Below are 87,115 nucleotides of genomic sequence, written 5' to 3'. Positions count from 1 at the left end.
ACGACCGATCAGGCGTCACCGAACTACCAAGGCTAACATCAGATCCCATCTGTACGGCGGACCGCAGGGGTAGGATCCTCATTTCCTTCGGACGTGTTTCTAAGCCGTCTGGGGTACATAACCCCTTCGGACTCGAGTCGCCCGAGATGACGGACCGGATTGAACGGGCCGTCGATCACGTCTTCTTTGCATTCACATCCGAATCCCCTTATACACTTAAGGGCGTCGGATCGAATCGTCGCCGGAAATCGCATCCGGAACGGCGTTTGTGATCCGATGGATCATTACCAAGGGATGTGTGTCTCCATGCCGGAACACGGCAGGAGGACGTGGCGACGTGCGCCACGTCGGTTGCATTACAATCGAATGCCGAGTGCATGTATAAGACCGTCGAATGAACTGTCATCCGAAAGCCGATGTCATGGCATGGTTTTTCACGGCGTAATTCGGAAAGGCGAACAACGTGCTGGACAACGATCATGATAAGCGCTCGAGGACGAATCAGTTCGCGTAGTCGAGCGTTGCGAGTAGAATGTCACGCGGGCGGAGGTCGGTCGATCATCCCGCCCTTGTAGACGCGGTCGGACCGAATGAGACCCGCGTGGATCATACTCGAGCGTGCAGGCGCAAGAAGGCTTCGTGACTGGATCGCCAGAAGATAAAAACAGAGGTCAGTACCAGTAGTGGACTGGCAAGCGCATCGATGCCGATAAACCACGTGCGTTGTAAGGGTCAGATCAATGGTCCGGGACCCGATCGATTCGGAGTCGGCGCCGTCTGCAGAAGAGATCTGCGCTGCGCTCGACGATCCCGACTGCCGCGAAATCATCAGGAACCTCGAGGAGCCCATGACGGCCGCTGAGTTAACAAACCGGTGTGAAATACCTCAATCAACGTTGTATCGGAAGCTGGAACTCCTGACTGACTCGACGTTGCTCGAGGAGTCGACCGAAATCCGTCAGGACGGCCACCATGCGAGCAAGTATGCAGTCGCGTTCGACGAGATCACGCTCACGTTAGACGAGGATCGAACGCTGGCAGTCCAGATCGAACGACCGGCCCGGACGGCAGACGAGCGGCTGGCAGAGCTGTGGTCGGAGGTGCGAAAAGAGACATGAGCCCACACCAGACCGCTGTAACCGAGGTTGCGCTCGCGCTCGCAGTCATCAAAACGCTCGTTCTCGTGGTCGGTGGCGTCATCACATACTTTGCGTTCCAGGCGTACCGGCGAACGCGACAGCGTGCGCTTGGGTATCTCGCTGGCGGGTTCGGTCTCGTGACGCTCGGACTCGTCCTCGCCGGGCTGTTGTATGAACTGCTTGGCGTGCGGCTTGCGATCGGGATCTTACTCGAGAGTCTACTCGTGCTGGCTGGCTTTCTCGTAATCGCATACTCGCTCTACGCCCAGTAGACGATACCCGTCCTCTGTGGGTGTATGAGCCGACTTGTGCGGACGTCTGGATCAGCGATTCAGCGTGTGGATCGCATGGCCGAGAGCGTTCTCGGCGGCTTCCATCACCGACTCAGAGAGCGTCGGATGGGCGTGGACCGTCGACGCGACGTCCTCGAGGGTCGCACCTAACTCGACTGCAAGGCCGAGTTCGGCGACGAGTTCGGATGCTTCGGGGCCGACAATCGATGCGCCGAGGACGTAGCCGTCGGATTCCTCAGCAACGATTTTGACGAATCCATCGCTTTCGCCGGTCGTCAGCGCGCGGCCGCTGGCGCGGAACGGGAACGTTCCGACGACAGTCTCGAACCCGTCCGCTTCGGCCTCGGATTCGGTCAGTCCAACGGTCGCGATTTCGGGAGTGGTAAAGACGACCGCGGGAATGGCCTGGTTGTCGATTGCTGACGGCTCGCCGGCGATGACCTCGGCAGCGACTTTCCCTTCCATACTGCCTTTGTGTGCGAGCATCGGCTCACCGGCCACGTCGCCGGCAGCGAAAATGTGTTCGGCGGACGTCCGTCCGCGCGAGTCGGTTTCGATGAAGCCGCGATCGTCCGTCTCGATGCCCGCGTCCTCGAGGGCGAGCGTGTCCGAGACGGGCTGGCGACCGACGGCGACGAGGACCATCTCGGCGTCGAGTTCGAGAGGCGTTGTTTCGTCGTCGGCTGCTGGCTCGGCGATGACCCGGATGCCATCGCCGTCGTCACGGTCGTGCCACTCCGAGGCAGCGTAGCCGAACTCGAACTCGATACCGAGTTCGATCGCGTGCTTTTTGACGGGCCGTTTCAGATCGTCGTCGTAGCCCGGCATAATCGAGTCGAGCATCTCGATGACGGTCACGTCGGTTCCGAGTTTCGCGAAGACGCCCGCGAGTTCCATTCCGATGTAGCCAGCGCCGACGATGACCAGCGAATCGGGCACGGAGTCGAGCGCCAGCGCCTGTCGCGAGTTCAACACTGGCTCGTCGTCGTACTCGAAGTTCGGAATCTCGATCGGGCGCGAGCCGGTTGCGACGATTGCGTTCTCGAACTCGAGGGTCTCGGATCCCTGTCCCTCACCGCTGTGGGAGACACGGGCGGTGTGTTCGTCGTCGAACGTGGCGGTGCCCTCGAGGAGCGTGACCTGATTGGCTTTGCAGAGTTTCTCGACACCGCTCGTGAGCTGGTCGACCACGCCGTCTTTCCACTCGACCATCCCTGCGAGATCGATCGCGGGGTCGGCGTGAATGCCCATCGCCTCGGCATTGCCGGCCTCGTGGGCGATGTCCGTCGCCGTAATCAGCGCCTTGGATGGGATACAGCCGTAGTTCAGGCAGGTGCCGCCGTAGGCGTCCTTTTCGACGAGCGTGACGTCCAGATCGAGTTGGCCGGCACGAATCGCGGCCACGTAGCCGGCCGGTCCGGCCCCGATGATCAGCACGTCCGTCCCGGTGGTGACGTCGCCGACGACCATCAGTTCGGTACCTCCGTTCTCGTATTCGGTGTATCAAGGTTCATGTGTAGTAGCTGGGTCATAGTGCGGTGAGTCACTCTACGCTCACTCGAGCAATAGTAGGTGTGGGTTCTCGAGGTACTCCATGACGGTGTTGGTAAACTGCGCGCCGACCGCGCCGTCGATCAGTCGGTGGTCGAACGAGAGCGAGAGCGTCAGGACGGATCGAGGCTCGATCGACTCCGTCCCCTCGTCGTCGATCACCACGCGCGGTTTGCGCTTGATTTCGCCAACGGCGAGAATTCCTGCCTCGGGGTAGTTGATAACCGGCGTAGCGTACTCGCCGCCGATGCCGCCGACGTTGGTGACCGTAAACGTCGAGCCCTGGAGTTCGCCGGGGCTGATCGTCCGCTCGCGGGCTTTCTGGACGAGTTCGTTCATCTCCGAAGAGAGTTGGAGCAGGCCCTTCAGATCGGCGTCCTCGAGGACTGGTACCATCAGGCCGACATCGGTCGCGGTGGCGACGCCGATGTTGTAGTAATCGCGGTAGACGATCTCCGCTGCGTCCTCGTCGATGACCGCGTTCATCTCGGGGTACTCCTTCAGTGCCGCGACCACGGCCTTGACAATAAACGGCATGTACGTCAGCCGAATGCCTTGCTCCTCAGCGCGTAGTTTGAGGTCTTCGCGAGATTCGACGAGGGCGGTGACGTCCACCTCGTCGTGGTGGGTGACATGGGGGGCGCTGTACTTCGATTCGACCATCGCGTCGGCGATTGTCTTGCGCACGCCTCGGAACGGCTCGCGACGCTCGCGTTCGCCGGAAGCGAACTCGGTCCCTTTCTCCCCGACCGGTTCGCCCGCCTCGAGTGCGTCCCTGTCGGCTTCTTGTGCCCGCTGCTGGGCGGCGGCGTACTCCCGAACCGCCTCGGGCGTGACGAACGCCTCGCCGTCGCGCTCCGCAGTTGCGGGGACGGCATCGATATCGACGCCTTCCTCGTTGGCGAGCCGACGGGTTGCGGGTGCGGCGAGGGTCTTTTCGCGGTCAGCGGACTCCGCCTCCCCTGATGGTTTCGTCGTCGCAGTCGGACTCGAGGGCGCGGCTGGTCGCTCCGCCTCGCCGGCAGCCGTGGCCGCATCGCTCGAGTCGTCGACAGCCGTCGCGTCGGTTGGCATCGGTTCTGACGGGGCCTGCTCGCCGCCGGAACCACCACTGACGGCAGCCCGGACGTCAGCCGTGGTGATCCGGCCGCCAGGGCCGCTGCCCTTGACACTCGAGAGGTCGATCCCTGCTTCGCGTGCCATCCGTCGCGCGCGTGGGGGCGCGAACACGCGATCGTCAGGTGTCTCGAGCTGGTCGTCCTCGGCCCCAGTTGCGCCGGGACGTCCGGCAGTAGCCTCGTCGGTGGCCTCATCGGCGGGTTCGGGTTCCGGTTCAGCCTCGGCCTCGAGATCATCCTCGCCGTCGACGTTGAACGAGATGATGACCGTCCCGACGGGGACGACTTCGCCTTCCTCGACGTGTAACTCGCGGACGGTACCGTTGACCGGCGAGGGAACCTCGACGAGGGCCTTGTCGGTCTCGACCTCTGCAACTGGCTGGTCCTCCGAGACCGCATCGCCCTGCTCGACCAGCCACGAAACCAGTTCGCCCTCTGCGACCCCTTCGCCGACGTCGGGGAGTTCGAACTCTCTGACCATGTTAGAACTCCATCGCGTCTCGAATGCCGTCTTCGATTCGGGCCGGTTCGGGCAGGTAGTAGTCCTCGAGTGCGTACAGCGGGAACGGCGTGTCAAAGCCCGTAATCCGCTGGACAGGCGCTTCCTGATACAACAGCGCCTCCTCCTGAATGGTGGCGGCGATCTCGGCACCGAGGCCACCCGTTTTCGGAGCCTCGTGGACGACCGCGGCCCGTCCCGTCTTTTTGAACGACTCGACGATCGTTTCCTCGTCGAGCGGCGACAGCGTCCGCAGATCGATCACTTCGACGTCGATTTCGCCGGCGAGGTTTTCCGCGGCTTCGATCGTCGGTCGGGTCATCGCGCCCCACGTGTAGACGGAGATATCCGACCCCTCGCGGCGGACGGCCGCTTCGCCGAGTGGCACCTCGTAGGAGTCGCTGGGGACCTCCTCGCGGAAGGCCCGGTAGATGAGTTTCGGCTCGAGGAAGATTACTGGGTCCGGCGAGCGGATCGCACTCGCCAACAGCCCCTTGGCGTCGTGGGGTGTCGACGGGATGACGACTTTGAGGCCGGGCTGGTGGACGAACATCGCCTCGGTTGACTCGGAGTGGTGTTCGGGAGCCCGAATACCGCCGCCGTAGGGGGCGCGAATGACCATTGGACACGTGTATCGTCCGCGCGAGCGCGTACGCAGGCGCGCAGCGTGGGAGACGATCTGATCGAACGCGGGATAAATAAAGCCCAGAAACTGGATCTCCGGCACCGGCCGCATCCCGTAGGCGGCCATCCCAATCGCCGTTCCGATGATGCCCGACTCGGCTAGCGGTGTGTCGATGACCCGATTCTCGCCGAACTCGTCGTACAAGCCTTCCGTCGCGCGGAAGACGCCGCCGTTTTTCCCGACGTCTTCACCCATGACGATGACGTCGTCGTCGCGTTCCATCTCCGTCTGTAATCCGTCTCGTACCGCCTGTACGAGCGTGAGGTTCTCCGATCGTGCGTCTGATTCTGCAGCCATGTTATTCTAGAAGTTCGTCGTCGCCGTGGCGTTCGCGGATCGATTCAAAGTACTCGAGTTGGCGCTGTAAGCGCCGGGGCATCCCCTCGTACACTTGTGCGAAGATTTCCTCGGGATCGGGTCGTTCGTACGACTCCGCGGCATCGATCGCGTCGGCCACGTCCTCGGTGATCCGGGCGTCGATCGCCTCGACGCGGTCGTCATCGAGAATGCCCTCGTTGCGCAGATACGTCTCGAGGCGCGGAATCGGGTCCTTTTGTCGCCAGCGCTCGACTTCATCATCGTCTCGGTAGACCGAGGGATCGTCCGCCGTCGTGTGTGCCCCGAAGCGGTACTGCACTGCCTCGATCATTGTCGGCCGAAGTTCGTCGTCGTCCGGATTCTTTGCCTTCTCGACGGCTTCGCTGGTGACCTTGTACACTGCGAGTGGGTCCATTCCGTCGACCTGCACGCCCTCGAAGCCGTAGGCTTCGGCCTTCTGAGCCAGCGTGGCGCTTGCCGTCTGGCGCTCTCGTGGGACCGAAATCGCCCACTGGTTGTTGTTACAGAAGAAGACGGTCGGGGTATCGAAGACGCCAGCGAAGTTGAGTCCCTCGTGGAAGTCGCCTTCGGAGGTCGCTCCGTCGCCGAAGTAACAGAGAAACGCCTTCTGTTCATCGCGGAGTTTCGATGCCCAGGCGGCTCCCGTCGCATGCGGGATCTGGGTCGCGATGGGAACCGCGACGGTGAACATGTTGGCGTCCTCGGGAATGAAATTGCCCTGTTCGTGCCCCATCCAGTAGAGTAAGGTTCGCTCGAGGGAGAGTCCCCGAACCAGCCCGACGCCGTGTTCGCGGTAGCTGGGGAACACCCAGTCGTCGACGTCCAGTGCGTGAGCACTGCCGATCTGGGCGGCCTCCTGTCCCGATAGGGGCGGGTACGTTCCCATCCGCCCTTGGCGCTGAAGGCTTACCGCACGTTCGTCGAAGTGGCGCACCAGTCGCATCTGCTCGTAGATCTCGACGAGTTCGTCCGCGGAGAGGTCAGGCACCTCGGCGTCCTCGAGCACCCGCCCGGAGTCGTCGAGTATCTGTACTCGCTCTCGGGGGTCGCGCTGTATCGTACTCACGGGGAGACCCACCTGTCCATACCCGAACGAACTATCGCTCAGGATAAAGGAGTTTCCCAAAATAGTTTACTATTTGCGAGATTCTTGCCACCCAATCGAAGAACATCGGTCATGAGTGGGGTTTTATGGACATCAGTGGAAGGAAGCCCACAGTTCTATTTGTTCGGGAGTCAGGCGCGTTAGGACTCCGTCTGCGGTGACTGTCCGCGTCGCGCATCGGCTCTGGCCTCCGTGACGTCTTTGCCCTCCCGCAAGATGGCGTCGACGAACAGTTCGCCCGCCTTGTACGACGAGCGAACCATCGGACCACTGGCACAGTACAGAAATCCGAGTTCCTCCTCGGCGACGCGACGCCACGTCTCGTACTTGTCCGGGTGGTCGTAGTGTTGCACCTCGAGGTGGTCCATCGAGGGCCGCAGATACTGCCCGAGGGTGACGATATCGACCCCGCGTTCGCGGAGATCCGCCATCGTCTGGTAGATTTCGTGGTCGTACTCGCCGTGGCCGAGCATGATCGAGGTTTTGGTGTAGATGTCGGACTCGCGTTCGACATGCTCGAGCACACCCAGGCTTTGTTCGTAGCCGGCCCGCCGATCCCGGACGGGGAACTGCAGGCGTTCGACAGTCTCGACGTTGTGGGCGATCACGTCCGGATCGGCGTCGATAATCTTCCGAACGAGGTGCTCTTCGCCCTGAAAGTCGGGGATGAGCACTTCGACGAGAATGCCTGGATGGCGTTTCTTGATCTCGCGGATCGTCTCCGCGAAGTGGCCCGCGCCCTGATCCGGCAGGTCGTCCCGGTCGACGCTCGTCAGGACGACGTAGTCGAGGCCGATCTCGGCGATCGCCTCGGCAACGTTTGCGGGTTCGTCGGGATCGAGCGGCTCCATCCCCCCGGTCTGGACGTCACAGAAGTTACAGGCTCGAGAACAGCGATCCCCCATCAGCATGAACGTGGCCGTCCCGCCGTCGCCCTCGCCAGTGCCAGCGCCGCCGGACCAACACTCACCGAGATTCGGACAGTTTGCCTCTTCGCAGACGGTGTGGAGGTTGCGCTCGCGCAGCGTCTCCCGGATGCCGGCGAACTCCCGGCCCGACGGTGGCCGCATCTTCAACCAATCGGGCTTGCGTGCGCTACTCATACCCGAACAATGGGCTGCGCAGGCAAAAGTCGTGATGGTTACAGCGACGCGCTTGCGGCCGAGGAGGACGGGCCGCCCTCCCTCGAGGAGAATCGGCCGGAGTATGCCGCGGTTACCCAGGGTAGCCCCCTGATAGCTTTAGGCTGTGGGCGCCCCTAGACGGTATCGATGGCGTTTGGCACGACCCCCGACTGGTTCCATATCAGCGACGACGAGGACGTTGTCTGGGAGAGCCGCCCGCACCCGATTACGATGGGACTTGGCCTCCCGGCCGGGGTTGGCCTCGCGCTCGTTGGCCTCGTCTTTACCGGCTGGACCGTGACCGATGAGGCCGGGCTCTTGACGATCGTCGGCCTCATCGTCGCGGTCGCCGGCATCGGCCTCGCGCTCGCCCGGTATCTCGTCTGGACGAACACCCGCTACGTGATCACGAGCACGGAGCTGTACAAAAAACACGGCGTCGTCTCGAGAGACGTCACCCAGTTTCGCCTCGATCGCGTCCAGAACACGAGCCTGAGCCAGTCGGCCGTCGGCCGCGCACTCGGCTACGGCGATCTGACCGTCTACACCGCCGGTTCCGGCGACCCCGAACTCGTCTTCGAGCGCGTCTCAAATCCGGAGCGGGCCTCGAGACTGCTGAGCGACCAACTCGAGGCGGCGACGAGCGACGAATCAGTGGTCTGATCGACCTCGAGCGCCGTCTCAGCACGGCAAACCACAAAACCCATACGACCAACCCTGTTCGAGAGTCGGTACGATGGCGTCACAGCAAACGGCACCCAACGACAACGCGGTATCGCGCGGCTCGAGCGTCGCGGCGAGTGCGGGACTGGGCGTGCTGGCCGCGGCGATCGGCTATCTCGTGACGTACGTGCTGATCGTCAGTGAGGTTCGCGAGGCCTTCGGCGACGATGTTGCCGACTGGAAAGGCGTCGCCTGGTACTTCTATAACGCCCACATGGTCGACGTTGAAGCCAGCGGAGCGTTCGGCTCGTTTGGCGGCTCGAGCACCGTCGACTTCATCGCACAGTCGAGCGCTTCGGGGGCCGATCTGCTGTACGTGATTCCGCCACTCGTGTTGCTCACGATCGGGGCGATCCTGGCCGTTCAGTGGGACGTCACGGATCTCGGCGACGCCGTGGTCGTCGGTGCGCCGGTAACGCTCGGCTACGCGGTCGTCATGGCTCTCGGTGCACTCGTCGCCGAGTCGAGCACCGAAATCGAAGTGTTCGGTGTTGCAGCGACCGGGTCGATCGCGCCGGAGTTCGCCCCCGCACTCGTCCTCGGCGGGGTACTCTACCCGCTCGTGTTCGCGACCGCCGGGGCCGTGCTCGCTGCCGTATTCAACGCGCGGTAGTCAGACGGACACGGACGTCGTCCGTCTCCGCGACCGCGAAGGAAACGCCTTTGACCCGCCACGCCCCGCTTTCGTGTGATGGAGGTCGCCGAGGTTCTCCCCGAGTTCGCCGACGCTTTTGCCTTCGAGGAGTTCAACCGAATGCAACGCGAGGCACTGCCAGGGCTGCTTGATTCCGAGGAAAACGTGGTCGCGAGCGCGCCGACGGCGTCGGGCAAGACGGCCCTCGCCGAACTGGCGATCTGTAAGGCGCTCGCCGACGGCGGTACGGCGCTGTTTATCGCCCCGCTGCGGGCGCTGACCAACGAAAAGGAGGACGACTGGGACCGCTTCGAGGAACTCGACTACTCGGTGTACGTCGTCACGGGCGAGCGGGATCTGAACCCGCGGCGCGCGCGACGCGCGGACATCCTCGTGATGACGCCCGAAAAACTCGACTCGGCGACCCGCAAACACGACTCGCGACGCTACGACTTCGTCACCGACATCGACGTCTGTGTCATCGACGAGGTGCACCTGCTCGATGCCGACCGCAGAGGCTCGGTCCTCGAGGTCACGGTCTCCCGACTCCGACGGCTCTGTGCGCCCCGCGTCGTCGCGCTCTCGGCGACGATGCCCAACGTCGACGACGTCGCGGCGTGGCTCGATGCCCCCGAGGAGACCACCTTCGAGTTCGGCGACGAGTACCGCCCTGTCGACTTACACGCGGGCGTCAAGACCTACACCCACGGCGAGAACTCGTTTGCGGACAAGTACCGCCGCCTCTACCGCGCGCTCGATATCGCGGAACCCCACCTTCGCGAGGACGGGCAGGCGCTCGTGTTCGTCTCCTCCCGGCAGGATACCGTCCGCGCGGCCGAAAAAGCCAGAGACGAGATCGCCGAACGCGATATCCCGATGGGCGTTCGGGGCGATATCGACTTCCACGAAGAATCGAAGGAGGCACTCGACAACGACACACTGCGCAACTCGGTGCTCGACGGCGTCGCGTTCCACCACGCCGGCCTCTCGAAAGACGAGCGCGACCTCGTCGAGCAGTGGTTCAAAGAGGGCCACATCGAACTCCTGTTTTCGACGTCGACGCTCGCGTGGGGGGTCAACCTCCCCGCCCGCTGTGTCGTGATTCGGGACACGAAGCACCACGACCCACTCGAGGGCGAAGTCGACATGAGTCCGCTCGATGTCCTCCAGATGCTCGGCCGCGCCGGACGGCCCGGCTACGACGACGTCGGCTACGGCTGGGTCGTCTGTGACGGGTCGGATGCGGACAAGTACCGTCAACTGCTTCGGGACGGCAAGGAGATCGAGTCCCGCCTCGCCGAAACCTTAGAGACCCACCTCAACGCCGAGATCGCGATGGGGACGATCACCGATCTCGAGGACGTGATGGACTGGCTCGAGACGACCTTTTATTACGTCCGCGGGCAGTCCAAACCCGACGAATACGACTTTCCGAACCTCCGCCAGCGTGTCCGGGACTGCCTCGAGGGACTGGTCGATCGGGGCTTCGTCGAGACCGGCGAGAACCTCTCGATCGAGGCGACGCCACGGGGCGTGCTGGCCTCGAAGTACTATTTGCGCCTCGAGACGGCCGCGACGTTCGCTGAACTGTGTGATCGCGTCGATGCGGGTGCGACGCTCGAGCCAGCAGATATCCTCGAGGCCGTCGCGACTGCCGGCGAGTTCGACTCGGTGTCGGCCCGTCAGTCAGAACGCGATGCCATCAACGCCGTCCTCGTCGGTCAGGAGACGGGCGACCTCGAGGCCGGCCAGCGGAAGGTGCTCGCGATCTTGCGTGGGGCGGCAAGCGGCTCGACGCCGTCGGAACTGCGCAGTGACGCCTGGGTCATCCGACAAAACGCGACGCGACTCATCTCGGCGCTGGGGGCGTTTCTCGACCGACTCGCGGACCCCCACGCGGCGAACCTCGCCCGGCGGGTCGAAGCCCGGATCGAAAATGGCGTCGCCGAGGACGCGGTGGGGCTGACGGCCATCGACGGCGTCGGCCCCGGGCGGGCGAGCAAACTCGCGACGGAAGGGATCTCGACCCCAGAAGACGTCGTGGCAGCGGGCCTCGAGGGCCTCATCGACGCCGGCCTCTCGGAAGGCGTCGCCGAACGGGTCTACGAAGGAGCCCAGTCGCTGCCCGTCCTCGAGGTCGACTGGGGGGCGTTCCCCGAGTCGATCGCGACAGGCGAGAACGACGTCCGCGAGGTGACGGTCCGCAACGTCGGCGAACCCGCACGCGCCGGCATCCGCGTCACCGTCAACGGGGTCGAGATGAGCAGTACGAGCACGTATCTTCGCGACACGGAGACGCTTCCCGTCGGCGTCTTCGGGGCCGACGCGGACACCCTCGAGTTTACCGTCAGCGTCGCCATCCCCGAGGAGCCGCTGGTGCCACTTGAGGAGTCCCGAACCGTCGACGTCGTCTGAGACCCCTCGTTTTTCGACCCGCTGTCAGTCGGTGTACTGCGCTGCTGTGTCGCTCTCGACGGCCTCGAGAATCGTCTCTCGAAGCTCGGCAGGCGAATCGACGACGACGTCGGCCGGTGAGAGGTCAATCCCGTCGTGGGCATCGATCCGGTAGGCGACAACCGTGGTGTTGGCGCGTGCGGCTGCCTCGACCCCGTTTTCGGAATCCTCAACGACGAGACACGCCTCGGGTTCGACGCCGACCTCGGCGGCCGCGTACTCGAAGACGTCGGGTTCGGGCTTGCTCGCCCCGTCGATGTCGTCGGCGCTGATCACGTAATCGAACGCGTCCTCGAGGTCGAAGCGCTCGAGGACGATATTGATCCAGTCGTGGGGTGACGAGGAGACGATCGCCGTCTCGACGCCTCGATCCTCGAGTTCCGCGAGCAACTCGGGGAGGCCATCGAGCAGGTCGACGTGCTCGGTGTAGATTTCCTCGGCGGCGTCGGCAAAGCGGTCGACGAACGACTCACGGGAGATATCGGTGCCGTACTCGGCCTCGAGATAGTCGTATATTTCGCGGTAGTTCATTCCGCTGACCTCGGCGACGTCGACGTCCGCGTCGGGGACGGCCGCGGGGAGGATCTCCTCACGTTGGAACTCGACCCAGTAGTCCTCGCTGTTGACGATGACGCCGTCCATATCGAACAACACTGCGTGCATGTGAGCGGGCTACCCGGTCGCCACGGATAGCCGTTTGGCATGGTGCAACGGGATTTGGTCGGGATTGGCTCGTTCGGACTCTTGGCTGTGGCGCACGCGATCGGCTGGTCGAGTGAGACGAGGCCAGCCGATGAAACCGTGCGAGGGATGAGCGAGTCTCGCGAGCGAATCGGTTGGGGAGGACGTGGAACTCATCGCTGCCAGCGGGAAGCGTCCTCGAGATGACTCCAATTAGCCGAACACCTCGCCGCGGCGCTCGTGGACCATCAAGTCGGCGACCTCAGTTGCGATATCCGCGCCGAACTCCCGTTCGACAAGCCACAGCGCCAGATCGATGCCGGAAGTGACCCCACCCGCAGTCAACACGTCGCCGTCGTCGACGACCCGCTCGTCGACCACCCGTCCAGCGTGGGCCTCGAGGTCGTCCACGGCAACCGGGTGGGTTGCAGCAGGCCGGCCCTCGAGCAGTCCCGCTTCGGCGAGGATCATCGCACCGGTACAGACCGACGCGACCGTCGCCCCCGCTGTGTAGCAGTCGTTGACCGCCTCGGGCACGACGCCGTTCTCGACAGCCGCTCGAGCACCACCCGTCGTCGTCCAGCCGCCGCCGGGGATGATGAGGATGTCGGGCTCGTCGAGCGTCCCCTGCGGTTCGACGCGCAGGTCGTGGCTGGCAGTGACGAGATCGGTTTCCTCGAGTGTGACCAGCGACGTCTCGAGTGACGCGCCGAACTGAGCTGCGTTCTCGAACACTTCGTAGGGGCCGATCGCGTCGAGTTCGTCGAAGCCGTCGAACAGCACGATTTCTGCAGTCGTCTCGACCATGTCCGAGTATCACGGACGGTGGGGAAATTCGTTGTGTCTAGCTAGCTGGTGACACAACCTGACGATCGTCGTGGTGGCGAGCGCGCGCTGCGGCGAGGCCCCGTGGTTCGTCGATACGGCGTGGCACACCGGTTCCATCCGCGTCAAACGGGAGACAAAGCAACGAAAATGGTCCGAGAAACGGAGGCAAACCGTCGAAAACCGCGTTCACGGCATCCCCCCTTCAAGTCGGTCGAACCACCCAGAATCGGATGCACGCTATGAACCGAACAACGCTTATCGCAGCCGTCTTCGCGGTGTTGCTCGTGGCAACCGGATTCGCCGCCGCAGCACCCGGAAACGCACCCGCGTCCGTAGACGCAGGTGCAGACAGTACCGACAACCCAAACACTGAGAACGCGACAGATGCCGAGAACACGACCGAAGAGGAACACGCAGACGAACGCACTGACCGAAGCGCGAATGGAGCCGCTGGCAACGGCGCTGCCGACGAACGGAGTGAACAGGGCCCGAACGTCGACCTCCCCGACCAGGTCCCTGATCACGTCTCCGCGATCCACGACCGAATTTCGTCGTTCCTGAGCGGTGCCCTCGAGAGCCCGCTCGGCGATGCGATCAGCGAGGAGACGCCGGACGACGAGACTGCTGACGAAAGCGGCGACGTTACCGACGGCACCGGCGAGGCCGACGACGACGGAGACAAGTCGGACGACGACTAACTCGTCTCAGGACTGATCATTCTCTGCCCCCACTCACTCCGTCGATGGCCATCGGCCTCGAGGAGCGGTTTCTGACGTTCGCCGGAGCCTGCTGATCGGCGATGTCGCCATCCACGCCAGCACCACGTCGCCTCGAGCGCTCGAGACGACGCCCGCGCGGTGTCAACCGCGCTGCTGGACACTGGTCTGGGCGTTCCTCGAGTTGGTTGGCATCGGCCCGGTCTCGGCACTCGGCATGCCGGGTACCTGAATCACGTCTTCGCTGCCATTTTTCGCCACTGACACCACCCCGCTGACGCCTCCGCATATCGACCGACTGGACGATCGGGTTCGAGCGACAACCCCATCACGCAAGCTACTGTTTTATCGAATTGCCGTGCCACAGCGGGTAGTGAACGGAGAAAAACGGTATCAACGATACCAAAATCGGACTAATCATCTTCAGGGTATATCAGTAAATACTGATTCTACGCGAGTGTAATGAATCCAATCGACGACGTGGACCGACGCGACTATCTCAAATTAGCCGGCGGCGCTGTGGCTGGCAGTACGGTCGGGCTCAGTGGCTGTCTCAGCGGCAGCGATGACGACGCAGTTGAAACAGGAACGCTCGGAACGCAGGTTACCGACCAGCCCGGTGACATCGCAGACTTCGAGTCCTGTGTCGTGACGATTCAGGGAATCTGGATCAAACCTCGAGCCGAGGAGGGTGAAGCCGAGACTGACGAGACCGCAGACGAAGACGCCGAGACTGACGGAAACGAAACGGACGACCAGGACGAGGAGGACATCGATCAGAACGAGCGCAGGGAGTACCACGAATTCGACGAGCCACAGGAGGCTGACCTCGTGGAACTCCAGGGGGAGAACACACAGCTGATCGACGAACGAGAGCTCACAGCTCAAACGTACGAATATCTCCAGCTTGACGTGACCGACGTTGCGGGAGAACTGAAAGAAGACGGCGACGCGGAGGTTTCGACGCCCGGAAACGCACCGCTGCAGTTCAACGAGCGCTTCGAAATTCGACCGAACCAGCGGACCACGTTCGTCGGTGACTTTACACCCGTTCGTCAGGGCCAGCGGAACCGATATCTCTTGCAGCCGGTCGCACGGGGGACGCGGGTCGTGTACGAGGACAGCGAGGACGACACCACTGACTCGGAAACCGATACCGACAATTCCGAAGACGAGTAACCGTCTGGATTCACGGTGCGTGACGGTCCCGGATCGCTCGAAAACGACCACTATTCGGCGCAAATCGGGGCAAATCCGGTTGACGGACTGACTGGTTAATGTGGGTGAATATCCTTCATCTATTCGTGATGCAGAAACGAACGATACTCACGATCGCGATTGCGGTTGCGCTCCTCGTCAGCGCAACAGGTACTGTGGCGGCACAGCCAGCTGACGGCCCCCCGAACGACCTTCCGGACCCAGTCCCGGAGTTCGTCTCCGACATTCTCGGAGCGATCGCCGACTTCATCGGCGGTGCGCTCGAAGCACTCGGTGAGACCGTCCGAGGCCTCACCCCCGGTGGTGACGCAGCCGGGTCGAACACCGACGGGAGCTAAATTTCAGCCAACACATTTCAATCGAATATGGATTACAGAGCCGACAGAGCTGCTACAAACGCGTGCTATGGGTTTCGCATGGTTTAATGGAGGTGGCAGGTACTGACTCGTATGAACGTTCGCGTCGGCTTGACAATCGTCGTCGCGGTACTTCTGGTCGGGATGGGGCCGATTGCGGCCGCAAGTGGACCGACAGCCGTCGATCAGGACCAGTCAGCGCCGTTTACACTCCAGCAGGACCAACTCGACGCGGACGAGGTCCGAATGGACGTCACGCTCCAGGAGAACGGGACCGCCGAGTGGACCCTCGAGTTCTGGGTTCGGCTGGACGACGAGGAGAGCACGACGGCGTTCGAATCGCTCCAGGAGGACATTCGGAACGACCCCGACAATCACACGCAGTCGTTCGCCGACCGGATGAACGAGACGGTCGTCGCGGCGAGCGACGCCACGGGTCGTGAGATGTCCGCCGAGGGGTACAGCGTGAGTGCCGAGCGCCAGTCGTTCGCACGCGAATATGGCGTCATCAGATACACGTTCCGCTGGCACGGGTTCGGTGCCGTCGAGGCCGACGAGATCCACGCGGGCGACGCCATCGAGGGGATCTACATCGACGACGGGACGCGGTTGTTGGTCGCATGGCCAGATGGATACGAACTGCGTTCGGCTACGCCCGACCCGGACGAGGAACGCGAGCACGCAGTGATCTGGCGCGGCGGCGAGACCGACTTCATCGACGGGGAACCCCAGGTCGTCGTCACTGCCGGAGGCGGGCCGAGTACGGCGACGCTCGCAGGAGCTGCGGTCGTCGCACTCAGCCTTGGTGCCGTCGGCGTCTGGTGGTACCGAACCCGCGATCCGACGGCGGATCGATCGGCCAGCGGAGACGAGAATTCCGGCTCTGGGTCGGGATCTGCCCCCGCAGCCAGCACGGATACCGCGACCACGACGGCCTCGGCGATCGATGAATCGACGGCCTCGAGTCCGACCGAACCCGCCGAAACGGAACTGCTCAGCAACGAAGAACGGGTCCTCCGACTCGTCAGAGACAACGGCGGGCGGATGAAACAGCAAACGGCCGTCGAGGAACTCGGCTGGACCGACGCGAAAACCAGCAAGGTCGTCAGCGGACTGCGTGAGGAGGGCGACCTCGAGTCGTTCCGCCTCGGCCGCGAGAACGTGCTCTCGCTGCCCGACGCGGACGACGGGGTGACGGCGGAGGCCGGACATGACGGAACGGAATGACAGATACAGTACCGGGACGCTACGGATTCGATCGGACGAGCGCCAACGCCCCGATCAAACCGACGAAATCGCCGGACAACGGCGGGTCGAAAACGGCGTTGAATCGGGTTAACGGTCGTTGAAACAGGGTCATCGTCTCGAGCGTATATTAGTGAACGAATACAACAGCCACCAATGAATCGAACCACATCGATCACGCTGACAGCGATACTCGTCGTCGCGACGGTCGCGGTTCCGCTCGCAGCGGCGAGTGCCGTCCCGAGTAGTAGTGTCCAATCCGAATCCGGCGCGGGGAACGAATCGATCGCCCCCGGAGAGCGGTTCGCCGCCGCCGTCGGCGTCCAGAACGCCGAGATCAACGGCGACGTCTCGGAACGGACCTTCGAAGTCAGAATCGCGAACGCAGCGTCGGACGAAGCGAAAGCTGCCGTCGTCGCCGACCAGTTCGACGCGAGCGAAGCGCGCCAGACGGCACTCGAGGATCGACTCGCGGGGTTGAACGAGTCCCGCAACACCGGCGAACTCGGCGAGGGCCGCTATCAGGCGGAAGTCGCGCCGATCGTCGCTGAGATGCGGACTGTTGAACGGCAGGCTGCAGCAGCCGAGACGGTCGCAATGGAACTCCCCGAGGACGCACTCGATGACCAAGATGTCGACGTCGAAGCGATCCGCGCGCTCAGAGACCGCGCCGGCGAACGCGGCGGGCCGGAGACAGCGGCGATCGCTCGCTCGATCACCGGCGACGACATCGATCGATCGACGACCGACGACCGTACACCCGCTGACTCGACCGCCCGTCCCGGAGAGGGGCAAGCCGACGACCGGGACGACAATAGCGAACGCGATACCGTCGCGACGGCGACCGAAAACTGAACAGTGGCCGCAGTCGCACGGCCGTTTTTTGCTCATTGGTACCGTAGCGCAGTAGGATGGCCCACGCGTATGCGACAATCGACACGGCAACTGGAACCGCCGAAGACGTCTGTCAGACCCTGCACGGTACCGACGGCGTCGTCGAAGCCCACGTCATCGCGGGCGATTTCGACGTCATCGTCGAGTTAGCAGGCGACGATACTCAAGCGATTCTCGCGACGATCACCGAATCCGTTCGGCCCCTCGAGGGCGTCGGGGCGACGCGAACGTACGTCTGTCTCGACTGAGCCGTCCCGGTCGACGCGGCTCGAGCAGCCGCGGGTTTACATACGAAAGCGCGGCCAGACGGCCCATGATCGACGACGCGATCCGCGTGCTCGCGGGCGACTGTACCGTTATCACCGACGGCGCCGACCGCACGGAGTATCGCGGCCGAGTGACGACGATCGTCAAGCCCGACAACACCGTTCTGGTTCACGATGTCGACGGCTATCAGCCCGTGGCGTGGCTGACTCGAGCAGACAGCGTCTCGAGCGACCGGGCAAACGACTTCACGCTCGTCGCGAAAAAGGACACCCAGACGCTGCGGATCGCTGCCCACGATCAGGACGGCTTCGCCCACTACCCGGCGTCGGCGGCTGGGACGCCCGTCGGCGAGTGTCCGGACTGTGGCGGCACGCTCATCCGGTCAGGTGACGTCCACTGTATCGACTGCGGGAACCGTTATGGCATCCCGGCCGATGCGACGATCCGCGACGAGCAGTGTAACTGTGACTGTGGCCTCCCGCGGATGCGCGTCGAGCGCGGCCTCGCCTTCGACGTCTGTATCGACCGCAGCTGTGAGTCACTCGACGACGCGGTCCGGGAGGCGTTCGACCGCGAGTGGGACTGTCCAGAGCCGGGCTGTGACGGCGACCTGCGAATCCTTCGGCGGGGCGGGCTCATCGCCGGCTGTGAGCACTACCCCGAGTGCGACACCGGGTTCGCGATCCCCGCCGGCATCGTCACCGGCGACTGCGGCTGTGGGCTGCCTACCTTCGAAACACAAAGCGGCACCCGCTGTCTCGACGCGACCTGTGAGCGAGCGCTCGAGGGGACACTCGAGGCCGAATCGGCGGCAGACGACTGACCGATTTCCCTCTGCTGACCGACCCAGCCATCGAACGACAGCCACCCGACCAGCCACTTTCGGTGGGTGGGACTCTGCTCACGAAAGCCGCGAGTCACAAAATCGAGTGAGAACCGATCCGCAGTCACTTAGTTCCGGACAGCCAACGCCCGGGTATGACACTCGAGGGGCGGTTCGACGAAGCGGCAGGCGTCATCCGCGTGGGCGGCGACGCACGCCAGCGCTATCACGATTCACGGGGGTATGGCTATCCGCTCGAGGGAAACGAGATCGCGCTCGGACCCGTCGAGGCGGCCCACCTGCTCTATCGGGGCGACCTCGCGGCCGTCGTCACCGAGTCGGGCGAGCGACTCGAGTTCCGCTCATTTATGGCCCGCGAACCCGGCGAAAAGTTCGGCGTCCGATTCCTCGTCTACGCTGACCTACGAGAGCGTGGCTTTTACCTTTCGCCGGCCCGCGAACCCTGGATCGCCGACCCGCCCGAAGGCGAGACCGATTTCGCGGTGTTCCCGCGCGGCAAAGGCCCCAGCGACGGCGAGATCGAGTACGCCCTGCGGGTACTTGGCGAGCGAACCGACGTGCCGACGGCCGAACTCGAGGCCGGCGTGCTCGCCGTCGTCGACGAGGAGAGCGAGATTACCTACTTCGAGGTCTCGGAGCGCGATCCCTCGGGCTCGTCGACGGCGGCGCTGCCCGAGGGCTGTAACGCCGACCTGCTCGAGGACCGCGTTGTCGTCTGGGAGCCCCCGCTCGACCTCTACGAGCGCGGCTTCTACGGCCAGCCGCTCGAGGGGCGGGAGTACGACGAGCCGACGCTCCAGTGTTCGCTGCTCGAGGCGGCGTCTCTCGCCGAACGCGGCGTGATCGACCTCGAGCCGGAGACAGTCCGAAAACGGGGCCGCGAAGTCGAAGGCGAGCGCTTTACCCGCCGGCTGGCGGTCTACACTGCCCTGCGCGAGCGCGACGTCGTCCCCAAGACGGGCTACAAGTTCGGCGCGGACTTCCGAACGTATGCGAACGTCGAGTCCGTCGAGAATCTCGGTCACTCCGAGTTGCTGATTCGGGTCCATCCCGACGACCACGTCTTCGAGCCACGCGACCTCGCCCTCGACGTGCGCCTGGCCCACGGCGTGCGCAAGACGATGGTGTTCGCCCTCGTCGCCGACGACGGCGCAATCGACTGGTGGTCGATCGAGCGGCTGACACCCTGAAAAGACCGGCGTCGCTGTCGAGTCGGCTTCGTCTCGCTCCCTTGTGAACGGAATTATAAAAGTCTCCACGAACGAGGATTCCAGCATGCAACTCGAGGTAGTCGGACTCGGCGGCGCGGGCTGTCGACTCGCCGACGCGATTCGGGCCGCAGAGCCGGCGGATCACCCGTTTCTCACTGACGTCTTCGCGTTCGATACGGACGAAGCGTCCCTCCAGGGAACCGTCATCCCGGAGTCACACCGTGCCAAGTACGGACAGGGGACTGCCCTCGAGGAATCGGCTGGGCTCGAGGGCGACCTCGAGCAGGGCTTCGAAAGCGGCCAGAACGTCGTCGACGACCTCCTCGCGGTACGCGAACGAAGCGGGTCGACGGCTCCCGACGCCGTTCTCGTTACGGTCGGCCTCGGCGGCACGACCGGCGGGCCGACGGCACCCGCGCTGGTCGCCGCACTTCAGCGGGCCGTCGACGCGCCGGTGTACGTCCTCGCGACGCTGCCGGCCGACCGGGAGTTCGATCCCGACGTTGTGGCGGCCGACCGCGGGCCACACGCGGGGATGACCGCGACCACCGAAAGCGATGAGCCACCGCGGCCGGCCGCCGCGTCGCACGCGATCCGGACACTCGAGGCCCTCGAGGGCGTCGCGAGCGCGATCATGCTGTTCGACAACGAGACGTGGCTTCGGCCCGGCGAGACGGTCGCAGACGCGAGGAATCGGTCTAACCGCGAGCTGGCGACTCGAGTCGCAGCCATCTTCGCCGGCGGTGACGGCGAGTCGACTGGGGCTGTCGCGCAGAACGTCATCGATGCAAGCGACATCGAGCGGATCCTCGGTACCGAGTCGGCCGTCGTCAGCCTCGGCTATGGCGAGCAGGCGGTCGAGACGACCAGTTCACGGTTCGGCCTCGGCCTCCTGCCGACGGAGCGAGAGGTCGAGACGAGCGAGGCCGTCAGCGCCGTCGAGACCGTCGTTCGTAAGGGGATTCGCGGAAAACTCTCTTTGGAGTGCGACCCCGAGACGGCCGAGCGCGGCCTGCTGATCGTCGGTGGGCCGCCAGCCTGGCTCAACCGGCAGGCGATCGCCGAGGGCCGCCGGACGCTCCAGTCGACCGTCGGCGGCACCGGCGTGCTGGGCGGGGACGCACCGCGATCCAACGGCGAGACGGTCTTCGCCGCGGTCGTACTGGCCGGCGTCGAGTCAGGACGACTCGAGGAGCTGCGGGCGCTGGCTGACTGAAACTAACGGCTACGCAGCCACGACCCGCTTAGACGAACTCCTCGAGGAACCGCCGCCCGAGGACGACCTCCGTCCCGGCCAGCCCGACCGAGCAAAACAGCGTGACCTCGTCGTCGGATGTCCGCCCCAAGTCGGGCGTTTCGAGCACGGTGGCGAGTTCGACCATCCGCTCGCGGTCCGTGCCGGAGGCGATGTACGAGCGGTCGTAGTCGTCGACTTGCGGCAGCGAGTCGGTGGCGATGACGTCGGCGCGGTCGACCACCTCGAGCGGGAGTTCGTGGGCGTCTTCGAACCGCGGGCCGATCGTCGTCACGTGCATACCGGGCTCGAGCCAGGCGGGATCGAAGACGGGAGTCTCGCTGTTGGTCGCACAGACCAGCACGTCGGCCGCGTGGACGACGGATTTGGAATCGTCGACCGCCCGAACCGGCAGGTCGACGTCCTCGCCGACCGTCTCCGCGAACGTCGTCCGGCTCTCGACCGTCGGGCTGTAGACCAGTACCTCCTCGAACTCGCGGACTGCACAGGCCGCGCCGACCTGCGTTCGGGCCTGGAAGCCGCTGCCGAGAACCCCGAGTGTTGCGCTGTCGGCGGGAGCGAGCGCGTCGATTGCGACGCCGCCGATCCCGCCGGTTCGCAGGCCACCGGTAGCGTGGCCGACGAGCAGGCCCTCGAACGCGCCGCTGGTCGCGTCGAAGACCGCCACCAGTTGCGTCTGTTCGTCGCCAGTGTCGGGATAGTTGCCGTAGACGCGGAATCCGGACGCGTTCGTCGGGCCGGTTGCGGCTCCGACGGTGAACACCAGCTCGCCCGCGCCGGCGTTGACGTACCAGCGCGGCGGGGCCTCGAGCGTTCCCGCGGCGCGTTCGGCGAATGCGTCACGCATCGCGTCGACGACGGTCTCGTAGTTGAACTGCGCGTAGACGGCATCGTCCGTCAGGATGGGGAAACCAGCCATAGTCGACCACTCACACAGGAACGGTATAACAGTTTGACAGGGGTTCGAGCGGGTCAGGACTCCGACGAGCCGGGAATCGCCGCCCCCTCGTGCTCGAGCAGTTGCCGTTTCAGGTCCAGCCCGCCGCCGTAGCCGGTGAGCGAATCGACGCCGACGACTCGGTGACAGGGGACGATCACGGGGACGGGGTTTCGACCGCAGGCCTGGCCGACAGCGACCGGGGCCGTTTCGAGGGCAGCTGCGATGTCGCCGTACGTTCGTGTCTCGCCGGCGGGAATACGCATCATCGCCTGCATGACGGCCCCCGTGAAGTCGTCCGGATACTCGATCTCGAGATCGAACGCCGTCCGCTCACCGGCTTCGTACTCGCCGAGTTGCTCGTCGATCGTCGCCGGCGCTGCGTCGGTCCTCGAGTCGTCGATCTCGCGTTCGTGGCCGAACAATCGAATCTGCATCGGTCGCATCGTTCGTCGGCCAGGTGCTTTACGCTCTCGGCGCGGCTGGCGAGAGTCGATCTCGCAGCGAAGCCGAAGCCTTTTGCGCGCTGGCGCGCCAAAGCAGTCAGTAATGACCGGAGACGATCAACTCGAGGAGTCAGAGCAGGGGGAACCGTTGCCCGACGGCGGCGCTGCAGGTGCTGATGACGTTGCGCTCGATCCCTGGGGATCCTCGAGCGTCTCCGACTACCGGAAGCTGTTCGAGGAGTTCGGTATCGAGGAGTTCGACGCGGTGCTCGAGGAGGTTCCGAACCCCCACTATCTGATGCGCCGCGGCGTCATCTTCGGCCACCGAGATTACCGACCCGTCGCACGGGCACTGCAAAACGACGAGCCCGCGGCGGTCCTCTCGGGCTTTATGCCGACCGGCGATCCCCACATCGGCCACAAACTCGTCTTCGACGAGATCATCTGGCACCAACAGCAGGGGGCCGACGCCTACGCGCTGATCGCCGACTTAGAGGCCAACTCTGCCCGCGGGATGAGCTGGGATGAGATCGACGAGCACGCACGCAACTATCTCCTCTCGCTGTTGGCACTCGGCTTCGACCCCGAAGCGGGCGAACTCTACCGCCAGTCGGCAAACCGAGAGGTGCAGGATCTCGCGTTCGAACTCGGTGCTGAGGCCAACTTCTCGGAGCTCCAGGCAATCTACGGCTTCGACGGCGAGACCGACGTCTCGCACATGCAGTCGGTCGTCACCCAGATGGCCGACATCCTCTATCCGCAACTCGAGGAGCCCAAGCCGACTGTGATCCCCGTCGGCCCGGACCAGGACCCCCATGTTCGGCTGGCTCGAGACCTCGCCGAACGGATGCGCTTTTTCAAGGTCTCGGAGGCCTACGCCAGCTTCGAACTCGAGCCCGTCGAACGCGACCTCGTCGCGGAGTTCCACGAGCGACTCGAGCCCGCCGAGTTCGACGACGACACGCTGCGCTGTGTGCACGTCGCCGAGGCGCTCGAGGAGGCACCACTGTCGGAACTCGGCATCGCCGCGGACGTCCTGCGTTCGGTGCTGACGAAGCTGACCGAGGCCGGGATGGAGCCGATTCGGCCACGGACCCGGTTTTCCGACCGACGGGCGACCGAAGAAGCGTTCGATGCGCTGATCGACGCCATCGACGGCGAAAAACGCGTCTACGAGAACCATATCGACGCCTTCGAGATCGACCGCGACGAGGCCGAAGAACTCGCCCGACAGGTCGAAGTCGACACCGGCGGCTACGGCTTCCGCCCGCCGTCGTCGATCTATCACCGATTCATGACCGGGTTGACCGGCGGCAAAATGTCCTCCTCGATTCCAGCGAGCCACATCTCCCTGCTCGACGACCCCGAAGACGGCTACAACAAGGTGAAATCGGCGACCACGGGCGGTCGCGAGACGGCCGCAGAACAGCGCGAAAAAGGCGGGAAAGCCGACGAGTGTCCCGTCTACGAGCTGTACGCCTACCTGCTCGCCGGTGACGACGACGAGTTCGCCAAACGCGTCTACGACGAGTGTGTCGGGGGCGAGCGACTCTGTGGCGACTGTAAGGAGCAAGCGGCGCAGTTGATGAAGGAATTCCTCGAGGAGCATCAAGAGAAACGCGAGGACGTGGCGGACCTGCTCGAGGCGGCCGAGATCGAACTCGAGTCGCCGCGGCGACAATAACAGGGGCGGCGGTTTTCGTGATTAGGCGGCGCTCTTCTCGACGAGTGACTGCAGTTCGTGAGCGACGTTCGGCGGAACGATGAGCCGCCGCGGGCCGGCGACGTACTGACCGTCCGGCTGGGCGTACTCGAGTGTCAGGATCGTGGTGTCGCCGAGTCGGCGCGCAGAGATCCCCTCGATCAACTCGAGATCGATTGCCTGCTCCGGTTCGTAGAGATAGATCGTCCGCTCCTCGCGGTCGAGTGCGCCGACGGAGCGCAGAAACGAGGCGAGGGCAAGCGCGAGAAGCGCGAGCGGGATCGATAACGCGGCCAGCCCGGTAAACGGACCGGCACCGACCGCTAATAGCTCCCGTTGGGAGACGATTCGACCAACGATCATCAGCGCGCCAATGATGGCTATCATCGCGATGGTTCCGAGGGCTGCGTCTGCCGCGCGCTGGAGCCCCGGCCCCGTTGGCAGGTCGACCGGCAGCCGACGAGAGAGGGCTGCGACTCGTTGGTCGGTGTTGCTGGTCGCGGCGAAGGCGAACACGGTCACGACGAGTGCGGCGAAGAAGGCGATGACGATCGATCCGGTCCCGATCTGGCTGGCAAGATCGTACAGTCGCCAGAAGACGATGATTCCGATCGCGGCGAAGAACGTGCCGACACCGAACGACCACAGGAGACGAACGGTTCGAGACGTCGAGGCGTCGCGTCGCCACTGGATCATTTCGGAGTCGGGTGAATCCACGGCGTCCTCGTCCATAGATTGACTCACGACGCACGGTGTAAAGCCTGTTCGATGTCGAACAAACCCACTCAACGCTTGGGAACGGCTACCCCAGTACGGCTGCGATCACGGTAAAGCCGACGTAGGAAACGATGACCGAGCCGGCGAGCGAGCCAATCCATGCAAGAACAGTGTACCCCATTTTCCGGGCGCTGACGCCGCCGCCAGCGCCGGCTGCGGCGTACCCACTGCCGATGATCGCGCTGACGATAATCTCGTTGAACGAAACCGGAATGCCGTAAAGCACGGCCGTCTGTGCGATCATAAACGAGGGGATGAGCGCAGCGATCGACCGGCGTGGCCCGAGCGAGGAGTAGTCCTGTGAGATCGCCTTGATCATCCGCGGCGCGCCGGTCCACGACCCCAACAGGAGCCCGAAGCCGCCACCGACGAGCAACGCGATGAGGGGAAGACCGACGTCACCCGACAGCGGGATCAGCGGGCCGACTGCCAGACCGACCTGGCTCCCACCCGCCGAAAATGCGACCAATCCACCGAGGATGAGCAAAAAGTGGCGCTCGCCGCGTTCAATGTTGCCCCGGAGATCGAAGCCGATCATCCCTGCCCAGAGCGCCGCGATAATGCCCGTTACGGCGGCGGTACCGGCGAGGTCCGAGCCAGGCAGCCAGCCACTCGCGGCCTGGGCGATCGAGGCCCCGCCAGCTCCCGAGCCGAGGATCGCGAACTCGATGTTGGCGACGATGACGCCGATCAGCGCTGCACAGATCATGATCAGCGTCGATTCGCGGATCGGTTTACTCCGCAGCAGGCGAGCGATTCCGTAGGCGAGTCCACCGCCGACAAACGGTGTCAGAACCCAGAGCGTGGCGATTTCCTGGTATTTCGCCCACGCTGGGTCCCCGCCCATTGCGAGTCCGACACCGATGACCGCGCCGGTGACGGTAAAGGCAGTCGCGATCGGATACCCGGCGAAGACGCCGGTCGCGACCAGTCCGGCCGCAATAATGAGTGCGATCGTCGCCGCCATCGGCGACAGCGTCACGCCGCCGATCAGGTCAGCACCGACGGCTTCCGAGACGTTTGCCCCCTGCAAAACGGCCCCAGAAAAGCCAAGAATTCCGACGAGAAACCCGGCTCGCATTACCGAGATCGCGTTCGCACCGACTGCCGGCGCAAACGGCGTCGATCCGCTCGAGCCAGCACCGATCGCCCAGGCCATAAAGAGACTGGCCAGTGCAGCCACCAGAAACGTCCCGATCGTCACGAGCTCGACCATCTATCCCGCCCTTTCCAGCTAGCCCTACAAGTGTGTGCCGACCTTCGATTGCCAGTTCAGGCGCAAATATGCGTCGTAGCGATCGGTCGCAGTCCGTCGATCAGTTCGTCGTCGACTTCGAGTTGTCCTCGGGCTCCGGCGGCGGTTCCGCACCCTCGATCGCTTCGGCTGCGTCGGTGTCTTTTTCGACTTCGACGTGCCAGCGGTCGATCTCCTCGTCCATCTCGGCGAGTCGGTCGGAGACGTCGTCTTTGAGGGCGTCGTCGTTGATGTTGACCTCGAAGACGAACTGCTCGCCGTTATCGACGCCGCGAGTCGACTGTTGAATGTTGGCGCTGATGAGTTCGTTGTCGAAGTAGTACGGCGCGAGCTGGGTCATCACGTTCTGGTAAACCGTGTCCTCGACCCGGCGTAAGGCCTTGCGCCCGGCGGAGTCGGCCGCCCGCGCGACGTAGTCGATCGACTCCTTCCAGTTGTCCATCGCAGCCCCGGCGTCGTCTTCCTCGAGTTGCTCGTAGGACTCCGAGAGCTTTTCGCCGGCGGTCTTGATGTCTTCGTCCGGGTTTTTTCCGGCTTTCTCACCTTTGCCCTCCTCGACGCTTGCCTGGTCGGCCGTCTTCTCGCTGACGTCCGACTCGAGGGTCTCGTGGGCTTTCGGCCGCCACTCCTCCCAATCGTTGAACGCGCGGGTAAGGCGGGCGCCATAATCCTGCGCTGGATCATGGACCCCCGCGTCTCGGAGCGCACGCGTGATCCGTTCACCGTGCTCGACGACGTCGCCCCAGTCACCGCGAACCTTGAATCCCGAAATGCTCTCTTCCATTCGGCTGGCCGAGTGGTAGGAGGTGGACTGGTATAAACTTCTTCGCTGGCGAGCGACTGCATCGGCGCGTGTGATCGCTCGAGCATCGGTCGATGGTGCGGTTCTGGGGCAGTCTCGAGCGTCACCTCGACCGTCATGGAGACTGAGAGTGAGAACACGTTCACACAGCGGGCGCTGATCGATAACGTGAACTATCCGGCGACTGCCCTTACGGGTATGCCGATCGAAGACCGGGACAACGCACATCTCATTACCCACGCACTGGCAAAAGACACGCTCTCACGGCTTCGGGACGTCGAGACCGAGCAGGTCAGTTTCCGGAAGGGGCTGGTCAAACTCGGCCGCATCAGTGGCTACGAGATTATCGACGGCCGGATGGAAACCGAGTACGTCGAGATCGAGACGCCCCTCGAGCCGACGATGGGCGAGCGCGTCCGCGGCCTCGATGACGTCGTGATTATCAACGTCTTGCGCGCGGCGACGCCCTTTGTCGAAGGCCTGCTGAAGGCGTTCCCCCGTGCCCGACAGGGCGTCATCAGCGCGAGCCGCGACGAGGAGGCGGGCCGCGACGAGGACGGCTCGTTCCCGATCACCGTCGACTACGTGAAACTGCCCGAGATCACCGAGGACGACACCGTCATCATTGCCGACCCGATGCTCGCAACCGGGAGTACGATGTGTACCGTCCTTGAGCACGTCATCGAGAACTCGCCCGAACCCGAGAACCTGATCGTCCTCTCTGCGGTGTCGGCACCCGAAGGGCTGCTCCGTGTCGGTGAGGAACATCCCGAAGCCGACCTGTTGACGGTCTCGATCGACGACCGACTCGACGACAACGGCTTCATCGTCCCCGGACTGGGCGACGCTGGCGACCGAGCGTTCCGAACGACCTGAGACGGTCGGCTGTCCGTCTGACTTGCGCGCACTCGAGGTGCCGTCGCCTTTTTATCGGTCGGCCGTGACTCGCCGGTATGAACTACCGCGTCGTCGATCCCGACGACCTCGAGCCAGTCGAAGACCGACCCTGTGAGCTGCGCCGGCTGAGCGAGGCGGCGGGGCTGACGACCGTCGCGATTAACCGCTTCCGCGCCGAGCCGGGCGAACAGCTTCCACTGGCGTATCACTACCACGAGCATCAAGAGGAAGCGTTCGTCGTGGTCTCGGGCACGTTGCACGTCGAGACGCCCGACGGCGAGTTCGAGGTGCTCGAGGGCGAGGTGTTCGCAGCCGATACCGAAGCACCCCATCGAGCGTACAATCCCGACAGTGCCGACGAAGCGGTCGAAGTCATCGCAATCGGTGCACCGCCGTCCGACGACGCGGTCGCATACGAGCCCGACGAGTAGTAATCAGTGGGCGGACGGGTTCAGGATGGTGCCTCGAGGTGGGACCACGCTACCGGATCCATTCATTACACGTGCGGATGTACTGTTGGTCAATCTACCAGATAGGACAACTTCTCTCTCCGCCGGGTAGGAGACAAGCAAGAATCGGACAAATATATATCATCAGGTAGGTTCAAACTAGAATCATGACCGTCTATCGGTGACAGGAATGTGGTGCAGCTGTGACTCAGCTGGTAACCAAGCTCACTGACGAGACACTACTCAACGAGAGAGAAAGCGGGATAGAGCTCGCAAAATTGGGCGCTGGTGAGCCGGATTACCTACCGGAGGGATTCTATTTAGAGAATCCTGATGATAACCCCGTTCCGGGGGCAGACGGCTGGCCCCTGCTAAATCCGGAGGGCATGGTCGAAACGACACTAGATAAGGACGTCTCCTGTGACTGTTGTGGCCCTGACGGAAGGCAGGGACCCAATACGAACTGTCGGAACGATTACAAGATCGGCATTGAGCGGGGTGACTGCTGGACGGTTCACTGCGTAGCTCTTGACCCCGAAGCAGTCTACCGAGAAAGAGTTTCCCAGTGGCTTGAAAGTTCGATGGACACCCTGATATCTGCATGACTTGTACTGATCGCTGTGTAAGATGCTGGTCGACAACCCTAATCTCGACTACCGATAGCTGGCAGCGCTGACCCACGGGCGGTGCTCGTTATCAATTGGTACTCGAGGTATCGAGCCCGACGAGCGCGTTCACTGGACAGCGCTGGATGATCGCGGTCCCGATAATATCACTGCCGGCGATGAACGCGAGCGTTCCACCCGTTCGGTCTCGATTCCGGTAGCCAACCACCAGCAGCACGATTCCGAGGCCGATTCGCAGCATGCGATCGAATCCACCGACGTTCTTGTCCATACACGTTCACACGAGTGGCGCGATTGTAGTGGTTTCCCCGCACCCGAACCCCCTCGTTTCCGGTCGAACTCGGATCCAGCGGCGGTTACAGCCGGTTGGACAGCGTTCGAGTCCAACCGAAACGGACCTTTCCGACCGCCATCGGCTACCGGATTTTCGCGAACGCGGTGTCCATGGAACGACGGTTTCGCAGTCACCGAACGTCAATGTAGACGCTATCGCATACCGGCTATGCAATGGGTGTGCAAATTCGTTCTGTTGGGACGATATGAGGCCGTAGCGCGACTTGAAGGGGCGGACGGGTATCCGAATACGATAGTTCATTGACTCGTGAGTGAACAAGCATATTTCAGATGAAAACAGTGAATTGTTCACAATGATAAGGGAGATCGAAGCAGCTATTAACAGACTATAGATAAAAACGAGTATGGTTGGACATATGAAGAGGCGGAATTTCATCGCACTGAGCGGTGCCGCGGGACTCGCCGGGCTGGCCGGCTGTCTCGGTGGCGACGGTGACAACAGCAACCAGCTTTCGTGGCACGCCGGCGGTCAGGGCGGGACCTACTACCCGCTGTCCGGTGACTTCAAGACGATCGTCGACGCGGAGACGGATTACTCGCTGCAGGTCCAGTCGACCGGCGCAAGTACCGCAAACGTCGGGAGTCTCAACCGCGAGGAAGCCGACTTCGCGCTGATTCAAAACGACGTCGCCCACTTCGCGTACACTGGCACCGGCATCGAGGAGCTTCAGGGCACCGAGATGACGAACCTCCGCGGGGTCGCGTCGCTGTACCCCGAGACGATCCACGTCATCACGCAGGCCGACTCGGGCATCGAGACGATCGACGACCTCGAGGGACAGACGGTCAACACCGGCGACGCCGGCAGCGGCACGCAGGTCAACGCCCTGCAGATCCTCGAGTCCGCTGGCATCAGCGAGGGCGACTTCGACGAACAGAACGCCGACTTCGATACGGCGACCGACCAGATCAGTGACGGCGACATCGACGCTGCGTTCGTCGTCGCGGGCTGGCCCGCCGGCTCCGTCGAGAACCTCGCGACGACCAACGACATCTCGCTGGTCGAGATCAGCGGCGACACGCGCGACGCAGTCATGGGCGAAGCCGAGTGGTTCGCCGAGGACACGATTCCGGCAGACAGCTACGACGGTGTCGAAGAAGACGTCGAAACGGTCTCGGTGCAGGCGATGATCGCCACACACGAGGGTGTCGACGAGGACGTCGTCGAAGCGGTGACGGAAGCGATCTTCGAGAACCTCGACGACGTGTCGCGGAAAACGGAGTTCATCGACGTTGAGACGGCACAGGACGGGATGCCGATCGACCTCCACCCCGGTGCAGAAGCGTACTTCAACTAACCATCGGCTCGGCACAGCCGACAGTTCACAGTCGTGCATTTCCCGATTCACCGATACGTTGTCGTCGTCGTTGTCGCCGTTCTGATAGCAACTGGAGTCGTCCTCGCTGCGGTCCCGCCGGAGCAGACGCTCGTCGTCACCGACGCCGACTCCGGGGAGACGCTGCTCGAAGAACCGGTCGACGACGGCACGAACGTAACCCTCACCTACACACACAGCGTCGAGAAAACGCCGGTCGATGATATCTACGTCGTGGACGGCCCAACGCTTCGCATGGAGCGGACGGTCTTCCACTCACACGGCGCTGGATTACCGACGGACGAAAATATCACGCGGACTGCGGACGGGGACGGATTCGAGCTCTGGATAAACGAATCCTACGACGACGTCGTCGTCGCACCGCGGCCCGTTCCCGGTCACGAGCTCGTCGTCGACGACGAGCGACACGATCTGGTCGCAATGACCGATGGCTCGGTCGTCATTTCGGTGACCGAGCAGCGACTCCCGGGCCAGTTGCCGCTGGACCTCCAGGTCGACGATCGGTCCTCACAACTGATTCATTGATTGCTAGCTATGAGCGTAGACAACCGCGAGACGGAGACCCTCTCGGACGACGAACAGGACGACGTATTACAGGAGATCGAGCGGAGTCGAACCCACCGCGGCACTATCGCTGCGCTCGTCGCGCTGATCGCGATTGGGTTCTCGGCGTTTCAGCTCTGGATCGCCGCCCAAAGCTATCAGTTCGGCCCGTTCGGATCGCTCCAGCAACTGCAAGTCAACACGATCCACGTAACGTTCGCGCTGGTGCTTGCGCTCCTGTTGTTCCCGGCGAGTCGGGGCGACGGCTTCGTCGCCAGACGGCTCGGCGCACTCGAGGCCGCCGTCCGTGACCGATTCGGAACGGAGAGTGCGGTAACCAGCGTCGTCGAGCGACTCGGCGACGGCGTTCGCTGGGCGGCGGTCGATCGGGACCTTCGTCGGGTGACACCGCTCGACGTCGTGCTTATCGGTCTCTCGTTGCTTCCCGTCTATTACACCGTCACCGAGTACGACGAGATCCAGCGAATGTCCCTTTTCGGCATTCAGGGCGTCCGTCCGATCCACGAGCTCTACCCGACGCTCGAGCCGGTCGTGACGACCCTCGCTGCGGTCGGAATTCCGCTCGACGGCGTCTCCTATGGCTACCTGCTCGGCATCGTCGGCATCCTGCTGGTACTCGAGGCGACCCGACGAACGCTCGGCATCGTGCTCATGTCGCTGATCGCGTCGTTCATCGTCTACGCTCGCTGGGGGTATGTTATCCCGAGCGATTCGGCCATCGGGGCGCTGGCGATCCAGCCCGAAAGCTGGGGGAACATCGTCTACAACCTCTGGTACATCACGGAAGCGGGGATGATGAGCACGCCCGTCACCGTCAGCGTTCGTTTCATCTACATCTTCATCCTCTTCGGGGCGTTCCTCGAGATGAGCGGCGCGGGTAAGTGGTTCATCGATCTCGCGTACTCGCTAACCGGGACGAAACGCGGCGGCCCGGCCAAAGCGAGCGTCGTCTCGAGTGGCTTCATGGGGATGCTCTCCGGATCGTCGATCGCGAACACCGTCACGACGGGCGCGTTCACGATCCCGCTGATGAAGCGAGCCGGGTACTCCCCCGAGTTCTCCGGGGCCGTCGAGTCGTCGTCGTCATCCGGCGGCCAGATGCTCCCGCCGGTAATGGGGGCCGCTGCGTTCCTCATCGTCGAGTTCACGGGGACGGCCTACGGGGACGTCATCATCGCCGCGACGCTGCCCGCGATTGCCTTCTTCTTCGGGATGTGGATCATGGTCCACTTCGAAGCCGTTCGGGGTAGTATCGGCGGCCTCTCGAAAGATGACCTCCCGAATCCGATCGCGGAACTTCGGTCCGGCTGGTTCTATCTGCTCCCGATCGTCCTCCTGTTGTACTTCCTCGTCATTGCCCGATTCTCGATCAATCGGGCCGGCTGGTATACGATCGTCGCCGTTGTCGCCTTGCTCGCTGTCGTCGCCGCTTACAACGACCGAACGCGTGTCCCGCTGTTCGGCACGATCGGGGCGCTGTATCTAGCACAGACCGCAGCCTACGCGGTCGCCGGCGGCGGCCTCGTCTCGGCACTGCAGACGCTCGCCGGCGCTGGCACGGCCGCCGACGCGTACACGATTGGTGCGGCCGCGACCGCAGCGGTGTCGGATCTCGGAACGATCGTGATCCTCGTCAGCGTCGCGTTCTTGCTCGCTCGACCGCACGGTGACGCGCCGCTGCTCGAGTTCCAAGACGACGTCGAGACGGCCGCCACGCGGACCGCGACGACAATCGGGCGGCCGAAACTGGCCTCAAACCGAGCCTACCGGTACGCGATGTTCATCGGCAAATCGATGGAATCCGGCGCGCGAACCGCGACAACTGTCGTCGTCGCCGTCGCCGCCGCCGGCGTCGTGCCGGGGGTCATCAGCGTCTCCGGCCTTGGGCCCAACCTCGCGGCGCTCATCAACGCCGTCAGCGGCGGGTCGACCCTGATCCTGCTCGTGTTGACTGGCTTCGCCGCGATCATCTTCGGCATGGGGATGCCGACGACCGCGATGTATATCATCCTCGTCGCGATGCTCGAGACGCCGATTCGAGACGTCGGCATCGCGGTGCTGGCCGGCCACCTCTTTATCCTCTACTTCGGGCTCATGGCCGACGTCACGCCGCCGGTCGCCGTCGCGGCGTTCGCTGGCGCTGGCGTCGCCAAGGCCGACGAACTCAAGACGGCGATCACCGCGTTCTTGCTCTCGCTGAACAAGATCCTGGTGCCGTTTGCGTTCGTCTTCTCGCCCGGCATCCTCATGCTCCGACAGGGAACGGAGGGCTGGAACGTCATCGGCTGGGCCGACGTTACCGACCTCGGCTTCTTCCTCCCCGCAGTCGTGATCCCCGTCGTCGGGATGTTCCTCGGCGTCTACGCCCTCGGCGTGACGATCATCGGACACCAGTACTCGAGCGTTTCGTCCGTCGAGCGGATCGCCTACTCGCTCGCCTCGGTGTTGTTGATGGTGCCGGAACTGCTCTTGCTCGTCGTCGAAGGGCTGGCGGCCGTCGCCGGAGTCAACCTCTCGCTGACCACCTTCGCGGTGACCTTCCCGCTTCGCGCCGTCGGGCTGGTGTTGCTCGCCGGCCTGAGCTACAGCAACCGCTCGCGCGCACGGAAGGGTGGGAAACGCGATGAGACGGCCGAGTCCGCTGTCACCTCCCCGACTGCGGGCGACGCCTGAGACCGTCGCCAGTCTCCGCTCGTCCGTTTTTTGCGCCAGCTAGTTCGTCTTCGAGTATCAGACATGACCGCCAGCCGTCAACCACCGGTTCGAGACACCGCATTGAGCAACTATTATGACTCGAGCACGGCGATTGTCCGGTAGTGGCCGTCAGTAACGCAGCGGATTCGATCGACGGACGTGACGACGCACCGGACGTCGCGTTCCAGCTTGTCGCCGCCGTCTACGGCGGGGCGCTCCTCGCGGGCGTCGTGACGACAGCCGCCGCGCTGGCGAGTGACTCGCCGACCGTCCTCGCCACGACGTACGCGGGCGGCTTCGTCGGCGGCGCCGGCGGTGGACTCGCGCTTGCGAGCGTCGATCGACAGCTCCCGACCCGTCTCGGTCGCACGTTCGCTCGACGACTCGCGCTCGTCGGCCCCGTCGTGCCGCTGGGGTTGGTCGTCGTCGGCGCGTGGCTCGCTGGCCTCGAGTCGTACGTCGACGCCGTGGCGCTCCCGTCGGCGATCCTCGTGTTCGTGACGGGGCACATGCTCTCGCAACTGGCCGAAAACCGGTACGTCGGTCGGGCCATCGACGGCGACCCCGATGCCACATGGGCGTGGGAGCCACCCGGCTCGCTGAAAACGGACGGGATTCTCGTCGGCCTGTATCTGCTCTTGGCGGCGGGCAACGCTGTCGTCGGCAACTGGCTGCAAGCGCTTTTGTGGGTGAGCCTCGGCGGGCTCTGGGTCGGAAACTGTCTCGTCGACGGCCGGTGGCAGATCGGGCCCGGTGTCGACCGCACCGAGATCCGATTTTACGACGCAGGACTCGTCAAACGACGACCGTACACCCGGTCGCTCGTCTGCTGGGACGAGATCAACCACGTGCGCATGCAACGCGGCGACGTCGTCGTCGACCGCCGGCTCCGCGACGTTCGCTTCGGCCGCGGCGAACTCGAGGATCCGGACGCGTTCCTCGAGGCGATCGATCGACGGCTGGCAGCGCAGGAGGCGTCGTAGGCCGCCGGAGACGCACCGGCTCACTCAAGGTCGACGCGCCCGCTTGTCGCACTCCGGAGGCGGTCCCGGAACGCGTCGGCTTCCTCAAGTGGCACCCGCACGTCGAAGGAGACGTCGGCCTGATAGTCGGCCTCGAACTCGTACCCCTCGCTCTCGACGATGCCGCGCACCGTTCCTGAGTCGTCGTAGGCGACGGTGATCGCAACGCGCTCGTGGGGGCGCTGCTCGACGACGCCCGCCGCCTCGACGGCGTCTTTCACGGCCTTCGAGTACGCCCGGACGAGCCCGCCGACGCCGAGGTTCGTCCCGCCGTAGTAGCGTGTGACGACGACGGCAATGTTCTCGATGTCCTGCTGGGTGAGGACGTTCAGCGCGGGTTTGCCCGCCGAGCCGGAGGGTTCGCCCTCGTCGCTCGAGTACTCCCGGAGGAACTGGCTGTCGGGGTCGCCCTCGTCGCCGGTCCGCACCCGGTAGGCAGGGACGTTGTGAGTCGCGTCGGCGTACTCCTCGCTGACGGCGTCGATGAACGACTCGGCGGCCGCGACGGAGTCGACGGGGCGGATGTGGCCGAGAAACTCCGAGCCCTGCACGACGAACTCCGCGGTGGCCGGCTCCGCGACGGTCCGGTAGGTTCGGCTCACCCGTCCTCACCCCGTCGGTCTCGAGCGTGACGGCGCCCCCATCGCTGTCGCTTGCTCATGGCGGGCACTGCGGTCGCGGCCGAAAAGAGCCCATCGGTCCCCATCAAGCGGGCTCGAAGACGATCTCGAGTGTCGATTGCGTTAAACGATGGCGGCCAAAACTACGGCGATCAGTACGTTATTAGCATGGAGTGTGCTATCAATCCGTATGGGAGACGAGCCGATCGACCCAACGCTCGCGGACGAACTGGGCAGCGTCTGTCGAACGACCGTCGGCGACGAACTGCGCAGTATCACCTACTTCACCGACGACGACGTCACACAGGTGTATCTCCGGTCTGATCTCGATCGAACGGCCGATCTGGTCGGGTTCGCCGACCACGAACGGCTCGGCTTTCACGCCCAGTCGGCGTATCGAAACACCCAACTCGGCGAGTACCAGGCCACGATTCGCATGTTCGAGAACGGCTATCTCTCGCGGGTAATCCGTGGCCCCCACGGCGTCTGGGTAACGACCGACCCCATGTCGATGGAGCGATTCGAGGAACTCACGAGCGCACTCGAGGTGGTCCTCGAGGAGTTCGCAGACGACGTCGCGCCGTCGGCGTAATCGCTACTGAATCTCGATCTTCCGGACGAACTCGAGGTCGCGAATCGCGGTGATCACCTCACCGGGGAGTTCCTGATCCGTGATCAAGTAGAGGCGCGGTTCGTCGGTGAACTCCGGGTCCTCGCTGATCGTCTGGCGAATCGAGATGTCGTGATCGGCCAGCGTGCCAGTGATTCCCGCGACGATCCCCTTTCGTTCGGCGTCGGCGGGCGTGATCGTGAGCACCGTCAGATCGAGCACCGGGGCGAGATCCATCAGACTCGGCACCTGCGAGATGTTCTGAAAGATCCGCCGCAGTTCGGGATCCTCGAGAATGACGTCCGTCGTCGAGTCGACGACTCGTCGGTCGACGCCGATCTCGCGGGCGATCCCCGTGTTCGGAATTTCAATCCCACCCGAGACGACGCGGCCGTCGTCGTTGACCGAGAACCCACGCTCGAGTAAGAGCCGAATCACGGCCTGCTGGCTCGGCGATCCCTCGAATTTGTCCATAATCTCGTCGAACATTCGTTGTCCAACGTATGCGGGCTATCGTATAATTGTCGGTGATCGGCCACAGCGATGGTTCGATTCGCGTAGCGGCGACGACCGGGCGTGACTCGGTCGTGGATGGCGGACAGTCCGTCTGACGGACTGTTTTTGAGGGACCAGCCAGTACATTGCCTATGCGCGCACTCCGAACCTGTGACTTCTGTGGCGACGATGCCGCCGGCACCTTCGAGGTTATCCCACCCGAACTCGAGCCGACGGACACCGAACAGCGTCGTGTCGTGCTCTGTCCCGACTGCAAAGCTCGACTCGAGGGAGTCCTCGAGCCGCTTTTTGCCCGTCTCGACAGCGACCGTGATGTCCCGGGGGCCGACACGGCTGTAGATCACAGTGACGACCAGCCGTCACAAGCGAGCGGGCGTGACGAGGACGGTGAACCCGAGGCGGTCGACGCCGAACCCGGAGCTGTCGCCACTGCAGCTAGCTCAGTCCAGAACCACACGTCCACATCCAGCCCGGACACGACGAGTTCGGACGCCGAAGCCACCGACGCCGACGCACGAGCCACACCGAGACTCGAGGAGGGGATCACGTTCGAATCCACCGGAACGGACGACAACAGCGAGGCGGTGGCTGAAGACGAAACGAACGAGTCGACGGACGACACCGGTGCGAGCGACAGCACAATCGGGGCGTCACCGAGCAAAACCACCGGCAGTCGCCCCCCGAAGGGGTACGGCAAGGTCATCCGCTTGCTGCAAAACCGGGAGTTCCCCATGCAGCGCAGTGCCGTCGAAGGGCTGGCCGCCGGGGCCTACGACCTCGAGTCCCACGAAGTCGACGCGATCATCGACCACGCCCTCGAGACGGAGGAGTTCGTCGAACGCCGCGGTGAACTGCAACGGCCGTAGCTACAGCGTGCCTTTCGTACTCGGCGTGCCCGTCCGTCGGTCGTCGACCCGCGTCGCGTCATCGAGCGTCCGCGCGAGCGTTTTGAACAGCGCCTCGACCTCGTGGTGGGCGTTCTCGCCGCTGACCTCGAGATGAACCGTCAGCCCGGCGTGCATCGCCAGCGATTCCCCGAAGTGACGGGCCATGTCGCTCGTGAACTCGCCGATCTGCGCCTGTGAGAACTCGCCGTCGAAGTAGAACCGGGGCCGGCCGCTGACGTCGACGACGGCACCGGCGACGGCCTCGTCCAGTGGGACCTTTCGGTCGGCATAGCGGACGATACCCGACCGATCGCCAAGCGCCTCGTCGAGCGCGTCTCCGAGGACGATGGCGACGTCCTCGACCGTGTGGTGGTCGTCGATCTCGAGGTCGCCATCGCAGTCGACCTCGAGGTCGAACAGTCCGTGTTTGGCAAACGCCGTCAGCATGTGATCGAAAAAGCCGATCCCGGTATCGACGTCGGCATCGCCGTGGCCGTCGATCGCGACCGTACACTCGATCGACGTCTCGGCCGTCTCGCGCGTGATTGTCGCGGTTCGCTCGCTCATGTCGGATCGGTATCGCCGCCGGTACAAGGCGATTGCGCTCGTCGCCACGGCTCGAGGCGTGAACCGACGACCGGAGCGGGGCGGGACGATCCCGTGAGCAAGGTATTCAGTCAGGTATGGATACTGTCTTAAAATCGTGTATAAAATTTCTCCAAGCTTCTCGAGCCGTTTCGAAACGTCGTCTCGAGTGTCTTGAAGGGGCTGAAACGGACCGAAACGGAGCCAATATTCGACCCGTTATATGACGTCTGGAACGAGTGGTGTGAGTACGAGAGGAGACCAGAATCGATGTCCAATCACACGCCGCTTTCGAACGACTCGGTCGCGCCGTCCAGCCCGGAAGCGGACCGGGACCAAGAGCAGTGCGCTCGCAGAGTTGTTTGCTCGCTGAAAGAACCAACGCAGTTTCTGTCGTTTTGGATCGCAATCGCCCTTCCGTTCGTCTATCTCCCGCTTCTCACACGGGGGCTTGGCGATCCGCAAGTCACGCTCACCTTCCTCCTGTTGCTCGCCCTCAACGTCTTCGCGCTCTACATCGGTCACGGGTACGGTGAGTGAGAATCAGCGGCGACAGACGACGGTCCTCGAATGGCCGCTTCGGGCCTCTGATTTTCGAACGGATTAATGCCCTTCCAGTCACAGGTAGGGGTATTCGATGACGATTCGCGTCGACTGGCGCTCGAGTTGTAGCCTCGCCGGGACGGTCCTGAAATGGCTCGCCGTCCCGCTTGCGGTACCGCTCGTCCTGGCGATCCTCGACGGTGACGCTCCACTCCCGTTCGTCGCTGCAGTCGCAACGACAATTGTCGTCGGCGTCGCACTCGAGCGATTGAGCGACGATCGAGACCTTGAGCAACGCGAGGCGTTCCTGATGGTGGCCGTGACGTGGCTCGGCGTCGGTGTCATCGGCGCGATTCCGTTCGCGCTTGCGGGTGTCGGGAGCGATCCGAACTCCGCGTTTACCGTCTCGGTCGGCGGGTTGGTCAACGCCGTCTTCGAGAGCATGAGCGGCCTGACGACGACCGGTGCGACGGTGATGAGCGGCTGGGACTTCACCAATCAGCCGCGTTCGATCTTGCTCTGGCGACAGCTCCTCCAGTGGCTCGGCGGACTCGGAATCCTGATCGTCGCCATCGGCCTGCTGTCGAACCTGATGGTCGGTGGGGCCCAGCTCATGGAGACCGAAAGCCAGACCAGAAACGTCCGCAAACTCCGCCCGCATATCGACGAGACGGCCCGACTCATCTGGGGGTTGTACGTCGGCCTGACGATACTCGCGACGGCGACCTTCTATGCGCTTCACCTGCTCGGGTTGGCCCCCAACATGGACTTTTTCAACGCCGTCTCACACGCGTTGACCAGTGTTGCGACTGCCGGCTTCTCACCGGAACCGGAAAGCGTCGGGGCGTTCACCCCGATCGTCCAGTGGGCTGTCATCCCCTTCATGATTCTCGGGGCGACCAACTTCGTCCTGCTGTATTATATCACACAGGGGGAGTTCCGCCACCCCTTCGAATCCGAGGAGTTCCGGTTCTACATCAGTATCCTCGCAGGCTTTAGCGCGATCGTTGCGGCGGTCCTCTGGGTCGATTCGGAGATCAGTACGGGTCTCGAGCCGACGATGAGACACGCGCTGTTCAACGTGGTCTCGATGGTGACGACGACGGGCTACGCCTCGACTGACTTCTCGCTCTGGTCACCGGGCGCGACACACATGCTGTTTCTCAGCATGTTCATCGGCGGGATGGCCGGCTCGACGACCTGCTCGATCAAGTCCCTCCGCTGGCTGGTCACGCTCAAGGCGTTCCGGCGCAACCTGTTTACGTCGATCCACCCGGAGGCGGTTCGGCCGCTGCGCCTGGGTGACACCGTAGTCGACGAGGAGACGGTTCGAGACATCTACGCCTACGTCCTGCTGGCGATCATGATCTTCTTCCTGCTGACGATTTTCGTCGTCGTCGACGCCGCCCGCGCCGGCACAGCCGTCACGGAGTTCGAAGCGCTCGGAGCCGCCGCCTCGATCTTCCTCAACATCGGCCCCGCGTTCGGGATGGCCGGCCCGATGGACAACTACGCCGGCTTCCCGACCACCACGCGCGCCGTCATGGTTGTCATGATGTGGGTCGGCCGCATCGAGATCATCCCCGTGCTCGTCCTTTTGACGCCAGCGTTCTGGAAATCATGAGTGTGAAAACCATACGCACAGGGCGGCTCGAGGGCGCAGATCCGGTTTCAACTGGCGACCGAAAAGACCTCACTTTTTAAAACTGTAGCACGAGATAGCGACCATGTCACAGACCAGGTACGTCATCGGACACCAGCAACCGGACACGGACACGATCATCTCCGCTATCGCCCACGCACGCCTGAAGCAGGCCCAGGGCGAGGACGCCGTCGCCGCGCGAGCCGGCGACCTGAACCCGGAAACGCAGTTCGTCCTCGAGCGCTGGGACGTCGAAGCGCCGACGCTGCTCGAAGACGCGACGGACGAACAGCTGATTCTCGTCGACCACAACGAGCACAGCCAGACCGTCGAGGGGGCGCGGGACGCTGACGTCGTCGAGATCGTCGACCACCACCGAATCGGTGACGTCGAGACGAGCAACCCGATTCGCTTCCGGAACGAGCCAGTCGGCTCGACCGCCACGATCCTCACGGGCCTCTACGACGAGGCAGACGTCGAGATCGACGAACAAACCGCCGGCCTGCTGCTCAGCGGTCTGCTGAGCGACACTGTCGTGCTCCGCTCGCCGACGACCACCGAGACCGACGAGGTCGTCGCTGAGCGACTCGCGGAACTCGCCGGCGTCGACTATGAGGCGTACGGGAAGGACCTGCTCAAACAGAAGAGCAAGCTCGGCGAGAAAGAGCCTCGAGAGATGGTGCTCGGCGACTTCAAGGAGTTCGAGTTCGGCGACTCCGACGTCGGCATCGGCCAGATCGAAACCGTCGAACCGGCCCCGGTGCTCGAGCAGCGCGACGCCGTCCTCGAGGCGATGGACGCAGTCGTCGCCGAACGCGAGTACGACCTGCTCGTCTTGCTCGTCACGGACCTCCTCGAGGAGGAATCGACCGCGCTGATCGCCGGCGACCACACTGAGACCGTCGAAGACGCCCTCGAGACCACCGTCGAGGACCGCGAGGCGTTCCTGCCTGGCGTCATGTCCCGCAAAAAGCAGGTCGTCCCGCCGCTCGAGGACGCGTTCTAACGCAGTCAGGTAGAACTCGAATTTCGTGTCGATCGCGCGATCGTCCGAGCGCGTGACGGCAAACCGGATTTCGTTTTCTTAGGCGTCGATGGCCGTCTGTGCCTCCTCGAGCGTGAAGTTCCCCTCGTACAGCGCACTGCCGACGACCACCGCCGCCGCGCCCGTCTCTGCCAGCGCCCGAACGTCTTCGAGGGTTGCCACGCCGCCGCTCGCGATGACCGGGATGTCGGTCGCCTCAACTAACTCCCGAACCGGCTCCGTTGCGACGCCCTCGAGTTGCCCCTCGACGTCAACGTTCGTAAAGAGAATGGCAGCCGCGCCGAGTTCCTCGTAGCGTTCGGCGGCCTCGACCGGGGAAATCCCCGCTCCCTCGGTCCAGCCCTCGACGACGACCTCACCGTCTTTTGCGTCGAGACTGACGACGACGCTGTCGGGGTGGGTCTTACTGATCTCGGCGACGATCTCGGGGTTCTCGACGGCCGCCGTCCCGAGGATAACGCGGTCGAGGCCGCGCTCGAGGAGATCGATCGCGCCCTCGGCGGTTCGAATGCCGCCGCCGAGTTGGGTGGGGACGTCGACGGTCTCGAGGACGGCGTCGATGGCCGCTGCGTTCTGTCGTTCGCCCTCGAATGCTCCATCGAGGTCGACGAGGTGGAGCGACTGTGCCCCGGCGTCGATCCACCGCTGTGCGGCTTCGACCGGGTCGCCGTAGGTCTTCTCGGTGCCGCGTTCGCCCTGGACGAGTTGGACGACCTCGCCATCTTGTACGTCGACTGCGGGGATTACTTCGAACCCGTTGTGTGTGTTGGTGCGCATACTCATGTGCGCGCGTCGAACTCGAGTAAAGGCGACGGTTTCGGGCAACAACCATCACCCCGACACTGTTCGAATTCCGTGCAGAATCGTTACATGTCCTGTCGGTGTGGCCACAGATGAACGTTGATGGCAGACAGTCTGGCGCTCGCCCAGCAGCCGGTGACACAGCCAGCGCTGACGACCGAGATGCTCGTCGTCTTCGGCGTTGTCGCGTTCGCGCTCGTGCTGTTCGTCACCGAGCGGCTGCCGATCGACGTCACGGCGATCTTGCTGATCGTTGTGCTGGTCGTCTTAGAGCCCTGGACGGGGATCGATTCGAGCACGGGGATCTCCGGGTTCGCCAACGACGCGACGATCACGGTGCTCGCGATGTTGATCCTTAGTGGCGGTATTGCCCGAACGGGGCTCGTACAGGAACTCGGCCGACGAATGGCCGCGTATGCGGGTGACAGCGTTCGGAAACAGCTGTTCGCGACGGTGCTTGCGACCAGTCCTGTCTCCGGCTTTTTGAACAACACGCCCGTCGTCGCGTTGCTGGTGCCGGTCGTCACCGACGTCGCCAACCGCGGGAACACATCGCCGTCGAAGCTGTTGATCCCGCTGTCCTATGCCTCACAGGTCGGCGGCATGCTCACGCTCATCGGCACCTCGACAAACATCCTCGCAAGCGACATCAGCGCCCGACTTGGGGCAGACTACCCCGAACTCCATCGGTTCTCGATGTTCGAGTTTACCCAACTGGGTGCCATCGTTGTCATCGTCGGGGCCCTGTATCTGATCTTCATCGGCCACTACCTCCTGCCCGAGCGGGTCCCGGCGCGGGCGGACTACGTCGAGGAGTACGACGTCGGTGACTACATCGTCGAAGTCGCCGTCGTCCCCGGATCGCCGTACGTCGACGAGACGGTCGGGACCGCGACCGACGAACTCGGCCCCGAGATCGACGTCGTGCAGGTCGTCCACGACGAGGATCGGTCGGTTGCCCCGCGACAGGAGACCCGACTCAGCGAGGGCGACGTGCTCGTCGTCCGGACGAACAGGGACGCGATCACGATGCTCGAGGATGCCCCGGGTGTCGAACTGGTCGGCAACCCTCAATCCGACGCAGAGCTATCGACCGACGACGAGGCGGGGATTATCACGGAACTCGTCATCTCGCTTGACTCTCGACTGGTCGGCGAGCGACTCGATCCCGAAGCGTTTCGCCAGGAGTTCAACGCCGCTGTCCTTGGGCTTCGCCACCACGGAGCGCTCATCAGCGAGCGCATCGTCGGCAAACGACTCGACGTCGGCGACACACTCCTCGTTCAGGCCCCGCCAGACACACTCGATCAACTGTCGCGACGCAACGACGTGATCGTCGCCCGCGAGCCACCCCAGCCCGAGTACCGAGCTGATAAAGCGCCGATCGCCGTCGCCATCATGATCGGCGTCGTCGCCGTTGCCGCGCTGGATCTCTATCCAATCCTGCTCTCGGCGCTTGCCGGTGTCGTTGCGATGGTCGTCAGTGGCGTCCTCGACCCCAACGAACTGTACGACGCCGTCGAGTGGGACATCATCTTCCTGCTCGCGGGCGTGATCCCGCTCGGGATCGCCCTCGAGGAATCGGGTGCGGCCGCCTACCTCGCGTTTCTGGTCGTTTCGACAGCCGGGTTCCTCCCGACGCTCGTCGTGTTGTGGGTGTTCTATATCGTGACGGGGTTGGTCACGGAGCTGATCAGCAACAATGCCAGTGTCATCTTGTTGATTCCGGTTGCAGCGGCCGCAGCGTCGGGGATCGGTGCAAATCCGCTCGCGTTCGTCTTTGCGGTCATGTTCGCCGCGAGCACCTCGTTTTTGGGGCCGATCGGTTACCAGACGAACTTGTTCGTCTACGGCCCCGGTGGCTACCGCTTTAGCGACTACTTCCGTGTCGGCGCGCCGCTGCAGTTGCTGCTCTCGGTCGTGACCGTGCTCGGCATCGCGTTCTTCTGGGGTGTGTAAGATGGGCGACAATAAATGTGAGCAACCGAACAAAAACGGCAACATCTGTGTACTCGTACCATATAATACACATATAATATAGAAAACGTATCAATACATTCCAATACTTATTTTACAAATACACCCATATTCTTCAGCAATGGTCGAAACCGTTCTACTCGTTGGAGTTATCGCGTCGATTTTCGTTGGATTCAATATCGGCGGTTCGTCGACCGGGATCGCGTGGGGTCCAGCCGTGGGAGCCGGGCTCCTCGGGAAAGCCACGGCCGCCGCACTGATGACGTTCTTCGTCTTTCTCGGCGGCTGGACCGTTGGCCGAAACGTAATGGACACCCTCAGCGGCGACATCATCGCGATCGAAATCTCGCTTGCGGCTGGCGTCGCCGTCCTCTTTTTCATCGGGTTGGGTATTCTCATCGCGAACGTCTTCGGCGTGCCCGTCCCGACGTCGATGACGACTGTCGGGGCGATCGCGGGACTGGGGCTGGCGACGGGCACGCTCAACTTCGAGACGATCGGGTGGATCGTCTCGTGGTGGATCGTCACCCCGATCCTCGCGCTCTGGATCGGTGCGACCGTCGGACGGTACATCTATCCCGAACTCAACCGCCGGTTCGAGATCAGCTCCTCGGAGGGCCCGTTGCTCGGGCTGGATCGCAGCGGCTCGGTTCCGAAACCGGCGCTCGGACCGAACACCACGTACCAGGAACTCGGCGGGACGATAACCGTCCTCGTCATCGGCTGTTACATGGCGTTTAGCGCCGGTGCGAGCAACGTCCCGAACGCGGTCGCCCCGCTGGTCAGCAGCGGCGCACTCGAGGTCAACACCGCCATCATCGTCGCGACGGTCGCGATCGGACTCGGCGGCTTTACCATCGCTCGCCGGACGATGGAATCCGTCGGCAGCGAACTCAGCGATATCCCGCTGCTGGCGGCACTGGTCGTCATGATCACCGCCTCGACGATCACAACCGCACTCTCGTGGGCCGGCATTCCGATCAGTCTCGTGATGGCGTCGGTGATGACGATCGTCGGCCTGGGCTGGGGGCGGGCCACCCGTCCCGTGACGGCTCGAGAGGCCGTTCGTGGGGACGTCGACAGGGAGATGACGATGGGGGCACTGAAGGCAGAACCGGACGCGCCAATCACACCGATCGGTGAAGAAGAGTCCGACGAGGCCCTGAGTGCGGAGAACCTGTTCAACCCACGAGCGATCATGAAGTACGTCTCGATGTGGATCATCGGCCCGTCGATGTCGACGCTGCTCGCCTATGGATTCTTTATTGCGGTCCCATTCGTCTGATAGTCCACCGCGTTTATTCACGCCCGCGTCGTAGCTATCGTATGATTTCACGCGTTCTCGTTCCGATGGACGGCTCCGAGATGAGCGAACACGCCCTCGAGTACGCCCTTGAGGCCTATCCAACAGCCGAGATCACTGTCTTGCGCGTCGTCGGCGAGCCGTCTCCGCTGTGGGGAGAGGCGTCGGGCCTCGCACTTGCTGAGGACTTCGAGGAGGCCGCACAGGACCTTGCAGCACCGACGTTCGAGCGTGCACATGAACTCGTCGCTGACGCCGAGGGCGATGCGGACCTCGAGACCGTCATCGAACTCGGGCATCCCGTTCGGGCGATCATCAACCGAGCCGACGACTACGATACGGTTGTGGTCGGGAGTCACGGCGGGACCGTCGCAGATAACCTCTACGTCGGTAACGTTGCCAAGAAGGTCGTCCATCAGTCGCCGGTTCCGGTCGTGGTCGTTCGGTGACCGATACCGCAAAAAACGGTGGATTGGCGACCAATATCAGGGATGGTAGCGCATCGGTCTGACACTACCGGGATCGCGATCACTCAGACGGACCGCTAGCAGTCAGTGACGAGGCACCCGCGACCCTCCCTGCGGGGCCCTGCGGGGCCACCGGCACATGGGAACAGCAACCCGTCTCAGTTGTCGGCGGTGCGATCCGCTTCCTTGTCGGCGGTGCGATCCGCTTCCTTGTCGGCGGTGCGATCCGCTTCCTCGTCGTCGGTGCGATCCGCTTCCTCGTCGTCAGTGGATCGGTTAATTAACTCCTCGACTTCGTCCTCTCGAGGACGGCGATCGATCCGCTCGTCGACGGCTTCGACCTCCGCTTGCATTTCGTCGAGGTGTTTGCCGACGGTTCGTTCGACGGCCTCTTCGACGGTTTCGCCGACCTTCTTTTCGACTGTCTCGCTGACCGTCTCCTCGACGGTTTCGCCGACCTTCTCTTCGACCGTCTCGCTGACCGTCTCCTCGACGGTTTCGCCGACCTTCTCTTCGACCGTCTCGCCAACGCTTTCCTCGACGGTTTCGCCGACCTTCTCTTCGACCGTCTCGCCCACGCTTTCCTCGACGGTTTCGCCGACCGTCTTCTCGACCGTCTCGCTGACGCTCTCCTCGACTGTTTCGCCGACCTTCTCTTCGACCGTCTCGCCCACGCTCTTCTCGACCGTCTCGCCGACCTTCTCTTCGACTGTCTCGCTGACGCTCTTCTCGACCGTCTCGCCGACCTTCTCTTCGACTGTCTCGCCAACGCTTTTCTCGACTGTTTCGCCGACCTTCTCTTCGACCGTCTCGCCCACGCTCTTCTCGACCGTCTCACCCACGCTTTCCTCGACCGATTCTTGGACGGCTCTGGTCATCCAGTCGGGATCGAAGCGCGCCATCTTCCAGACGACGTGGATGACGTACGAGGCGAACACGCCGACCCCGAACGCGATCCCGACGTTCGTTCCGACCATCATAATCAACACGATCGAGAGGGCGATCAACGCCCCGTACGCGAGGTCAACGGCTGCGTCGACCCGGACCGGATTCAGCACGAATGATCGCCACCGGCACGCGCGGATCGTACTGTTCGGGCGGTCCCTAAGCGTTCATCGGCGGGGATCGTTCCTGCACACTGGCGTGACGATCCGGGTCGCCCCTGACAGTTCCTCGAGACGAGTGTCCAGTCGGAGTACATGATACTGTAATCCAAGGTGTGACTGTTGAAGTCATTTAGGATCGAGCCCTCGCGTGAGCCCTCGCCCGACGGACACGTCTCCGGGACGACCCCGGCGAGACGGCGAGTGACTCGAGCGGCGGGCCGACCGTCCGCGGACGGCAGTCGTAACCGCAAATGGGCGTGTTTTTAGGGGCAGAGGATGTGCGTACGGGTGTGACAGAAGTACTGCTTATCGTGGGGCTTCTCGTTGCGGTGTTCGTTGGCTATAATATCGGCGGCGCAACAACTGGACCCGCGTTCGGGCCGGCTGTCGGTGCCAACGTGATCACGAAACTGATGGCCGCAGCATTGATGTCGATCTTTTTCTTCCTCGGCGCGATCACCATCGGTCCGCAGGTCGTCGAAACCCTCGGCGGCGAACTCGTCACCGACACCGCCATCTTCACGATGCGTTCGAACGTCGCCGTCCTCTTTTTCATCGGCGGCGCGCTGTTCGTGGGCAACTACGCCGGGGTCCCCGCCTCGACCTCGATGACAGCTGTGGGGGCGATCGCCGCACTCGGACTCGCGACCGGTGAACTCAATCTCGCGATCCTGGGCGAGATCGTTATCTGGTGGATCGTCGCCCCGATCATCGGCTTCTGGGTGGCTGGCATCGTCGGCCGCTATTTCTATCCGCGGATCAACGCGTGGGTCGCCATCGAGGGCAACCGAGAGGGACGCGAGATGGTCACGATCGACCGCTCGGGTCTCGCTCCGCGACTCCAGTTCGGCGAGAACGCCGATCGACGCGAGATTTCGGGTGCGCTCGTCGTCATCGGGATCGGCTGTCTGATGGCCTTTTCGTCGGGGACAAGCAACATTGCCAACGCCATCGCTCCGATCTACGGCACCGGCGACGTCGAGATGGTGCCCCTGATCCTGATCGGCTCTGTGGCCGTCACGATCGGCTGTTTCACGATCGCCCGTCGGACACTCGATACGCTCGGGAACGACATCACGAACCTCCCACTGACCGCGGCGATCGTCGTCGCAATCATCAGTTCGGGGATCGTTATCGGGCTCTCGTGGATCGGCATTCCCGCGAGTTTCGTCGTCATCGCAACGATGAGCATCATCGGGCTGGGCTGGGGACGAGCGACCCGGACGACGACGCTGGCGGAAGCCAAAGCCGGCGAAGAAACCAGAGTCTCCGTCGGTGCTTTGACCGCCGAAGAGGAAGGCGAACGCTCACCCAGCATCGGTGAGGAAGAACCCCAAGACATCCCGAAGGCCTCCGACCTCTTCGACCCCTCGACGACGGCCCGTGTCGTCTTGATGCAAAACGTCGTCCCAATCTTGTCGACGGTCAGTGCCTTCCTCACCTTCCGATTCGTGCCGATCTTTGGCTTCTGAAAGGGAGTTGTCGTTATATACCAGTGGTCTCGTCGGACGGTCGTGGTTGCACCGGGACATCGAGACACCAAACCGAATCGATAATCGAGGGAAACGCAAGCACCCGCACCGTCGGTCTACAATCGATTTCACTCGCCACAGCGACAAGCCACGCGGGACCATCAGCGGTGGGAGACCGAAATCCGTACGAAAGGCGTCAACTGGGGCGGCGTATCCGCATGTTCTTTCCAATTCCCTGGTTTCTTCGCCGAATTGTACCCTATTGGTCGATAAACGATACTTTCTTTCACCCAGACATTCACATTTTGACTCAAAGTCAATTTAGGATCGAACAGCAAGCTATACCAGTACGGGACTCGAACCAAAGACTGATGCCCACGGTAGAATACCTCAACTACGAAGTACTGGACGACCAGGGCTGGGAGATGGACGACGACGACCTCTTCGAGCAAGCTGCTGACGCCGGCCTCGACAGCGAGGACTACGGCTCCCTTGACGTCGCCGAAGGCGAATACATCCTCGAGGCCGCCGAGGCCCAGGGCTACGACTGGCCCTTCTCCTGCCGTGCAGGTGCCTGTGCAAACTGTGCCGCGATCGTCTACGAGGGCGAGATCGACATGGACATGCAGCAGATCCTCTCGGACGAGGAAGTCGAGGAGAAGGACGTTCGTCTGACCTGCATCGGGTCCGCAGAGACCGATGAGGTGCAGATCGTCTACAACGCAAAACACCTCGACTACCTGCAGAACCGCGTCATTTAAACAACGCAGACACGCGTTGTGCGCGGTTTCCGAACCGAACCACCATCAATTTCTTTCGCTGTCGCTCCGAGAGCAGTGCCACCGGTCGCAGATCATGTTAGCCGAGCGCAACGTCCTCGGACGCGTTATCGAGCAACAGCCCAAAACAAAGGACGCCCAAGGTACACGCTGTAGCGTGTTCACAGCAATGCGGTGCGCTGTAGACGTCCATACACACAGTGTCGCTCCGATGGAGACAGCGCCTGTTCGAGGAGCGAGCTTGTGTTTGGTCAGAAGTAGATACTACATCTACGTCTCGGTTATGGGTGGAGCCGTAAGCAGATCAAGCGATCGAATCATGTTCGTCGATATTCGACAGACCTTCGCTCAGTTCATCCTCTATTAAAATCCGAATCATACACTCCCTCAAAGAGTCACGGCATCTGATAGCCGGGACACAATACCCAAATAATACAGTATTGCTAGTAATAAATAGAATAGCAAAAAACGATTCGGCGTCGCTATTCCTGTTTTCGAAGTGCCAGCAGTGCGATCGAGAGGAGTGCAACGAGTGTTGCAGTCAGACCGAAGCCAGGAATGCTGTCACCGTCTTCATCATCACCATCATCGGCTGGCTCACCATCATCCGCATCGGTGTCGCCGTCGTCAACGCCTCCATCGTCATCAGTGGCAGGTCCATCATCGTCATCGTCATCCGGCTTGTGACCCTTCTTCACGGTCAGCTTCGTTGTTTCGGTATCCGACTGTGCGAAGTCGTTCGTCACAGTAAGTTCAACATCGTACGTTCCCGGCTCTTTGAACGTCTTCGTGATCGTCTCACCTTCTAAACTGTCGCCATCGATCGTCCAGTCGTAGGAGATGATGTTGCGTTCGTCATCGGTTGAGTCTGCACCAGAGAACGTAACCTCTTCACCGACCGTTGCTGGATCAGGATCGATCGATATCACTGCAGTCGGTGCTGGCAGTTCCGGTTCGTCATCGTCATCACCCGGAGGCATAACGATGCCGCCACCGCCACCGCCACCACCGGGAGGATCGTCTTTCTCGATTGTCTCGAGCCCCGTTGCAGCCTGAATTTGATCGCTCGAGGATCCCATCGCGACGTGGATCCAACGGTAGTCGCCTTCGGACCAGTTTCCGTGAGTTTCGACAACGAGTGTGGCGTTCTCGCCGGCCACGGTCGCGGTCGACGATGCATCAATCGTATCCTCGCCAGTCGCCTCGGTGTCGGGTGTCTCGAAATCGGCGTCGTTGCCGAGGAACGTGATAATGTCGCCGAACTGCGTGAAGCCGCTGGCCGTTCGATTCTCGATCGACTCGCCGAGGAACTCAACGTCGTCCTCGAGGTTCTGCACCCCGTTGACCTCCTCAACCGAGTGTTCGATGATGACGTCCTCGACCGAGAGATCAGTGGTCAACTCATCGGTGACGTTGAACGTCATCGAACTGTCATCGAAGTCGTCTGCATTGTACAGCACAACGGCGTGGTTGACATCGTCACCGAGGGTGGTCTCGATATCAAAGGTGACGTCATCACCGGGTTCGCCGGCGGAAACACTGACCTCGGACGGCTTGTCGTGAGCGACGAGCTGTTCGATCCCGATGACGCTAACCGATTCGTCAATCGTTACATCGTCGCCATCGAGGTCGAGGTTATCCTGACCCTCCACCATCACAAACGTATAGAAGCCAGAGTCCGTTGGCGTGTATTCGAAATCTTCGGCGGTGACGTCATCGACCGATTCCAGTTCGAACGACACGTTATTGTTGAGGTCCTCGAGGTTATTCTGTGCCAGTTCGGTCAGTAGTTCGTCACCGGTTGTTGGGAACGAATCCATGTCGACGTCGTCTTCGGTGACGTTCTCATCGAGATGTCCGATGAGGACCTGTGCCTCGGAGAACTGGGCTGTATCGGCGTTCGAATGATCGTAGGAGAAGCCAACGGTGTCACCAGTCTTGTAAACTGAAAGTGACTCACGGTTTAGCGGGCTGTCTCCCTCTCCCGTTGTCTGGACTGAAAGTCCGGGGAGTTCAGTGATGGTCGTGTCCGTTTCAGTGGCCGTCCGGAACGGAAGTGCAGCCTGTTTCCAGACGGAAACATCATCGTTGAGTTCGATGTAATTCTCGGGATCGTCAGCCTGCTGGCCCGAGGTATTTGTCGCGCCAGCAGTCCCGACGACTCCGGCAATCGGAGCGAGGAGCATGATTGTGACAAGGAATGTCACAGTAACGAGTTCTTCATGTCGCTTCATATATTAGTTCGTCTAAGTCAAGCAACCTAATAGTTGCGAGTGATGTACTGATACCGGTTCGCGTTGGGGTGCCCGTTTTTTCGAGAGCGATAAACGGCGTCTCTACGCGTCGTTTCGAGCTCGGTGTCCAAGAGCCAGCACTACCAGAGCGATCGCGAGTACTGCGGTTCCACCGATTCCGAGTTCGTCATCATCGGATGACTCATCCGGTTGTTCATCCGCAGTCGGTTGCAACACTGAACTCTCATCAGCCGTTGATTCATTGCTAGCAGCGTCGTCAGTGTGTTCGGTAGCGTCGTCACCGTCGCCAGCAGACCCGTCATCACCATCGTCTTCGGTCTCCTCTCCGTTGGTATCGAGGTCCGCTTCGGTGCCGTCATCGCTCGTCTCGTCGGCCTCATCGTCAGTGTCCGTCCCATCGTCATCGCTCGTCCCGTCGGCTTCATCGTCAGTGACCGTCCCATCATCGTCGCTCGCTTGATCCGACCCGCCACTCGTATCGGAGTCATCGTCGTTTTCAACGATAGCTATCGATTCGCCCTCCGCAACAGCAAGAGCAGTTGGATAGCCCTCGACTTCATCCTCGCCCATGATCGCGCCGTAGACGCTATACTCACCGACACCAAGCGCTGAGGCCGGCACCGTTTTTTCGTAGTCCACACCACCAACGTGATCAAGTGTGAGTTCCGTCACGTCATCGCCATCCCAGATCGCCACCTCAACAGCGTCAGGCCTGTCGAGGCCGTCCTTCGGTTCGACCGTTGCAGTGATCTCGAGTTCGCTATCGACCGTTGCCGGCTGCTGATACTCGAGCGAAAGATCGTACCCTTGAACGACAACCGGAACAACCGCTTCGCGTTCGCTATTCGGTTCAAGCGACAGCATGTAAGTCCCTGCAGTGAGATTGTTCGTGTCGAGCTCATCGTCCGTGGTTCCGATCTCGAGGCTCCGTACACTGTCGCTATGATACTCTCCGTACTCCGAGTGTCCGTCCTCGTTATAGAGATACAGGAAATAGTTCGAATCCGAGACGACGTTCACGGTAATCGAGTCGCCCGGTTCGATGACAGCGATATGATCAACAGCGTACTCACTGCCTCGGATGTCGATCGACGTCTCCGGTGTCTCGACTGCATCGGTCGCTGTTAGTTCGTACGTGGAATCCGCGGTCACGACCAATCCAGTGGAGACAACCCCGAGAAGGAGGAGGGTGGTGATTGCAACACCAGTGACGCGAGTTGACATAATCGATTATGTCTCGATTACAATAAAGTCGTTCTGTTTTATAGTCTCGGGGATATCCGTCGTCTTCGGACCCGCTCAGGAGCGGCGCTCGTTCGACGCCGAAACCGCTCAGCAGGGACACTCACAGCGACTCACCGCAGTAGCAGCCGTCTGTGTCCCGCGTGTCATGAGAGCGGCGTCCGCCTCGAGGCGAAACGAGGGCGACGCAGGCGGCGTGGCCGCGGGTTCGTGAGCGCTTCGAGGCATCGGCGATAATCGCGTGGATCACTGGCAGCACCTTCGCTGAACTCCGCACGCTCGCAAGAGCGGTCCCGTAAACGAGGCGGCAACGCCGTTGGTCATGTACAGACGTACTCGTCGTTTCGCTCGAGCGCGTCGAATGCGCCCCGTGACGGCGGACGATGACCGCATCGCTGTTACCGCGACTCCGCTGCTCGCTTCACCACTGCGAGCGCGCTCGAGGTATGTTCGTCAGTCTCGAGGGCCGCTCGAGCGGTACGTGGTAAACCCAAGAGCCGGAGAGTTCGGTGGCGGGCTGCTCGCGGCCACGTCCCGCTCTCGAGATTCTGTTCTCGAGCGCGGTGCAAACACTGCTCGAGACAGCCCGTGGACAGTCGTCGTCTTCGGACAGCCACTCGCGGGCGTCTTTCGAGGCGACTGCCGAGACTGCTCGAGGAGGGAGACCGACGACTACCGAACCCACTAGCCAACCGCGTTCGTCGTGTCGAGGGGGTGTCGTCCTGAGGGGAGGTGCTCTCTCGAGGGAGGGTTACTAGAGGCTGTCCACAGTCACCCGCGGACGTCAACTGTCTCCGGTGGCTCGGCGGATTGACTCGAGCGGTCGGTCTCGCCCGGAACCTCGGCATCCGCGGGGAGGACGAGTCGGCGTTCGGTGTACTCGAGGCCGTTCTTTCGTTCGGTCCGTTTGCGGACTGCGAGTCGGTTTTTCGAGAGGTCGAGAATCGCGTCGATCGTCCTCGAGACGAGCTTTTTGGCGTAGGTGTCGCTCGTGCCGGGTTCCTGGCGGCGGATCCAGTGTTTCAGGTCGCTCGCGGTGACGTACTCTTGGATGGACTGACAGCCCGTCTTCCAGGGATCGTCGCCGACACTCGAGTCGGTGCGGGCTTGCCAGAGTTTCGCGGCGAGTCGTGTCGGGAGGGCGTTCGTGGTCGACCGGCGCATGTCCTCGTCCATGCGGGCGAGTTGCTGGATCGGGAGCAGGTCGCCGTGGGCAAGCGTAGTGTTGTGGTTTCGGTCGAGCGGGTCGTCTTGATTGGGCAGGCGATAGTAGGCGTTGCCGTCGTCTTTGGTGAGTTTCTCGAGTCTGCCGTCGGGGACGTCGATCTCGTGTTCGTCGACGTGCTCGGCGCGGAGGTGGGCTCCCTTCTCGAGTTCGCGTGCCTGGAGTTCCTCGAGGCGGGCTTTGGTGGCTCCCGTTCGGTTTCGGGTTGCATCTGTGAGTGCGTCGAGGCGCTCGAGGTCGGTTTCAGTCGTGTCGACTCGGGTCTCGAGGTCGGTTGTCGTGGACTCGAGGGTGTTGGTTTTGGACTCGAGGTCGTCGGTCTGAGATTCGAGGTCGGTGAGTTGGGACTCGAGGGTGTCGACAGTGTTCTCGAGATCCGCGACGCGGTTTTTCAGACGGTCGTTATCGGCTCGAAGCGTGCGGAGTTCGTCGACGATCGTCTCGAGAAGCGGAGCGTCCTCCGTTCGGTCGTCGCAGTGATCCTCGAGTGACTCGACTATCGACTCACTCATCGGTCTCACCCTCGTCTTCAGTGGCTGGTGAGCGGTTGGTCTGTGTGGTTGCTTCGGCGTTCTGTCGCCGCAGCGCTTCGAACTCCGCCTCGAAGGGCCCCGTGATCACCGTGCTCGCGCCTGTTCGTGATGGGGCGCTCCACTCGTCCGCCTCGGGGAGGTGGCGTCGCAGGTACTCGAGTTCTGCCCGGAGCTCGCGGCAGTGGCGTTTCGCTGTTCGACGGGTGTCCGGCTCGAGTGTGTCGTCGGTGGTGACCGTCTCGAGGAGGGTTGTTGTGTGGGTGTCGAGGGTCTCGAGGAGCGGTCGGTAGTTCGTCGTCGGCTGTGCGTGTCGGTCGGGAGTTTTACTATCCCGTGAATCGTCGTTTGACATGGCTTCCGTAGTGTGGTTACGGGAGCTGGTGCGGGTCGGTGCCGCTAACACCGGTCCGCTATTCTGCGACTCTGTAACCGAGAGAGCCACGTGTAGCTTCCGTAATCGCGACAATGTACTCCTCTGACATAAATCTTGACTACGAGCGTGGTTTTATCAAATCTACGTAAGTGGTTCGACTTCCAGTGGATAGTACTGATTTTTCCGTTTTGCTAGCGGGATATCGCGAATAGATGGTAGAGCGGGTTCCCTGGATGGCTCCTGTCGATTACGAGATCATGCTCTTTTTTGACGACCATCCGATCCTCGTCTCCCCGAGAGTACTCGCAGCGAATATCGAGTACGATCGTCAGTACGTGAGCAAGCGGTGTCGGACACTTTCTGAGGCAGGATTGTTGGTCGCAGTCGATACTGGGCTCTATGAGCTTACGGAAACTGGACGGGAATATCTCGAGGGCGAGTTAGATGTGAGCGAACTCGAGGTCGACGAGTAAGTTTTCCTCGGGCGGGGTGTGCTGCTCGATCTGGCTGTCACTCCTTAGAAAGCCCCTGGCGCGCTCGAGTCGGGGGGCTCGCTGCGCTCCTCACTGCGTTGCGGTGCTTACTCCGCGAGACGCAAAGCGTCTCGCTGATCCCTCGCTCACTACGTTCGCGAGGACGTCGCCCGCCGTCCCCGACCGCGCCAGCCCCTTTCAGCCCCGCCCACGTGGTTTGGTTGGGAGCGCACACATCTTGGAATCGTCATCATCTGAGAAGACTTATGGGCTATCTGGAACGTGACAGAAATGATGGGGTCCGGTTCGAGTTGCGAGTTGCAACTAGTCGAGAATCCATTTACAGCGGAGTCCATAGAAGCACGTCTGTATGAGACAATAGCACGGATGCAGTCACCGAGCACGGTATCCGAGATTGCAGTCCGCGCCGACTGCGAGCCTCAGACCGTCCGCGAGTATCTTCAGTCGTTCGTCAGTCTTGGCGTCGTCATCGAACACCGTGACAACCCACCTGCCTACGAACGCAACGACGCGTACTTCGACTGGGACACCGTCAAAACCCTCGCTCGCGAGCACTCGCTTGCCGAACTCGAGGATCATATCCAGATGCTGCTCGAGCAAGTCCAGACGTATCAAGAACGATACGATGCAGAGACGCCAGATGCCGTCACCAGCTCAACGGCGGACCCTGCTGAAGCAGACATGACTGAGTGGATCGGTGCCCGTGCGGAACTCCGACGCTACGAACAGGCTCGACAAATTCGGCTGAGCAAATTCGATGGTTCCGCTTGAGTTCTCCAGAACGTACGGGCTGTGCACATACATAGTCCGATTGAACGACTCGCAGTTCTAGCTGGACGCCTAGTCGGTGTCAATGATGATCCGGTCGTTCACCGTTTTGACCAGACCAACGGGAATCCGGAGTCGGTCGTCGTCGGTTTCGTCAGTAACCATTGACGAGGGCTCTTCGCGCGGCTCGACAACGAGGTCACAGAGCATGCCGGAGTCAGGGTCTATCGTGACATTGTACAGCGTTCCAAGAGTCGTGCCGTCAGTCTCGACGATGGACTTCCCTCGGAGATCTCGAGCCATGACATCACCCATACGATGATAATGGTGGTTCTAGACAGTAAACAACACGGGATACAGCACGTGGTGAGACGTCGACAAGTAGGGCCATATCAGGCGGGTTGAGCGAATCTATTTGACTGCGGCGAAAAAGCTCACTACGTGTCGCTTTGCGTCTCATTTAGCGGTGCGCGTTTCCTGTTCGAAGCCAGCACGGAGTAACTCGACCCCAGGAAAGCCATCGAACGACCGGAGGATGAAGGCCAGCGCTGCGAAACCGAGCTTCGAAGCGTACTGACGAGTGAGCACGTAGAGCCCGATCGGGAGTGGGATGAGAAAGAGCAGTGAATGACCGAGCGTTCGTCCCGGTGGAAGAATGCCAAGCCCCCATACCAGCGATTTGTCGAGCAGGTCCCGAACGAGACTCGCGACGAGGACGATGAGTACAGGGACGTGTGCTGGAACGGTGTTGAATCGGACTCAAGCTAAGAGACTATATCAGAGAGAGGAACCGCGAGGTGGCCAAGGACAACACAGGTTGAACAAGCAACTGGAACCGCTAGAGTGTCGCTATCGGGGTTTTGGAACGTAAGTTCATGCTGCAAGAATCAGCGAAGACAAAACACTCACGGATAACAGACACGTCTGACACAGTGTAGAGTTCGAGGTTAGTGGTTCCAAGCCAGTCGAAAGAGAGGCTTGAATTGCAATCCTGTGCTGAGATAGTTGCAGTACGAGCGTTAGTCACGCTGACTGCGATACCACGTGACGGTTTGCTCAAGTCCCTCCCGCAGCGAGACCGTTGGTTCGTAATCAAGTTGGTTTTGGGCTTTCGAGATATTTGCCTCGGAGTGTTCGATGTCGCCTGTTCGAGCATCCATATGGACAATATCTGAGTCCGTGTCCGTGATTTCCTGGATCAATTCAGCCAGTTCGCGGATTGTGACCGACTCCCCGGTGCCAATATTGTAGGCGTCACCGACCGCATCAGTAGTTGCAGCTTTTTGATTGGCTCGGACAATATCGTCGATGTAGACGAAATCGCGTGTCTGGTCACCCTCACCGTAGACGGTGATCTCTTCATCCGAGAGTGCCTGATCGATGAACACGCTGATTACGCCACTGTAGTCACCGGCAACTTGTCCTGGACCATAGGCGTTGAAATAGCGGAGAGCGACCGTCTCAAGGTCATAGAGATCGTGATACTGGTGGGCGTAGTGATCGATCGTGAGTTTGTCGAGCCCATAGGGGGAGGTCGGTGATTTGGGATCGGTCTCCGTGATGGGAACCTGCTCTGGATGACCATAGATTGCCGCACTCGAGGCGAGCACGACACGCGCGTCTTCATTGCGGGCAGCCTCGAGTACGTCAAGCGTCGCGTCGACGTTGATTTCGTGGCTCGTCAGGGGGGCCTCCACCGAACCCTGGACACTGACAAGGGCGGCCTCGTGAAAGATTAGGTCGACACCGTCGGTCGCGCGGGCGAGTGCGTCCTCGTCTCGGAGGTCGCCCTCGATGAGTGTGGCGCCGGTGGGAACGTTCTCTCGACTCCCCGTGGTCAACGAATCAAGGACCCGAATATCGTTGTCGTCGACGAGCGCTGTCGAAAGATGGCTTCCGATGAAGCCTGCTCCACCCGTAATAAGAATGGTTTTGTCAGTTGGCCGATCAGTGGTCATGCAAGACAGTGTCGGAGGGGAATACATGAGTCTGCTGGTCTTTTGGTTGACACCGATTGCTCAAGCCTTGAGAAGCAAATTGACTTGGGTGACAGCTATCTGGTCTGCCCTTCTTACCAAGTCAGTCCTACGTACGTAATTTCATCTCGAGGCTCGATGATCCGTCGACCATCAACGACCACCGGCGTCGCCATCGTGTCAAACTCCTCGTCGAGCGTTGCGAACTCGTCCCAGTCCGTGACGACCACAGTCCCGTCAGCGCTATCGAGGGCAGCCGCTGCTGAGGACACATACTCGATGTCAGGGAATCGCTCTTGCATCGGAGCGACTGCCACAGGGTCGTATGCAACGATCTCGGCACCCCGTTCTTTGAGGAGTTCGATCATCGGAATCGCTCGTGAGTTCCGAATGTCGTCTGTCTGGGGCTTGAATGCGAGTTGCCTTGTTTTGCCGCCGAATGACGACAGTTTCAGACGCTCTCACGGTTATCTTCCGTCAGATTAACCGGGAAATGGACGCCGTCTGGCGATATGGCATCGCTCAGACGGCTAGCGCAAATGTGTCGAGACCTTGCCAAACAGCACGTTGACGATCAGGACGTACCCGCCGCGCCGGACGGCGCGGACGGGTACGCCAAGTGGACACAGATCGCGTTAATTCTGTTCCGCGTCGAACTGGAGAAGAGCCTCCGTGAAACTGAAGACTACCTCAACGAGATGCCAGGTGTTCTTGCTGTATTCGATCTCGACGAGGCACCACACTACAGTTCGTTCTGCCGGTGGGAAGACGAGTATCGAATGCGTGAACTCCGCCGCCTGCTCCGCCGAAGCGCGGAGCAGGCGGGCTGGAGTGGTGAAGCTGCGATTGATGCAAGTGGCTTCCAGCGTGATCAAACCAGCTACCACTACCGCGACCGAGCGAACTACTCATTCCAGTCGATGAAGACAACGATCTTGATCGACGTGAACTCACTGGCGATCAAGGACGTTCATTTTACGACGCAGAAGGCCTGGGACGGCCACATCGGGATGCAGGTCTTCCGCCGGAACGCGGAAGACCTGCGTGTGTTGTCTGCTGACGCGAACTACTCGTGGAGCGACCTCCGTAAGGAGTGTCGCTCCGAGTCAACGCGACCGTTGATTAAGCACAGGGAGCAGACACCGTTGCAGAAGGCCCACAACGCACGAATGAACGATGACTACAACCAGCGCTGGATGAGTGAAACCGGCTTCTCGCAGTTGAAGCAAGACGACGGCGAGAAGCTCCGCTCCCGGAGCTGGCACGGCCAGTTCCGGGAGCTAACTCGCAAGTGCATCGTGCATAACCTAACGCAGGCGGCGAGTTAGAGCTCGCCGCCTGCTCCCCTTTTCCGGACGTATCCGGGAGAGGCATCGCCGTCGTCACCGGAACAACGGAGCAAGGTACCATAATTTTGACTCATCAGCAATCGCTGTGACTGACAGCTACTGCATCTTCTGAGGTCGAAAAGTCGTCTCTAACGCCGTAAAATTGTAGATCAGCAACCCCACCCCGATGCCGTCTTGCGTTCAACAAGGCAATGCGAGTCCAAGAACCGCGATTCGAGATCCCTCGAGGTCAACATGGTCTTCGAGCAACTCGAGCATGCGTTCGGGCTGGCGGTCGTTGACTTCGACAGTCGCCTCGAGCACAGCTGGATCGTAGTCCTCCTCGCGTGCAGCCGCGATGATCGCGTTGACGTCTTTCGGAAAACAGGAGCCACCCCAGCCGACGCCGCTACGGAGGAACTGCTCCGAGATACGATCATCGAGCCCGATCGCGTCCATCACTTCGTAGGCATCGAGATCGAACTCCTTGCAGATGTTCCCGAGATCGTTGACCAGACTGATCTTCGAGGCGAGAAAGGCGTTGTTGGCGTACTTGATCATCGCAGCTGTTTGTGGATCCGTTTCGACGACGTTGGTGTCGTGACCTTCCAGCAGTGGTTCGAACACCGTGTGCAGTCGGTCCGTCCCCCACTCGGAACTCGCTCCGAAGACGAGCTTGTCCGGACTCAGGAAATCCGAGACGGCACTGCCTTCCCGGAGGAACTCAGGATTCATCCCGACCTCGATATTCTCGTTTTCGTTTGCCCCTCGGTGAACTGCTGGCTCGAGCACGGTCTCGATGCTCGGCGGCGTCACCGTACTCTTGATGACGACCAGATGGCGCTCGTCTTTGTCCGCGACGGCTTCGCCAGTTGCTTCGGCGGCTGCTTCCAACGCCCCAAGGTCGATACTGCCGTCGTCGTTGGATGGCGTCCCGATCGCCAAGAAGGTGACGTCAGACTCGGGGACCGCGTCGTAGGACGTGGTGGCCTTGAGTCGATTTCCGGCGTGGGTCTCGAGAAGCTCGTCCAGTCCGGGTTCGGAGATCGGTGACTTTCCGTCGTTGAGCGTCTCGACGATTTCCTCGTCGATATCGATCGCCGTCACGTCGTGCCCGAGGTCCGCAAAACAGGCTGCAATCGTCGTCCCCACGTAGCCGCTGCCGATGACCGTGATGTGCATTGTCTGATGTCGCTCAGTGCGAACGGATTATCCTTGTGATCGAAGTGACAACTATCCCGAACCACAAGGTTACCAAAAAGAATTTACGATCATAATGATAGTATCGTTCCAATGAAAGCAGTCGTCCTTGCTGCAGGAGAAGGAACACGCCTTCGGCCGCTGACGGAAGACAAACCCAAAGGGATGGTCGAGGTTGACGGGAAACCGATTCTGACACACTGTCTCGATCAGCTCGTCGATCTCGGCGCGGAGGAGTTCGTTCTCGTCGTTGGCTACCTCAAAGAGAAGGTTATCGATCACTACGGTGATGAGTACCGCGGTGTTCCGATCACGTACACCCACCAGCGCGAACAGAAGGGGCTCGCCCACGCGCTGTTGACCGTCGAGCAACACATCGACGACGACTTCATGCTGATTCTCGGCGACAACATCTTCCAGGCGAACCTCGAGGACGTTGTCCGCCGTCAGGAAGAAGAACGTGCGGATGCTGCGTTCCTCGTCGAAGAGGTGCCGTGGGAGGAAGCGTCGCGATACGGGGTCTGTGACACCAACAAGTACGGCGAGATCACGGACGTCGTCGAGAAGCCCGAAGAGCCACCATCCAATCTCGTGATGACTGGATTCTACACGTTCTCGCCGGCGATCTTCAACGCCTGTCATCTCGTTCAGCCGTCGAACCGCGGCGAGTACGAGATCAGTGAGGCGATCGACCTGCTGATTCAGTCCGGGCGAACGATCGACGCGATCGGCCTCGACGGCTGGCGGATCGACGTCGGCTACCCCGAGGATCGCGACGAAGCAGAGCGTCGTCTACAGTCTGCCGACGGAGACGTCGCAGAAGCAACGAGCGACTAACCGCTCGAGTTTCGTTTTCAGGAGTTGCAAACCAGCGGGTCGTACCATTCCCGGTTCTCGTGGTACCAGTCGATGAACTTTCGAACGCCCTCGCGAATGTCGACTGTCGGCTCGTAACCAAGCAGCTCGTTCGCTTTGGAGACGTCCGAGTGCGTGTGCTCGGCGTCACCCGTCCGAGCGTCATCGTAGACGATCTCGAGAGACGGATCGATCTCGTCACGGATGACCTCCGCAAGTGTTTGAATGTCGATGTTGTCCGTCGAGCCGACGTTCATGATCTCACCGTCTGCACTGTCGTCGGTGAGCAACTGCTCGTTCACTCGCCGGATGTCATCGACGTAGGTGAAATCACGGGTCTGCTCGCCTGTGCCATAGATGACTGGTGGCTCATCGTGGAGACAGCGCGAGACGAAGTTGGTCATCGCCATGTTTGGACGCATCCGAGGTCCATAGACAGTGAAATAGCGCAGCGAAACCGTCGGCAGGCCGTAGATTTCGTTGTAGACGCGAGCATACTGTTCGGTGGCAAGTTTAGAGACCCCGTAGGGTGAGACCGGCATCGTCGGGTGGTCCTCGTCGTACGGGAGGTACTCTGGCTTGCCGTATACCGACGACGAGGAAGCGACGACGACGCGGTCGACGTCGTGTTTGCGTGCGGCCTCGAGGATGGTGACCGTGCCGTCGACGTTATATTCGTTTACTGTTTCTGGTTGTTCAACACTTTCCCGAACACCGGCTTGGGCGGCTTGGTGGTAGACGACGTCTGTCTCGGCGACGAGTTCGTCAACGAGGTCTGTGTCAGTGATCGACCCCTCGACGAGAGTGTAGGAGCCGTCGCCCTGTTCGGCAGCACGACGTGTCGCTTCGACGTTTCGATCTTTGATCCCGAGATCGTAGTACGGGACGAACTTATCGATGACTGTAATCTGGTGGCCGTTCGCCGCAAGTTGTTCGGCGATGTGACCGCCAATGAATCCTGCCCCGCCAGTGACGAGAACGTTCATTGAGAGCATCGTTACGTGGCAGTTACAAAAGATGTTCTATTCTGAGGATCAGTGTTGGGAAAGACAGTCGTGGTACAGTTGGCTGAATCGACAGGCTTTTTCACTACTCTACGGAACTCATTATATCGATGAGCAGTTACTTCAGGGGTTGTCCGGAGGTTATCGACGGACATCCTGTGAGGTCATTTCTTCGCGAAAGAGACTTTGTTGAGAGTCTGAACGAATTTGATCCGTACTTCGATGTCAGGCAACAGACCACCTCGAAGGGACACGATCTGGTGAAGGGGACGTCGCTAGTATCGCGCTCGTAAGGTAAGAGAATGAATATATCAAAAAATACTGTGGGAGTTCCGATACGTCCATGAGTCGAGGTGTCGGTGTCATGGAACTGCTTCGTGACGGCGTTCCCAAGTGGACACTCGAGGGATTTGCCACCCTTACACTGCTTGGCGATCTCCTCATGATCGTGCCCGTTCTGGGATTGCTTTACCTCGTAGATATCGGGCGAAGTCTCACACAGGGCAACCGGGACCGACCGCTGTGTTCCGATCAGACAGCGTTCCTCGTGGCGGCCGTCTTCGGTGGCCTCGCACTCGTCGTCTTACTGAAGGCGATATTCGCACTTCCGCGGCCGCCCGCCGAGTTCCACGTCATCGAACCGAGCGAACACGGGTTCCCGAGTGGACACACGATGGCCGCGACGATCTTTTGGGGAGCGCTCGTGCTATGGCTGCCAGTCAGTCAACGCTCAGTTCGACTCGCCGTTGCTGGTGTCATCGTTCCACTCGTCGGTATCTCACGACTCGCGCTTGGAGTCCACTACCTCGTCGATATCCTCGCATCGATGGCCTTCGGCGCGGCTTACCTCGCGGTGATCGCCTGGCTCACGCAAGGACGGCCCGAGCGAGCGTTTGGTGTTGCGATTGCCGTCGCAGTGCTGGGCGCAGTTGTGACCCAAGGAAGTGGACGCGCGGTACTGGCTCTCGTTGGGACTGTTGGCGCGGCGGCCGGCTGGTGGGTCGTCGAACTTCGTTCGATTCGAAAACGGCTGTTCGATCTGTTCGGACACCGGTACTCACGTTATCGGTAGCCCATTCGTACCAATCTGTGGTGGTTCTACTGCCGTGGGTACGGCAGGCATAACAAACCGTTTGATCGCCACCAGTGTGGAGTATGGCTGAGCAGCTTACGTCCCAGACGACTTGTCCCTGGTGTACCGAACCCATCGAGGATGACGATGAGACCGTGTCGGTTGGTCCTCCACCATCCCTCTCAGCGTCCCGTCACCAGTGGGAGCTTCACGACTGCTGTGCACAGGAATGGCGCGTGTTCGTCGACAAACTCACACAGCTCTCCCAACAGGGGGCTCACCAGGCACTAATCGAGTATCCGAGACAGCACGGACCCGAAGAGGTCGTCTCCTCCTCGCGGTAGCGTGTCTCTTCCAGCTGAAAAGCTTGATTACGCGTCGCGTCTCTTCTCGCGGAGTTGGGTGGAGTTGGGCCTGATACGCCGTCGTCGATCAACCACGAACACGATCCCAGCAACCCCGATCGAGAGAGCGAGCACTTCCGGATCGGCCGAGACGTACAGGTTCGGCGTCGGATGTCGATAGCTGGTCAACGGATAGAGCCACATCGCCGCCTGTCCATCGGCGTAGCTTTTGACAGCGTCGGTGAGGAGGTGGACGAACGCACCGGCGAACAGGAGACCGAAGGCCCGGCGTTGGTTTTGAGCGAACGTCATCGCCCCGATTCCGGCGAGTATCACGACACCGCCGAGCGTGTGGATTGCATCAAGTTGGAACGGGACACCGAGGAGATCGGCGATCGCCCGTTCGGGGACACCGATCGCCAGCCGGTTCAGATCCGGCAGGATCCCCCCGATAACGCCGACGGCGACCCAGCGAGGCGTGAGCCACTCGAGTCGCCAGCTTGCGATCGTCAAGACGGCCCACACGAGCAGCAGATGCGAGAGCAGTTCAGCCACGGCGAACCTCCCACCCCGCTAGTGTGGGCCGCCAGTGGACGAAGAAGTAGGCCGTTCCAGTGAGAAGGGCAATCGCAGAAACGGCCAGTTTGTAGGTCTCAGATCTTGCGTTGGGGTTGACCACGACCGTTTCTGACGTCGCAATCTCTCCATCGGGCTCGAGCGTACCGTACACCTGTACGAATCCGCCTTCTTGGACAGCCGGTTGCCCGCCGTCGGTCGGTACGTCGTCGGCAACGAACTCGAGTCGAGTGCCGTCATCCGCTTCGGCCTCGAGGGTAAGTTCGTCGGCAGCGGTGTCGATAGCTGTCACGCGGCCAAAGACGAGTGTTTCTTCGCCGATGTGGTCCCCGTAGTCGTCCGCGAGTGTATTTTCGGTCGGGTAGGGCCAGCGATCGTCGTATGAGACGGCGTAGTGAACACCGAGGCCGCCGAGCGCGAGGCAGAGAACCACGGCAATCGCAAGGCGAACGGACAAACGCATATGCCAAGATACTGGTCGGACTGCTTATACCTTGGGCAACGGCGGTTAGCGCAGGTCGTTGACTGTTTTCTCCAGCCCCTGTTCGAACGACCACGTCGGCTCCCAGCCAAGCGCCTCGAGTTTGCTCGTGTCGAGCGCGTAGCGCTGGTCGTGGCCCGGTCGGTCCTCGACGAACGTGATCTGGTCCTCCGAACCACCAGTTGCCTCGAGGATCGCTTCCGTCACCTCGAGGTTGGTTCGCTCTGCACTCGCGCCGACGTTGTACACCTCGCCGGGCTCGCCCTCGTGGGCAGCAAGATCGATCCCACGACAGTTGTCGACGACATAGGTCCACTCGCGAACGTTCGAGCCGTCACCGTACACGGGGAGCTCTTTCCCGGCGAGTGAGCGGGTGATGAACTTGGGAATCAGCTTCTCGGCGTGTTGATGTGGGCCGAAGTTGTTCGACGATCGCGTGATGATGATCGGCAAGTCGTGGGTCTCATAATAGCTCCGAACGAGCAGGTCTGCACTGGCTTTCGTTGCCGAGTATGGGTTCCGCGGCTCGAGTGGGTCGTCCTCCGTGAACTCGCCCTCGAGGATCTCGCCGTAGACCTCGTCCGTGGAGATCTGGACGAACCGGTCGATGTCGTGTTCGACGGCGGCGTCCAGCAGGACGCGGGTGCCGTCGACGTTCGTCGAAACGAACTCGCTCGCGTCCTCGATCGAGCGATCGACGTGTGATTCCGCGGCGAAGTTGAAGACGACGTTGGCGTCCGCCACGAGTTCGTCCATCGTGTCCTCGTCCCGAATGTCCGCCTCGACGAACTCGTGGCGGTCGTCCTCGAGGGTTCCCTCGAGGTTTGCGGTCGTCCCTGCATATGTGAGTGCATCGACCGTCGTGATTTCGTCGTAGCGGTCCTCCTCGAGTGCCCAGTGGACGAAGTTCGAGCCGATGAAGCCAGCGCCGCCGGTTACGAGTGCGTTCATATTTCCCGTCGAGACACCAATAGGTCTAATAAATTTGGTTTCGCCACCCAGTTCAGTTCAGGAGACCGGTGGAGCTATTTCACCGGCGACGCACGAAAGCACGATGACGGACGATTCACGGTGGGTTCCACCGGAGACGTTCCGGACGATCGTCGAACACGTGCCGATCGTCTCGGTGGACCTCCTCGTCCACCACGATGGCGGCCTCGTCCTCGGCAAACGGGAGAACGAACCCGCCAAAGGGGAGTGGTTCGGCCCCCGGCGGAACCGTCTTCAAAGGGGAGACGCGCCGGGACGCCGTCCACCGGGTTGCCGAGTCTGAACTCGGCACGGACGTCGTCATCGACGAGGAGCTCGGCACGTACGAGCACCTGTACGACACCGCCGAATTCGACGGTGTCGACTCGAAACACTACCTCGCGACGGCGTTCGTCGTCACACCCGTCGACGAGCGTCTCGAACCGGACGACCAGCACGCGTTGCTCGAGACGTTCACCGAACCGTTCCCCGACCTCCATCCCTATATGGAGCGCTATCTGCGCGACCTCGAGGCGCGTGGCTACCAGTACTGACGCCGATCGCGACTCAGGTCGCCTCCGGCACTGATTTGGGTCGGTACTGGTAACCACGTGTGTATGTCAGTACTCGTACTCGGGGCGAACGGCCTCGTCGGGAGTTCACTGGTCCGGACCTGTCTGGACCGAGGGATAGCTGTTTCGGGGACCTACCACACTGAGCAGCCGGCGTTCGACGTCGACCTGTTCGAGCTCGACATTCGTGATACACAGCGGGTTCGGGCGGTCATCGAGCAGGTCGAGCCCGACGCGGTCGTGAACTGTGCGGCGTACACCGACGTCGACGGCTGTGAAGAGAACCCGGAACTCGCGCGTGGCGTCAACGCCGACGCGCCGGGCGTCCTGGCCGAGGAGTGTGCGGAACGCGGTATTTCTTTTGTGCACCTCTCGACGGACTACGTCTTCGACGGCGAGGCCGAGGAGCCGTATACCGAGGACGACGACCCGAACCCGATCCAGGTCTACGGCGAGACGAAACTCGAGGGCGAACGACGTGTCCTCGAGACCCACTCGGAGACGGTCGTCTGTCGGCTGTCGTTCGTCTGGGGCCGACACGGGGCGACCGGTGACCTCGAGGGCTTTCCCGCGTGGGTTCTGGGGCGCGCACGTGATGGAGAGTCAGTACCGTTGTTTACCGATCAGTGGGTGACGCCGACCAGAGCAGGGTATGCTGCAGAGGTTGTGTTGGATTTACTTGAACGTGATTCAGAGGGGGTGTTTCACGTCGCCTGCCTCGATGAAGTGACACCATACAAATTCGGGCAGTTGGTCATCCAGACAGCTAATGAGAATCAGAGTTTGCTAACGCGCGGGTCGACGACGGATGTCGATAGAGACGCATGCCGACCACAGGACACATGTCTATCTACAGCACTGCTGGGACAGATTCTGGAGAGCAAACCACCGGAGCTCGAGACAGAGATTGAAATTATACTAAACGACTAAACATTTTCTATTTTTCACCTCTTGTAAATAAATGGGGGTTGATGTGTGTACCGAGCGTCCAGTCACACCTATCTGATATCCTTGAGATCAGGGTGTGAAGTATACTCCGATGGAGGTGATCCCTTAGCCGCTGCTTGGTCACGGATCCGTTGCCATTCAGTGTGACGAACCAACACCCTGGCAGGGATCTGATCGAAATCGAGAACCTTCGCGATGAACAGCCTGTGCCGTCCCTCATCGCTGTAGAGTGTTCCATCACGACCGATCACAACACAGACTTCGTGTGCATGAATCGGTTTCGTGGTATCTAAGCCACGGTCGTGAAGTTCTTTCATCGAGAGAAAGCCGTGTTCAACGATACTGTCGTGGAGTGAATCAAATTCCCCACAGACCTCGTAAAACTCGTCTTCGGATGTACAGCCCCACTTCGTCTTTCCTTGGTCAATTTCGTCAGTGATTCGCTCGTAGAACTCCGTTTGGGTCCACGAGATGCCGTCGGTAAAGTGGCGTTCGAACGCGCGGTACATGTCGTACTCCTCGATTGGCCGCGGTCTGGTCTCGTCCCAGTCACCACCCTTGATGTCGAACACGTATGACCGGGGTCCGAACCGTGGCGAGAGATAGTGGTCGACATTCGAGGGATCGATCGACAAGAGGTCGAATGCCCCACCGACATGATGGCCGTGAACATATCTGTATTTCAGTGTTCGGAGGAGCGTACGCGTTCTGTACAGTCCTACCCTCCTCATGTGATTTTTGACCTTTCGGAAGCCGGATCGGACTTGAGACGGCCAACTTCTGCTGGACATTAAATTAGAAAATTGTGCCTTTCTCAGTCTATCTCCAGTCGTACACTCAAATTCGGTACTGGTCTTTGTTCTCGAGGAAGTGCTCACGTTCCTCGTCCTCGAGGTCGTCGAATCGATGGACTTCCTCGCAGTGCAGTCCCGGACACTTCATCACGCGGCGACTCTCGAGTTCGTTGGCTGCGACGACGGTTCCACAGGCTGGACAGGCGTGGGTGATGATGCGCATGGTTAGAGTTTGAGCTGTGAGTTCTCACCGACGACGAGTCGTTTGCCTTCCGGCAGGAGATCGTCAGCGGTGTCGATCGTTGCGCTCTCGCCGATCAAGCTGTCGACGATCTTGACGCTGGTTCGGATCGTCGCATCACCGGCGACGACGGTGTTCTCAACGTGTGCACTCTCGATCGTCGAACCCGCGCCGATCGAGGTGTAGGGACCGAGGTAGGTGTCGGCGGTGATCCGAACATCTTCGCCGATACTGACGGGACCACGAACGACAGCGCCGTCTTCGATGATCGCCCCTTCGGCGACGTCGACCTGTCCCGTGATATCCGCGCCGTCCTCAATGGTTCCGTTGACCGTACCCAAGGCGTCTTCGAGGACGAGGCGATTCGCTTCAAGCACGTCCTCCGGCTTTCCTGTGTCTTTCCACCAGCCCTCGACGATCGCGGAGTCGATCGAACGGCCGTCGTCGAGTAACGACTGGATCGCGTCGGTGATCTCGAGTTCGCCACGCCAGGAGGGCTCGAGGGTTTCGATAGCGTCGAAGATCGCAGGCGAGAAGACGTAGATGCCGATGAGTGCGAGATTGCTCGGTGGGTCGTCAGGCTTCTCGACGAGTTCTTTGACCGTGCCGTCTTCGTCGACGTCGGCCACACCGAACTGCTGGGGATTTTCCACGCGCTGGAGAGCGATGCCCGCGGCGTGGTCGCCGGTCTCGAAGCTCTCGACGAGGTCGGTGACGCCGCCCTCGAGGATGTTGTCCCCGAGGTACATCACGAAGTCGTCGCCGTCGACGAACTCCTCAGCACAGCCGGCGGCGTGGGCGAGCCCCAGCGGGTTCCCCTGGATGATGTAGGTGATCTCGACGCCGAAGTCTGTGCCGTCACCGAGGTGTTCCTGGATCGCTTCGCGGCCGAGATTGCCGAGGACGATCCCGATCTCGGTGATGCCTGCTTCCTTGAGGTCTTCGATGGCGTACTCGAGGACGGGTTTGTTTGCGACCGGGACGAGCTGTTTCGGGCCGGTGTGGGTGATCGGCCGAAGACGGGTGCCACGACCGCCGGCGAGGATGAGTCCCTTCATCGTTATCCGTGGACGGGTGCCTCCCAGTCGAGTGGGATTTTGTCAGTGTCGTACGGAATCCGTTCCTCGTCAGGATCGTCGTAGTCGTAGAGATTGGTGGGGTAGTTGAGCAGAATTGCCGGCTCGTCGCCGATCGCTTTGAACCCGTGCCAGCAGTCACCGGGGATCCGGATCACCTGCTGGTTGTGCTCGCCGATGACGAACGTATTCAGTTCGTCTTGTGTCGGCGAGTCTTCTCGGTCGTCGTAGACGCCCACCTTGATGCGGCCTTTCGGACAGACGAAGTGGTCGATCTGTCCCCGATTGTGTTTGTGCCAGGCGCGAACGACGCCCGGGTAGGTCATCGAGTAGTAGCTCATCGCGGGTTCCGGGTCGTACTCGTCCCAGTCCTCGCGGAAGACCTCCACCAGATGCCCGCGCTCGTCGGCGTTCACCTGGAGTTCGCGTACTTCGAGGTCGTGTATCATAAGATAGTGTGTGGTCGTCAATGGATCAATATAACAATTTCCATGTACTGACGGATCGCTTAAAAATTGTCGCTGCCAGCGGAGTAGCAGCGAAACACAAAGACTAATTTGTGGGGTTTCAAGATTTGTTCTGAGAGACTAATGTACGACTGGCGACCTATTACGGACTGGACGTTCTCCATTTTCGACCCGGTCTGTGGGAGACAGGGACTCGAACGACCATCTCATCGGTGGAGGGGCTGTACCCAATGAGTGACGACTACACGTACCGCGAGAAAGCCGCCGCGGTTCGTCGTGTAGCTGCGTTTCGCCCCGCGTTTACGCTCGGTGTGATCATTCTCAGTGTGGTTGCTGCGGGGCTCGAAGCCGTGGGGCTGAGCTTTATTCTCCCGATTCTCGAACTCGCTCAGGGTGAGGTCGATCCCGACGAAGCAAGTGGAGTACTCGGAATGTTCGTTACGCTGTATCAGACGCTCGGTATTCCGTTTACGCTTGGATATCTCGTGACGGGTGTCGCTGCAGTGATGACGATACGCTACAGTTCGAGTTTCTTAGTCGCTTGGTTCCAGGCCGCTCTCAGTCAATATTACAAACAGGAAATTCGTACTGACGCGTACGATAAGGCTCTCGACGCGCGGGTTTCATATTTCGATCAAGAAGGATCTGACGAGATTCTGAATGCCATTATTACTGAGTCAGGGTACGCCAGTAGCGTAATCAAGATTCTTGTCCGACTGGTTGAGCAGGGTCTTCTCGCAGCCATGTATTTCGGAATCGCACTGTTTATCGCTCCGTGGTTAACTCTGGTTACAGGAGTCGTCCTTGGTGGAGTAGTGCTACTATTCAAATTTGGTCTAGAATCAGGCGCATCGGTGGGGGGTCGCCTTGCCGAAGCCAACGAAGAGGTTCAGACAGCCGCACAGGGGGGGACGCAGGGAATCCGCGATGTCAAAGCGTTCGGTATGCGCGGCGAACTGTTTACCCGTTTCAGCGATGCAGTAGAAACTGCGGTTCGATCTTCGATCAGAATCAGTCGTAATAAGGCGATTATCAAGAACTTCTATCAACTAGTCATTGCGGTTACTGTCTTTGTGCTAATCTATGTGGCGATCGCATTCACATCCCTTTCACTCGGAGCGCTAGCAGTCTTTCTCTTCGCAATTTTCCGTCTCGGTCCGAAAGTGAGCGTCCTGTCGAACGTTATTTACGATCTCGACAGCAAGCTCCCCCACTTGATTCGCACCCAGCGGTTCCTCGATGAAATGGATGACTACAGTGAGCCGGAACCCGTTCGAGATGAAGCTCCATCGGATATTGAACGCGTTGAGTTCGACGATGTGCGCTTCTCCTACGAGACGAGTGACGATGAGGTGCTCCGTGGCGTGTCCTTCGACGTCGAACGCGGCGAGTTCGTCGCATTCGTCGGGCAGTCTGGCGCTGGGAAGTCGACGATCATCTCGCTGTTCGCGCGGATGTACGAACCTGACGCGGGTGAGATCCGAGCTGATAGTACTCCAATCGACGAATTCCCGATTCAGGAATGGCGAAAGCGTGTTTCTGTCGTGCGACAGAATCCGTTTATTTTCAATGAGACGCTTCGATACAACCTGACGGTCGGGAACCGCGATGCGACTCAAGAAGAAATTGAGAAGGTCTGTGAGATCGCGCAGGTGACAGAGTTCTTCAACGACCTACCAAACGGCTTCGATACCGAGCTCGGTGATGACGGAGTTCGGTTGTCAGGTGGGCAGCAACAGCGGATCGCTATCGCTCGCGCACTGTTGAAAGACGCGGATTTCCTGCTCCTGGATGAAGCCACTAGCGATCTGGATACCGGTCTCGAAGAGAAAGTCCATTCGGCTATTGAAGCGATGGATCGTGACTACGGAATGGTCGTCGTGGCACATCGTCTTTCAACGGTAACTAATGCAGATCGGATCTATGCGATGGATCAAGGGAAGATTGTCGAACGTGGTGATCATCGGACACTAATTTCTAAGAATGGCCAGTATGCTGGCTTGTACGACAGACAAGTCGTTGCTGGATCTGCGAGTGATTAATACCATATATGTTGTCAGATATGATGATATTACATATATAAATCGAAAAACATATTTACTGTCTTTGTTTCCGAATTAGTAAGTATATGATCTCAAGAGCTGTCCAGCACTTAAAGTCAATATATAAGCTTGCGGAACCTCGCCTACCGAGGGAGATAACCAGACGAATCCGAGACTGGTATGCGACTACGCCCACGAAGCCTCATCCAACGCTTGTCATTGTACTTGATTCTTGTCGGTATGATTCCTTCGTTGAGGCATACAACGATGATTTTCCAGTGTCACCCACGAGAGCACATTCGCACGCGCCGTGGACGCTTCCCTCTCATGAAGCGATTGTACGTGGTGGCATCCCATATGCTTCTGATGGTACAGGGTTTGCAAACGATTATCCATCGACCTATGTTCCACTAACACGATATCACAATACATCCTGGGGTGTAGTTTCTATGGGCTATCTTCATAATAACTGGTATATTGATTCGCCGACATATAGATACTTTGATCGGTGGGAGATGCCAGGTGAAGATGCACCGGTTGAAAATAAAATTGATATAGCAATACAATGTGTAGATGATGCGGATGGCTCGTGGTTTGGTTTGGTCAATCTTAGCGAAACTCATTATCCCTATGGAGGACGATGTGATCTTTCACACGACGATCTTATCAATAAATTGGCCGATGATGAACGCGATCCTAACTATGAGACCGCACATGACTGGCAAATAAGTGCTTGTCGTAACTGTCTTGACTCGATACAGCGGCTAGTGGAGACTGTCCCACCAGAGACAAATATTATCATAACGAGTGACCACGGGGAACTCTTTGGTGAAAATGGAGGGTATGGTCATAATTATAAACGCGCCGCTGTGTTTCATGAAAAACTATTCGAGGTGCCACTATTATCATGGGTGAAAGGTACAGGAAATAGCACGGTCAGAAAGGACGACACACAGTATAGTGATGATATTCCAGAGTCAGTGCGAGAACGACTCGTTGCCACAGGGTATCTGGAAGATTCTACTTAGATTATACAATTATAATAAATTTAATACCATGGACTTTAGTATTATTTCTGTGTATAATGATAAAAGAAAATTGGAAAATTTTCTGGAAAGAGGGTTAGATCAACAAGAATACAGGAGTTTTGAGAGGATTTTCATTGATAATCGAGAGGGTGTATATGACTCGGCTGCTGCTGCACTTAATGCAGGTGCAACAAAAGCAAGTGGAGACTACTATTTCTTTATTCACCAAGATGTTAAACTTCCGCCGTCCTATCTTTCTAAGGTTCGTCAGCATTTGAATACCATCGATGACTTAGGCGTCGCTGGTGCTGCTGGAGTTCGAGAGACGGGCGAATGTAGCGCCGAAGGCGTGAATGTAATCCATCATGGTGAATCCCAACGTAAATGGGAGCGTGGAATGCCAATTTTAGACCCAACAGAAGTTGATTCTCTTGACGAACTGTTATTGATTGTTCCCAATGATGTTTTCAACGAAGAACCATTTTCACCATCGCTTTGCCCCGGCTGGCATCTCTATGGAGTTGAATATTCATTAAGGATGAAACGCCTCGGAAAGAGTGTAGTAGTTTTGCCTATAGATCTTTGGCATCAATCAGACGGGGGTTGGCGGGGAATAAGTCACGATAAGACACTTTTGAGATTGATCCAAGAATATTCAGAGTGCGATTGTATCCATACGACTGGCGGGTCGTGGCCAGCAACGAAAAAATATGGCCTATGGCGAGTTGTAGAGAATAAAGTCCAATCCTCATTAATTAGATATTTTATAATTTCATGGAGCATGCATGGACTTACTAGAACAATAAAAAAGATTGTGAGAAAACTAATAAGGAGGTGACATACCGCGCCTAAAATAATATGGTTGGAAAATTTTGATTCTATTTATGATTTTCAATTGCATCAGTGATGATCTCTTCCAACACCGGTTCATAAGCATCATAACTGTACTCTTCAACACACCGTTCTCTTGCTTTTCGACCAAGCTCCTCTCGAAGCGCCGGGTTTTCGTGAAGTCTCGTAATCTCTTCGGCGATAGCGTCACTTGAGTCTGGCTCAACGACGATACCACATCCCTCCAGTATCTTTGGGATGTCAGAGACGTTCGTTCCAATGATTGGTTTTCCCATAGCCATCGCATCGAAGAGTTTCGCTGGAAGCTGTCCACGGGTAGCCTGAGATCGCTTCTGTGGAATCGTAATGATATCTGCAGCTGCGACCCACTTTGGAATCAGATCGAACGGCTGGGGACCGACAAATATGACACGGTCTCCCGCTAGTTTGCGGAGATACCGGGCGTACTGGGAGTCTTGAACACCAACGATAACGCCGATGATCTGGCCGTTTTCTATACTGTTGATAGCGCGAATCAGATCGTCTACCCCCTTGTGCTCTCTCGGTGTCCCGCTAAACATAACGATCGTCTTCTCTTGTGGGAGACCAAACTCGTCGCGAATCGCTTCCTTGTCAAATTTTTCTGGGTCAAATGTATCAGTATCTCTCACGTGAGGAACGACCGTCCCTCCGAATTTATCTTGAAGAAATGTGTTCGAAACGATCAACTCATCAGCACGGTTTGAGATTTTCTCGAGTAACTGAATGTAGTATCCTTTATTAACATTGTTTAGTTGACTTATTTTTTTGACATGAGATTTGAGACGACTATCAGTATGCATTAGACCCGTATCCCAATCATCGATATCAAGTATGACTGGGGTTCCATCTCGATACCGCTTAATCAAGGCAAGCCCGTAGCTCGTAGTTCGTGGTTTGCATGCCACGATAACATCCCCAGTAAGTTGATCAGTGACGGAAGCCGCTCGTCGTGGGAACTCTGCTATACTAGCGGTCGTACCAAGCCTTTTGTAGTCCCACTTATCTTCAAGCGGTTCCCAGACGCCCTGACCATAGTCAATCCCGGCAATTTCTACTTCGTGATTGCGATCTAAAACTTCTGTTAAGAGATGAGCACGTCCGAGACTATTACTCGTGAGGTTTCGGCAGAGGACTGAAATACGCACAATTGTACTGGTCACTCTTGTCAAATATAGATTATGGTAGTATTAGGCTCTATCCGCAAATGGTTTCCTTTGGGAGATTTTCTATTCTCCTGAAATGGAGAAACGGTCTAAACGCGCTTTAAAAATCATTCGAGATGAAGGGCCCAGGTCCCTTCTGGTGGCATCGGTACGCCATTTAATCCCTCCCGAAACACGGATTCGGCTCAAAGCACAGTATTACCGACTTTGAGGGCACCGTGGCTTTGGCGACCCCACGAGGTTACTTGACGTCCCTGTAGAACAACTTACGCATCGGATATCCCAGTCGTGGCTCGAAACCACCCTACCGGAAGAAACCAGTATTATTGGAGGAACCTAGGATCGAAAAGCTAGACCGTTTGAGGAAAGTCCCAAGTACAAATATATTTTGCAATACCATGATAATGCGGTGAATAATGAGGATGCCCAGTCTCCTAATGTTAACTGGGACGTGTCTGAAAACCATCTCGCGGACTTTGAACGGCTTTATCAGAACATCCAGTCGAATGGCTATCAGCCCCAATCCGAGTTAGAAGGGGATGAGAATGTATTGGATAATATATATTTATTAATTGGCAGAGAGGGGGAGCTGACTGTGGAACGTGGATATCATCGCGTGGCTATCGCAAAGACCATCGGATTGAATGTCGTGCCTGTGTATGTTCGGGCCCGACACGAGAAGTGGCAAACTCTCAGAGACGAGGCCTGGGACGCCGGATCAAAAGACGAGCTAAGCCATGATGTCTGCCAACACATTGATCATCCCGACATCGCTGCAGCGCTACGTCGGTCCAAGTAATTACAGTATCTTTAACAGTTTTCCATACCCCAGCTGTTATAGATGAGGTCCAACTCTCCAGATATCTCGATAATTATTCCCGTCTACAACAATGAGGAAGGTCTCGATCAGTTGTTGAAATCGATCGCAAAGCAGACTCTCCAAGATGATACGTTCGAAACGATTGTCGTTGACAACGGCTCAACTGACCGGACACCGGAGGTAGCGAGGAATCACTCTGTTACTCTTGTGTTTGAGCGGGAGGTTCAGAGTTCGTACGCCGCTCGTAACAGAGGGTTAGAGGAGGCATCAGGAAACTATATCGCCTTCATTGATTCCGACTGCATCCCCGAACCAGATTGGCTGCAAACAGGCGTGGAACCGCTGGTGAACGAGGAAGCCGATCTCGTAGCGGGGCGAGTTGAATTTCTCCCAACCGATCCGTCCAACCGAAGCCTTGCAGAGCTTTACGACTCTGTGTCGCACCTCAGGACGAAACAGGCAGTCGCCAGCGGAAATGCTCCGACAGCGAACCTGTTTTGTCGACAGGAGATAATCGAATCCATCGGCCCGTTCCAGACCGACATCATCTCAGGTGGAGACACGGAATGGACATCGGCGGCGACAGACGCTGGCTTCCGATTGGACTACGCTCCCGAAGCAACAGTGTACCACCCCGCCCGCGAATTCCGGAGTCTACTCCGGAAGAATCATCGAATCGGTATGGGTGGCGTCCAGCGTGGACGAGTCCCATCCGTCCTCGGGTGGGGGAGGATGTTGTTCCCACGAGGTCCAAGTGAGATGAGGGCCCGGCTCCAGAGCGAAGAAATTGGAGTGACGTGGAGGCGGATTCTTGGGCTCTTTCTAGTTGATTGGGCAGCCAACTTCGCTCGTGCATCCGGTGTGACTAAGCAGTACATCTACGAAAAACTCCAAAGTTAGGATGAAGGCCTTACTGATGTCACTGACTATTGCTCAGAAGATAACCAACCAAATCATCAGCTTAGTGGGAACTCTTCTCGCCACTATTAAATAATCTCAATGACTGGTGCCAGTATGGCAATATCCTACCCATCATCTAGTCGGATCTGCTTGTTTGTCTACTCCTTCACCGGCGGAGGTGCAGAAAAGATGATGGTCAACGTCGCCAACGAACTGCACGCTCGCGAGTACCAGGTCGAACTTGTGCTGGTAGATGCTACTGGACCGTACAAGTCGCTGGTTGACCCAGAAATCGACGTTTCCGAAATTGGGGGATCCAACACTATCGAGATTCAATATAACCTCTGGAAGTACCTCCGTAACAACGAGACAGATGTTCTTCTTTCTACGATGGAGATTCCAAATATCGTCTCCGTGGTCGCAACTCGCCCACTCTCAATTCCTGTCGTCCTCAGAATCGCGAATATAAACTCAATGAAAGAACGACATGGCAAATACCAACTCATCCCTATACTTAAACGACTCACCTATTCATATGCCGAGTCAATCGTCACGATTTCCGATGGTGTGGCCCATGACCTAGCGGGTATAACCGATATTGATGAAACACGGATGCGAACCATCTACAATTCGGCATTCGATCCCGAGATTCCAGAAAACTCTCGCGAACCAGTTGACCACGAATGGTTGAACGACGACGACAAAAACGTCGTTATCGGCGTCGGAAGTCTGAAACCACAGAAAGACTTCTCGACGCTTCTCGACGCAATACATCAAATAGAAAATGACAACTCCCATCTGATCATTCTGGGTAAAGGAGATCTGAAGCAAGACCTCGTGCAGCAAGCGAACGAGCTCGGAATCCGCGACCGGATCTCGTTCCCTGGCTTCGTCGACAATCCCTATGCCTACATGGCGAAAGCGGACGTGTTCGCTCTCTCCTCAGCGTGGGAAGGATTTGGGAACGTCATCGTCGAGGCGATGGCCTGTGAAACACCGGTTGTCTGCACCGACTGTCCAGGTGGGCCTGCTGAGATTCTGGACGACGGCACATACGGTCCCCTCGTCCCTGTCGGTGACGACGCAGCGATGGCAGAAGCGATCCAGGAGATGCTTGACGATCCGACAGACACCGAGCCACTCGTTTCGCGGGCACAGGACTTTACGATCGAAAAGATAGTCGATCAGTACGAGGAAGAGCTACTTTCAGTCGCGAAGGATTAACCAGCGACCTCCCGCAGCACCTGTGTCCATTTCGGTTCGGTCACAGTCAGACAGTACTCCGTCTCCACGCGTTCCCGGCCGCGCTCACCCATCCGTTGTGCTAGCTCCCAGTCGTCACAGAGTGCCATTAGTCCCTCAGTCCACTCCTCGAGTGACTCGGCGTGTAATCCGTTCATATCTTCTTCGGCTATCTCGGCGCTCACTCCCACAGGTGACGCAACCACGGGCTTCCCACACGCCATATACTGGATCAGCTTGAACCCGCATTTCCCACGTTCCCACGGCGTATCCACCAGCGGCATGATCCCCACGTCGAACTCGGCGATGTCCTCAACTTCGGTCTCTTCGGACCACTCCCGAACCTCGAGTGGAACACCGGGCAACTCCACCGCACCCGATCCCACGAGGACGACGCGGGCATCGCGTCGATCACAGACCGCCCGAAGCGCAGGCGAGATCGCCTCGACGTACTGGGCGGTCGTCGGCGAGCCGATCCAGCCGATCGTGAACGGCCCATCCTCGCTCGGCGGGACGTGGGGATATTTCTCGAGGTCAATCACCGTCGGTACGATCTCCACCCGGGAGGCCCCCGCCTTGCGCGCCCTCGAGGCCAGGTACTCGTTGCCGGCGACGGCGGCGTCGGCCTCGCGCATTACGACGTCAATCTTTGTTCCGAGCAGCGTCCGCACCAGCGGGTTCCCGGATCGGTCGTAGTTGTGGAAGATCGCGTCGTCGTAGTCGACGATATACGGCGTCTCGAGTCGCCCGAGCAGCCGTTCGAACAGCGCCGGCGCGTACGGCAGCAGTTCCTTCTCGAGGACGATCACGTCGTACTCACGCACGGTCAACAGATCACGAAGCCGTCGGAGGTAACTCCGGACGACGCCCGCCAGCGGCCGCTCGCCCGTTTCGTACAGCGTCTCGAGGTACGCGTTCGAGAACAGCGGCGCGTGCGAACAGTTGATCCCGGCCTCCTCGAGGTGCGGGAAGTACTGTAGCGAGCGGTAGCGGCTGCTTGCGCCCTTGCGGTCGTACTTCGTCAGGAACAGCGCGTCGAGCTCACCCATCGTCGACCACCGTCCGGTAGATCTCGTCGTAGGCCTGGACGCCACGCTCGAGGGAGTAGTACGATTCGGCGACCTGTCGACACCGTGCTGCGGTCGCGGGCGTAGTACTGAGGTCGACCAGTCGTTCGACTGCCTCTCGTTTCTCCTCGGGATCGAACGAATCCAGCGCGACGCCGACGCCGTTGTCCTCGAGGATCGACTCGACGTCACCGACAGCCGCGTTACTCAGGCACGGGAGACCACACGCCAGGAACTCGCCCATCTTCGTCGGCGAGGTCCCCTTCTTTGAAAAGGTCGGCGTATAAAAGAAGATCCCCGCGTCCATCCGGTTCATTTCAGCAGGGACTTCGTCGTGTTCGACGGCTTTCAGCGTCACGGCTGATTCGTCGATATCGAATTCCGCGAGCCGATCGTACACGTAGTCGTGATCGCCCTGATTGAGGATCTTCAGCCGGCTGTCAGGCCGTAGCTCCCGGAGGAGTTCGAAACACTCGAGGACATCGTCGAACAGATACCACGTCCCAACCGAACCCACGTACCCGAGGACGAACTCCTCCTCGCGGTGTTCGGGCTGGGGCGTGAACAGCTCGAGGTCGGCACAGGTCGGGATCATCTCGAACCGCGTCTCCGTGGTGTCGACGTGGTCAAACGCCTGCATCGCGTCGATGCCGGCCTCAGTCAGTGAGACGACCACATCAGCGTGGGTCAGAAACTGTGTCTCGAACCATTTCGCTGTCCGATACAGTCGTCCCCCTTCGTCCCACATTCCGCCGTCGACGCGTTCGTCAGCCCAGAAGCCGCGCATGTCGAAGACGAACTGCGTTCCGAAGAGTCGCTTGCACAGCAATCCGAGAACCGACGGCACGTAACTACGCGTGTGAACGACATCGATGTCGTTGCGCCTGACCGCTCGTACACTGACAGCAAACCCGACGGCGAGATCCAAAACCGTGGCCGGTAGCGACGGCGACCGATGATACCGCAACGGATGCCACTCGATCCCGGCAGCTTCGACCTCCTTACGAAGGGCCTCGAAGCGCTCGGTATTCTCGAGATCCTCCGAGTTCTCGTACGTGATCAATGTGATCCCGTGGTGGTCGGCGAGTTGGTCCAGATAGCGATAGACCTGGGACTGTCCGAGCGGTTCCAGCAGTCCCGTATATGAGATATACAAGATCTCAACCGATTTCTCCTGTGCCATCGTTCGGTACGTAACCTCATCTCGACTACTGATATAAATCAGTATATATACGTGGCAGACCAGACATGTTTTCAAGTGAAAAAATAATTAAATGAGAAATAGGAGTATTACAAAACAGATGTCGAAACTCACAAACAGAAAATATATATATATAGAACATGTGAAATAGACTCAACTGTGTCGAAAGGAGTTCTGTATGTTGGTACTGGTGAACGGTTTTTCGATGAAGCTGTCGAATCAGCGGAGTCGTTACGCGAAACGAATGACTTTCCTGCCTCTATCCTTACTACTCCAAAATTAAAAGACAAAAAAGAGACAAGTCTGTTTGATGATGTCATAACGATTGATGCTTACGATGACCTTCGTGACAAAATATATAATCTAAACAAGACACCGTACGATAAGACACTATATCTAGACGGAGATACATTAATACTAGGTGATATTTCACCTGTCTTTGATTTACTGGATCGAGTTGAAATTGCTGCTGCATTTGCAACAGGCAGAGACATAATCGGTACAGAAGAGATTCCGGATGCCTTGCCGGAACTGAACACCGGGGTAGTCGCGTATAAATCAGCTTCTGATAATGTGGATAACTTTTTTTCGCTATGGAAAGAATTACAGATAGATCAGATCAAAAATGGGAATTTGGAAGAGTTGACAAGTTTTGGGAACTTATACGGACAAACAACTTTTCGAGAAGCCCTGTACAGATCCGATGTCGCATTTTCCATTCTTCCGCCAGAATATAACTTTGGGACCTTTGGACGCGGTTTCGCTAAATATGAGGTGAAAATTCTCCATGCAACCAACCGAAAATGGTTAGAACCGATAATTAATGAAGAACTCGGAGACCGTGCTGTAGTTGGGAATTACATTCGGTATCCATACAAAGGAAAAAAGAAAAGATTTAGAGGATTACCTGTAATTGATATATTTGAGAAAAAATTACCTGTGAAACCCATAACTGATAGACTTGGTGTTACCAAACAATTAAGAAATGCTCGAGATGAACTGAGTGAATTATACGCTTCCCACCGGTAGGGTTAAATTCAAATATGGGTCCTTCGGCATTATGTCATGACTCCATCCATCTTTTTCGAATACTTTAAAAAAGTTGTCTGGTGTCATTAATCGTGGTTATGATTATTTGAGCAGTTCGAATAACGCCGAATAGTATAGCGTTTTGTGATAGTCATCCAACAGTGTCGACGTAGGATGAATCGTGCACACTAAGCTGGCCAGACGTAGTTATTCAGAGAGATATTGCGCCTCCCAGAGAATTCCATACTCCTTGATTAATTAACGAAATCCAAATGTTCATATGGTTGGTTCTTTCCAGTAGTATCATAATGATGTCGTGGGACCAGAAAACCCTTGGATCAATTACAGTGTTAATTCTCGCCTTTATTATCCGACTCTGCGGGATTGTAGTAACCAACCTCACTAACCTGAACCCTGATCATGGGTCAGATACGGTAGGGTATGCAAAGAGGGCAGAACGGATTGCAACCGGTGAAATCCCGGTAATTGAAGCCTTAACTTCATTAGGTGCTTACGAAACATGGGGTGTATTTCTTTCCCCGTTCTGGCTTCTGCCAGGGCCGAGTGAAATCTATGCACAGCTCTTTACGGCTGCTCTGGGCGCATTAGCTGTCTACAACGTCTATCTAATTGCTGCTCATTACCACTCCCCGACTGCTGGGTTGCTTGCAGCTATACCACTGCTCATCTTCCCCAGTTTTGTCGCGATCCAATCAACCATTCTTCGCGATACGGCAATTATAGTTGGTCTTACGACATCGGTTAGACTGGTAATCATCCCCGGACAAGGGCATCCAACAGTCCGAGTTGGTGTCGCACTCTTAGCAGTTGGGTTTGCTGGAATCCTACGTTTTGAGAATTCACCGGTGTACGCGGCGACGCTTGCCGTCGGTATGGCCTTTTATATCGTCCAATGGCGGCGAGAATGTGCCGCCCTGATCGTCGCGGCAGTCCCCGCTTCGTACTACCTATACTTCAACTACCTGCTAGATTTTTTTGTCGATACGATTTATCGTGGTCATAGAGGTAATGAGGGGTTCCTGGACTTCATCATTTTCTCCCGTGCGGCTCGAATCCGAGAACAGGAACGGGGTGCACGAACAGGCTATCTCATCGACCACCTTCCGGAGACACTCACGGGCGTGGTCGCGTTCGCCCCAGTCGGCGCAATCTACTTCCTGTACGTCCCGTTTCCCTGGATGGTCGAGACGCCGATCGATCTGATCGTCTCGCTCGAGGGACTCGTCGCGATGGCTTACACCGTTTTCGCCGCCTTCGGCGTCTGGTACATGCGAAAGCGGCAGCTGCCAGCGACCGTCGCGCTCATCGCCGGATTCCTCACGTTCGTCGTGATTTACGGCTTCATCAGCGTCAACGTGGGCACGTCGGTCCGACAACGCCAACCGATCATCTGGGTCCTGTTCCTCTTCGGTGGGATTGGCCTCGCCGAACGGTTCGAGGGCCAACTCGAGGCAGCGACTGATCGACTCCGAGACGAGTACACTACTCGCGTAGCCCCACTCTACGCTCGAGAAGAAGCAAACGAACCTACACCGACTAAGTCAGATACCGTCGAGGAAGCTGACGAACTCGATCTCTCCGAGTATAAACAGTTCCCTCGAAACGAGCGAAAGTAGCTTCGGTCACCGACCGAACTGCTTCGACGAGATCCACACGCAGCGCGGTCAGCCATCAGAGCCGCCGTTCACGCGGTCGGCGACGTATTCTCAACCTCTTCCTGCTGCAGAGCCTCCACCGTCCGTTCGAGGCCCTCTCGGAACTGGACGGTCGGTTCGTAGCCGAAGTCCGCACGCGCCTTGTCAATATCGGCGTGAGAGTGTTTGACGTCACCAGGCCGTGGATCGTCGTAGCGCGGTTCGATATCGGTTCCGAGTACGTCGTTCAGTTCGTCGACGAGTTCGTTCACCGTCACTCGGCCGCCACAGGCCACGTTGTACATCTCGCCGCCGACGTCGCTCGTTGCGGCCTTGTAGTTTGCCTGAAGGACGTTCTCGATGTAGGTGAAGTCACGCGACTGTTCGCCATCGCCGTAGATCGTCGGTCGCTCACCGTTGAGCATCAGTCGAGCGAACTTCGGCACGACGGCTGCGTAATCGCTCTCGGGATCCTGACGCGGCCCGAAGACATTGAAGTAGCGCAGTGCCACCGTATCGAGGTCATAAAAGTCCGAGAACTGCATCGCGAGCTCTTCGGTCCAGTATTTTGTGAGCGCGTACGGTGACTCGGGATTGACGGGCTGATCTTCGCGCTTCGGGAGGTTGCCACTGGAGCCGTAGATCGACGACGAGGCTGCGACGACGACCCGCTCGACGTCTGCATCCCGCGCGGCGAGCAAGAGTTCACTCGTCCCGATGCAGTTCGCCTCGATCGACAGCCGCGGCTTATCGATGCTGCGTGGCACCGATGGCACGGCTGCCTGATGGAAGACGTAGTCGACACCGTCCAGAACGTCCGCCAGCTCGTCGGTCGCCAGGTCGCGTTCGTACAATTCGAACTCGTCGTCGGTAACGCCCTCGAGGTTTTGTCGGCGTCCAGTCTCGAAGTTGTCGACGCCACGGACGTTGTGGCCCTCATCAAGGAGTTTTCGTACGAGATTCGAGCCGATAAATCCAGCAGCACCTGTCACCAAAGATGTGGTCATAACCCTGAGTCTTAATCGGAGATATATAAGTTATGTGGCTTGTGTCTGACGACCAACTCACCAGGTCGCGAGAACGACAGAAGTCGTGGTTCCCGAGCAGTAAAACGCGTCCGTGTGGCGGCGACAATCCCTGTTCAGCGCGTAATCAACCCATCTTTTGACAGCGATTTCCCGACGCCAGTTGCAGATTTCTACGAGCCCTGTGGCACCGACTTCGATCGGTCCGTTGTCATACGTTCGTCTGCAGTTGTGCCGTCGTCTGCTGTCACGTCTGTTGTGGGTTCCTCGGCGATGTCCGTCTAAAGTAGTTCCTGGTACACCGCTTCGAGATCGGCGAGCATCTGCTCGTCCGAGAATCGCGTGACACGTTCCCGACCTGCTGCACCGAACGCCTGCCGACGCTCACGCGACGCAATTAACTCCTCGAGGCGGCTGGCAAGCGCCGTCTCGTCTCCGGGCTGGATCAGATAACCGGAGTCGCCGTCGGCAACCTGCTCGGGGATACCAGCAATGTCAGTCGCGACAACGGGGAGGCCGCTGGCCATCGCCTCCGTAATAACACGCGGCGTCCCCTCGCGATAGGAGGGGAGCACGAACACGTCACAGGCGGCCATGATCGCCGGCACGTCCGACCGATACCCTAACAGCGACACAGTCTCCTCAAATCCACGCCGCGCAATTTCGCGTTCGAGGAATGCTCGTTGTGGACCATCTCCGACCAAGTAGACCGACACCGCTTCAGCAGGAAGTTGCTCGAGGGCCTCGAGCAAGACGTCGAACCCTTTTCCGTCGGCCAGCCGGCCAACCATCAGGATACGAACACCGTCGCCATCGATGTCTACGGCGGGCTCAACGTCACGGAACTGCTCGAGGTCGATGCCGCTGTAGACGGTCGTATACTGCTCGAGTTGGCCGATACCCCGTCGCAGATAATCGTCGGCGATCGCGTCAGCGTTCGTTACGATACGATCGGTTCGCGGCGCGGCGGCTCGCTCACAGGCCAGAATAAATCTCTCCAACAGATCGTTCCGGTCGTCGGCAAACGGCACGCCATGCACGGTATGAACGACCGCTGGCGTCCCGGCGAGTGCCGCAGCGAACCGACCGATGATTCCCGCCTCAGTACTGTGGGTATGGACGAGGTCGAACTCGTGTTTTCGGAGGTACCGGGCGACAGCCAGCACGGCCGGAACGGTCGTCACTGGATTGTAATGGCGGATCGTCCGAAACCGTTGGGTCCGAATCCCATCCTGCTCGAGTGCCGCAACCTGATCGGGATCAGCTTCAGCACCGTAGCCGACGGTGAACTCGTAACCCTCGAGCCCCTGGACGGTTGCGATCGTCTTCGCTTCTGCGCCGCCTTTGAGTAACCGGGTAATCAGATGAAAGACACGCGGTGTCTCCGTCATAATCACAGCCGGTGGACGTGTTCAGCGTCGGCATACGCTGCAGTTGCGTTGCGCGTGTCGAACACCGCTGTGGACTGTTCGACGATTCGGTCAATCGCAAACTGGCTGTGGTCCGTTGTGATGAGGACACAGTCCTGTGCAGCCAGCGCCTCGTCCGTGAGTTGCTTGGACGTGTACTGTTGGTCACCGATCTGAACCTCACCCACATGTGGATCGTGATACTCGACGGAGACACCACGGTCCTCGAGCAGCGTGATGATGTCCAATGCGGGCGACTCACGGGTGTCTGATACGTCCGCCTTGTATGCGACTCCGAGAACCAGAACGTTTGCGTCAATCGACGCGGTCCCGTTCTGATTGAGAACGTCGACGACACGATTGACGACGTATTCAGGCATCCCGCGGTTAACCTGATCGGCCAGATCGATAAACCGCGTCTCGATCCCTTGCTGGTTGGCCTTCCAGGAGAGATACTGTGGATCGACCGGGATACAGTGTCCACCCAGGCCAGGACCAGGGTAAAACGGCATGAATCCGAACGGTTTCGTTGCGGCCGCATCGACGACGTTCCAAATATCGGCATCCAACTGGTCGGCGATCATCGCGAGTTCGTTGATGAGCCCGATGTTGATTCCACGGAACGTGTTCTCGAGGAGCTTTACCAACTCGGCCTCAGTACTGTTATCTACACGGACGAGTTTGTCAAAGACCGGCCCATAGAGGGCTTCAGCACGGTCACCGCAGGCAGGCGTGACGCCGCCGATCACTTTCGGAATGTTTGTCACACCATACTGTTCGTTGCCCGGGTCAATTCGCTCCGGGGAGAACGCAACGAAGGCATCCTCACCGATCGTCCGTCCGTTATCGGCGAGTGTCTCAGCGACGATCTCTTCGGTCGCTTGGGGGTACACCGTGCTCTCGAGAACGACCGTACACTCTTTGGGCAGTGTTTCGCTGAGCCGTTCGGTCGCTTGGACGACATAAGAGATATCCGGCTGACCGGATTTCCGGAGCGGCGTCGGAACACAGAGAGAAACACCCGTTACATCTTTCAGGTCTGCATACTCGGTCGTCGGCTGAAATCCATCATCGAGAGCGCCCGTAACGGCTTGATCCGAGACATCGCTAACATAAGATTCGCCGTCTTCGAGCATGCGCACTTTTTCGGGGTCGACGTCAACGCCGATGACCTCGTACCCGGCGTCGGTCATCGCCAACGCAAGCGGAAGGCCGACGTATCCGAGTCCAACGATGCCAACTGTCGTATCTGTTGTCGTATAAGTCATTTTTAGTTCATTAAGTCTGTTATCTGGGAGCAATTAATTGGCCAACGTCACGGAGGACGAACCAAATCTGGGTCAGCACGATCCGCAGGTCGAACAGCAACGACCGGCACTGAATGTACTCGAGATCGCACTCGAGTTTCCCTTGGCCGTCCGTACTATCGATACCGCGAATTTGGGCTAACCCCGTCAATCCGGGCGTGATAGTC

At 59.9% G+C, this 87,115-nt stretch carries 87 protein-coding genes and 3 pseudogenes (1 of these 90 running past the window's edge); 49 read left to right on the top strand and 41 right to left on the bottom strand.

Translation table 11 applies throughout. The features are described from left to right. Nucleotides 1–740 precede the first annotated feature (740 nt). The gene (locus BW940_RS14995) at nt 741–1,118 is read left to right on the top strand and encodes a winged helix-turn-helix domain-containing protein (protein WP_076610021.1); all 378 of its coding nucleotides are present in this window, start codon (nt 741–743) and stop codon (nt 1,116–1,118) included. Further along, nucleotides 1,115–1,411 (top strand): DUF7521 family protein, encoded by a 297-nt coding sequence (locus BW940_RS14990; protein WP_076610020.1) that lies wholly within the window; start codon nt 1,115–1,117, stop codon nt 1,409–1,411. The genes BW940_RS14995 and BW940_RS14990 overlap by 4 nt, the downstream gene beginning before the upstream one ends. Before the next feature lie 51 nt (nt 1,412–1,462). On the opposite strand, the gene lpdA is transcribed toward BW940_RS14990, so the two are convergent. From lpdA to lipA, 5 genes are all read right to left on the bottom strand, one after another. Beyond that, nucleotides 1,463–2,902 (bottom strand): dihydrolipoyl dehydrogenase, encoded by a 1,440-nt coding sequence (gene lpdA / locus BW940_RS14985; protein ID WP_076610019.1) that lies wholly within the window; start codon nt 2,900–2,902, stop codon nt 1,463–1,465. Between the two features lie 84 nt (nt 2,903–2,986). Then, on the bottom strand, nt 2,987–4,582 hold the full coding sequence (locus BW940_RS14980) for a 2-oxo acid dehydrogenase subunit E2 (RefSeq protein WP_076610018.1): 1,596 nt from the start codon (nt 4,580–4,582) through the stop codon (nt 2,987–2,989). A 1-nt stretch (nt 4,583) separates the two neighbouring features. Next, complete coding sequence (locus BW940_RS14975; protein WP_076610017.1) at nt 4,584–5,582, bottom strand: alpha-ketoacid dehydrogenase subunit beta; 999 nt, start codon at nt 5,580–5,582, stop codon at nt 4,584–4,586. Nucleotide 5,583: 1 nt separating this feature from the next. Beyond that, nucleotides 5,584–6,690 carry a pyruvate dehydrogenase (acetyl-transferring) E1 component subunit alpha gene (pdhA, locus tag BW940_RS14970; protein WP_076610037.1) on the bottom strand — a complete coding sequence of 369 codons (1,107 nt, stop codon included), beginning with the start codon at nt 6,688–6,690 and terminating at the stop codon, nt 5,584–5,586. Between the two features lie 179 nt (nt 6,691–6,869). After that, on the bottom strand, nt 6,870–7,832 hold the full coding sequence (gene lipA, locus BW940_RS14965) for a lipoyl synthase (protein WP_076610016.1): 963 nt from the start codon (nt 7,830–7,832) through the stop codon (nt 6,870–6,872). A gap of 168 nt (nt 7,833–8,000) precedes the next feature. On the opposite strand from lipA, the gene BW940_RS14960 reads away from it, so the two are divergent. The 3 genes from BW940_RS14960 (at nt 8,001) to BW940_RS14950 (ending at nt 11,625) form a co-directional block, all read left to right on the top strand. After that, a complete protein-coding gene (locus tag BW940_RS14960) occupies nt 8,001–8,516 on the top strand; it encodes a PH domain-containing protein (protein WP_076610015.1) in 516 nt (171 codons plus the stop codon). A gap of 73 nt (nt 8,517–8,589) precedes the next feature. Beyond that, nucleotides 8,590–9,189 (top strand): hypothetical protein, encoded by a 600-nt coding sequence (locus BW940_RS14955; protein ID WP_076610014.1) that lies wholly within the window; start codon nt 8,590–8,592, stop codon nt 9,187–9,189. A 78-nt stretch (nt 9,190–9,267) separates the two neighbouring features. Then, nucleotides 9,268–11,625 carry a DEAD/DEAH box helicase gene (locus BW940_RS14950; protein WP_076610013.1) on the top strand — a complete coding sequence of 786 codons (2,358 nt, stop codon included), beginning with the start codon at nt 9,268–9,270 and terminating at the stop codon, nt 11,623–11,625. 24 nt (nt 11,626–11,649) lie between these two features. Here the strand turns inward: BW940_RS14950 and BW940_RS14945 are convergent, their stop codons facing one another. Both BW940_RS14945 and BW940_RS14940 read right to left on the bottom strand, forming a co-directional pair. Next, entirely contained in the window at nt 11,650–12,327 is a 678-nt protein-coding gene (locus tag BW940_RS14945; protein ID WP_076610012.1) for an HAD family hydrolase, read from the bottom strand. A 231-nt stretch (nt 12,328–12,558) separates the two neighbouring features. Then, nucleotides 12,559–13,152 (bottom strand): DJ-1/PfpI family protein, encoded by a 594-nt coding sequence (locus BW940_RS14940; protein ID WP_076610011.1) that lies wholly within the window; start codon nt 13,150–13,152, stop codon nt 12,559–12,561. A gap of 260 nt (nt 13,153–13,412) precedes the next feature. Between BW940_RS14940 and BW940_RS14935 the strand changes: the two genes are divergently transcribed. The 9 genes from BW940_RS14935 (at nt 13,413) to BW940_RS14895 (ending at nt 21,140) form a co-directional block, all read left to right on the top strand. Further along, entirely contained in the window at nt 13,413–13,871 is a 459-nt protein-coding gene (locus BW940_RS14935; RefSeq protein WP_084776783.1) for a hypothetical protein, read from the top strand. A gap of 480 nt (nt 13,872–14,351) precedes the next feature. Then, a complete protein-coding gene (locus tag BW940_RS14930) occupies nt 14,352–15,068 on the top strand; it encodes a DUF4382 domain-containing protein (RefSeq protein WP_076610009.1) in 717 nt (238 codons plus the stop codon). A gap of 128 nt (nt 15,069–15,196) precedes the next feature. Continuing rightward, entirely contained in the window at nt 15,197–15,445 is a 249-nt protein-coding gene (locus BW940_RS14925) for a hypothetical protein (protein ID WP_076610008.1), read from the top strand. Between the two features lie 111 nt (nt 15,446–15,556). Next, nucleotides 15,557–16,690 carry a helix-turn-helix transcriptional regulator gene (locus BW940_RS14920; protein ID WP_076610007.1) on the top strand — a complete coding sequence of 378 codons (1,134 nt, stop codon included), beginning with the start codon at nt 15,557–15,559 and terminating at the stop codon, nt 16,688–16,690. Between the two features lie 174 nt (nt 16,691–16,864). After that, nucleotides 16,865–17,563, top strand: a complete 699-nt coding sequence (locus BW940_RS14915) for a hypothetical protein (protein WP_076610006.1) — start codon at nt 16,865–16,867, stop codon at nt 17,561–17,563. 56 nt (nt 17,564–17,619) lie between these two features. Continuing rightward, a complete protein-coding gene (locus BW940_RS14910) occupies nt 17,620–17,850 on the top strand; it encodes an Lrp/AsnC family transcriptional regulator (RefSeq protein ID WP_076610005.1) in 231 nt (76 codons plus the stop codon). Nucleotides 17,851–17,915: 65 nt separating this feature from the next. Beyond that, nucleotides 17,916–18,692: a PDDEXK family nuclease gene (locus BW940_RS14905; RefSeq protein WP_076610004.1), complete on the top strand. Its 777-nt coding sequence runs from the start codon at nt 17,916–17,918 to the stop codon at nt 18,690–18,692. A 155-nt stretch (nt 18,693–18,847) separates the two neighbouring features. Next, the gene (gene endA, locus BW940_RS14900; RefSeq protein WP_076610003.1) at nt 18,848–19,903 is read left to right on the top strand and encodes a tRNA-intron lyase; all 1,056 of its coding nucleotides are present in this window, start codon (nt 18,848–18,850) and stop codon (nt 19,901–19,903) included. An 85-nt stretch (nt 19,904–19,988) separates the two neighbouring features. Then, nucleotides 19,989–21,140, top strand: a complete 1,152-nt coding sequence (locus tag BW940_RS14895; protein ID WP_076610002.1) for an FtsZ/tubulin family protein — start codon at nt 19,989–19,991, stop codon at nt 21,138–21,140. 28 nt (nt 21,141–21,168) lie between these two features. Here BW940_RS14895 and BW940_RS14890 read toward each other — a convergent pair whose 3' ends face one another. Both BW940_RS14890 and BW940_RS14885 read right to left on the bottom strand, forming a co-directional pair. Continuing rightward, nucleotides 21,169–22,098 carry an ornithine cyclodeaminase family protein gene (locus tag BW940_RS14890; protein WP_076610001.1) on the bottom strand — a complete coding sequence of 310 codons (930 nt, stop codon included), beginning with the start codon at nt 22,096–22,098 and terminating at the stop codon, nt 21,169–21,171. Nucleotides 22,099–22,151: 53 nt separating this feature from the next. Beyond that, nucleotides 22,152–22,553: a methylated-DNA--[protein]-cysteine S-methyltransferase gene (locus tag BW940_RS14885; RefSeq protein WP_076610000.1), complete on the bottom strand. Its 402-nt coding sequence runs from the start codon at nt 22,551–22,553 to the stop codon at nt 22,152–22,154. Nucleotides 22,554–22,665: 112 nt separating this feature from the next. On the opposite strand from BW940_RS14885, the gene BW940_RS14880 reads away from it, so the two are divergent. Beyond that, the gene (locus tag BW940_RS14880; RefSeq protein ID WP_076609999.1) at nt 22,666–24,246 is read left to right on the top strand and encodes a tryptophan--tRNA ligase; all 1,581 of its coding nucleotides are present in this window, start codon (nt 22,666–22,668) and stop codon (nt 24,244–24,246) included. 21 nt (nt 24,247–24,267) lie between these two features. Here the strand turns inward: BW940_RS14880 and BW940_RS14875 are convergent, their stop codons facing one another. The 3 genes from BW940_RS14875 to BW940_RS14865 form a co-directional block, all read right to left on the bottom strand. Beyond that, the gene (locus BW940_RS14875; RefSeq protein WP_076609998.1) at nt 24,268–24,996 is read right to left on the bottom strand and encodes a hypothetical protein; all 729 of its coding nucleotides are present in this window, start codon (nt 24,994–24,996) and stop codon (nt 24,268–24,270) included. 70 nt (nt 24,997–25,066) lie between these two features. Beyond that, on the bottom strand, nt 25,067–26,257 hold the full coding sequence (locus tag BW940_RS14870; RefSeq protein WP_076609997.1) for an inorganic phosphate transporter: 1,191 nt from the start codon (nt 26,255–26,257) through the stop codon (nt 25,067–25,069). Nucleotides 26,258–26,357: 100 nt separating this feature from the next. After that, a complete protein-coding gene (locus BW940_RS14865) occupies nt 26,358–27,080 on the bottom strand; it encodes a DUF5828 family protein (protein ID WP_076609996.1) in 723 nt (240 codons plus the stop codon). 216 nt (nt 27,081–27,296) lie between these two features. On the opposite strand from BW940_RS14865, the gene upp reads away from it, so the two are divergent. From upp to BW940_RS14850, 3 genes are all read left to right on the top strand, one after another. Further along, the gene (upp, locus tag BW940_RS14860) at nt 27,297–27,974 is read left to right on the top strand and encodes a uracil phosphoribosyltransferase (protein WP_006065462.1); all 678 of its coding nucleotides are present in this window, start codon (nt 27,297–27,299) and stop codon (nt 27,972–27,974) included. Nucleotides 27,975–28,051: 77 nt separating this feature from the next. Continuing rightward, nucleotides 28,052–28,426: a cupin domain-containing protein gene (locus BW940_RS14855; protein ID WP_076609995.1), complete on the top strand. Its 375-nt coding sequence runs from the start codon at nt 28,052–28,054 to the stop codon at nt 28,424–28,426. A gap of 221 nt (nt 28,427–28,647) precedes the next feature. After that, entirely contained in the window at nt 28,648–29,049 is a 402-nt protein-coding gene (locus tag BW940_RS14850) for a hypothetical protein (protein ID WP_076609994.1), read from the top strand. A gap of 91 nt (nt 29,050–29,140) precedes the next feature. Here BW940_RS14850 and BW940_RS14845 read toward each other — a convergent pair whose 3' ends face one another. Further along, nucleotides 29,141–29,341 carry a YgaP family membrane protein gene (locus BW940_RS14845; RefSeq protein WP_076609993.1) on the bottom strand — a complete coding sequence of 67 codons (201 nt, stop codon included), beginning with the start codon at nt 29,339–29,341 and terminating at the stop codon, nt 29,141–29,143. A 427-nt stretch (nt 29,342–29,768) separates the two neighbouring features. On the opposite strand from BW940_RS14845, the gene BW940_RS14840 reads away from it, so the two are divergent. The 4 genes from BW940_RS14840 (at nt 29,769) to BW940_RS14825 (ending at nt 35,002) form a co-directional block, all read left to right on the top strand. After that, nucleotides 29,769–30,722: a TAXI family TRAP transporter solute-binding subunit gene (locus tag BW940_RS14840; RefSeq protein WP_076609992.1), complete on the top strand. Its 954-nt coding sequence runs from the start codon at nt 29,769–29,771 to the stop codon at nt 30,720–30,722. A gap of 33 nt (nt 30,723–30,755) precedes the next feature. Further along, complete coding sequence (locus BW940_RS14835; RefSeq protein WP_076609991.1) at nt 30,756–31,286, top strand: DUF1850 domain-containing protein; 531 nt, start codon at nt 30,756–30,758, stop codon at nt 31,284–31,286. Between the two features lie 9 nt (nt 31,287–31,295). Beyond that, a complete protein-coding gene (locus BW940_RS14830) occupies nt 31,296–33,998 on the top strand; it encodes a TRAP transporter permease (protein ID WP_076609990.1) in 2,703 nt (900 codons plus the stop codon). A 143-nt stretch (nt 33,999–34,141) separates the two neighbouring features. Continuing rightward, entirely contained in the window at nt 34,142–35,002 is an 861-nt protein-coding gene (locus BW940_RS14825) for a hypothetical protein (RefSeq protein ID WP_076609989.1), read from the top strand. Between the two features lie 20 nt (nt 35,003–35,022). On the opposite strand, the gene BW940_RS14820 is transcribed toward BW940_RS14825, so the two are convergent. After that, nucleotides 35,023–35,643, bottom strand: a complete 621-nt coding sequence (locus tag BW940_RS14820) for an IMPACT family protein (RefSeq protein WP_076609988.1) — start codon at nt 35,641–35,643, stop codon at nt 35,023–35,025. Nucleotides 35,644–35,851: 208 nt separating this feature from the next. Here BW940_RS14820 and BW940_RS14815 point away from each other — a divergent pair, with 208 nt between their 5' ends. Further along, entirely contained in the window at nt 35,852–36,253 is a 402-nt protein-coding gene (locus tag BW940_RS14815; RefSeq protein WP_076609987.1) for a DUF7522 family protein, read from the top strand. 3 nt (nt 36,254–36,256) lie between these two features. On the opposite strand, the gene BW940_RS14810 is transcribed toward BW940_RS14815, so the two are convergent. Continuing rightward, nucleotides 36,257–36,760, bottom strand: coding sequence for an amino acid-binding protein (locus BW940_RS14810; RefSeq protein WP_076609986.1), 504 nt, complete (start codon nt 36,758–36,760; stop codon nt 36,257–36,259). A 158-nt stretch (nt 36,761–36,918) separates the two neighbouring features. Here BW940_RS14810 and BW940_RS14805 point away from each other — a divergent pair, with 158 nt between their 5' ends. Then, on the top strand, nt 36,919–37,653 hold the full coding sequence (locus BW940_RS14805) for a hypothetical protein (RefSeq protein WP_076609985.1): 735 nt from the start codon (nt 36,919–36,921) through the stop codon (nt 37,651–37,653). Here the strand turns inward: BW940_RS14805 and hisB are convergent, their stop codons facing one another. Continuing rightward, entirely contained in the window at nt 37,654–38,241 is a 588-nt protein-coding gene (gene hisB, locus BW940_RS14800; protein ID WP_076609984.1) for an imidazoleglycerol-phosphate dehydratase HisB, read from the bottom strand. 288 nt (nt 38,242–38,529) lie between these two features. Between hisB and BW940_RS14795 the strand changes: the two genes are divergently transcribed. The 3 genes from BW940_RS14795 to BW940_RS14785 all read left to right on the top strand — a co-directional run bounded on the left by BW940_RS14795 (nt 38,530) and on the right by BW940_RS14785 (nt 41,450). Then, on the top strand, nt 38,530–38,799 hold the full coding sequence (locus BW940_RS14795; RefSeq protein ID WP_076610036.1) for a hypothetical protein: 270 nt from the start codon (nt 38,530–38,532) through the stop codon (nt 38,797–38,799). A gap of 97 nt (nt 38,800–38,896) precedes the next feature. Then, complete coding sequence (locus tag BW940_RS14790) at nt 38,897–40,426, top strand: TrkH family potassium uptake protein (RefSeq protein ID WP_076609983.1); 1,530 nt, start codon at nt 38,897–38,899, stop codon at nt 40,424–40,426. A gap of 103 nt (nt 40,427–40,529) precedes the next feature. Further along, a complete protein-coding gene (locus tag BW940_RS14785; RefSeq protein WP_076609982.1) occupies nt 40,530–41,450 on the top strand; it encodes a manganese-dependent inorganic pyrophosphatase in 921 nt (306 codons plus the stop codon). A gap of 78 nt (nt 41,451–41,528) precedes the next feature. On the opposite strand, the gene hisA is transcribed toward BW940_RS14785, so the two are convergent. After that, the gene (gene hisA / locus BW940_RS14780) at nt 41,529–42,266 is read right to left on the bottom strand and encodes a 1-(5-phosphoribosyl)-5-[(5-phosphoribosylamino)methylideneamino]imidazole-4-carboxamide isomerase (protein ID WP_076609981.1); all 738 of its coding nucleotides are present in this window, start codon (nt 42,264–42,266) and stop codon (nt 41,529–41,531) included. 126 nt (nt 42,267–42,392) lie between these two features. On the opposite strand from hisA, the gene BW940_RS14775 reads away from it, so the two are divergent. The 3 genes from BW940_RS14775 to BW940_RS14765 all read left to right on the top strand — a co-directional run bounded on the left by BW940_RS14775 (nt 42,393) and on the right by BW940_RS14765 (nt 46,019). Then, complete coding sequence (locus BW940_RS14775) at nt 42,393–44,249, top strand: SLC13 family permease (RefSeq protein WP_076609980.1); 1,857 nt, start codon at nt 42,393–42,395, stop codon at nt 44,247–44,249. 139 nt (nt 44,250–44,388) lie between these two features. Then, the gene (locus BW940_RS14770; RefSeq protein ID WP_076609979.1) at nt 44,389–45,552 is read left to right on the top strand and encodes an inorganic phosphate transporter; all 1,164 of its coding nucleotides are present in this window, start codon (nt 44,389–44,391) and stop codon (nt 45,550–45,552) included. A gap of 41 nt (nt 45,553–45,593) precedes the next feature. Next, on the top strand, nt 45,594–46,019 hold the full coding sequence (locus BW940_RS14765; protein ID WP_076609978.1) for a universal stress protein: 426 nt from the start codon (nt 45,594–45,596) through the stop codon (nt 46,017–46,019). Nucleotides 46,020–46,195: 176 nt separating this feature from the next. On the opposite strand, the gene BW940_RS14760 is transcribed toward BW940_RS14765, so the two are convergent. Next, the gene (locus BW940_RS14760) at nt 46,196–47,095 is read right to left on the bottom strand and encodes a hypothetical protein (RefSeq protein ID WP_084776782.1); all 900 of its coding nucleotides are present in this window, start codon (nt 47,093–47,095) and stop codon (nt 46,196–46,198) included. 338 nt (nt 47,096–47,433) lie between these two features. Here BW940_RS14760 and BW940_RS14755 point away from each other — a divergent pair, with 338 nt between their 5' ends. Both BW940_RS14755 and fer read left to right on the top strand, forming a co-directional pair. Next, nucleotides 47,434–48,615 carry an inorganic phosphate transporter gene (locus BW940_RS14755; RefSeq protein WP_173834898.1) on the top strand — a complete coding sequence of 394 codons (1,182 nt, stop codon included), beginning with the start codon at nt 47,434–47,436 and terminating at the stop codon, nt 48,613–48,615. Between the two features lie 371 nt (nt 48,616–48,986). Continuing rightward, a complete protein-coding gene (gene fer, locus BW940_RS14750) occupies nt 48,987–49,376 on the top strand; it encodes a ferredoxin Fer (RefSeq protein ID WP_076609976.1) in 390 nt (129 codons plus the stop codon). Nucleotides 49,377–49,876: 500 nt separating this feature from the next. On the opposite strand, the gene BW940_RS14745 is transcribed toward fer, so the two are convergent. Both BW940_RS14745 and BW940_RS14740 read right to left on the bottom strand, forming a co-directional pair. Continuing rightward, complete coding sequence (locus BW940_RS14745) at nt 49,877–51,601, bottom strand: PKD domain-containing protein (RefSeq protein ID WP_159440173.1); 1,725 nt, start codon at nt 51,599–51,601, stop codon at nt 49,877–49,879. Nucleotides 51,602–51,730: 129 nt separating this feature from the next. Continuing rightward, the gene (locus BW940_RS14740) at nt 51,731–52,873 is read right to left on the bottom strand and encodes a hypothetical protein (protein WP_076609975.1); all 1,143 of its coding nucleotides are present in this window, start codon (nt 52,871–52,873) and stop codon (nt 51,731–51,733) included. A 379-nt stretch (nt 52,874–53,252) separates the two neighbouring features. Here BW940_RS14740 and BW940_RS21115 point away from each other — a divergent pair, with 379 nt between their 5' ends. Further along, nucleotides 53,253–53,579, top strand: a complete 327-nt coding sequence (locus tag BW940_RS21115) for a hypothetical protein (RefSeq protein WP_143823912.1) — start codon at nt 53,253–53,255, stop codon at nt 53,577–53,579. An 83-nt stretch (nt 53,580–53,662) separates the two neighbouring features. On the opposite strand, the gene BW940_RS14735 is transcribed toward BW940_RS21115, so the two are convergent. Next, the gene (locus BW940_RS14735; protein ID WP_076609974.1) at nt 53,663–54,628 is read right to left on the bottom strand and encodes a hypothetical protein; all 966 of its coding nucleotides are present in this window, start codon (nt 54,626–54,628) and stop codon (nt 53,663–53,665) included. After that, a complete protein-coding gene (locus tag BW940_RS14730) occupies nt 54,621–55,001 on the bottom strand; it encodes a hypothetical protein (protein ID WP_076609973.1) in 381 nt (126 codons plus the stop codon). Before BW940_RS14730 ends, BW940_RS14735 begins: the two co-directional genes overlap by 8 nt. A 233-nt stretch (nt 55,002–55,234) precedes the next feature. Here BW940_RS14730 and BW940_RS14725 point away from each other — a divergent pair, with 233 nt between their 5' ends. Together BW940_RS14725 and BW940_RS14720 are read left to right on the top strand one after the other, a co-directional pair. Next, nucleotides 55,235–55,495 carry a phage repressor protein gene (locus BW940_RS14725; RefSeq protein ID WP_084776780.1) on the top strand — a complete coding sequence of 87 codons (261 nt, stop codon included), beginning with the start codon at nt 55,235–55,237 and terminating at the stop codon, nt 55,493–55,495. Between the two features lie 291 nt (nt 55,496–55,786). Next, nucleotides 55,787–56,287 (top strand): DUF7342 family protein, encoded by a 501-nt coding sequence (locus tag BW940_RS14720; RefSeq protein ID WP_076609971.1) that lies wholly within the window; start codon nt 55,787–55,789, stop codon nt 56,285–56,287. A 69-nt stretch (nt 56,288–56,356) separates the two neighbouring features. On the opposite strand, the gene BW940_RS14715 is transcribed toward BW940_RS14720, so the two are convergent. From BW940_RS14715 to BW940_RS14705, 3 genes and pseudogenes are all read right to left on the bottom strand, one after another. Then, nucleotides 56,357–56,599 (bottom strand): PRC-barrel domain-containing protein, encoded by a 243-nt coding sequence (locus BW940_RS14715; protein ID WP_076609970.1) that lies wholly within the window; start codon nt 56,597–56,599, stop codon nt 56,357–56,359. Nucleotides 56,600–57,303: 704 nt separating this feature from the next. Continuing rightward, nucleotides 57,304–58,242 (bottom strand): NAD-dependent epimerase/dehydratase family protein, encoded by a 939-nt coding sequence (locus BW940_RS14710; RefSeq protein ID WP_076609969.1) that lies wholly within the window; start codon nt 58,240–58,242, stop codon nt 57,304–57,306. 113 nt (nt 58,243–58,355) lie between these two features. Next, nucleotides 58,356–58,679 (bottom strand): annotated as a pseudogene (locus BW940_RS14705) (UDP binding domain-containing protein); the annotation flags it as partial. 93 nt (nt 58,680–58,772) lie between these two features. On the opposite strand from BW940_RS14705, the gene BW940_RS14700 reads away from it, so the two are divergent. Beyond that, nucleotides 58,773–59,588, top strand: coding sequence for an IS5 family transposase (locus tag BW940_RS14700; RefSeq protein WP_084776778.1), 816 nt, complete (start codon nt 58,773–58,775; stop codon nt 59,586–59,588). 213 nt (nt 59,589–59,801) lie between these two features. Here the strand turns inward: BW940_RS14700 and BW940_RS14695 are convergent. After that, nucleotides 59,802–60,770, bottom strand: a pseudogene (locus tag BW940_RS14695) (nucleotide sugar dehydrogenase); the annotation flags it as partial. A 111-nt stretch (nt 60,771–60,881) separates the two neighbouring features. On the opposite strand from BW940_RS14695, the gene aglF reads away from it, so the two are divergent. Next, nucleotides 60,882–61,625, top strand: coding sequence for a UTP--glucose-1-phosphate uridylyltransferase AglF (aglF, locus tag BW940_RS14690; RefSeq protein ID WP_076609968.1), 744 nt, complete (start codon nt 60,882–60,884; stop codon nt 61,623–61,625). A gap of 17 nt (nt 61,626–61,642) precedes the next feature. Here the strand turns inward: aglF and BW940_RS14685 are convergent, their stop codons facing one another. After that, on the bottom strand, nt 61,643–62,629 hold the full coding sequence (locus BW940_RS14685; RefSeq protein WP_076609967.1) for a GDP-mannose 4,6-dehydratase: 987 nt from the start codon (nt 62,627–62,629) through the stop codon (nt 61,643–61,645). Nucleotides 62,630–62,990: 361 nt separating this feature from the next. On the opposite strand from BW940_RS14685, the gene BW940_RS14680 reads away from it, so the two are divergent. Beyond that, nucleotides 62,991–63,719: a phosphatase PAP2 family protein gene (locus BW940_RS14680; RefSeq protein ID WP_076609966.1), complete on the top strand. Its 729-nt coding sequence runs from the start codon at nt 62,991–62,993 to the stop codon at nt 63,717–63,719. Between the two features lie 83 nt (nt 63,720–63,802). Next, nucleotides 63,803–64,063, top strand: coding sequence for a hypothetical protein (locus tag BW940_RS21110; RefSeq protein ID WP_076609965.1), 261 nt, complete (start codon nt 63,803–63,805; stop codon nt 64,061–64,063). A 27-nt stretch (nt 64,064–64,090) separates the two neighbouring features. Here BW940_RS21110 and BW940_RS14670 read toward each other — a convergent pair whose 3' ends face one another. From BW940_RS14670 to rfbB, 3 genes are read right to left on the bottom strand one after another with little or no spacing between them, the layout of a single operon-like run. Next, a complete protein-coding gene (locus tag BW940_RS14670) occupies nt 64,091–64,618 on the bottom strand; it encodes a metal-dependent hydrolase (RefSeq protein WP_076609964.1) in 528 nt (175 codons plus the stop codon). After that, nucleotides 64,611–65,102, bottom strand: a complete 492-nt coding sequence (locus BW940_RS14665; RefSeq protein ID WP_076609963.1) for a hypothetical protein — start codon at nt 65,100–65,102, stop codon at nt 64,611–64,613. The genes BW940_RS14670 and BW940_RS14665 overlap by 8 nt, the downstream gene beginning before the upstream one ends. A gap of 45 nt (nt 65,103–65,147) precedes the next feature. Continuing rightward, the gene (gene rfbB, locus BW940_RS14660) at nt 65,148–66,071 is read right to left on the bottom strand and encodes a dTDP-glucose 4,6-dehydratase (protein WP_076609962.1); all 924 of its coding nucleotides are present in this window, start codon (nt 66,069–66,071) and stop codon (nt 65,148–65,150) included. 103 nt (nt 66,072–66,174) lie between these two features. Between rfbB and BW940_RS14655 the strand changes: the two are divergent. Both BW940_RS14655 and rfbD read left to right on the top strand, forming a co-directional pair. Then, nucleotides 66,175–66,643 (top strand): annotated as a pseudogene (locus tag BW940_RS14655) (NUDIX domain-containing protein). Nucleotides 66,644–66,706: 63 nt separating this feature from the next. After that, nucleotides 66,707–67,591: a dTDP-4-dehydrorhamnose reductase gene (gene rfbD / locus BW940_RS14650; RefSeq protein ID WP_076609961.1), complete on the top strand. Its 885-nt coding sequence runs from the start codon at nt 66,707–66,709 to the stop codon at nt 67,589–67,591. A 68-nt stretch (nt 67,592–67,659) separates the two neighbouring features. Here the strand turns inward: rfbD and BW940_RS14645 are convergent, their stop codons facing one another. The 4 genes from BW940_RS14645 to BW940_RS14630 form a co-directional block, all read right to left on the bottom strand. Then, nucleotides 67,660–68,181 (bottom strand): hypothetical protein, encoded by a 522-nt coding sequence (locus BW940_RS14645; protein ID WP_143823911.1) that lies wholly within the window; start codon nt 68,179–68,181, stop codon nt 67,660–67,662. A 265-nt stretch (nt 68,182–68,446) separates the two neighbouring features. Beyond that, nucleotides 68,447–68,626: a hypothetical protein gene (locus BW940_RS14640; protein WP_076609959.1), complete on the bottom strand. Its 180-nt coding sequence runs from the start codon at nt 68,624–68,626 to the stop codon at nt 68,447–68,449. Nucleotides 68,627–68,628: 2 nt separating this feature from the next. After that, nucleotides 68,629–69,702, bottom strand: a complete 1,074-nt coding sequence (locus BW940_RS14635) for a glucose-1-phosphate thymidylyltransferase (RefSeq protein WP_076609958.1) — start codon at nt 69,700–69,702, stop codon at nt 68,629–68,631. Between the two features lie 2 nt (nt 69,703–69,704). After that, complete coding sequence (locus BW940_RS14630) at nt 69,705–70,169, bottom strand: dTDP-4-dehydrorhamnose 3,5-epimerase family protein (protein WP_076609957.1); 465 nt, start codon at nt 70,167–70,169, stop codon at nt 69,705–69,707. Between the two features lie 248 nt (nt 70,170–70,417). Here BW940_RS14630 and BW940_RS14625 point away from each other — a divergent pair, with 248 nt between their 5' ends. The 3 genes from BW940_RS14625 to BW940_RS14615 all read left to right on the top strand — a co-directional run bounded on the left by BW940_RS14625 (nt 70,418) and on the right by BW940_RS14615 (nt 74,095). Beyond that, entirely contained in the window at nt 70,418–72,229 is a 1,812-nt protein-coding gene (locus BW940_RS14625; protein WP_076609956.1) for an ABC transporter ATP-binding protein, read from the top strand. A 449-nt stretch (nt 72,230–72,678) separates the two neighbouring features. After that, nucleotides 72,679–73,257, top strand: a complete 579-nt coding sequence (locus BW940_RS21520; RefSeq protein WP_159440172.1) for a sulfatase-like hydrolase/transferase — start codon at nt 72,679–72,681, stop codon at nt 73,255–73,257. Nucleotides 73,258–73,285: 28 nt separating this feature from the next. Next, entirely contained in the window at nt 73,286–74,095 is an 810-nt protein-coding gene (locus BW940_RS14615; protein ID WP_076609954.1) for a glycosyltransferase family 2 protein, read from the top strand. A 40-nt stretch (nt 74,096–74,135) separates the two neighbouring features. Here BW940_RS14615 and BW940_RS14610 read toward each other — a convergent pair whose 3' ends face one another. Further along, a complete protein-coding gene (locus BW940_RS14610; RefSeq protein ID WP_143823909.1) occupies nt 74,136–75,275 on the bottom strand; it encodes a glycosyltransferase family 4 protein in 1,140 nt (379 codons plus the stop codon). Nucleotides 75,276–75,702: 427 nt separating this feature from the next. Here BW940_RS14610 and BW940_RS14605 point away from each other — a divergent pair, with 427 nt between their 5' ends. The 3 genes from BW940_RS14605 (at nt 75,703) to BW940_RS14595 (ending at nt 78,237) form a co-directional block, all read left to right on the top strand. Beyond that, nucleotides 75,703–76,092, top strand: a complete 390-nt coding sequence (locus tag BW940_RS14605) for a hypothetical protein (RefSeq protein ID WP_076609953.1) — start codon at nt 75,703–75,705, stop codon at nt 76,090–76,092. 42 nt (nt 76,093–76,134) lie between these two features. Beyond that, nucleotides 76,135–77,013: a glycosyltransferase family 2 protein gene (locus tag BW940_RS14600; RefSeq protein ID WP_076609952.1), complete on the top strand. Its 879-nt coding sequence runs from the start codon at nt 76,135–76,137 to the stop codon at nt 77,011–77,013. A gap of 114 nt (nt 77,014–77,127) precedes the next feature. Beyond that, nucleotides 77,128–78,237: a glycosyltransferase gene (locus BW940_RS14595; RefSeq protein WP_076609951.1), complete on the top strand. Its 1,110-nt coding sequence runs from the start codon at nt 77,128–77,130 to the stop codon at nt 78,235–78,237. On the opposite strand, the gene BW940_RS14590 is transcribed toward BW940_RS14595, so the two are convergent. Both BW940_RS14590 and BW940_RS14585 read right to left on the bottom strand, forming a co-directional pair. Then, nucleotides 78,234–79,304, bottom strand: a complete 1,071-nt coding sequence (locus BW940_RS14590) for a glycosyltransferase (RefSeq protein WP_076609950.1) — start codon at nt 79,302–79,304, stop codon at nt 78,234–78,236. The genes BW940_RS14595 and BW940_RS14590 overlap by 4 nt on opposite strands. Continuing rightward, on the bottom strand, nt 79,297–80,505 hold the full coding sequence (locus tag BW940_RS14585) for a glycosyltransferase family 4 protein (protein WP_235847817.1): 1,209 nt from the start codon (nt 80,503–80,505) through the stop codon (nt 79,297–79,299). Before BW940_RS14585 ends, BW940_RS14590 begins: the two co-directional genes overlap by 8 nt. 177 nt (nt 80,506–80,682) lie before the next feature. On the opposite strand from BW940_RS14585, the gene BW940_RS21100 reads away from it, so the two are divergent. Continuing rightward, on the top strand, nt 80,683–81,552 hold the full coding sequence (locus BW940_RS21100; RefSeq protein WP_143823908.1) for a glycosyltransferase family protein: 870 nt from the start codon (nt 80,683–80,685) through the stop codon (nt 81,550–81,552). Nucleotides 81,553–82,418: 866 nt separating this feature from the next. Beyond that, a complete protein-coding gene (locus tag BW940_RS14580; protein WP_076609949.1) occupies nt 82,419–83,189 on the top strand; it encodes a hypothetical protein in 771 nt (256 codons plus the stop codon). A 68-nt stretch (nt 83,190–83,257) separates the two neighbouring features. Here the strand turns inward: BW940_RS14580 and BW940_RS14575 are convergent, their stop codons facing one another. From BW940_RS14575 to BW940_RS14560, 4 genes are all read right to left on the bottom strand, one after another. Next, complete coding sequence (locus tag BW940_RS14575) at nt 83,258–84,214, bottom strand: SDR family oxidoreductase (protein ID WP_076609948.1); 957 nt, start codon at nt 84,212–84,214, stop codon at nt 83,258–83,260. A 299-nt stretch (nt 84,215–84,513) separates the two neighbouring features. After that, nucleotides 84,514–85,623 carry a glycosyltransferase family 4 protein gene (locus BW940_RS14570; RefSeq protein WP_076609947.1) on the bottom strand — a complete coding sequence of 370 codons (1,110 nt, stop codon included), beginning with the start codon at nt 85,621–85,623 and terminating at the stop codon, nt 84,514–84,516. A gap of 2 nt (nt 85,624–85,625) precedes the next feature. Further along, nucleotides 85,626–86,909, bottom strand: coding sequence for a nucleotide sugar dehydrogenase (locus BW940_RS14565; RefSeq protein WP_076609946.1), 1,284 nt, complete (start codon nt 86,907–86,909; stop codon nt 85,626–85,628). A 19-nt stretch (nt 86,910–86,928) separates the two neighbouring features. Then, nucleotides 86,929–87,115 carry the final stretch of a sugar transferase gene (locus BW940_RS14560; RefSeq protein WP_076609945.1) on the bottom strand. The gene runs 1,226 nt beyond the window's last position, so 187 of the gene's 1,413 nt are visible here — the last part of the coding sequence; the start codon falls outside the window, past its right edge; it ends in the stop codon at nt 86,929–86,931.

This window comes from Natronorubrum thiooxidans, from assembly GCF_900156475.1.
GTDB classification, from domain to species: domain Archaea; phylum Halobacteriota; class Halobacteria; order Halobacteriales; family Natrialbaceae; genus Natronorubrum; species Natronorubrum thiooxidans.
Note: the sequence above shows the minus strand (reverse complement) of the source record. Positions and strands in the feature narration are given on the sequence as shown.

Bases quoted from the DNA above. Each gene is read 5' to 3' on its own strand.
- BW940_RS14980 (WP_076610018.1), bottom strand. From the start codon at position 4,582: ATGGTCAGAGAGTTCGAACTCCCCGACGTCGGCGAAGGGGTCGCAGAG.
- endA (WP_076610003.1), top strand. From the start codon at position 18,848: ATGACACTCGAGGGGCGGTTCGACGAAGCGGCAGGCGTCATCCGCGTG.
- BW940_RS14845 (WP_076609993.1), bottom strand. From the start codon at position 29,341: ATGGACAAGAACGTCGGTGGATTCGATCGCATGCTGCGAATCGGCCTC.
- BW940_RS14920 (WP_076610007.1), top strand. From the start codon at position 15,557: ATGAACGTTCGCGTCGGCTTGACAATCGTCGTCGCGGTACTTCTGGTC.
- BW940_RS14595 (WP_076609951.1), top strand. From the start codon at position 77,128: ATGGCAATATCCTACCCATCATCTAGTCGGATCTGCTTGTTTGTCTAC.
- BW940_RS14865 (WP_076609996.1), bottom strand. From the start codon at position 27,080: ATGGAAGAGAGCATTTCGGGATTCAAGGTTCGCGGTGACTGGGGCGAC.
- BW940_RS14840 (WP_076609992.1), top strand. From the start codon at position 29,769: ATGGTTGGACATATGAAGAGGCGGAATTTCATCGCACTGAGCGGTGCC.
- BW940_RS14680 (WP_076609966.1), top strand. From the start codon at position 62,991: ATGAGTCGAGGTGTCGGTGTCATGGAACTGCTTCGTGACGGCGTTCCC.
- BW940_RS14815 (WP_076609987.1), top strand. From the start codon at position 35,852: ATGGGAGACGAGCCGATCGACCCAACGCTCGCGGACGAACTGGGCAGC.
- BW940_RS14955 (WP_076610014.1), top strand. From the start codon at position 8,590: ATGGCGTCACAGCAAACGGCACCCAACGACAACGCGGTATCGCGCGGC.
- BW940_RS14770 (WP_076609979.1), top strand. From the start codon at position 44,389: ATGGTCGAAACCGTTCTACTCGTTGGAGTTATCGCGTCGATTTTCGTT.
- hisA (WP_076609981.1), bottom strand. From the start codon at position 42,266: ATGCGCACCAACACACACAACGGGTTCGAAGTAATCCCCGCAGTCGAC.
- BW940_RS14785 (WP_076609982.1), top strand. From the start codon at position 40,530: ATGTCACAGACCAGGTACGTCATCGGACACCAGCAACCGGACACGGAC.
- BW940_RS14730 (WP_076609973.1), bottom strand. From the start codon at position 55,001: ATGTCAAACGACGATTCACGGGATAGTAAAACTCCCGACCGACACGCA.
- upp (WP_006065462.1), top strand. From the start codon at position 27,297: ATGCCGATCGAAGACCGGGACAACGCACATCTCATTACCCACGCACTG.
- BW940_RS14720 (WP_076609971.1), top strand. From the start codon at position 55,787: ATGATGGGGTCCGGTTCGAGTTGCGAGTTGCAACTAGTCGAGAATCCA.
- BW940_RS14940 (WP_076610011.1), bottom strand. From the start codon at position 13,152: ATGGTCGAGACGACTGCAGAAATCGTGCTGTTCGACGGCTTCGACGAA.
- BW940_RS14895 (WP_076610002.1), top strand. From the start codon at position 19,989: ATGCAACTCGAGGTAGTCGGACTCGGCGGCGCGGGCTGTCGACTCGCC.
- BW940_RS14885 (WP_076610000.1), bottom strand. From the start codon at position 22,553: ATGCAGATTCGATTGTTCGGCCACGAACGCGAGATCGACGACTCGAGG.
- BW940_RS14935 (WP_084776783.1), top strand. From the start codon at position 13,413: ATGAACCGAACAACGCTTATCGCAGCCGTCTTCGCGGTGTTGCTCGTG.
- aglF (WP_076609968.1), top strand. From the start codon at position 60,882: ATGAAAGCAGTCGTCCTTGCTGCAGGAGAAGGAACACGCCTTCGGCCG.
- BW940_RS14915 (WP_076610006.1), top strand. From the start codon at position 16,865: ATGAATCGAACCACATCGATCACGCTGACAGCGATACTCGTCGTCGCG.
- BW940_RS14715 (WP_076609970.1), bottom strand. From the start codon at position 56,599: ATGGGTGATGTCATGGCTCGAGATCTCCGAGGGAAGTCCATCGTCGAG.
- BW940_RS14910 (WP_076610005.1), top strand. From the start codon at position 17,620: ATGGCCCACGCGTATGCGACAATCGACACGGCAACTGGAACCGCCGAA.
- lpdA (WP_076610019.1), bottom strand. From the start codon at position 2,902: ATGGTCGTCGGCGACGTCACCACCGGGACGGACGTGCTGATCATCGGG.
- BW940_RS14590 (WP_076609950.1), bottom strand. From the start codon at position 79,304: ATGGGTGAGCTCGACGCGCTGTTCCTGACGAAGTACGACCGCAAGGGC.
- BW940_RS21115 (WP_143823912.1), top strand. From the start codon at position 53,253: ATGCGCCCCGTGACGGCGGACGATGACCGCATCGCTGTTACCGCGACT.
- BW940_RS14765 (WP_076609978.1), top strand. From the start codon at position 45,594: ATGATTTCACGCGTTCTCGTTCCGATGGACGGCTCCGAGATGAGCGAA.
- BW940_RS14725 (WP_084776780.1), top strand. From the start codon at position 55,235: ATGGTAGAGCGGGTTCCCTGGATGGCTCCTGTCGATTACGAGATCATG.
- hisB (WP_076609984.1), bottom strand. From the start codon at position 38,241: ATGAGCGAGCGAACCGCGACAATCACGCGCGAGACGGCCGAGACGTCG.
- BW940_RS14635 (WP_076609958.1), bottom strand. From the start codon at position 69,702: ATGAAGGGACTCATCCTCGCCGGCGGTCGTGGCACCCGTCTTCGGCCG.
- rfbB (WP_076609962.1), bottom strand. From the start codon at position 66,071: ATGAACGCACTCGTAACCGGCGGCGCTGGCTTCATCGGCTCGAACTTC.
- BW940_RS14585 (WP_235847817.1), bottom strand. From the start codon at position 80,505: ATGGCACAGGAGAAATCGGTTGAGATCTTGTATATCTCATATACGGGA.
- BW940_RS14990 (WP_076610020.1), top strand. From the start codon at position 1,115: ATGAGCCCACACCAGACCGCTGTAACCGAGGTTGCGCTCGCGCTCGCA.
- BW940_RS14880 (WP_076609999.1), top strand. From the start codon at position 22,666: ATGACCGGAGACGATCAACTCGAGGAGTCAGAGCAGGGGGAACCGTTG.
- BW940_RS14600 (WP_076609952.1), top strand. From the start codon at position 76,135: ATGAGGTCCAACTCTCCAGATATCTCGATAATTATTCCCGTCTACAAC.
- BW940_RS14960 (WP_076610015.1), top strand. From the start codon at position 8,001: ATGGCGTTTGGCACGACCCCCGACTGGTTCCATATCAGCGACGACGAG.
- BW940_RS14630 (WP_076609957.1), bottom strand. From the start codon at position 70,169: ATGATACACGACCTCGAAGTACGCGAACTCCAGGTGAACGCCGACGAG.
- BW940_RS14795 (WP_076610036.1), top strand. From the start codon at position 38,530: ATGTCCAATCACACGCCGCTTTCGAACGACTCGGTCGCGCCGTCCAGC.
- BW940_RS14570 (WP_076609947.1), bottom strand. From the start codon at position 85,623: ATGACGGAGACACCGCGTGTCTTTCATCTGATTACCCGGTTACTCAAA.
- BW940_RS14830 (WP_076609990.1), top strand. From the start codon at position 31,296: ATGAGCGTAGACAACCGCGAGACGGAGACCCTCTCGGACGACGAACAG.
- BW940_RS14875 (WP_076609998.1), bottom strand. From the start codon at position 24,996: ATGGACGAGGACGCCGTGGATTCACCCGACTCCGAAATGATCCAGTGG.
- BW940_RS14640 (WP_076609959.1), bottom strand. From the start codon at position 68,626: ATGCGCATCATCACCCACGCCTGTCCAGCCTGTGGAACCGTCGTCGCA.
- BW940_RS14775 (WP_076609980.1), top strand. From the start codon at position 42,393: ATGGCAGACAGTCTGGCGCTCGCCCAGCAGCCGGTGACACAGCCAGCG.
- BW940_RS14995 (WP_076610021.1), top strand. From the start codon at position 741: ATGGTCCGGGACCCGATCGATTCGGAGTCGGCGCCGTCTGCAGAAGAG.
- BW940_RS14805 (WP_076609985.1), top strand. From the start codon at position 36,919: ATGCGCGCACTCCGAACCTGTGACTTCTGTGGCGACGATGCCGCCGGC.
- BW940_RS14930 (WP_076610009.1), top strand. From the start codon at position 14,352: ATGAATCCAATCGACGACGTGGACCGACGCGACTATCTCAAATTAGCC.
- BW940_RS14945 (WP_076610012.1), bottom strand. From the start codon at position 12,327: ATGCACGCAGTGTTGTTCGATATGGACGGCGTCATCGTCAACAGCGAG.
- BW940_RS14975 (WP_076610017.1), bottom strand. From the start codon at position 5,582: ATGGCTGCAGAATCAGACGCACGATCGGAGAACCTCACGCTCGTACAG.
- BW940_RS14700 (WP_084776778.1), top strand. From the start codon at position 58,773: ATGGCATCGCTCAGACGGCTAGCGCAAATGTGTCGAGACCTTGCCAAA.
- BW940_RS14735 (WP_076609974.1), bottom strand. From the start codon at position 54,628: ATGAGTGAGTCGATAGTCGAGTCACTCGAGGATCACTGCGACGACCGA.
- BW940_RS14890 (WP_076610001.1), bottom strand. From the start codon at position 22,098: ATGGCTGGTTTCCCCATCCTGACGGACGATGCCGTCTACGCGCAGTTC.
- BW940_RS14950 (WP_076610013.1), top strand. From the start codon at position 9,268: ATGGAGGTCGCCGAGGTTCTCCCCGAGTTCGCCGACGCTTTTGCCTTC.
- BW940_RS14625 (WP_076609956.1), top strand. From the start codon at position 70,418: ATGAGTGACGACTACACGTACCGCGAGAAAGCCGCCGCGGTTCGTCGT.
- fer (WP_076609976.1), top strand. From the start codon at position 48,987: ATGCCCACGGTAGAATACCTCAACTACGAAGTACTGGACGACCAGGGC.
- BW940_RS14565 (WP_076609946.1), bottom strand. From the start codon at position 86,909: ATGACTTATACGACAACAGATACGACAGTTGGCATCGTTGGACTCGGA.
- BW940_RS14665 (WP_076609963.1), bottom strand. From the start codon at position 65,102: ATGCGTTTGTCCGTTCGCCTTGCGATTGCCGTGGTTCTCTGCCTCGCG.
- BW940_RS14575 (WP_076609948.1), bottom strand. From the start codon at position 84,214: ATGACCACATCTTTGGTGACAGGTGCTGCTGGATTTATCGGCTCGAAT.
- BW940_RS21520 (WP_159440172.1), top strand. From the start codon at position 72,679: ATGGGCTATCTTCATAATAACTGGTATATTGATTCGCCGACATATAGA.
- BW940_RS21110 (WP_076609965.1), top strand. From the start codon at position 63,803: ATGGCTGAGCAGCTTACGTCCCAGACGACTTGTCCCTGGTGTACCGAA.
- BW940_RS14740 (WP_076609975.1), bottom strand. From the start codon at position 52,873: ATGTCAACTCGCGTCACTGGTGTTGCAATCACCACCCTCCTCCTTCTC.
- BW940_RS14855 (WP_076609995.1), top strand. From the start codon at position 28,052: ATGAACTACCGCGTCGTCGATCCCGACGACCTCGAGCCAGTCGAAGAC.
- BW940_RS14870 (WP_076609997.1), bottom strand. From the start codon at position 26,257: ATGGTCGAGCTCGTGACGATCGGGACGTTTCTGGTGGCTGCACTGGCC.
- BW940_RS14710 (WP_076609969.1), bottom strand. From the start codon at position 58,242: ATGACCACTGATCGGCCAACTGACAAAACCATTCTTATTACGGGTGGA.
- BW940_RS14925 (WP_076610008.1), top strand. From the start codon at position 15,197: ATGCAGAAACGAACGATACTCACGATCGCGATTGCGGTTGCGCTCCTC.
- BW940_RS14905 (WP_076610004.1), top strand. From the start codon at position 17,916: ATGATCGACGACGCGATCCGCGTGCTCGCGGGCGACTGTACCGTTATC.
- BW940_RS14615 (WP_076609954.1), top strand. From the start codon at position 73,286: ATGGACTTTAGTATTATTTCTGTGTATAATGATAAAAGAAAATTGGAA.
- BW940_RS14810 (WP_076609986.1), bottom strand. From the start codon at position 36,760: ATGTTCGACGAGATTATGGACAAATTCGAGGGATCGCCGAGCCAGCAG.
- BW940_RS14685 (WP_076609967.1), bottom strand. From the start codon at position 62,629: ATGAACGTTCTCGTCACTGGCGGGGCAGGATTCATTGGCGGTCACATC.
- lipA (WP_076610016.1), bottom strand. From the start codon at position 7,832: ATGAGTAGCGCACGCAAGCCCGATTGGTTGAAGATGCGGCCACCGTCG.
- BW940_RS14790 (WP_076609983.1), top strand. From the start codon at position 38,897: ATGACGATTCGCGTCGACTGGCGCTCGAGTTGTAGCCTCGCCGGGACG.
- rfbD (WP_076609961.1), top strand. From the start codon at position 66,707: ATGTCAGTACTCGTACTCGGGGCGAACGGCCTCGTCGGGAGTTCACTG.